General features: G+C 58.1%; 94 protein-coding genes (1 of these 94 only partly in view). 61 read left to right on the top strand and 33 right to left on the bottom strand.

Annotated features, from left to right (window positions below; all coding sequences use genetic code 11):
• The 3 genes from MWU38_RS02925 to MWU38_RS02915 form a co-directional block, all read left to right on the top strand.
• On the top strand, nt 1-590 hold the final stretch of the coding sequence (locus MWU38_RS02925) for a M1 family metallopeptidase (RefSeq protein WP_247270333.1). 1,396 nt of this gene lie to the left of the window's left edge; only the last 590 of its 1,986 coding nucleotides appear in the window; its start codon lies beyond the left edge, outside the window; its stop codon occupies nt 588-590.
• A gap of 67 nt (nt 591-657) precedes the next feature.
• The gene (locus tag MWU38_RS02920; protein ID WP_247270332.1) at nt 658-2,502 is read left to right on the top strand and encodes a DUF885 domain-containing protein; all 1,845 of its coding nucleotides are present in this window, start codon (nt 658-660) and stop codon (nt 2,500-2,502) included.
• 87 nt (nt 2,503-2,589) lie between these two features.
• Complete coding sequence (locus MWU38_RS02915; RefSeq protein WP_247270331.1) at nt 2,590-5,955, top strand: amidohydrolase family protein; 3,366 nt, start codon at nt 2,590-2,592, stop codon at nt 5,953-5,955.
• A 110-nt stretch (nt 5,956-6,065) separates the two neighbouring features.
• Here the strand turns inward: MWU38_RS02915 and MWU38_RS02910 are convergent, their stop codons facing one another.
• Both MWU38_RS02910 and MWU38_RS02905 read right to left on the bottom strand, forming a co-directional pair.
• On the bottom strand, nt 6,066-7,127 hold the full coding sequence (locus MWU38_RS02910) for a polysaccharide lyase family 7 protein (RefSeq protein ID WP_247270330.1): 1,062 nt from the start codon (nt 7,125-7,127) through the stop codon (nt 6,066-6,068).
• Nucleotides 7,128-7,293: 166 nt separating this feature from the next.
• A complete protein-coding gene (locus MWU38_RS02905; RefSeq protein ID WP_247270329.1) occupies nt 7,294-10,326 on the bottom strand; it encodes a TonB-dependent receptor in 3,033 nt (1,010 codons plus the stop codon).
• A 375-nt stretch (nt 10,327-10,701) separates the two neighbouring features.
• Between MWU38_RS02905 and MWU38_RS02900 the strand changes: the two genes are divergently transcribed.
• The 9 genes from MWU38_RS02900 to MWU38_RS02860 all read left to right on the top strand — a co-directional run bounded on the left by MWU38_RS02900 (nt 10,702) and on the right by MWU38_RS02860 (nt 23,434).
• Complete coding sequence (locus MWU38_RS02900; protein WP_247270328.1) at nt 10,702-13,824, top strand: TonB-dependent receptor; 3,123 nt, start codon at nt 10,702-10,704, stop codon at nt 13,822-13,824.
• A 122-nt stretch (nt 13,825-13,946) separates the two neighbouring features.
• A complete protein-coding gene (locus MWU38_RS02895) occupies nt 13,947-14,687 on the top strand; it encodes a FadR/GntR family transcriptional regulator (RefSeq protein WP_247270327.1) in 741 nt (246 codons plus the stop codon).
• A 105-nt stretch (nt 14,688-14,792) separates the two neighbouring features.
• On the top strand, nt 14,793-17,054 hold the full coding sequence (locus tag MWU38_RS02890) for a polysaccharide lyase 6 family protein (protein WP_247270326.1): 2,262 nt from the start codon (nt 14,793-14,795) through the stop codon (nt 17,052-17,054).
• A 95-nt stretch (nt 17,055-17,149) separates the two neighbouring features.
• Nucleotides 17,150-19,249, top strand: coding sequence for a heparinase II/III family protein (locus MWU38_RS02885; RefSeq protein WP_247270325.1), 2,100 nt, complete (start codon nt 17,150-17,152; stop codon nt 19,247-19,249).
• Nucleotides 19,250-19,263: 14 nt separating this feature from the next.
• Nucleotides 19,264-19,626 carry a cupin domain-containing protein gene (locus MWU38_RS02880; RefSeq protein WP_247270324.1) on the top strand — a complete coding sequence of 121 codons (363 nt, stop codon included), beginning with the start codon at nt 19,264-19,266 and terminating at the stop codon, nt 19,624-19,626.
• A gap of 4 nt (nt 19,627-19,630) precedes the next feature.
• Nucleotides 19,631-20,938 (top strand): MFS transporter, encoded by a 1,308-nt coding sequence (locus tag MWU38_RS02875; RefSeq protein WP_247270323.1) that lies wholly within the window; start codon nt 19,631-19,633, stop codon nt 20,936-20,938.
• Nucleotides 20,939-20,973: 35 nt separating this feature from the next.
• On the top strand, nt 20,974-21,726 hold the full coding sequence (locus MWU38_RS02870; protein WP_247270322.1) for a glucose 1-dehydrogenase: 753 nt from the start codon (nt 20,974-20,976) through the stop codon (nt 21,724-21,726).
• A gap of 12 nt (nt 21,727-21,738) precedes the next feature.
• Nucleotides 21,739-22,380: a bifunctional 4-hydroxy-2-oxoglutarate aldolase/2-dehydro-3-deoxy-phosphogluconate aldolase gene (gene eda / locus MWU38_RS02865; protein ID WP_247270321.1), complete on the top strand. Its 642-nt coding sequence runs from the start codon at nt 21,739-21,741 to the stop codon at nt 22,378-22,380.
• A gap of 22 nt (nt 22,381-22,402) precedes the next feature.
• Complete coding sequence (locus MWU38_RS02860) at nt 22,403-23,434, top strand: sugar kinase (RefSeq protein WP_247270320.1); 1,032 nt, start codon at nt 22,403-22,405, stop codon at nt 23,432-23,434.
• Nucleotides 23,435-23,632: 198 nt separating this feature from the next.
• Here MWU38_RS02860 and proB read toward each other — a convergent pair whose 3' ends face one another.
• Nucleotides 23,633-24,775, bottom strand: a complete 1,143-nt coding sequence (gene proB, locus MWU38_RS02855; RefSeq protein WP_247270319.1) for a glutamate 5-kinase — start codon at nt 24,773-24,775, stop codon at nt 23,633-23,635.
• A gap of 194 nt (nt 24,776-24,969) precedes the next feature.
• Between proB and MWU38_RS02850 the strand changes: the two genes are divergently transcribed.
• The 11 genes from MWU38_RS02850 to MWU38_RS02800 all read left to right on the top strand — a co-directional run bounded on the left by MWU38_RS02850 (nt 24,970) and on the right by MWU38_RS02800 (nt 37,124).
• Nucleotides 24,970-25,755, top strand: coding sequence for a pyrroline-5-carboxylate reductase (locus tag MWU38_RS02850; protein WP_348646860.1), 786 nt, complete (start codon nt 24,970-24,972; stop codon nt 25,753-25,755).
• A gap of 42 nt (nt 25,756-25,797) precedes the next feature.
• Nucleotides 25,798-27,060: a glutamate-5-semialdehyde dehydrogenase gene (locus MWU38_RS02845; protein WP_247270317.1), complete on the top strand. Its 1,263-nt coding sequence runs from the start codon at nt 25,798-25,800 to the stop codon at nt 27,058-27,060.
• Between the two features lie 206 nt (nt 27,061-27,266).
• Entirely contained in the window at nt 27,267-30,077 is a 2,811-nt protein-coding gene (locus MWU38_RS02840) for a TonB-dependent receptor (protein ID WP_247270316.1), read from the top strand.
• The gene (locus tag MWU38_RS02835) at nt 30,077-31,111 is read left to right on the top strand and encodes a phytase (protein ID WP_247270315.1); all 1,035 of its coding nucleotides are present in this window, start codon (nt 30,077-30,079) and stop codon (nt 31,109-31,111) included. Before MWU38_RS02840 ends, MWU38_RS02835 begins: the two co-directional genes overlap by 1 nt.
• 101 nt (nt 31,112-31,212) lie before the next feature.
• The gene (locus MWU38_RS02830; RefSeq protein WP_247270314.1) at nt 31,213-32,472 is read left to right on the top strand and encodes a hypothetical protein; all 1,260 of its coding nucleotides are present in this window, start codon (nt 31,213-31,215) and stop codon (nt 32,470-32,472) included.
• Nucleotides 32,473-32,584: 112 nt separating this feature from the next.
• Nucleotides 32,585-32,986, top strand: a complete 402-nt coding sequence (locus MWU38_RS02825; protein WP_247270313.1) for a DUF2177 family protein — start codon at nt 32,585-32,587, stop codon at nt 32,984-32,986.
• 77 nt (nt 32,987-33,063) lie between these two features.
• The gene (locus tag MWU38_RS02820) at nt 33,064-33,741 is read left to right on the top strand and encodes an NAD(P)H-binding protein (RefSeq protein WP_247270312.1); all 678 of its coding nucleotides are present in this window, start codon (nt 33,064-33,066) and stop codon (nt 33,739-33,741) included.
• Nucleotides 33,742-33,773: 32 nt separating this feature from the next.
• Complete coding sequence (locus tag MWU38_RS02815; protein ID WP_247270311.1) at nt 33,774-33,989, top strand: DUF2945 domain-containing protein; 216 nt, start codon at nt 33,774-33,776, stop codon at nt 33,987-33,989.
• A gap of 382 nt (nt 33,990-34,371) precedes the next feature.
• Nucleotides 34,372-34,857 carry a host attachment family protein gene (locus MWU38_RS02810; protein WP_247270310.1) on the top strand — a complete coding sequence of 162 codons (486 nt, stop codon included), beginning with the start codon at nt 34,372-34,374 and terminating at the stop codon, nt 34,855-34,857.
• A 51-nt stretch (nt 34,858-34,908) separates the two neighbouring features.
• Nucleotides 34,909-35,961: a DNA topoisomerase IB gene (locus MWU38_RS02805; protein ID WP_247270309.1), complete on the top strand. Its 1,053-nt coding sequence runs from the start codon at nt 34,909-34,911 to the stop codon at nt 35,959-35,961.
• A gap of 281 nt (nt 35,962-36,242) precedes the next feature.
• Nucleotides 36,243-37,124 carry an NTP transferase domain-containing protein gene (locus MWU38_RS02800; protein WP_247270308.1) on the top strand — a complete coding sequence of 294 codons (882 nt, stop codon included), beginning with the start codon at nt 36,243-36,245 and terminating at the stop codon, nt 37,122-37,124.
• Here the strand turns inward: MWU38_RS02800 and MWU38_RS02795 are convergent.
• Complete coding sequence (locus tag MWU38_RS02795; RefSeq protein WP_247270307.1) at nt 37,042-38,361, bottom strand: oligosaccharide flippase family protein; 1,320 nt, start codon at nt 38,359-38,361, stop codon at nt 37,042-37,044. The genes MWU38_RS02800 and MWU38_RS02795 overlap by 83 nt on opposite strands.
• A gap of 51 nt (nt 38,362-38,412) precedes the next feature.
• Between MWU38_RS02795 and MWU38_RS02790 the strand changes: the two genes are divergently transcribed.
• Both MWU38_RS02790 and MWU38_RS02785 read left to right on the top strand, forming a co-directional pair.
• The gene (locus tag MWU38_RS02790) at nt 38,413-40,014 is read left to right on the top strand and encodes a hypothetical protein (RefSeq protein ID WP_247270306.1); all 1,602 of its coding nucleotides are present in this window, start codon (nt 38,413-38,415) and stop codon (nt 40,012-40,014) included.
• Nucleotides 40,011-41,153, top strand: coding sequence for a glycosyltransferase (locus tag MWU38_RS02785; protein ID WP_247270305.1), 1,143 nt, complete (start codon nt 40,011-40,013; stop codon nt 41,151-41,153). The genes MWU38_RS02790 and MWU38_RS02785 overlap by 4 nt, the downstream gene beginning before the upstream one ends.
• Here the strand turns inward: MWU38_RS02785 and MWU38_RS02780 are convergent.
• Both MWU38_RS02780 and MWU38_RS02775 read right to left on the bottom strand, forming a co-directional pair.
• Nucleotides 41,131-41,526: a GtrA family protein gene (locus tag MWU38_RS02780; RefSeq protein WP_247270304.1), complete on the bottom strand. Its 396-nt coding sequence runs from the start codon at nt 41,524-41,526 to the stop codon at nt 41,131-41,133. The genes MWU38_RS02785 and MWU38_RS02780 overlap by 23 nt on opposite strands.
• A gap of 1 nt (nt 41,527) precedes the next feature.
• On the bottom strand, nt 41,528-42,511 hold the full coding sequence (locus MWU38_RS02775) for a glycosyltransferase family 2 protein (protein ID WP_247270303.1): 984 nt from the start codon (nt 42,509-42,511) through the stop codon (nt 41,528-41,530).
• A gap of 164 nt (nt 42,512-42,675) precedes the next feature.
• On the opposite strand from MWU38_RS02775, the gene MWU38_RS02770 reads away from it, so the two are divergent.
• On the top strand, nt 42,676-42,996 hold the full coding sequence (locus MWU38_RS02770) for a hypothetical protein (protein ID WP_247270302.1): 321 nt from the start codon (nt 42,676-42,678) through the stop codon (nt 42,994-42,996).
• Here the strand turns inward: MWU38_RS02770 and MWU38_RS02765 are convergent.
• From MWU38_RS02765 to MWU38_RS02750, 4 genes are all read right to left on the bottom strand, one after another.
• Complete coding sequence (locus tag MWU38_RS02765; protein WP_247270301.1) at nt 42,983-43,768, bottom strand: SDR family NAD(P)-dependent oxidoreductase; 786 nt, start codon at nt 43,766-43,768, stop codon at nt 42,983-42,985. The two genes, MWU38_RS02770 and MWU38_RS02765, sit on opposite strands and share 14 nt — an antisense overlap.
• Before the next feature lie 24 nt (nt 43,769-43,792).
• Nucleotides 43,793-44,224 carry an OsmC family protein gene (locus MWU38_RS02760; RefSeq protein WP_247270300.1) on the bottom strand — a complete coding sequence of 144 codons (432 nt, stop codon included), beginning with the start codon at nt 44,222-44,224 and terminating at the stop codon, nt 43,793-43,795.
• Nucleotides 44,225-44,247: 23 nt separating this feature from the next.
• Entirely contained in the window at nt 44,248-44,454 is a 207-nt protein-coding gene (locus MWU38_RS02755) for a dodecin (protein ID WP_247270299.1), read from the bottom strand.
• A gap of 100 nt (nt 44,455-44,554) precedes the next feature.
• Entirely contained in the window at nt 44,555-45,187 is a 633-nt protein-coding gene (locus MWU38_RS02750; protein ID WP_247270298.1) for a glutathione S-transferase, read from the bottom strand.
• A 138-nt stretch (nt 45,188-45,325) separates the two neighbouring features.
• Here MWU38_RS02750 and MWU38_RS02745 point away from each other — a divergent pair, with 138 nt between their 5' ends.
• On the top strand, nt 45,326-45,706 hold the full coding sequence (locus tag MWU38_RS02745; protein ID WP_247270297.1) for a limonene-1,2-epoxide hydrolase family protein: 381 nt from the start codon (nt 45,326-45,328) through the stop codon (nt 45,704-45,706).
• Here the strand turns inward: MWU38_RS02745 and MWU38_RS02740 are convergent.
• Together MWU38_RS02740 and MWU38_RS02735 are read right to left on the bottom strand one after the other, a co-directional pair.
• The gene (locus tag MWU38_RS02740) at nt 45,703-47,268 is read right to left on the bottom strand and encodes a cryptochrome/photolyase family protein (RefSeq protein ID WP_247270296.1); all 1,566 of its coding nucleotides are present in this window, start codon (nt 47,266-47,268) and stop codon (nt 45,703-45,705) included. The two genes, MWU38_RS02745 and MWU38_RS02740, sit on opposite strands and share 4 nt — an antisense overlap.
• Before the next feature lie 45 nt (nt 47,269-47,313).
• Nucleotides 47,314-49,482, bottom strand: coding sequence for a primosomal protein N' (locus MWU38_RS02735; protein ID WP_247270295.1), 2,169 nt, complete (start codon nt 49,480-49,482; stop codon nt 47,314-47,316).
• Between the two features lie 57 nt (nt 49,483-49,539).
• Here MWU38_RS02735 and MWU38_RS02730 point away from each other — a divergent pair, with 57 nt between their 5' ends.
• The 8 genes from MWU38_RS02730 to MWU38_RS02695 all read left to right on the top strand — a co-directional run bounded on the left by MWU38_RS02730 (nt 49,540) and on the right by MWU38_RS02695 (nt 59,612).
• The gene (locus MWU38_RS02730) at nt 49,540-50,247 is read left to right on the top strand and encodes a DUF4197 domain-containing protein (protein WP_247270294.1); all 708 of its coding nucleotides are present in this window, start codon (nt 49,540-49,542) and stop codon (nt 50,245-50,247) included.
• 110 nt (nt 50,248-50,357) lie between these two features.
• Nucleotides 50,358-51,011, top strand: a complete 654-nt coding sequence (fsa, locus tag MWU38_RS02725) for a fructose-6-phosphate aldolase (protein ID WP_247270293.1) — start codon at nt 50,358-50,360, stop codon at nt 51,009-51,011.
• A gap of 64 nt (nt 51,012-51,075) precedes the next feature.
• Entirely contained in the window at nt 51,076-52,914 is a 1,839-nt protein-coding gene (cobT, locus tag MWU38_RS02720) for a cobaltochelatase subunit CobT (protein ID WP_247270292.1), read from the top strand.
• Between the two features lie 310 nt (nt 52,915-53,224).
• Nucleotides 53,225-53,887: a nitroreductase gene (locus tag MWU38_RS02715; RefSeq protein WP_247270291.1), complete on the top strand. Its 663-nt coding sequence runs from the start codon at nt 53,225-53,227 to the stop codon at nt 53,885-53,887.
• Between the two features lie 49 nt (nt 53,888-53,936).
• On the top strand, nt 53,937-55,376 hold the full coding sequence (cysS, locus tag MWU38_RS02710; RefSeq protein WP_247270290.1) for a cysteine--tRNA ligase: 1,440 nt from the start codon (nt 53,937-53,939) through the stop codon (nt 55,374-55,376).
• On the top strand, nt 55,373-56,311 hold the full coding sequence (locus MWU38_RS02705; protein ID WP_247270289.1) for a D-2-hydroxyacid dehydrogenase: 939 nt from the start codon (nt 55,373-55,375) through the stop codon (nt 56,309-56,311). Before cysS ends, MWU38_RS02705 begins: the two co-directional genes overlap by 4 nt.
• Nucleotides 56,312-56,525: 214 nt before the next feature.
• On the top strand, nt 56,526-58,205 hold the full coding sequence (locus tag MWU38_RS02700) for an acetolactate synthase large subunit (RefSeq protein ID WP_247270288.1): 1,680 nt from the start codon (nt 56,526-56,528) through the stop codon (nt 58,203-58,205).
• A gap of 27 nt (nt 58,206-58,232) precedes the next feature.
• Entirely contained in the window at nt 58,233-59,612 is a 1,380-nt protein-coding gene (locus MWU38_RS02695) for an aldehyde dehydrogenase family protein (protein ID WP_247270287.1), read from the top strand.
• A 111-nt stretch (nt 59,613-59,723) separates the two neighbouring features.
• Here the strand turns inward: MWU38_RS02695 and MWU38_RS02690 are convergent, their stop codons facing one another.
• Both MWU38_RS02690 and MWU38_RS02685 read right to left on the bottom strand, forming a co-directional pair.
• Entirely contained in the window at nt 59,724-60,104 is a 381-nt protein-coding gene (locus MWU38_RS02690; RefSeq protein WP_247270286.1) for a hypothetical protein, read from the bottom strand.
• Between the two features lie 94 nt (nt 60,105-60,198).
• A complete protein-coding gene (locus MWU38_RS02685) occupies nt 60,199-60,462 on the bottom strand; it encodes a hypothetical protein (protein ID WP_247271229.1) in 264 nt (87 codons plus the stop codon).
• 162 nt (nt 60,463-60,624) lie between these two features.
• On the opposite strand from MWU38_RS02685, the gene MWU38_RS02680 reads away from it, so the two are divergent.
• Both MWU38_RS02680 and MWU38_RS02675 read left to right on the top strand, forming a co-directional pair.
• The gene (locus tag MWU38_RS02680; RefSeq protein ID WP_247270285.1) at nt 60,625-61,296 is read left to right on the top strand and encodes a LexA family transcriptional regulator; all 672 of its coding nucleotides are present in this window, start codon (nt 60,625-60,627) and stop codon (nt 61,294-61,296) included.
• Nucleotides 61,297-61,380: 84 nt separating this feature from the next.
• On the top strand, nt 61,381-61,998 hold the full coding sequence (locus tag MWU38_RS02675; RefSeq protein ID WP_247270284.1) for a tetratricopeptide repeat protein: 618 nt from the start codon (nt 61,381-61,383) through the stop codon (nt 61,996-61,998).
• A 69-nt stretch (nt 61,999-62,067) separates the two neighbouring features.
• Here the strand turns inward: MWU38_RS02675 and MWU38_RS02670 are convergent, their stop codons facing one another.
• Nucleotides 62,068-63,354 (bottom strand): NADH:flavin oxidoreductase/NADH oxidase family protein, encoded by a 1,287-nt coding sequence (locus MWU38_RS02670; protein ID WP_247270283.1) that lies wholly within the window; start codon nt 63,352-63,354, stop codon nt 62,068-62,070.
• Nucleotides 63,355-63,459: 105 nt separating this feature from the next.
• On the opposite strand from MWU38_RS02670, the gene MWU38_RS02665 reads away from it, so the two are divergent.
• Nucleotides 63,460-64,128, top strand: coding sequence for an MBL fold metallo-hydrolase (locus MWU38_RS02665; RefSeq protein ID WP_281494508.1), 669 nt, complete (start codon nt 63,460-63,462; stop codon nt 64,126-64,128).
• A gap of 32 nt (nt 64,129-64,160) precedes the next feature.
• Here the strand turns inward: MWU38_RS02665 and MWU38_RS02660 are convergent, their stop codons facing one another.
• Nucleotides 64,161-64,556: an MAPEG family protein gene (locus MWU38_RS02660; protein ID WP_247270282.1), complete on the bottom strand. Its 396-nt coding sequence runs from the start codon at nt 64,554-64,556 to the stop codon at nt 64,161-64,163.
• Between the two features lie 293 nt (nt 64,557-64,849).
• Here MWU38_RS02660 and rpmF point away from each other — a divergent pair, with 293 nt between their 5' ends.
• From rpmF to MWU38_RS02635, 5 genes are all read left to right on the top strand, one after another.
• Nucleotides 64,850-65,032, top strand: a complete 183-nt coding sequence (gene rpmF, locus MWU38_RS02655; protein ID WP_223071458.1) for a 50S ribosomal protein L32 — start codon at nt 64,850-64,852, stop codon at nt 65,030-65,032.
• A gap of 26 nt (nt 65,033-65,058) precedes the next feature.
• On the top strand, nt 65,059-66,105 hold the full coding sequence (gene plsX, locus MWU38_RS02650; protein WP_247270281.1) for a phosphate acyltransferase PlsX: 1,047 nt from the start codon (nt 65,059-65,061) through the stop codon (nt 66,103-66,105).
• Nucleotides 66,106-66,166: 61 nt separating this feature from the next.
• On the top strand, nt 66,167-67,144 hold the full coding sequence (locus MWU38_RS02645) for a beta-ketoacyl-ACP synthase III (protein ID WP_247270280.1): 978 nt from the start codon (nt 66,167-66,169) through the stop codon (nt 67,142-67,144).
• Nucleotides 67,145-67,267: 123 nt separating this feature from the next.
• Nucleotides 67,268-67,570, top strand: a complete 303-nt coding sequence (locus tag MWU38_RS02640; RefSeq protein ID WP_247270279.1) for an integration host factor subunit alpha — start codon at nt 67,268-67,270, stop codon at nt 67,568-67,570.
• Between the two features lie 35 nt (nt 67,571-67,605).
• Nucleotides 67,606-68,052, top strand: coding sequence for a MerR family transcriptional regulator (locus MWU38_RS02635; RefSeq protein WP_247270278.1), 447 nt, complete (start codon nt 67,606-67,608; stop codon nt 68,050-68,052).
• Nucleotides 68,053-68,075: 23 nt separating this feature from the next.
• On the opposite strand, the gene MWU38_RS02630 is transcribed toward MWU38_RS02635, so the two are convergent.
• The 4 genes from MWU38_RS02630 to MWU38_RS02615 form a co-directional block, all read right to left on the bottom strand.
• On the bottom strand, nt 68,076-71,501 hold the full coding sequence (locus MWU38_RS02630) for an AAA family ATPase (protein ID WP_247270277.1): 3,426 nt from the start codon (nt 71,499-71,501) through the stop codon (nt 68,076-68,078).
• A 21-nt stretch (nt 71,502-71,522) separates the two neighbouring features.
• A complete protein-coding gene (locus MWU38_RS02625) occupies nt 71,523-72,266 on the bottom strand; it encodes a thioredoxin domain-containing protein (protein ID WP_247270276.1) in 744 nt (247 codons plus the stop codon).
• Between the two features lie 136 nt (nt 72,267-72,402).
• Nucleotides 72,403-73,170, bottom strand: coding sequence for a thioredoxin domain-containing protein (locus tag MWU38_RS02620; RefSeq protein WP_247270275.1), 768 nt, complete (start codon nt 73,168-73,170; stop codon nt 72,403-72,405).
• Entirely contained in the window at nt 73,167-73,724 is a 558-nt protein-coding gene (locus tag MWU38_RS02615; protein WP_247270274.1) for a DciA family protein, read from the bottom strand. Before MWU38_RS02615 ends, MWU38_RS02620 begins: the two co-directional genes overlap by 4 nt.
• A gap of 29 nt (nt 73,725-73,753) precedes the next feature.
• On the opposite strand from MWU38_RS02615, the gene MWU38_RS02610 reads away from it, so the two are divergent.
• Nucleotides 73,754-74,797, top strand: coding sequence for an A/G-specific adenine glycosylase (locus tag MWU38_RS02610; protein ID WP_247270273.1), 1,044 nt, complete (start codon nt 73,754-73,756; stop codon nt 74,795-74,797).
• On the opposite strand, the gene MWU38_RS02605 is transcribed toward MWU38_RS02610, so the two are convergent.
• Entirely contained in the window at nt 74,794-75,015 is a 222-nt protein-coding gene (locus MWU38_RS02605; protein WP_247270272.1) for a hypothetical protein, read from the bottom strand. The two genes, MWU38_RS02610 and MWU38_RS02605, sit on opposite strands and share 4 nt — an antisense overlap.
• A gap of 134 nt (nt 75,016-75,149) precedes the next feature.
• Between MWU38_RS02605 and MWU38_RS02600 the strand changes: the two genes are divergently transcribed.
• From MWU38_RS02600 to MWU38_RS02570, 7 genes are all read left to right on the top strand, one after another.
• Complete coding sequence (locus MWU38_RS02600; protein ID WP_247270271.1) at nt 75,150-76,472, top strand: serine hydrolase domain-containing protein; 1,323 nt, start codon at nt 75,150-75,152, stop codon at nt 76,470-76,472.
• Entirely contained in the window at nt 76,472-77,362 is an 891-nt protein-coding gene (gene nudC / locus MWU38_RS02595) for an NAD(+) diphosphatase (RefSeq protein WP_247270270.1), read from the top strand. Before MWU38_RS02600 ends, nudC begins: the two co-directional genes overlap by 1 nt.
• On the top strand, nt 77,359-78,051 hold the full coding sequence (locus MWU38_RS02590) for a DsbA family oxidoreductase (RefSeq protein ID WP_247270269.1): 693 nt from the start codon (nt 77,359-77,361) through the stop codon (nt 78,049-78,051). Before nudC ends, MWU38_RS02590 begins: the two co-directional genes overlap by 4 nt.
• 163 nt (nt 78,052-78,214) lie before the next feature.
• Nucleotides 78,215-79,093 carry a DUF1295 domain-containing protein gene (locus MWU38_RS02585; protein WP_247270268.1) on the top strand — a complete coding sequence of 293 codons (879 nt, stop codon included), beginning with the start codon at nt 78,215-78,217 and terminating at the stop codon, nt 79,091-79,093.
• Between the two features lie 73 nt (nt 79,094-79,166).
• Complete coding sequence (locus tag MWU38_RS02580; RefSeq protein ID WP_247270267.1) at nt 79,167-79,691, top strand: cytochrome c; 525 nt, start codon at nt 79,167-79,169, stop codon at nt 79,689-79,691.
• Nucleotides 79,692-79,711: 20 nt separating this feature from the next.
• Nucleotides 79,712-80,377, top strand: coding sequence for a cytochrome b/b6 domain-containing protein (locus MWU38_RS02575; RefSeq protein ID WP_247270266.1), 666 nt, complete (start codon nt 79,712-79,714; stop codon nt 80,375-80,377).
• Between the two features lie 186 nt (nt 80,378-80,563).
• Nucleotides 80,564-80,761 (top strand): Flp family type IVb pilin, encoded by a 198-nt coding sequence (locus MWU38_RS02570; protein ID WP_348646859.1) that lies wholly within the window; start codon nt 80,564-80,566, stop codon nt 80,759-80,761.
• A gap of 94 nt (nt 80,762-80,855) precedes the next feature.
• On the opposite strand, the gene MWU38_RS02565 is transcribed toward MWU38_RS02570, so the two are convergent.
• The 3 genes from MWU38_RS02565 to mgtE are packed head-to-tail and all read right to left on the bottom strand — an operon-like array spanning nt 80,856 to nt 83,109.
• Nucleotides 80,856-81,248 carry a DUF1489 domain-containing protein gene (locus MWU38_RS02565; protein WP_247270264.1) on the bottom strand — a complete coding sequence of 131 codons (393 nt, stop codon included), beginning with the start codon at nt 81,246-81,248 and terminating at the stop codon, nt 80,856-80,858.
• Between the two features lie 10 nt (nt 81,249-81,258).
• Nucleotides 81,259-81,615: a hypothetical protein gene (locus MWU38_RS02560; RefSeq protein WP_247270263.1), complete on the bottom strand. Its 357-nt coding sequence runs from the start codon at nt 81,613-81,615 to the stop codon at nt 81,259-81,261.
• 45 nt (nt 81,616-81,660) lie between these two features.
• Nucleotides 81,661-83,109: a magnesium transporter gene (gene mgtE / locus MWU38_RS02555; protein WP_247271227.1), complete on the bottom strand. Its 1,449-nt coding sequence runs from the start codon at nt 83,107-83,109 to the stop codon at nt 81,661-81,663.
• Nucleotides 83,110-83,208: 99 nt separating this feature from the next.
• Between mgtE and MWU38_RS02550 the strand changes: the two genes are divergently transcribed.
• From MWU38_RS02550 to MWU38_RS02535, 4 genes are all read left to right on the top strand, one after another.
• Nucleotides 83,209-83,670 (top strand): peptidylprolyl isomerase, encoded by a 462-nt coding sequence (locus tag MWU38_RS02550; RefSeq protein ID WP_247270262.1) that lies wholly within the window; start codon nt 83,209-83,211, stop codon nt 83,668-83,670.
• A 275-nt stretch (nt 83,671-83,945) separates the two neighbouring features.
• Entirely contained in the window at nt 83,946-84,968 is a 1,023-nt protein-coding gene (locus tag MWU38_RS02545; protein ID WP_247270261.1) for a hypothetical protein, read from the top strand.
• 35 nt (nt 84,969-85,003) lie between these two features.
• Nucleotides 85,004-86,341: a tRNA (N6-isopentenyl adenosine(37)-C2)-methylthiotransferase MiaB gene (miaB, locus tag MWU38_RS02540; RefSeq protein ID WP_247270260.1), complete on the top strand. Its 1,338-nt coding sequence runs from the start codon at nt 85,004-85,006 to the stop codon at nt 86,339-86,341.
• A gap of 124 nt (nt 86,342-86,465) precedes the next feature.
• Nucleotides 86,466-87,533, top strand: coding sequence for a PhoH family protein (locus MWU38_RS02535; RefSeq protein ID WP_247270259.1), 1,068 nt, complete (start codon nt 86,466-86,468; stop codon nt 87,531-87,533).
• Here the strand turns inward: MWU38_RS02535 and MWU38_RS02530 are convergent.
• Entirely contained in the window at nt 87,515-87,907 is a 393-nt protein-coding gene (locus MWU38_RS02530; protein ID WP_247270258.1) for a hypothetical protein, read from the bottom strand. The two genes, MWU38_RS02535 and MWU38_RS02530, sit on opposite strands and share 19 nt — an antisense overlap.
• 671 nt (nt 87,908-88,578) lie before the next feature.
• On the opposite strand from MWU38_RS02530, the gene MWU38_RS02525 reads away from it, so the two are divergent.
• The 4 genes from MWU38_RS02525 to MWU38_RS02510 all read left to right on the top strand — a co-directional run bounded on the left by MWU38_RS02525 (nt 88,579) and on the right by MWU38_RS02510 (nt 105,285).
• Nucleotides 88,579-91,341, top strand: coding sequence for a bifunctional aconitate hydratase 2/2-methylisocitrate dehydratase (locus MWU38_RS02525; protein WP_247270257.1), 2,763 nt, complete (start codon nt 88,579-88,581; stop codon nt 91,339-91,341).
• Between the two features lie 417 nt (nt 91,342-91,758).
• Nucleotides 91,759-94,884 carry a CHAT domain-containing protein gene (locus MWU38_RS02520; protein WP_247270256.1) on the top strand — a complete coding sequence of 1,042 codons (3,126 nt, stop codon included), beginning with the start codon at nt 91,759-91,761 and terminating at the stop codon, nt 94,882-94,884.
• Nucleotides 94,884-96,677 carry a ShlB/FhaC/HecB family hemolysin secretion/activation protein gene (locus MWU38_RS02515; protein ID WP_247270255.1) on the top strand — a complete coding sequence of 598 codons (1,794 nt, stop codon included), beginning with the start codon at nt 94,884-94,886 and terminating at the stop codon, nt 96,675-96,677. Before MWU38_RS02520 ends, MWU38_RS02515 begins: the two co-directional genes overlap by 1 nt.
• A 22-nt stretch (nt 96,678-96,699) precedes the next feature.
• Complete coding sequence (locus tag MWU38_RS02510) at nt 96,700-105,285, top strand: hypothetical protein (RefSeq protein WP_247270254.1); 8,586 nt, start codon at nt 96,700-96,702, stop codon at nt 105,283-105,285.
• A gap of 45 nt (nt 105,286-105,330) precedes the next feature.
• On the opposite strand, the gene MWU38_RS02505 is transcribed toward MWU38_RS02510, so the two are convergent.
• From MWU38_RS02505 to MWU38_RS02490, 4 genes are read right to left on the bottom strand one after another with little or no spacing between them, the layout of a single operon-like run.
• On the bottom strand, nt 105,331-106,437 hold the full coding sequence (locus MWU38_RS02505; protein ID WP_247270253.1) for a hypothetical protein: 1,107 nt from the start codon (nt 106,435-106,437) through the stop codon (nt 105,331-105,333).
• Nucleotides 106,434-107,243: an SDR family oxidoreductase gene (locus MWU38_RS02500; protein WP_247270252.1), complete on the bottom strand. Its 810-nt coding sequence runs from the start codon at nt 107,241-107,243 to the stop codon at nt 106,434-106,436. Before MWU38_RS02500 ends, MWU38_RS02505 begins: the two co-directional genes overlap by 4 nt.
• 16 nt (nt 107,244-107,259) lie before the next feature.
• Nucleotides 107,260-108,477 (bottom strand): acyl-CoA dehydrogenase family protein, encoded by a 1,218-nt coding sequence (locus tag MWU38_RS02495; RefSeq protein ID WP_247270251.1) that lies wholly within the window; start codon nt 108,475-108,477, stop codon nt 107,260-107,262.
• A gap of 41 nt (nt 108,478-108,518) precedes the next feature.
• Nucleotides 108,519-108,935, bottom strand: a complete 417-nt coding sequence (locus tag MWU38_RS02490) for a nuclear transport factor 2 family protein (RefSeq protein WP_247270250.1) — start codon at nt 108,933-108,935, stop codon at nt 108,519-108,521.
• Nucleotides 108,936-109,231: 296 nt separating this feature from the next.
• On the opposite strand from MWU38_RS02490, the gene MWU38_RS02485 reads away from it, so the two are divergent.
• Both MWU38_RS02485 and MWU38_RS02480 read left to right on the top strand, forming a co-directional pair.
• Nucleotides 109,232-110,599, top strand: a complete 1,368-nt coding sequence (locus MWU38_RS02485) for a FecR domain-containing protein (protein WP_247270249.1) — start codon at nt 109,232-109,234, stop codon at nt 110,597-110,599.
• Nucleotides 110,600-110,612: 13 nt separating this feature from the next.
• Nucleotides 110,613-112,799 (top strand): CHASE2 domain-containing protein, encoded by a 2,187-nt coding sequence (locus MWU38_RS02480; RefSeq protein WP_247270248.1) that lies wholly within the window; start codon nt 110,613-110,615, stop codon nt 112,797-112,799.
• A 6-nt stretch (nt 112,800-112,805) separates the two neighbouring features.
• Here the strand turns inward: MWU38_RS02480 and MWU38_RS02475 are convergent, their stop codons facing one another.
• The 4 genes from MWU38_RS02475 to MWU38_RS02460 form a co-directional block, all read right to left on the bottom strand.
• A complete protein-coding gene (locus MWU38_RS02475; RefSeq protein WP_247270247.1) occupies nt 112,806-113,330 on the bottom strand; it encodes a hypothetical protein in 525 nt (174 codons plus the stop codon).
• A 26-nt stretch (nt 113,331-113,356) separates the two neighbouring features.
• Complete coding sequence (locus tag MWU38_RS02470) at nt 113,357-114,055, bottom strand: response regulator transcription factor (protein ID WP_247270246.1); 699 nt, start codon at nt 114,053-114,055, stop codon at nt 113,357-113,359.
• Between the two features lie 271 nt (nt 114,056-114,326).
• Entirely contained in the window at nt 114,327-114,515 is a 189-nt protein-coding gene (locus tag MWU38_RS02465; RefSeq protein ID WP_247270245.1) for a hypothetical protein, read from the bottom strand.
• Between the two features lie 129 nt (nt 114,516-114,644).
• Nucleotides 114,645-115,274: an isochorismatase family protein gene (locus MWU38_RS02460; protein ID WP_247270244.1), complete on the bottom strand. Its 630-nt coding sequence runs from the start codon at nt 115,272-115,274 to the stop codon at nt 114,645-114,647.
• Between the last annotated feature and the right edge of the window lie 69 nt (nt 115,275-115,343).

Here is a 115,343-nt window from a genome sequence, read left to right as displayed (position 1 = left end):
CCTATGCCTTCCAGCCGGTCACATCCGAAATGTTTTTGAACGATCTGCGCGAAAAACTCATCAAGGGTGATGCCGCGCTCGAAGAGCAATTGATGCTCGACGAATGGGTCTATGGCACCGGCCTTCCCGAAAATGCGTGGAAGCCCGATCCCGAGGCGTTCGCTCAGGTGGATGGCGCGGTTTCAGCCTATGCAAGCGCAGGCACGCTTCCTGACGGTGATGTATGGCGCGGCTGGACCGCAGCAGAACAGCGCCGTTTTCTGGAGGAACTGCCCGAAGAACTGTCAGAAGAGCAACTCGCGGCGCTCGATACGACCCTTGGCCTTTCGCAGAGCGCCAATAACGAGGTGTTGTTCCTGTGGCTGGAGGCGGCTTTGCGCAATGAATATGACCCTGCTGTGCCGCAGGCTGAACGCTTTTTGGCAAGGGTTGGGCGCAACAAGTTTGTAAGCCCCCTCTTCACAGCGCTTAACAACACGGCGTGGGGTAAACCGATTGCACAGCGCATCTACGCCCAGACGCGCAGCGGTTATCACGCTTATACGCGCAGCAATGTGGATGCGACGCTGCAATATGAAGAGCCTGCCTGATACGCGTAGTAAAAACCGGGCAACGGCAAATTGACTTGCCCTCCTATGGGCTTCACACACTGATGCCATGACGAACACACAATTTAGCCTGACCCGCCGCCAAACCTTGGCCGGGCTCAGCGCAACCACCGCGCTTACCCTTACCGGATGCAAGATGACCGCCCTTGATGGTCCGGTTGCATCTCTCACCCCGGACGACTGGCTCGAACAGGTTGGTTACAACCTGCTCGGTCACGAACCGGAACGGGCGACGAGCCTTGGTGTGGATGTCGGCCAATATGCAGGCCTGCGAGGCAAACTCGAAGATCAAAGCCAGGCCGGACAGGATGCGCTTGCCGCGACCTTGCGCCGCGACCTTGACATGACGAAAGCCTATCCGCGCGATAATCTGACCCCTGAGCAGCTCACCAGCTTCGAGGCGGTTGAAAGCGGATATCAAGTGGCGCTCGACGGGCTTGCCCTGCCTTATGGCGACATCCCGGTGGGAAGCTGGCGCACTGCGCCCTATGTCGTGATTCAGAACGTGGGCTCCTATCTCGACCTGCCGCGCTTCATGGATTCAGGCCATCCTGTATCTGATGGCGACGATGCCGAATTCTTCCTTGAACGCATGAAGCAGATGCCCGCTGTCTTTGATGGCGAACTGGACCGGATGAAATCGACGGCGGACCTTGGCGTGATCCCGCCCGCCTTCCTGCTCGACAAGGCCATCGCACAGATGGAGAGCACGATTGCCACCGCCGGGCAGGCCGATCTGTTCACATCCTCGCTGTCCAGAAGGTCCGCCGAAGCCGGGATCGCGAACGCCCCTGTCGAAGAAGCCGCGAGGGTCGAGCGCGGGGAAATTGTGGATGCGCTCACCCGCCAGTTGGAGGAGCTGAAGCGCCAGCGGGCAAAGGCCACGAACGATGCGGGCATGCGCGAGCGTCCCTATGGCGAGGAATGGTACACATGGGCCCTGCGTTCCAGCACCACGACGAACCTGACTGCTGATGAAATACACAATCAGGGTCTGGAAGAGCTTGAGGCGCTGCACGCGCGCATGGACCCGATCCTGCGCGAGATCGGTTTCACCAAGGGCACGGTCGGTGAGCGGATGCAGGGGCTGAGCCAGGATCCGCGCTACAAGTTTTCAGAAGGCGATCCGGGCCGCGCCGAGATCATGGCTTTCATCAAGGACCGGATCAACTGGATCAAGGGCGAGATGCCGCGTGCGTTCAACACGCTGGTTGATCCCAATCTCGAAGTGCGCCGTCTGCCGCTTTCCGAAGAACCCGGCGCACCGGGCGCCTATGGCGGGGCTGGCAGCAAGGATGGGACCATTCCCGGGCGGATGTGGATCAACCTTCGCACCACCGATCTGCATCGCAAATATGACCTTGCCGATCTTACCTACCACGAGACCATTCCGGGCCATGTCTGGGAGGGCGAATACTCCAACCGTCTCCCGCTTATCCGCTCGATCCTTGCGTTTAATCCGTTTTCGGAAGGCTGGGCGCTTTATGCCGAGCAATTGGCAGATGAACTGGGCGCCTATGACGATTTCAAGGTCGGGCGGCTGGGCTATTTGCAAAGCCTTGCCTTCCGCGCGTGCCGGATGGTGGTCGATACAGGGTTGCACTCCAAAGGCTGGAGCCGCGAACGCGCGGTCAATTTCTTTGTCGAGCGCAACGGCTCCAAGGAGCAGGAAGTGGCAAGCGAGGTCGACCGGTATTGCAGTTGGCCGGGGCAGGCCACGGGCTACAAATTGGGCCACAGCCGTATCGTCGATTTGCGCGCCAGGGCCCAGCGCGAACTTGGTGATGCTTATGATCTCAAAGCCTTCAACGATGCCATCATCCTTGGCGGAAATGCGCCGATGGATGTGCTCGCCAAAAATGTGGCGCGCTATATCGACGGGGCGAAAGGCTGATCGCTCTTGAGAGCCTGCAATATCGTGACTTGAAAACAAACCCAGCCTACTTGGCTCACTTCAGGGCCTGTCAGGGGAGACTTCCATATGCGCCGCTTTACCATTCGCCACTTTGCCGCTGCAATGCTTTCGGGATCCATGCTGGCAAGCGCCAGCGTCGCGCTTGCGCAGGATCAGGAGGGCGAAGAAAAGGCCGAATGGGACGTTCAGGCACCTCAAGGAGCGATCATCCGCGAAGTTCCTATCCAGACCGATGAGGGAACATGGATGGACGTCGATGTGTCGCCCGATGGGAACACCATCGCATTCGCCCTGCTGGGTGATATCTACACCGTGCCGATGACAGGCGGCGCGGCGGCGCGGATTGCGCAAGGTCTGGCGTGGGAAGTGCACCCGCGTTTCTCTCCTGACGGCTCGCGCATCGCCTTCACATCCGACCGCGGCGGCGGTGACAATATCTGGGTGATGAACGCCGACGGTTCCGACAAGCGCCAGGTAACCAAGGAAGAGTTCCGCCTGCTGAACCAGCCGACCTGGTCGCCCGACGGGCGTTTTATCGCGGCCAAGAAGCATTTCACGACGCAGCGTTCACTGGGCACGGGCGAGATCTGGATGTACCATGTCTCGGGCGGAGGCGGCGTCCAGGTGGTCGAGCGGCGCAATGAAGAGCTGCAAAAGGAATTGGGCGAACCGATTTTCGCACCCGATGGCTCGGCGATTTACTACACCCGCAATACGACCGGCGGGAACGCGTTTATCTATGCGCAGGATTCAAACGCGGGCGTTTTCGCAATTGAAAAACACGACCTTGAAAAAGGCGAAGTCACCACCGTTGTCGATGGTTATGGCGGCGCGGTGCGTCCGGCTCCGTCGCCCGATGGCAAGGAAATCGCCTTTGTCAGGCGCGACAAGGACACCTCGCAACTTTGGGTGAAAGATCTTGCGAGCGGGCGCGAGCGGATGATTTACGATGCGCTCGACCTTGATGTGCAGGAAACCTGGGCGGTTACCGGCGTCTATCCCAATATGGATTGGACCCCCGACAGCGACTCGATCGTGTTTTGGGCAGGGGGCAAGCTGAACCGGGTGGACCGCGACGGGGCAAACCATGCGGTAATCCCGTTCAGCGTGAGTGATACGCGCGGCATTGCCGATGCACCCCATCCGGTAATCGAAGTGGCCCCCGACAGGTTCACGACCAGAATGGCCAAATTCGGCACGCTTTCGCCCGATGGAAGCCGCGTCGTGTTTGAAACCCTTGGCAAACTGCACACCAAATCCGCGCGCGGCCGCGATGGCGCGCGCCCGATGACAGGCGACACAAGCGATGCGGTCGAGGCCTATCCCGCGTTCAGCCGTGACGGTTCAAAGCTCGCTTTCGTGCGCTGGACAGATGACGGGCTGGGCGAGATTGTTGTGGCCAACGCAAACGGGTCAAACGCCAAGGTCGTATCGTCCATGCCCGGCCACTATGCGAGCCTTGCATGGTCGCCCGACGGGCGCACAATCGCTTATGAAAAACGGACGGGCGGTTATCTTACCGCGCCCGAGCAATCGGAAAATCCTGGCATCTATCTGCAACCAGTCGGCGGCGGCGATCCTGTCTTTGTCACGCGCGAAGGCTCTACGCCGCAATTTGGTGCATCGAACGACCGCATTTTCATGGTCGGGCGCGAAGGCGACAAGCTTGCGCTGATGTCGTCCGATCTGGAAGGTGACAAGACCCGGACCCACGCGACCGGCAGCCTCGTCAACGACTTTCGCATTGCGCCCGACGGCGCAACAATCGCCTTCCGGCAGAATTATGAAGTGTTTGCCATGCCGGTGATACCGGGTGGCAAGCCGGTCGACGTGAACGAAACCCAGGGACCGGTGCCGATCACCATGGTCTCCAAAGGCGGCGCAGATTTCATGGGCTGGGCGCGCGGGGGCGAAACCTTGTTCTGGTCGATTGGCCCCGACCTCAAGCAAGCGCAGGTCAGCGATTTCTTTGCCTCCAAGCCCAAGGGCGAGAACGAGGGCGAGGGCGAGGGCGAGGAAGAAACGGGGTATGAAACCCCCGGCAGCGCGATCTCCATGGCGGTGACGGTCAACAAGGCGGCGCCTTCGGGCACGGTGGCCATCACGGGGGCAAAGATCCTGACTATGGCGACGGGCCTTGATGCTGACGATGCCGGCGTGATCGAGAACGGCGTTGTCGTCATCGAAGGCGACCGGATCGCGGCCATTGGTGCTGCTGGCGAGGTCACCGTTCCCGCAGGTGCGACGGTTGTCGATGCAAGCGGCAAGGTGGTCATGCCCGGATTTGTCGATGCGCACCACCACGGGCCGCATGGAACGGACGAACTCATTCCGCAGCAGAACTGGAGCCTTATCCAGGACCTGGCGATGGGGACCACGACCACGCACAACCCGTCGAGCGATGCGAGCCTGATCTTTGCCTCGGCCGAGCGGCAGATGGCGGGCAAGCTTTTGGCGCCGCGCATCTTTTCAACCGGAGAGATCGTTTACGGGGCCAAAGCGCTAAGCGTTTATGCGCGGATCGACACATATGAAGAGGCGCTTGCCCATGTTCGCCGGATCAAGGCGCAAGGCGGTATCTCGATCAAGAACTACAACCAGCCGCGGCGCGAACAGCGCCAGATGGTTGCGCGTGCGTCAGCAGAGGAGAATATGCTGGTCGTGGCCGAAGGGGGCTCACTGTTCGGGATGGACATGAACCTCATCGCGGATGGCAATTCGACCATGGAACACAATGTGCCCGGCGATGTCTTCTACGAGGACGTGCTGCAATTCTTTGGCCAGTCCAACACCAATTACACACCCACTCTGGTGGTCACATATGGCGGACTTGCAGGGGACCCTTACTGGCGTCAGGCGATGGATGTGTTCGATCATCCCTTGATGATCCACTCACCACCCAAAGTGCTTTTGGCAAACAACGCGCGCCGCACCAAGGCGCCTGACTGGGCCTTTGTCGATGACAATGCAGCGCGCGAGGCCAAGAAGCTTTCCGATCGCGGGATCAAGGTGTCAATCGGCGCGCATGGTCAACAGCCCGGGCTTGGCGCGCACTGGGAAATCTGGAGCTTTGCGCGTGGCGGTTATAGCGCTGTCGAAGCGCTCAAGACCGCGACAATCTACCCGGCGCAATCGCTGGGCATGGAAAAGGATGTCGGCAGTCTTGAGGTCGGCAAGCTCGCCGATCTTCTGGTTCTCACCGCCGATCCAAGCGCCAATGTGCGCGACAGCGACACAATCGAAAGCGTCATGATCGGCGGGCGGATGTATGACGCCAAAACCATGCGCGAAATCGCCACAGGTGACGGTGGACGCCGCGCCTATTGGTGGGAGAGGGGCATGGGCGGCAACGCGGGCGGCTCCGAACGTGCGACCCATGCCGGTGGCGGTCACAATCACGGTGACGGCGATGGAGACGGCCACTCCTATTAAGGCCGCTGCGCAAGGCTAATCATTCCGCAAACCGTGCCGCTCAGGACAGGTCCCCGATTTACCCCGGGCGCCTGTCCTGCACGCATCACTGTGGCCGAACGGGAAGGGCGCTATTCCGGCGGCGTGGATGGTCCGACCACGAGCCGGGAAAAGCTCGCCTGAGCGTAATTGCCCTTGGCCTTGTCCGTTTCCCAGTCACCCGTGCCCGGACACCCTGAATACCACATCGACGTGCCCGTCCTTGTGCTGCATTGATTGTAGATACCCGCCTTGAAATAGAGGCTGTCCCCGCCATAGGCGTATGGGTTGTCCTTATCATCCGCCCCTCGAACAAGGCTGCGCGTGTGTCGCACGGTGCCAAGGCGTTCGTTGTGAAACGTCAGATACATCGTGTTGCGATGGACATTGATCGTGTAGCTGAAATCCTCGCCCAGCGCGATGCCATCGGCGCCCGGGTCTTCGCCATTGTCCCACGCATAACCGAATACCGGAACGGCCAGATCGCTGCGATCGGGATCATCTTTTGCAAGGTTGCGCTCATAGGTCCAGAAGACCGATCCGGTCTCGTGCTCCGGAAATTTCTTGTAGTAGATCTTGATTGGTTCGTTGCCATAACCGAACCCGCTGCGCGTGCTTTTGTATTTCACCGCGTGGATTTGCCCCACAACCGCTGAATAGGCGGGGCGTTTTGTGGGGTCGCCGGCATTGGTCGACACGTGATCGACGCGCAGCGTTGCCTCCAGCTTGCCGCCAATCGAGGCAAATGTATCAGAGCCCTTGCGCGCTTCGACCGCGAAATTGTTGCCCGGATCATGCGTCCCGATGCGCGAGTTTGTCCCGCGCAACATCTGGCGCAGCTCGCTTCGTGTGTTGGTCGAATTGGCGGTGGTTGGCGCCTTGTTGGGCGCGGCAAAAACCATGCGGCCCTCGTCATCGAGATAGAAGAAATCGGGATGTGCAAAGCCCTGCAGCTCGCTGACGGAGATCTCGTCGGGCTTCTGGTTTCCATCATCGTCCGAGGGCAGGGTGATCTTCCACTGGCTCAGATCGAAGGCCGAACCGGGCACGTCCGCCTCCTCGGTTGCAGCCATGACAGACAAGGGAGCGGCCAGGGCAACAAGGCTGCCGGCAAGGGTCAATCCGCTTATGCAAAGCTTTCTAGAGGCTCTCACTATCATCACTCCTTCAGGGGAAACTTGATTATAATACAGGACGCTAAGCAACACAGCCTGAACGCGGGTCAGGGCGCTCGCGTCATCAAACTGGGGGGATAAGAAAGGGCGCCCCGTCAAAAACGGGACGCCCTCGTTTGGGGTAACAACCCACTTCATGGAGAGATCAGAAGCGAACGGTTGCACCAAAGGTAATGCGGCGATCCGGCAGGCCCTGGAAGCAGAGCAGCGCATCATCGTTCACGCAATATTGGCTGATCTTGGACTTGGTCAGGTTCACACCTTCGACCCCGACCGCGATGTTCTCTGTCACGTCATAGACGATCGAACCGTTCAGCTGGGCACGTGCCGATGTCACAACCGGAAAGCCGAGCGTCGAGTTCAATGATGCCCCAGCCGCCGTGTCGAGCGTGCGGAACGCATCACGCCATGTGTAACGAGCGCGGGCCGAAAGACCGTATTTCTCGTAGTAGAGCGTGACGTTGTATGCGTTTTCCGAGAAGTCGAGCAGGCCCTGGACCGCTTCGACGGGATCGGGAACATTGGGGTTGATTGCCTCGAAGATCGCCTGACCACGACCCGACGATGTCTGAGTTGCCTCACCGCCGCCGAAATCCTGATAGGTGTAGTTGGCGATGACACCAAAGCCTGAGGCAAAGCCCAGAGTGTCTTCGAACTGCGACAGGTCATACTGGAACGAGATCTCGATACCGGTCTGCGTGGTGCTGGCTGCATCGTTGATCGTCGTTTGCAGTGGCACACAAAGACCGTTGCCCGGCTGGTCGGACAGGACATTGCGATCGGGAACCGGGTTGAACACACCGCCTTGTTCACATGGGGCAGTGATGTCGCGGAAACCCGTCACCGGATCTTCGAATGCGTCCTCGACCTGGGTCACGAACAGATTGGTGCGATCCTTGTGGAAGAAGCCGACGCTGAGCAGCGAGCTTGGGGCAAAATACCATTCAAGCGAGGCATCGTAGGATTGCACAGTCTCTGGCGCGAGGTTGGGGTTACCCTGAACCACGGCGTTGTTTGGACCGGTGGGGAAGGTCACCGAAAGCTTCAGATCGTCGAAATCGGGACGGTTGATGTCTTCGGTGTATGACGCGCGCAGGAACAGATCATCGGTCAGCTCTGCGGTGAAGTTCACACGCGGCAGGAACTCGGAATAGCTGCCGTTTGCGATCAGAGGCTGCGCCTGTCCATTGACGATGCCGTTACCGAAGGAATCGATGCTGGTATCGACATAACGGAAACCAATGTTGCCGCTTACCGGACCGCTTTCGAAGTTTGCCTGCGCATAAAGCGCGTGCGTTTCTTCCTCGACACGGAACGAAGCGCCAAGGTTGCTTGCAGCGTTCGGGTCAAGGTCGCTCAACAAACGACCGCCATTGGCGATGGCAGCTTGCCCGCCCGGCGTTGCATCAAGCGCAGCCTGCAAGGCAGCAGCGGTGCCTTCGCGATCAGAGAAGGCAAGGTTCGGATCAATCACAACGAAATTGCGGAACGCCAGTTCGCGGCCATCGAAATCGCCGAAGTTATCGGGGCCTTGAACGATCAATCCAGCAAGGTCCGCACCGCTTGGGCTGTTGTCGATGTTTCCGGTGCTGAATGTCGAGCGCAGCTGGTTAAACTCGCTTGATGCGTCGCTGTAACGATACCCTGCATCAACCGAAGTGATGAAACCAAGCACGCCATCAAGATCGAGCGTGGTGTCGATGCGAAAGGCATTTTCTTTGTTCTTGGTCGTGTTGTTGCTGTGGGTCACAGCGTCGAGCACGGTGTTGTTCGGGTTCAGAAGATCATCAACCGTTGGCGCAAATGGCGAATCGAAGTTGATCCCGAATGTGAGCGCATTGTCACGCAAGTCATAGATGAACGGCACCGGGTTATCGTTGCTGGTTCTATCGAAGATTGCATTCGGGTTGATGAAGTTGAGCGTGGTGCTCAAATTCGGATTTTCCGTATCCGATGAAGACCGCGCAAATTCGACGCGGGTGGTGAAGCGGCCGGTTTCGAACTCTGTGCCCAGACGATAAAGCTCGCTTGTTGTGACGCGCGCGCCTGTATCGGAGGAGAAACGCAAGTTCGGATCGTTGTTATCTTCGGCAATATTTGGCTCGATTACACCAAACAAGGCGGCTTCGATGCTGCCAAGGTCGACACCATCGAGCGAGCCGAAATTGACCGTTTCAAAACCATCGGGGACGTTCACAAGGTCAACCGCGCTCACGCCAGAGGCTTGAATACGTGAAGAATCCTGACGGCGTTCCTGATCGTTGTAGATCATATCAAGGAAGAATGTGAGGCCCGGGTTGGGCGCATATTCAAGCGAACCGGCAAAGTTGATCGTTTCGTATTCGAAATTCTCGCGTTCCTGATTGAGGAACTGGATACCGAGGAACGGGTTTGTCGGCCCCGGCGCGCCTGACGCGGTTACGGCCTGACCACCAAGGATGATGTTGTCACGGTCGACACGCGGGCGGAACGAGGTTGCTTCCTGCTCGGTGTAGCTTGCGCTCAGCACGATGCCGATCTCGCCGTCACCGGCATTCCATACATCGCCAAAGCTGCCTGAAATACGCGGCTTCACGCTTTCGGAAAGCTCGCTGTATTCGCCCTGGATACGGGCCGACAGGATCGTGTCAGTGATGTCGAGTGGGCGGATGGTGCGAAGGTTGATCGTACCACCAACGGACCCTTCGATGGTCGCAGCGGTCGGTGCCTTGATGACCTCAACCGCGCCGATGATCGCAGGGTTGATGTCTTCAAAGCTTATGCCACCACGGCCAGTGCCGGCAGCAACGGTTTTCACGCCGTTGATAAGAACCTGGTTGTCGTTGGTGCCGCGGATCTGGACCCCTGTACCGACGCCTGCGGTACGCGTGATCTGGACGCCGGTCACATTCTCGAGAACTTCGGCAAGGTTTTGATCGGGCAGTTTGCCGATGTCTTCAGCCTGGATGACCTCGATAAGGCTTTCCGCGCTGCGTTTTTCGTTGAGTGCGCTTTGCAGCGAACTGCGGATGCCGGTGACGACGATGGTATCGTCATCTGAATTGGCGACGCTTGCATCGTTGCTGGTGTCTTGTGCGGATGCCATCGCTGGCATGAGGCCTGCGGAACCGGCGAGAAGTCCGGCAATCAGTCGTGTACGCGCAGCCGACAGGCCGGCGCGCCCTTGAAGGTACTTCATTTCACTCTCCCATCACCAAAGTTGCTTGGTTGACGCAGGTAGAGCTACGGCTGATCGACCAAGAGTCAACCAGATTGGCAGTCCTTTAGGCGTATTTCTATCATACCAATCTTAAGCGCCACCTTAAAAAGGCCTGTTTTCTGCGCCTTTCGGGTGCCAAGGGAATTTTGTCGCTGATTGCGATATTTGTGATTTACCCCTTTCTAGTAACATAAATGCACCACTCCGGACTTCTGCGGTCGTCGGCTTTAGGGTCTATCAAAATTGGTAAGGCCAAATATTGCATTTTGGTATGGTTCATAGGTTGACACTTAAAGGGCCAGTCGTATTGTCAGGCGATAACAAGTAACAAGACATACCTTCTGGGAGGGGTACATGGCATTTCGCGTAATTCGTCGCGGTGCGTCCACGCGCATCTCAATTTCTGCAGCTCTGCTTGCCGGCACGGCCTTCATCGCGAGTCCGGCGCTGGCGCAGGATGATCAAGCCGATGAAGAAGTGGCGCAGGTCACCGGTGAGGAGGACGGCGAAATTGTCGTCGATGGTTTCCGGGCTGTCGTCCAAAGCTCCATCAATGAAAAACGCCAGTCAATCGAGGTCTTCGATGCTCTTTCCGCCGACGAGATCGGCGATATCCCCGCGCTGTCCATCGGTGAGGCGCTCGAAACACTGACAGGTGCAGGTTCGCACCGTGAAAATGGCGGCGCGACCGAGATTTCCATTCGCGGCCTTGGTCCATTCCTCAGTTCAACGGTCATCAATGGCCGCGTTGCCACCAACGGCAGCGGCGACCGTTCGGTCAATTTCAGCCAGTTCCCCGCCGAACTTTTCACCAAGATCGGTATCTATAAAACGCAGTCTGCAAGCTACATTGAGGGCGGTGTTGCCGGGCAAATCGTTCTCGAGACGACCCGGCCGGTCGACTATGGCAAGCGCCGCGTTCAGGGCGAGATAAAGGGCGAGTACAACCCCGACAATTACGACATCGATTCCGATCAACGCTTCAACGACCTGGGCTATCGCGGGTCGCTCAGCTATATTGATCAGTTCGATGTGGGTGACGGTGTGTTCGGTATTTCGCTCGGCTACGAGCGGCGCGATTCGAACAATCCCGAACAGGAAGTGCGCGTCTCCAATACGATCCGCGCTTGCGTCGTTGACCCCTCGCTGCCCATTGGTAACAACTCTGATGGTCTCAACGATGACGGAAATTGCGACACCAGCGGCAGCACCATTGCCGGACTTCGCGATGGCAGCGTCAACCTGCCGTTCGTCATCGCCCGCAACAGCTATGCTTTTCGCCAGAACATCACTTCTGACGTGCGCAACGCCTTCTTTGGCGCGGTCCAGTATCAGCCGACCCCTGACATCGATATCAACGCCGACTTCCAGTATTCGAGCCGCGTCAACAAGGAGCAACGCTCGGATCTGAACTTTTCCGAAGGTCGCCGCATCGACGCGCAAGGTGCGCCCAATTCGATTGACGGCTTTGACCTTATCTTCACCGAATCAGGCGCCCTTCGCCAGTTCACCAGCGAGCAGCGCATCGAGGCGGTGAGCGAATATATCGAGCGCGATGAAGAATATTACGGCGGCGGACTGTCGATCGACTTTAGCCCGGCTGACCGTCTGACAATCTCGCTTGATGCGTCGTATTCCCAGACCAAGCGGGTCGAAGAGGCGGTGCAGATCCGCTTCCGTTCCAATGATGAGGAAGATATTTTCGGTAACGAAGATGCCTTTACCGGCGGTCAGGAAAACGACGGCTCCAACCGGCCGGATCGCCCTGAATCGGTCATCCAGATTTTCCAGAATGGCTCGCAGGGTCTGAACTTCATCGTTCGCGACTTTGATGTCACCAATCCCGATCTGTTCAGCGATGCAGGGCGGCTTCGCGCTGACCTTGAACAGGACCGTTTCAACCGCGTGTGGGCGATGCGCGGTGATGCGGCCTATGAGATGGACGGCTTCTTCAACCTGTTGCAGGGCGGCACCCGCTATCAGCAGCTGGTTTACCGCGATGTTCCGGGCGCATCCAACGGCACGAGCCGCTTTGAGCAAACCTATAGCGATGACGCGCTTGCTGTTGCGAACCAGGAATGTCGCACAAGCTTCCCTGAAAGCGGTTTCCTTTCGTCGGTCGCTGGGGACAATGCCCTGGTTACAAACATAGATGCCACGGGCGCTGTCATCGGCACGGCAAACTCCTTTGCCAGCTTCAACGCGCTGTGCGTTGCGCAAGTGCTCGAACGCGAAGACCCTCGCGGTCTGGAATTCGACGAGGACGGCGTGCCGATTTACCCGACCGGCGACTTCGATTCGATCCAGAACACCGATGTGACCGAGCGGACCTGGGCAGGCTACATCCAGGGCGATTTCGACGGCAGCCTTGGCGATATGCCGGTCCGCGGCAATGTCGGTGTGCGGGTGGTCAACACCTCGGTCAGGTCGCGCGCTTTCCGCACCGCACTAAGGCTTGAACTGCTCGATCAGGATGGCGACGGTGAACAGGGCTTTGCCGTAGTTGAAGATCCAAGCCAGCTGCGGATCGTCAACTCCACCGCGTCCTACACAAAATTCCTGCCAAGCTTTAACTTCGTCGCGGATATCCAGCCCGACCTGCTTGGTCGCGTTGCGGTCTATCGCGCCTTGTCGCGTCCCGATCCATCGAGCCTTGGTGATGGCCGGATTATCAACATCAACGCCGATGATGATTTTGCAACGCCTGAAGAAGCGCTTTTGGGCGGCGTCAACAACGTGTCGGCGACCGGCAATCCGGCAACCGATCCGTTGATGTCATGGAACATTGACGCCGGCCTTGAATGGTATCCCAATGACGACACTATTCTCGCATTCAACGCCTATTACAAAAGCTTTGACGGCGGGTTTGAAACGACGGGCATCTTCGAAACCTTCAATATCGGCAGTGATTCCGCCGATTTGCTGGTCTCCTCGATCAACACGACCGACGACACCAGCACGATCTACGGCATTGAAATCACGGCTGCTCACCGGTTGAGCTATCTTCCCGCGCCGCTCGACGGGCTGGGCTTCAAGATCAGCTACAACTATGCCGATTCCGATTTCGAATTCGAAGATGACACGCTTGGCGCGATCACCACCCTGAACGATGATGGCACGAAGAGCACTTCGAACGGGCTGATCCCGCCATCGAACCTGTTCGGTTTCTCCGAGCACGTCCTGTCTGCGCAAGCCTACTACGAGATTGGCAATCTCGAACTTCAGGGCATCTACAAATATCGCAGCGACTACTTCCAGCAATTCGTCTCCACACCGGGGCGCATCCGCTACGTCGACGATGTCGAGGTGTTCGAAGCTCGCATCACCTATTCGTTGAACGACAATCTGCGCTTCTCGCTTGAAGGGCTGAACCTTTTCAACGAGCCGCGCACCGATTTTCGCGGTGCGCCCGATGATCTGGGACAGGTGCTGGTTTACGGCCCGCGCTTCTTTGCAGGGGTGCGCGCCCGCTTCTGACGAGTTGGGACCGCCGTATGCGAGGGCACGCGGCGGTCCATCAGTTTTGACTGGAGCAATGCCCGAAACTATGAGGTTAAATTGGTATAGTATTGATCAAGATTTTTTGCCGGAGTTAGTGCATGAGCAGTAAGCGACTTTTCCAATCGGTGGCCGAGCAAATCTCGGAACTGATTGACGCGGGTGCCTTTCCTCCAGGAACCCGTCTCCCCGGAGAGCGCGAACTTGCTGAACGCCTGAATGTCAGCCGCGTGACCATCCGCGAGGCTGAAATCGCGCTTCAGGCGGTTGGCCGGTTGGAGATCAAGACGGGCTCTGGCGTTTATGTCAGCGAAAAGAAGCCGGAAGTTGCCGCGACTCTGCCGAATGCCAGCGCATTCGAAGTGACTGAGGCGCGCCTTCTGGTCGAGAGCGAAACCGCTGCCTTGGCCGCACATAACATCACCGATGCAGCAATAGAGCGGCTGGGCGAATTGATCGAGCAGATGCGCACCGGCGATGAACAGGCGGCCAATGACGCGGACGAACAATTCCATGCGACAATCGCCGAGGCATCAAACAATGCGGCGATGATCCACACGGTCAATTCGCTGTGGCGCATGCGCGAGGATATCGAAGAGGTGAAGGCGACCTATGAAGCGGTCTGCGTTCACGATGCCGAGACACGGACCGAAGAGCATGAGGCAATCTTCTTTGCACTGCGCGATCGTGACCCCTCGGCCGCGCGCAATGCGATGCGCGAACATTTCCACCGCCTGATCGAGGCGATGCTCGATGCGACCGAGCGTATGGCGATGGAAGAGCTGCAGGCGAAGGCTTCGAAAAGCCGCGAACGCTTCGCCGCAGCATCGAAAATTGCCTAGCCATATTGGTAAGACAAAAACTCCCAAATTAATATGCCAGATTGATTGACACGCAGTCGGTCAGGGCTATAGTTGCCCAAAGAGTTTGGATGAGGGGAGTGCTGTATGCTGACGAGGCTTGGCCTTGTGACCGCTGTCGCGTGTCTTGCGGCGTGCCCGGCCTTGGCCGAGCAGTATCTGGTCCATACTCAGGCTGAGTATTCCGAAATTGCCAGACAGGTTGAGGCGGGCGATGAAATCATCCTTGCCAATGGCGAATGGCGCGATTTCGACCTCGTGATCACCGGGATGGGGCGCGAAGATGCTCCCATCGTTCTCAAAGCGCAGGAACCGGGCCAGGTTATCCTGACCGGCCTTTCAAGCCTGCGGCTTGGCGGTGAATATGTAACCGTAAGCGGGCTCGTCTTTCGCGACGGGTTCAGTCCGCGCGGCGAAGTCGTCTCTTTCCGCGTTTCCAAACACAATCAGGCGAGCCATTCGCGCGTAACGCAGGTCGTCATCGACGGCTTCAGCAAGCCTGACCGGTATGAAAGCGATTACTGGGTCGGCATATACGGCCACGACAACTGGCTCGACCGCAATTTCCTTGCAAACAAGACCAACAAGGGCGTCACCCTTGCTGTGCGCCTCGATACCGAGGAAAGCCGCGAGAACGATCACCGGATCGAATACAATTACTTCGGCCCGCGCGCCGTGCTCGGCTCCAACGGCGGCGAGACGCTGCGCATCGGGACGAGCCACTATTCGATGTTCAATTCGAACACTGTGGTTGCCTACAACGTGTTTGATCGCACCGGCGGCGAGGTGGAAATCATCTCGTCCAAATCGGGCGGCAATGTCTTTCGCGGCAACGTCTTTCGCGCAGCGCGCGGGACTTTGACCTTGCGGCACGGCGACAACAATGTGGTTGAAGGCAATGTCTTCCTAGGTGAGGGCGCCGATTACACCGGCGGCATCCGCGTCATCAATCGCGGCCAGACGGTGAGGGGCAACTACATGGAGGGGCTTCGCGGCGAAGCTTTCTCCAGCGCGCTTGCGATCATGAACGGGGTCCCGAACTCGCCTGTAAACCGCTATGTCGAAGTTGAAGGCGCCCGCATCGAGAATAACACTATTGTTGATAGCCGCAGAGTGGCCTTCAACGTAGGCGCGGATGAAGAGCGTTCGGCTGCGCCAAGCAGTTCGACGTTTAAAAACAATGTGTTAAGCGGTCTTGAGGGGGAGTCCTTCCTTGAGGTCTATGGCGATATCTCCGGAATCGCGATGGCTGGCAACCAAGTCGGCAAAGGCGGCGTTGCGGCTGCACTTGCTGAACTAAACCCGTCATTGCCTGAACTTGTCCGCGGCGAAAATGGCCTTTTGTATCCAGCCGATCCCGAGCTTTCCGGCGTCGGTGCGCCGCGCGATCTCAGGGTTATCGGCCTCGATGAGGTGGGGCCAGGCTGGTATCCAAAGCCCGGGGCTGCGACCGAATTTGGTTCATCGGGCAAGGTGATCGAAGTCGAAGCCGGGCAGGGGGCATTGGCGCAGGCTGTCATGGCGGCTGAGCCGGGCGATGTGCTGAAGCTTGCTGCTGGCGAATATATGGTCGAGCGCACTTTGCCGCTTACGACAACCCTTTCGATCATCGGTGCAGGCGCGGACGAGACGGTTGTCATGTTCGCAAGGCCGTCGCTGGTCGAGCTTCGCGAGGGCGGGAACCTGCGGCTTGCAGGCCTTACGATTGACGGCGCGCGTGCTCCTGATTCTGTTGGCAATTCGGTGATCCGCACCGGGGTTTATCCCATTCAATCGAACCTTCGGGTCGAGCTCGACGAGATCGCTGTGCGCAACCTTGATGTGAACAAGTCTTTCAGCGTCCTGACACTGGGCAAAAGCACGCTTGCCGACCGTGTGTCGATCAAAAACAGCGCGTTCCAGAACATCTCCGGCACTATCGTTTCAGCCGCCGCCGAGACAGAAGATTACGGCCAGTACAACGTCGAATATCTCGACATTTCGAACAATGCCTTTGCCAATGTGGGCGGACCAATCGCCAGCATTTATCGCGGTGGGCGCGATGAAAGCACCTTTGGTCCCAATGTGACCATCACTGGCAATGCGCTGACCAATGTGGGGCTTGCGCCGACCAACGGGACCGGCGGATCGGTCAACCTTCATGGCGTGCAGATCGCAGCGATTGAAGGCAATGCGGTGAGCGGCTCAGCCCCTTTCCGGGTGGTGCACACCGTAGGGACACCGAAAACCCGGATTGCCGACAACACATTTGCGGCAACGGGTGAGTTTATCCTCGAAGAGCTGGTCTTTGATGGTGAACACCGCGCTGTGCTTTCGGGCAATGAATTTGCCGATGGAGGCGACAAATGATGCGCTGCTTAAGTCTCGCTTCCGCTCTCACTTTGGCGGTCACGGCGTCGGCCGGTCTTGCGTCCCCTGCCTTGGCAGCGGACGGGCATGGCGGCATGGCTTCCAAAGCCTCCGATGCCCACGCCCCTCTCTTTGCAAGCGAGATGGAACGCGCGCGCGAGTTTGTAGATGGCATGATGGCAGGCGGCGTCGTTGTGCCTCAACCAAAAGATCCCGGTGGAGGCTACACCCACGAACAGCACAAGCGCAATTTCCGTGCGATCTATCAGGGTGGCCAGCTGTTCGAGATCACCGGCGATGAGCGATACCGCGATTATGTGCGCGATGTGCTGCTCGAATATGCCGATCTCTACCCCACTTTGGGTGAGCATCCGGCAAAGGCAAACCAGTATTCGGGCCGCATCTTCTGGCAGGTTTTGAACGATGCCATGTGGCTGGTCCACGCGGTGCAGGGCTATGGCAATATCCGCGACACCTTGAGCGATGCCGAGCGCCAGAAAATCGACGATCAGGTCTTCCGCCCCGCTGCACATTTCCTGTCGGTGGAATCGGTCGAGACATTTGACCGGATCCACAACCACGCGACCTGGGCGACTGCTGGCGTGGGGATGACAGGCTATCTTCTCGGCGATGAGGACATGGTCGAGCGCGCGCTCTTTGGCTCTGACAAAAGCGGCGAGGCAGGATTTATCCGCCAGACCGAACAGCTTTTCTCGCCCGACGGATATTACACCGAAGGGCCCTATTATCAGCGGTTCGCGCTTCTCCCCTTTCTTGTATTTGGCAATGCCATCGAGAAAAACGATCCCGGACGCGCCATTTTCGAGCACCGCGATGGCATTTTGCTCAAAGCGCTGCGCACCACGATCCAGCTGAGTTATCGCGGGTATTTCTTCCCGTTCAACGATGCGATCCGCGACAAGAGCCTTCGCACAGTCGAGCTTTATGAAGGCATCGCGATCGCCTATGCCCAAACGCGCGATCCGGCATTGTTGTCGGTTGCGGATTTTCAGGGGCGCACGGTCCTCACCCCGGACGGCGCATTGGTCGCACGCGATCTGGCGGCGGGCAAGGCCGAGCCATTCCCGTTCCGTTCATTGCTTCTTACCGACGGGCCCGAAGGCGATCAGGGCGCGGTCGCTGTCCTGCGACAGGGCGAAGCCAACGCCGAAGGCGAACCGGCAACGGTGCTGATCGCCAAGAACAGCTCGCAAGGCATGGGGCACGGCCATTTCGATAAGCTTGCCTGGCAGATGTACGATAACGGCAACGAAATCGTGCGTGACTATGGCGCGGCGCGTTTCCTCAACATCGAGGCAAAGCGCGGCGGGCGCTATCTGCCGGAAAACACATCATGGGCGAAATCTTCAGTCGCGCACAACGCACTTGTGGTCGACGAAACGAGCCACTTTGATGGCAACGGCAAATACGCTGACAAGTACTGGCCGACCCAGACCTATTTCTCGGACGCAGAGGGCCTTCAGGTCTCCAGCGGGATGATCGACAGCGCCTATCCCGGTGTTTCGATGAAGCGCACACTTGTGATGCCTTCGATCCCGGGTTTGGAAGAGCCTCTTGTGATCGACCTTGTGCACGCCTCAAGCGATGCGTCGCACCAATATGATCTGCCGCTTCATTATTCGGGTCATATCATGGAATATGACTTCGAGGCCGAGCGTTTTGTTGAGGGGCGTCCGGTGCTGGGATCGGACAACGGTTATCAGCACATCTGGGTCGATGCGCAAGGCGCTCTTGATGATGGCAAAGGCGCGCTTACGTGGATTCTTGACGGGCAGTTTTACACCTACCGGTTTGCGGCTAACGGCCCGGTAACCGCAATCCTCGGGGAGAGCGGGGCAAACGATCCTGAGTTCAACCTGCGCCGCGAACCGATGATAATCTTGCGGGCCCGGCGCGATGGCGAGGTGGCCTTTGCAAGCCTTGTTGAAACACACGGCAGCTATGATGGCGCAGCCGAGCAAACCCTCGACAGCCGCAGTTTGGTCGCGGACCTTACTCACAAGCGCGTCGGGCAAATGGATATCGTTCAACTGACCCTGAAATCGGGGCAGCGTTACGCGGTAGCAATTTCGTACAATCCTGATCCAGATGCGACGCACAGCGCGCAAATTGATGGCGAGACCATCAGCTGGGACGGATATGCGGGCGTTATCGCGCTGGCGACAGAAGAGTAGTGGGAGAGCCGAGAATGGTAATGGTGAAAGAGGCGCAAAGCCCGCCTTTTGTTGTCGCAAAAGACATGGCCAAAGAAGATTTGGGAGGCGGAATCTCTCGCCAGATCCTTGGTTATGGGCCTGAGATCATGATCGTTCGCGTCTGGTTTGAAAAAGGATCGGTTGGCGACGTCCACTCCCATCCGCACAGCCAGTCGACATATGTTGAAAGCGGCAAGTTCGAGGTATTCATCGACGGCACGAAACAAGTGCTCGAGGCCGGTGACAGCTTCTACATCGCGCCGGATTTCGACCACGGCTCGGTTTGCCTCCAGGCAGGTGTCCTGATCGACACTTTCAGCCCCATGCGCGAAGATTTCTTGGGCATGGAGGGCTAGACCGATGTTAAAAGGCAAAAGAGGTCTTCGCTGGTGGGTCGTCAGCCTTGTCGCGATCGCCACCATCATCAACTACATTGATCGCCAGACGATCAACGTCCTGTGGCCCGAGAATATCGCGCCCGATCTGTTTCCCGAAATGGACGCAGATGGCCACAAATACATTCTCGGCGTTATCAGCACGGTTTTCATTTTCGCTTACGCTGCTGGTCAGGCGATTTTCGGCAAAATTTTCGACTGGGTCGGCACCCGGCTCGGCTTCGTTCTGTCCATCGGTGTCTGGTCCTTGGCCACCGCTGCGCACGCACTTGCGCAAGGGATTTTAAGTTTCAGCCTCTTTCGGGCAATCCTGGGTGTGGCAGAAGCAGGCAACTGGCCCGGCGCGACCAAGGCCAATGCCGAATGGTTCCCGACAAAGGAGCGCGCCCTCGCGCAAGGTATCTTCAACTCCGGCGCAGCAATCGGTGGCATTATCTCGATCCCGCTGATCGGTTACATGGCTGTGTTTCTGGACTGGAAGATCATTTTCGTAATGGTCGGCCTCGTCGGGCTTATCTGGCTTGTGCCGTGGTGGTTCATCGTGAAAGCGCCGCCCCAATCGCACGATTGGTTGAGCGAAGAGGAGCGCGAATACATCCTTACCGGCCAGCGTCCCGAGGATGCAGAGAGCGATCAGGACGACGGGTACAATCCGACAACCGGCTCGCTCTTGAAGCACAAGGAGAGCTGGGGGGTCATCATCGCCTCGGCTGCGATCGACCCGATCTGGTGGCTCTTTATCGTATGGATCCCGACCTATCTGGTCGAGGTTCACAATTTCAACGTGAAGGATATCGCTGCCTCGGGCTGGTTGCCGTTTGTTGGCGCCATGCTCGGTGCGTGGTTCGGCGGCATTCTGGCCCAGAACAGGCTGAAGGCAGGCTGGAGTGTGAATGCGACGCGCAAGCTTACGATCACGCTGGGCTGCCTCATCATGCTGCCGGCGTTGATCGCGCTATCGGCCGCTTCGACGCCGTGGACGGCGCTCTGGCTGATGTTCACCATTCTGTTCGGCTTCCAGACTGCGATCGGCAATGTCCAGACACTGCCCAGCGACCTGTTTGGCAAAGGAACGGTCGGCACGCTGTCGGGGATTTCCGGCATGGCAGCCAAGCTGAGCGCGGCCGCTCTTACTTATCTCGTGCCGATCATGACCGTGGGCGCGAATTACTACTCGGTCTTTGTTCTGGGCGCAGTCCTGGCTTTGACCGCAATCGCAGCAGTTTGGCTGCTTTGCGGCGAGATCAAACCATTAAAACCTAAACGGGCCTGATTGGCTCACCTAAATTCCTTGAAAGGGGAACGAATATGAAATTTGCAGGCAAAGTTGCTGTGGTCACCGGAGGAAGCCGCGATATTGGCCGGGCCGTGTGTGTAAAGCTCGCATCTGAAGGAGCGAGTGTCGTCGTCAACTACAACAGCAATCAGGCTGATGCAGACGAAACTGTCGCAGCCGTCGAAGCAGCGGGCGGAAAAGCCGTAGCGGTCAAGGCCGACGTGACCAAGCCGGCCGATGTCGACGCCTTGATCGCTGCGACGCGCGATGCATTTGGCAATGAGATCCATATCCTCGTCAACAATGCGGGCGGTCTTGTCGCTCGTAAAACGCTCGAAGAGATGGATGAGGAGTTTTTCAACTTTGTCATGCAGCTCAATGCGACCTCGACGTTCCTCGCATGCAAGGCGGCCGTGCCGCTGATGAAAGAGGGCGCTGCAATCGTAAACTTGTCGAGCCTTGCCGGTCGCGATGGCGGCGGCGGCGGCGCGATTGCTTATGCGACGGCGAAGGGCGCTGTGATGACTATGACCCGTGGCCTTGCCAAAGAGCTGGGACCAAAGGGTATCCGCGTCAATGCGCTTGCTCCGGGCATGATCGCAACCACTTTCCATGACAAATTCACGCCCGATGCAGCGCGCGAGAACGTCGCCAATTCTACTCCTCTTCGCCGTCAGGGTAAGGCTGAGGAAACGGCTGATCTGGTTGCCTATCTCGCATCGGATGAAGCGTCTTTCATCACCGGCGCGAATGTGGACATCAACGGCGGCCTCGCCTTCTCATAAGCGACATTTCGAATGAGCAAATCTCTTTCAGAACGGCTCGCCGCCGCGCCCGTCGTCCCGCTCATTGGCGAGGATGATGCAGGGCGGGCGGTGAAAACCGCTGAAGCTTTGGCAGCAGGCGGTCTTAGTGTGATCGAAGTCGTCATGCGCAGCCCTGATGCGCAAAAAGGCATGGAGGCGATCCTCGCCGAGGCGACGGGTGATCTGATCGTCGGGGCAGGCACAGTTCTGACCCTAGATCAGGCAAAATCGGTTCGTGCGAGCGGGGCGCAATTTATCGTGTCGCCCGAGCTCGTCGATGAGATTGCCGAATATTGCCTCGCGGAAAACATCCCGTTTTATCCCGGCACAATGACGGCAGGCGAGGTCCAGCGCGCTTATGCTCTGGGCCTGCGCGAAGTTAAGTTTTTCCCTGCTTCGCTGGCTGGCGGTGTTCCGATGCTCAAGGCCTTTTCGTCGGTGTTCCGCGAAATGCGCTTTATGCCAACCGGCGGCGTATCAGCGGCCAATTTGGCAGAGTTTGTTGCACTGCCGAGCGTGCTTGCCTGCGGCGGCAGCTGGCTCACACCAAAAGAAGCGGTCGCGATTGGCGACTATTCAAAAATCACAACCCTTGCGAGCGAAGCGGTGGCAATCGCTGCCCAAGCTCGCTGACATTCAACGAAAGCTCCTCCCCATGGCTGAATTCCTATCTTTTGGCGAAATCATGCTCCGGCTCAAGACGCCGGGGCACGAGCGTTTCTTCCAGTCTCCGCAGTTTGAAGCGACCTTTGGCGGCGGCGAAGCCAATGTTGCTGTTGCTTTGAGCAATTATGGCCTTGATGCAGGCTTCGTCAGCGCGCTTCCTGACAATGATATCGGCGACAATGCCATCATGGAATTGCGCAAGTTCGGCGTCGATACAGCGCACATCAGCCGCTCTGGCGAGCGTGTGGGTATCTACTTCCTCGAAACCGGCTCCAACCAGCGGCCATCCAAGGTAGTCTATGACCGCGCCAACTCCTCAATCTGCAACGCAGGGATGGACGAATTTGACTGGCCCACGATCTTTGCCGGCGCCAAATGGCTCCACATTACGGGGATCACTCCAGCGCTCAGCCAGTCGGCGGCCGACCTGTCGATGGCGTGTGTGAAGGCAGCGAAAGAGGCTGGCCTCACTGTCTCATGCGACTTCAATTTCCGCGGCAAGCTTTGGAAATACGGCAAAAGCGCGCCAGAGGTGATGCGCGAACTCGTCAAATATGTCGATGTGGGCATCGCCAATGAGGAAGACTGCCAGAAGTCGCTCGACATCACGGTCGATGTGGACGTTGAAAGCGGCGAACTCGACACCGCCAAGTACGAGGCACTGGGGCAGAAGGTTCTCGACATCTACCCCTACATGCACACCATTGCGATCACTCTTCGCGAGAGCCTGAGCGCGGATCGCAACAACTGGTCGGCGTGTCTGCGCACCCGCGATGATGGCTTTATGCTCAGCCGCAAATACGAGCTTACCGATATCGTGGACCGCGTTGGTGGCGGCGACAGTTTTGCCTCGGCGCTGATCTATGGCCTGAACGCTTATGAAGACCGTCAGCAAAGCCTGGAGTTCGCTGTGGCAGCATCTGCTCTCAAGCACACGATCATGGGCGACTTCAACCGCGTCACCGTGCCCGAAGTCGAGAAGCTGATGAGCGGCGACGGCTCAGGCCGCGTGCAGAGATAGGGGCAGAGATAAGGGAAATTGACTGGTTACCAAGGGCGCATGTCCTCGGGTCGAGCCGCCATGCAACTGGTCCTTGGCCCGTTAGATAACCTCTGAAAAGGCTGCGGCTCTTCGGTTTGCGAAGCCCAAGGAACAACAAATAAAAAGATCGCTGGCATTGCTCAGCGGTCTTTTCATTTTCTTGCCAATAAACCTCGATCAGGCCGCCTGATCAGGGGCGTCCCACGCAAGGTGGCGTTCCTCGATCAGCACGAGGTTCTCGGGCCGAATGAATTCGGCATCCGACTGGTAACCAAGCAATTGGCGAGCCGGCAATTCTAGATTGCGCATCAAGATGCGTGCTTCTTCGGAGTTGAAGTCGGAAAGACCCCGTGCCAGTTCATTGCTCTCCTGATCGTAGACGTGAAGCACGTCTCCGCGCGTGAAGTCTCCATTGACCGCGATCACGTCAGTACGTCTGATCGCGCTTTCGCCGTCAAAGTCCTTGGCCGCCTCGTCATTGATGACAATGCTGCCCGCCATTTGGAGCCGGTCTGCGAGCCAGGTTTCCCACATGGAAACCGGATCGGGATTGGGCAGACACACGGTGCACTTGCGCTTCGCTTTGAGGACAGAAGAAAGAGGAGCTTCGGCATCGCCATTTGCGATGTAAGCGGTGCAGCCTGCATTCTGCGCCATGTTGGCTGCTTTCAGCTTGGTGAGCATCCCGCCCGACCCAAGCTCGCTGAACCCGCCAGATGCGGCTTCGACATAGTCGGCCACATTATGGACCTCCTCGACCAATTGCGCGCCTTCTTCTTCAGGGTTGCGGTCATAGAGGCCGTCAACTTCGGTGAGGATAATCAGGCTTTCAGCCTCGACCATTTGCGCGATCTTGGCAGCCAGGCGATCATTGTCACCCACGCGAATTTCTTCGGTCGTGATCGTGTCGTTTTCGTTTACGATCGGCACGATGCGCGATTCCATCAGCCGAGCGACCGTGTTGCGGGTGTTAAGGAAGCGGCGGTGGTCCTCAAAATCGTCGAGCACCAGCAGGATCTGCGCGATTTCAAAACCGAATTCGAGCCCGACCTGTTTGTATGCATTGAGAAGCAGAGGCATGCCGCAGGCTGCAGCGGCCTGTTTGTCGCGCAGGCCGGCGGTTTCCGGCGTCATTCCGACAGTTTTGAGCCCCAATGCAACCGCGCCTGAGCTTGTCAGGATAACTTCGTAACCTTCATCGCGCAGCCTTGCCACATCGTCGAGCAGACGCTGCAGAAAACCGAAGCGGGGGGTGAGACGATCGGTGTTGGCAAGCAGGCTTGATCCGATCTTGACGACGATACGTTTGGATTTTGGCATTAAATTCTCGGGATTCATGAAAGAAATTTGGAACGATTGTGCGGTGCAATAGTTAGAATAAACGTGCAATGCAACATAAAATTTCAAATACTTCTCTGAACAAGATCTAAAGTAATTACAGAATTCACAATTTCTGTCAGTGAAATGATCGATGGAGATAGTGAATCTGTATTGAGGAGAGATTATCCTATACTATGTCTCAATTGAATATTCTAATGGTTGGGTGCGGAAAAATGGGTGGTGCCCTTCTTGGCAATTGGGTCAAGTCTGGTGATGTGTACGCAGTTACTGACCCCGCGCTCGAAACAGCGCCGCCGCAAACCGATTTGGTACGCGATACCGGCGACCTTGCCGGGCGCACATTTGACGTGATCATCATAGCCCTCAAGCCGCAGCTGATCGAGAAAGTCATGCCTGCTTACGCGACCATGCTGGGCGAAGATGGTTATGTGCTTTCGATGGCGGCCGGCTGCTCGATCGAAAGGATCAAGGCCGTGACGGGCGGGGCACCTGTGGTCCGGGTGATGCCCAATCTACCCGCAGCTGTCGGGCGGGGCGTCAGTGCGATTTGCGCAAGTAACGACGCTAGTGATGCGCATCTTGCCCACACCCAACAGATCATGGACCTGACGGGCACCTCCATTACGGTCGATGATGAGGACAAGATTGACCGATTCACCGGGGTCGCTGGTTCTGGCCCGGGCTACATATTCGAATTCGCCCGCACTTTTGTAGAAGCAGCGGTGGACCTGGGCTTTGACCAAGCGTCTGCGCGGTCTATGGTGCTTGAAACTATGGCAGGAGCTACCGAAATGGCACGTGCCTCGGATGAAGAGCTCGCCAGCCTTCGCAACTCTGTGGCCAGCAAGGGCGGCACAACCGCGGCCGGTCTCGACGCCTTTAATGGCGACGGCGCGATCAGTGAACGGCTGAACGCCACGGTCAAGGCCGCTTATGAGCGCGCTTTGGAACTCAAATAACTTCTTTTCCAGCTTCTCGCGAAGCAACAACGGGATCAAACAATGACTGACAATACTCTCGACCCGCAAATTCACATTGTCCAGCTTGGTGAGCGCGCCAAAGAGGCCGCACGAGAGCTGCGCTCCGCTAGCACAGAAGCTAAAAACACCGCGCTAATTGAAGCGGCCAAGGCAATGCGCGCGGCGACTGACCGCTTAGTGCAGGCCAATAAAATGGACGTCGACAGCGTCCGAGACACGAAACCTGAAAGCTTTATTGATCGCCTGATGCTCGATGCAGACCGCATAGAAGGCATGGCGAGCGCATTGGAGCAGATCGCCGGACTTGCTGATCCCGTGGGCCGCAAGCTCGCGACATTCGACCGGCCCAATGGCCTCAAGATTGAGCGCGTAGCTGTACCCATCGGTGTCATCGGCATGATTTACGAATCGCGCCCCAACGTGGGGTCGGATGCGAGTGCGCTTTGCCTTAAATCGGGCAATTCCGTTATTTTGCGCGGCGGCTCGGAAAGCCGTAATTCCACCCGCGTTATTGTTGAGTGCATGCAGGCAGGGCTCGAGGCAGCAGGCCTCCCGCGCGAAGCTGTGCAAACGGTCCAGACCACGGCCCGCGAAGCAGTGGCCGAGATGTTGGGCGCGGTTGACCATATCGACCTTGTGATCCCGCGCGGTGGCCGCGGGCTTACTGAGCTTGTGCGCGACAATGCAAAGGTGCCAACGCTGCTCCACCTTGATGGCAATTGCCACATCTATGTTCACGAAGAGGCCGATCTGGAGAAAGCCATTCCCGTCATCCGCAACGCGAAGCTGCGTCGCACGGGTGTTTGCGGTGCTGCTGAAAGCCTTGTGGTAGATGCTGCAATCGCAGATAAGGCGCTTCCTTTGATCGTGGACGCTATGCCTGATTGCGAGCTGCGAGGCGATGCGGCAGCGGTCAAAGTGGACGAGCGCATCAAACCGGCGAGCGATGCTGATTTCGACACCGAATTTCTCGATGCGGTGCTTTCGGTAAAAGTTGTTCCGGGCCCAGACGAGGCGATCCAGTGGGTGGCAAAGCACAGTTCGGGCCACACCGACGCGATCATGACAGAAAACGCCGAAGTCGCCCGTGAATTTCTTACACAGATCGACAGCGCGATCGTGATGCACAACGCATCCACCCAATTTGCCGATGGCGGAGAGTTCGGCATGGGCGCCGAGATCGGGATTGCCACCGGCAAGATGCACGCAAGAGGTCCCGTCGGTCTCGAACAGCTCACCAGCTTCAAATACATCGTGCTTGGCGAAGGCCAAACACGGGCCTAGCCGAACCAATACGCCCTAAGAAGTGCGAGAGAGGTCAGTCCGCTCTCGCACTTTGGCGTTTTGGCAGCCTCGTCGTGGCGGGACAGGGGCGTGGTGAGACAGTTTTATGACCGCGTCAATGCAATGGACATAAAACTGACTGCAAAGTGAAGCGAAGCGGACAAAAACAGGCCGTAACGCGCCCTCATCCTTGGAGGGCAATTTTGATGAAATTGAAGTCTGTATTATTCGCAAGCGCTGCGCTGGCGGCTGTTTCCACGCCTGTGGCGGCTGTTGCTGGCGACGTTCGTGGCATGGTCACCGATGCCGACGATACCGTTGCTGTTCGCGCCGCAGAAGTGCGCATTGTTGAACTTGATCGCACGGTCACGACCGAGCGCGATGGCAGCTTCAGCTTTGGCGGCATCCCTGCGGGCACTTATACATTGGAAGTGCGCTACATCGGAGCGGCGCCCCAATCGCAGACCGTCACCGTTTCGCAGGACGGCACCGCGACGGTCAACATCGCCCTTATGCGCGAAGGCTCTGACAATATCCTCGTCATCGGCCAGATCGCCAACCAGGCTTCGTCGCTTTCTCGCAAGCGCGCAAACGACGGGGTTAGCGATACTCTGACGCGCGATGCGATCGGACAGTTTCCCGACCAGAACGTTGCGGAATCGCTACGCCGCCTGCCTGGTGTGAACGTCCTCAACGATCAGGGCGAGGGACGTTTTGTTTCTGTGCGCGGCCTCGACCCGACGCTTAACGCGACCTCGATTAACGGTGTGCGCCTGCCATCGCCGGAAAGCGACACCCGTGGGGTCGCCCTAGATGTCGTTTCTTCCGATATTATTGAATCGGTCGAAGTCAAAAAGTCGCTGACGCCTGATATGGATGCCGACACTATCGGCGCCTCGATCGAGATAGAGACAACCAGCGCGTTTGACCGCAAAGACGATCTGTATGTCGTCTCAATCGGTGGCAGCTACAACGATCTGGCAGATGAGCTCACTCCTGACCTCAGCGCGGATTTCTCGACCCGGTTAAGCGAAAATTTCGGCGTGTCGGGCGGCCTGTCTTTCTACAATCGCAAATTCGAAACCGACAACATCGAGGGTGATGATTGGACCGAAGACGGCCTCGTATATGCCGAAGAAATCCAATACCGCGACTATGATGTTGAACGTGAACGCATCAGCGCAACGCTGGGCTTCGACATCCGCGCAGGGGACAGTACCGAGCTCTACGTCAAGGGCATCTGGAGCCAGTTTGACGATCAGGAATTCCGTCGCCGCCTGACATTTGATCTGGGCGATGCGGGCGTTGACGGCACAAGCGCCGCGCCTGTTTACAACGATGATGAAGCCATCACCGTTGAGCGCGATGTGAAAGACCGTTTCGAGCGTCAGCGTATCCGTTCTGTTGTCTTTGGCGGGGAAAGCGATTGGGGCGAATGGTTTGCCGATTATTCGGTAAGCTATGCCAAATCGACCGAGTTCGAGAATGGCAGCGTGGACCCGGCAACATTCGAGCGCGAGTTTGAGGCCGAGGGCCTGCAAGTGGGCTTTGACTATTCCGACCCGCGCGTGCCGCTTTATTCGGTGCTTGCCGATCCAACCGGCGATTTCTTCGATGCAGCAGCATATGAACTCAACGATATCGAGTTTACCGCCCTGTCCGACAGCGAAGACGAAGAGTATGCAACACAGCTCGACATTGGTCGCAGGATTTATGGCGATGCTGGCACTCTGACGCTTCAGGCCGGGTTCAAAGGGCGCTGGCGCGAAAAGAGCTTCAATGGCGAGGTCGAGTTTTACGAGATCGACGATTTCTCCGTTGCTAATGCTCTGGGGGTTGGGCCGACCTATCGCCTCGCCGACATTGCACCGCTGCCTGGCCTTACCGAGGCAACCTCCTTCTTCAACAGCAATTTTGCCGCTTTCGAGCTTCAGGAAATCGATAGCCAGTTCGATTCAGCCGTCTCCGACTTTGCGGTCGAAGAGGACATTCTCGCAGGCTATTTCATGGGCCGCTGGGAAAGCAGCGATGTGACCGTGATCGCGGGCGTTCGTTATGAAGACACCTCCAACACATTGTCAGGTAATGATGTTCTGCTGGTGGAAGAAGACGGGCTTTTGCCAAACGGCGCGGTGGCCACCGACGACACTGTAATCGTGACGCCAACCGTGACCGAGCGCAACTATGATCACTGGTTGCCGAGCGTCAATGTGCGCTACGAAGCGGCTGACGATCTGATCCTGCGCTTTGCCGGTTATCGTAGCCTCGTGCGTCCCGGCCCGTTCCAGCAGGCGCCGCGTATCACTGTCGAAGAAGCCGACGATGGCGAGCGCGAAGGCGAGTTCGGCAACCCGTCGCTGCGCCCGACAGAGGCGTGGAACATCGATGCGGCGATCGAATATTACATGCCCAATAACGGCGCGATCTTCGCATCGCTTTTCTACAAGAGCATTGATGATTTCATCGTCGAGCAGAATTTCGACAATGGTGGCACGTTCAACGGCGTCGACTTTGACGAGGCGACGATCTTTGCCAATGGCGACCAGGGCGAGATTTTCGGGGCCGAGATTGGTTTTGCGCAGGCCTTTACCGATCCGCTCGACGGCTTCGTGGTGCAAGCAAATTACACCTTTACCGATGCCAGCGGGACGATCACCACGGTTGAAAGCGATGGCCCGCGCGACATTGATTTGCCTGCCACATCAAAGCACACGGCGAATTTCTCGCTCGGCTATGACAAGGGGCCTTTCGATATTCGCCTGTCGGGCACTTACCGCGATGGCTATCTGGACGAGCTTGCCGATGAGGCCGACCTTGACCGCTATGTCGACAACCACTTTCAACTGGACCTCAGCGCGAAATACCGCGTAACCGACAAGATCCAGCTGTACTATGAGTGGGTGAACATCAACGATGCGGAATATTTCGCGTTCAACCGGCTTGGCGGACAAGAAAACCTTCTGCAATATGAAGAGTATAACTGGACAATAAAATTCGGCGCGCGGGTGACATTTTGATGATGAGCAGTTTGAGAGTACTTTCCATCGCGGCCTTGGGGCTGGTTTCCGCATGCGCAAACGCCCCGATTTACGGTGATCCTGCAGTTTCGGTTAGCGCCCTTGCACAGACCGAGCCTGTGGGCACCGCGAATGAGGATGCAGCCGATGACCCTGCAATTTGGCGTAATGAAAGCAATCCAGCGGCAAGCCTGATCGTTGCAACTGACAAGAAGGCGGGGCTTTACGTTTATGACCTTGAGGGCACTGTGCGCAGCTTCCTGCGGGCCGGGCTTCTCAACAACGTTGATCTCATCACGCTTGATAATGGCATGGTTCTGGTCGCGGCAAGTGACCGGGGCGATCCCGTGAATGCCCAGATTTTGCTTGCGTCGCTGGATACGACGACCGGGAATTTGAGCGAGATCACAAGGGTCGATGCAGGGCCGGGTGAAGCTTACGGGTTTTGCATGGGGGAGACCCTCGAAGATGGCTCTGTCACCATGTACAGCCCGATCAAGGACGGGCGTATTGCACTGAACATTGTGCAACGCGACGGCGATGGTTGGTCGAACGTCACGAGCACCTTTGCCAGCGTTCCCACGCAGCCCGAAGGTTGCGTGTTCGATCCGCGCACGCGCTCGCTTTACGTCGGCGAGGAAGCTGCCGGCATCTGGCGCTTTGACACCGTCACTGGGCGAGGCAGTCTTGTTGCGGCAATCGACAATAAGCAGCTGGTTGCTGATGTGGAGGGGCTCGCTCTTGCACCTGCCGGCAGCGATGGCGGCTATCTCGTGGCATCGAGCCAGGGCGACAACGCCTATGCGGTTTACGCCCTGCCTGCCATGACCGCGCTTGGCCGCTTCCGCATTGGCGAAAGCGCCATTGGTTCCGCCGAAGAGACGGACGGGATTGAACTTGCGCTGGGCAATTTTGGCCCGTCTTACCCAGAGGGATTGTTCGTGGCTCAGGACGGCGACAACCGGCCCGAAGCGCAAAACTTCAAGCTGGTGTCATGGCAAGCCATTCTCGAGGCGATTGGGCGGGGAGAGTAACTTTCCGCTGGGCTTGCACCGCCCCGCAGGTGGGTTGGGCCTTGCATTGCGATTGCCTGCAATTATCGTCGCAAAGACCCCTTGCAACCAAAGGCATCGCCATGCTCCGCAACGCTGTTCGCTCGCTTTTTGTTCTTGCCCTGTTTGCGTTCTCTCCAAGCGCGCATGCCTTGCCCGATGGGGAGGGCAAGGTTCTGGTCGAAGCGGTGTGCGGCACGTGCCATAGCCCGCAACTGATTGAGCGCAGTTCTGGCTATAGCCGCGAGGATTGGCAGGCGCTTACCGCGACCATGATCGACCTTTCGCGCAATCGCGAGATGGAAGGGCAAATTCTCGACTATCTCGCTGGCAATTTTCCGCCAAGCGGCAACCGGGCATCGACCCCGGTGGACGGGGATATCTCGATCCGGTTCGAGCAATGGCAGGTGCCAACGTTGGGCCAACGCTCGCGCGACCCGGTCGAAGCGCCGGATGGGAAAATCTGGTGGGTGGGCCAATGGGGCGATATCCTCGGAAGGCTTGATCCCCAGTCGGGCCGGATGGAGGAGTTTCGCCTCCCCACAGGGGCAAAGCCGCACTCTGTCAATATCGGGCCCAACGGCTATGCCTGGTACACCGGCAACCGCAATGCAACCATTGGCCGGTTTGATCCCGAAACAACTGAAATCACGGAATTTCCCATGCCCGATCCCGCCGCGCGCGACCCGCACACGGCAGAATTCGATGCGGAAGGGATAATGTGGTTCAGCCTTCAGGGCAGCAATATGATCGGTCGCCTCGATCCGGCGAGCGGCGAAGTCAGGCTCGTTCCCAGCCCGCGCGAGAATTCCCGTCCATACGGCGTGAAGATCGCCCGTGACGGAACGATATGGGTCGCGTGCAACGGTGCCAATTGCCTTTTGCGAGCGGACCCGGAGACGATGGAAGTCACCGAGGTCACTCTGCCCGAAGAAGGGACCACGGTGCGTCGCCTCGATATCGATGAAAACGGCATGATCTGGTGGGTCAATTCGGGGCTGGGCCGTCTAGGGCGCTATGACCCCGAAACCGGTGCAATCAAGGAATGGCCATCGCCCAGTGGCCCCAAATCTCACCCGTATGCCATCGCAATCTTTGATGGCGCGGTGTGGTATAATGAAAGCGGTGTGCGGCCCGATATGCTGGTCCGGTTTGAGCCCGAAACCGAAACGTTTCAAAGCTGGCCGATACCCTCTGGTACCCCTTCGAGCGGCGAATTTTTCGGCGGGATATTACGCCACATGCGCACCTCATTGGATGGCCAATCGTTGTTGATCCATCAGTCAGGCACAAACCATATCGCGCGCGTCACTGTGGAGCGCGAGCAAGAAGTGCAAAAATAGCTTTGGCGCATGATGCCAGGCTACGATGCACCGGGCCCTGCAATGCTTAGTGTTGGGAACGAAAGCGCCGGCTTGCGGTAAATACGGGGAACACCGATCAGGAGACCCCGACATGCAATTGGCTATCGCCATCCTTTGTGCTGCTATCATTTTTGGAGCTTTGGATGCGCTCTGGCTGAGTTGGGCAGGTTCAAATCTCTACCGCCCGAATATCGGCGAAGTGATGGCAGAGGATTTCCGGATGGCTCCGGCTCTTATCTTCTATTTCATTTATCTTGCGGGGATGGCCTGGTTCGTTCTTGCCCCCGCGCTTGTGCAAGGCGGCGTTGGAGCGGCGCTTCTCGACGGGCTGCTGCTGGGCGGGCTGTGTTATGCGACCTATGATCTCACCAGCCAGGGTGTGCTGAAAACCTGGTCCACCAAAGTCAGCATTATCGACATCCTTTGGGGCGCATTTGCAACCGGCACGGCAAGCGCGGCCTCGATCGCAATCACAAAGGCTATCACCGGATAGACGTCACTGGGGCGGAGCAAGCGTAAAATTTAAACGCACCGCTTCGATGGTGCGACAAGCATAGAAAGATATTGAGCATGCAGATCACCGTTTTCGGAGCCACCGGCCGCGTGGGTTCGCGCGTTGTGGATCAAGCCGCGCAGCGCGGCTTCGATGTAAAGGCGATTTCACATAACGGGACGAGCCATGCCCACTCCAAGGTGACCACTGTTCAGGCTGATGTCCTCAAAGACGACCTGACAGACGCGCTTGAAGGATCGAGCGCCGTTGTCTCGTGCCTTGGGGTTGGCAATGATCCTGCGACCTTGTTTGACCCTCCGCCCCTTTATACCAAAGGCACGCTGCGCATCGCGGGCGCTATGAAAGTAGCGTCCATCGATCGCCTGATAGTGGTTTCAGCGACCTTTGTTGAAACGCTCGACCGTGGCCCTGCGCATTTTCAGGCAACGCTTCCGGCTTTGTCGATGGTCTTCAAACAGATGGAGGATATGGAGGCGCAGCTGACGCGGCTTGATAACCTGCGCTGGACCGCGGTTCGCCCCGGCTGGATCATGGATGCAGACCCGTCGCCCGATGCCGTCATCACCGACCGCGTTATTCGCGAGGATCTGATCCGCAGCAGAACAGGCGACATCGCAAAACTTATGCTCGACGCAGTCGAGAATGACCAATGGATCAATGAAAAGCCGGCGGTGGCGTCACCCGAAGATGACGAACACACCTCGGTCAAAGCCGTCGTTCAGGAAATCGTTTAACTCCAACCAATCAAGTCGGAAAGGAAGAGAGTATGAGTGGATATTCGGAAGGAACCAAGGTCCAGTGGGACTGGGGCGATGGGACAGCCAGCGGCGAGGTCAAGCAGGTCTATACGCAGAAGCGCACGCTTAAGATCGATGGCAACGAAGTAACGCGCGATGCCAGCGAAGATTGCCCGTCATACAAGATCGAGCAGAACGACGGGCAGGAGGTTTTCAAGAGCCATTCGGAGGTCCGCAAGGCGTAAGCTGCGTACGATGCAAGCAACGGGCGTTGGTTGTCATTTCTCTTGCGATATTTGGAACCAATCGCACGTCGATTGATTGATCTTATTACAAGACGGGGAAACCGGGCGAAGCGTGGCATGGGCCTCAACAGGGGCGCTGCATGAGCCTGACTATTAAAGGAATTACTCTATGACACCGGCATCGATTCACAGCAGTAAACCTGATCAATGGACTGCTCCGCGCCCTTATAGCGACGCCTCGCTGCGGTATATGAAGTACGGCCGAATTCAACCACTTGAAGAGCCGGGCTTTCTTGAACGCTTGTTCCGAACCGGTCGCTAACGCCGGGGCGCGCGACCCGCGCACTATCGATTTGTAACACACAGGAAAAGGAGATCCGCAATGGTCTATGAAACGCAAAAGCTTCCCGATTTGAACGATGATTCAAGCAACATCGCAAGAGGCTGCCTTGTCCTGGTTGCAGATGGGGAAAAGGCATTGTTCATGCGCAATATCGGCGATGCCAAGACGCCCCACCTCGATGTTGAGCGTAAGAAGGAACAGGATAATCCGCCAACACGCGAACAGGCGGCCAACCGCCGCGGGCGCATGTTCGACGGCACAGGTCACAAGTCCGCCGTGGACGATACCGATTGGCACCAGCTCGCCAAGGATCGCTTCGCGCACGACCTTGCCGATATGCTTTACAAGCGGGCGCATCGCGGCGAATTTGACGAGCTGATTGTCGCGGCCGACCCTTCGACCTTGGGTGAATTGCGCAAGGAATGGCACCAGGAGGTCGAAAAGCGCATCGTGGCCGAGATCGACAAGGATCTCACAAACCATGACATGGCAGATATCGAGAAGATCATCGCCGAAAACGCCTAAGTCGATTTCGGGCCTCATGAACCTGAGACCCTTTACGTATGAGCCAACTACATGACCGTTGTCGCTGCCTTGCAAATGATGGATCTTACGGCAGGCGACAAACAGCTGCCCGATGACCTGATTTACGTCGAGGAAAGCGACAACGGTATTGCGCGAAAACGCAAAAAGGACGACTTCGTTTACTTCAATACAGACGGTCGCGCTTTGAAATGCGAAACCGAACTGGCTCGGGTGAAAGCTTTGGGCTTGCCGCCCGCGTGGCGTGAGGTGTGGATATGCCCACAATCTAACGGCCATTTGCAAGCGACCGGCGTGGATGATGCTGGCCGCAAACAATACAGATACCACGACAACTGGCGCGCATTCCGGGAGCAAACCAAGTTCAACCGGCTAGTCGAATTTGGAGCCGCCTTGCCGAGAATCCGGCGCCGGGTGCGGCGCGTCTTTCGCGAAGTTGGTGAACCGGATAAAGAGCTTGTTATCTCAGCGCTCGTTCGGCTGCTCGACAACGCGCCTTTGCGTATTGGGAGCAGCACGGGCGAGGGCGATGTGGTCGGCGCCTGCACGCTTGAACAACGCAATGTAAAAATGACTGATGACGCTATTCGCCTGGATTACACCGCGAAGGGTGGAAAGCGGGTTCGTCGCCAGATCAGTGATCGCCGGCTGCTCCAAATTCTTGAGAAGATTGATGAATTGCCGGGAAAGGAACTTTTCCGCTACATCGGGTCTGATGGCGAAATCTATTGCGCGCGTTCTGAACATGTGAACGACTGGCTTCAGGATGTTGCAGATAGCGAGCACATCACCGCCAAGACTTTTCGCACCTGGGCAGGGACGCTTGCTGCCTTCGAACTGTGTATCAGCGTCGAAAAACCGACCATCAAAGCAATGAGCGAAGAAGCAGCGAACGTGCTGCGCAACACCCCCACCATTGCCAGAAACAGCTATATCCACCCAGCCGTCATTTCCTTGCGAGACGCATCATATAAAAAACGCCAAGCCGTGGGGAGCGTAGAGCAGAGCGCGCCTGACCTCACAAAGACGGAAACAGCAATGCTGGGCTATCTCGCCAAGGCGCAAGGATTGGAACTGGTGCAGTAGAACGGGTCTCATCGAACCGGTTGGTGGCGGTTTCACCGCGCCAGGCTATTTCGCGCCTTGCCTATTGTTGATCAATCAGCGCCTCATCTCGCTCGGCCACGCGGTTCTCTTTTGTCTCCAAGGCGGGGCTATTCATCGCGGAAACGCCTTCGCCACTTGGATAGCCTCTCGTTTTAGGCCATGGCAAAGGGAACTCGTCAGCCTATTCGTCTTTGTTTCGGTAGCGAACCATTCGGAGCAAAGTTTTGTCACCCAGAATGCAAGACATAGACCCAGCCAAAATGCGCGATTGGACAGCGATCGTTCTCGCAGGCGAGCGCCCGGACGGCGATCCGCTGGCAAAGGGGCTTGGCGTGCCCGCCAAGGCTCTGATCGAAATTGAAGGTCGTACGATGTTATCGCGGGTGGTGCGTGCGCTGCTCGACAGTGATCGCGTTGCGAGGGTGGTTGTCCTTGCGCAGGACACCGGCCTCATATCAAGCGGTGAGCCTTCCGATCTTTTGAGCGACCCAAGGATTGCACTAATGACCAGCGGCAATGGCATTGCCAGCAGTCTGCGATCCATACTCGGGACCCCTGACGCACCTTGGCCGGTTCTGGTAACCACGGCGGACAATGCCCTTTTGACTGGGCGAAGGGTGCAGAGTTTCTTGTCATGCGCAGGAGGTTGCGACATTGGTGTCGGCGTGAGCGAGCGTTCTGTCGTTGAAAGCCGCTTTCCCGGTACACGGCGCACATGGCTCAAATTCAGGGATGGGCATTATTCGGGCGCGAACCTGTTCGCCTTCAACAGCGATCTATGTCTGCCCGCAATCGACCACTGGCGCGAGGTCGAACAGGATCGAAAGAAGGGCATCAAACTGATTGCCAGTTTTGGCCCCTCGCTCTTCCTGGCATTTCTACTCCGGCGGGTTGGTTTTGAGAAAGGCCTTGGCATGGCAAGCCGTAAAATGGGGCTGGTTGCCAAACCCATTGTACTGGATGCCGAAGCGCCGATTGACGTCGATAAGCCCGAGGATCTTGAACTGGTCAGACAAATCTTGGCGCAACGCCTGCACGATGAACGCCCCGCCAAGCCCGCTATTTCTGAGCCCCAGTCTGCCGTTTGCCAAGAAGAGCAAGACCGGTCGGCACAAGAAGCACGAGCAGCCCTGCATAGCTAGCAAGCAGGATCGTTGATCCCAGACCAGCAAGATCCAACTCTTTTGCGCTGAGAAAAATAACCGCAAGCACCGACCCGACAATGGTGATCCGCGATAGGACCGGTGCAAGCGATCTGCCGCTTCCCAGCATGAAGGTTTCGCAAATCGCTGCGAGGAAAAGCGCAGGAAGTGTCCATGCAAGGAGAGACAAAAGCTGTCCGGCTCCCGAATAGGCTTCACCTGCGATGAGGGCAACGATGATGTCGGCTCCGAAATACAGGACGAGGCTCGCCGGGATGGAGACGAACAGCAGGGTCGAGCCCACATGGCGCATGACCTCTTTCAAGCGTGCGCCCGTTGCCGCCTGCAGTTTGGATATCTCCGGAAAAAGACTGCGCATGGCGAGTTCGACAGGGGCGAACACGGCTTCGAGCAAGGTCTGGGCAAGGCGATAAGTTCCGGCCGCCGAAGCTCCGAGAGCCCCTCCGATAACGAGCGTCAAGAGCGGCAAGGCCCCTTGTTGAAGCGAGGCGTTGAAATTGGTGCCGAGGAGATAGCGCCACAAAAGGTTCGAGGGGATCGTGGTTGGCGCAGTTGATCCTCCTGCTGAGATAATGCCCTTCGCTTTGGCGACAATAATGGCGCAGACCCAGAGAAACGCGTCGCCCAATATGTCGGATAAGACCCAAGCGAGGACCACCGCCCAAAGCGGTGTGCCGAATAAATAGGCGATGCTCACCCCGATCAAGCGGACTGCCGGGGTCACAAGGCTTTGCCAAGCCATCAGGTCAAAGCGGTCGGCGAGGCGAAGAATGCCTGTGGGCGTGCCTGCCACCTGTAAGGGCACGATGAGACAGTAGAGGGCCGCGACAGAGGCGAATTCGGCTGGAATGCTGAGCGTTTCACCCGCGCCAAAGGCCAGTACACCACCAAGTGCCATGGCTACGAACCCGACGACGAAGTCGATAGTCGCAAGGCGAAACCAGAGGCTGCGCACCTCTCCCATATGGTTCGCTTCATAGGAAGCGGCGCCGAAATGGACCATGGCTTGCCATGACTGGAACTTGGCGAAAGCGGCAAGCCCTTGTGCAAGGCTGCGAAAAAGCATCAGGAGGCCGAACTCATTGAGATCGAGAACCCGCGCAGTCACGGCAATTGAGGCAAGGTGCAGAACCGCACCTCCCACTTTGCCAACGCCGAGCATGCCGGTGTTGCGCATGACGCGCCTCAAGACATCATCTTTGAGCCAAATGCGCATCAAACTTCTCAAATTTGCGAACGGCGCTGGCCATTAAAGGTTTGACGCGCCATGAGCAAGGCGATGAGCGATATGGGCATTTCACCCCCGGTCCCCGGAGAAGGGGCCGCTGATACACCACAGCAAGCCCATTTGGGCTGGCTTGCTGCGGCGTGCGTGTTGTTGCCCCTCCTGGCTCTCATTTCGCCCATCAACCACGATGAGACGCAGTATATCGCGGCGGCTCAACTGACGAGTGATGGCTTCGTCCCGTTTCGCGATTTTCTTTACCTACAAACGCCTTATCAGATATATTTCTTCGCACCGTTGTTTGAACTGTTCGAAAGATATGGCTTTCTCGCCTCGCGTGTGGTCACCGCGCTTTCGGGAGGAGGCGCCTTGGTGCTCGCCTATGCGGCGTTGCGCAGGCTTCGGTTGGATGCGGGCCGCGCTGCGATTTGCTGCATCTTGCTCGCGCTGTGCCACACTTTTGCGTTTAGCGTGACGGTGGTGCGCAATGACGCGCTGCCAGCGCTTCTTTTGAGCGGAGCGATATTGTTGGCCGCCATTCAGCTTGCCGAGACGCGCCGGAGCGCGGGGCGGCTTTGGGTATGGGCGATTGCTGGCGCTGTGCTTGGGATGGCAGCGGGAACCAAAATATCCTACCTTGCGCCTGCGCTTTGCCTTGCTGGATTTCCCGTCTGGGCCGCACTTGTGAGAGCGATGCCGTGGCGCACCGCAATTCTGTGGTCCGCCGCCGCGACCATCGGGCTCGCGCTCGCACTTGCCCCGCTCCTTTGGTTTCGGGAAGCAGCGCCTCTCGCTTTCGATTATGGCAACTTCGGCTATCATGCCCAAGCTCCGCTTGCATGGTACGCGGCCAATGGACTTGAGGATCGTCTGACCTTCTTCGCCAAGTTGCGCGACGTGTTCTTGACGCTGATCAGGGGGCCTGCGCTGTTTGCTCTGGTGGTGTACGTGTGGCTGCGTCTGGCATCTGTGCGAGCACGTGAGGCGCAGCGGCCCATCTTGCTTCTGATCGACGTTCTGGTGTTCGCCGGGCTTGTCGCCACTGTCGCTCCCACACCCACCTGGCGGCAATACGCCATGCCTCTTCTGCCGCCGCTGTTCGTGGGATTTGGCCTCGTCTGGCAGGAGCACTGCGAGAAGGGCGGCAAGGTCGCGAGTTTTGCCAAATACGCCTTTATCCTTGCCGCCGTCGTAGGGGTTGGGCAGCCGGTGTTTCAGATCTGGAAGGGCGCCATGAGTGATGATGCCAACCCGCTGGTCATCCAGTCCGAGGGCGCGTTTCTCGCTCGCGAAGCTGCAAAAGCCGGGCTTGATGGCCTCGCCGCGAGCCTCAGCCCCGAAGTGGTGCTTGCAAGCGGCCTTCCCCTCGATCCCACCTTCGCTACCGGCCCCTTTGCCTACCGCACCGGCGATATGATCGCAGAAGCGGACCGGGATGTTTTGCGCATAACCACGCACAGCACCGTTGCCGAGTATCTCGCTCAGACCCGGCCTGATGCGATAGTGACGGGCTATGAGAACTTCGACCATGTCGATGCACTTGGTCTCGAAGTGCCGATCGAGGAATTTGCTCGGAACGCTGGGTACCGCCGATTGGAGAGCCCTTACGGCAACGCCGTGATCTGGCTGCGAGACGGTCGGTGACGAGCCGCCGCGTGATCGGCGCTATTGTCTATGACCTTCGGGCAAGCGGGGTGGTGCGCAACCTCCTTCGCATCGCCAGAGCCGCGCGCTCTGCGGGCCTTGATTTCGAGCTTTGGCCGCTGCGAGGGCAGGGCGAGTTCTTGGAGGAGGCGCGAGAGTGTGCGCCGCTCAACCCCATTCTCGCAGACCAGACCACAGCGCAACGCGATTGGGATTCTCTGAGGCATCAGGGCGCTCTTGCCGAGGCGTTCAAGTCCCGCGCCCCTGCGCTCATCTTCTCCGCTGGCAATCAGATGCACTGGCATGTGGCAAAAGCGCTTGGATCGTTGTCCGACAGCAAGCGACCGCGGTCTCTTGCCAGAGCAAGCAATGCGGTTGTCTCGCAAGGGCAATCGAACTGGTTGATCCGCAAAGCGATCGCGAGCCAAGAGGCGTTGCAATATCGCGCGATGGATCATGTCGTCGCGGTCTCGGAGGAGTTGCGGGAGCAAATTGAAAGCGGGCTTGGCATTTCCGCCGACAAGCTGTCGGTCATTCCCAATGGCATCGACGCCGCGCGTTTTGCAAGCACCAGCCTGCAAACTCCGGAAAATGAGCGCCCCGTGATCCTTGGCATTGGCCGCCTCTCCAAACAGAAGGACTTTGCGACCCTCATTGACGCTCTCGCGCTTATAAGCACCCAGCCAAAACCGATTTTGCGGATCTTGGGGCGCGGCAGCCAGGCCTGGATGATGCGCCTTCGGGGCCATGCTGAAGCCAAGGGGGTAAGCGAACGGGTCGAACTCCTTGGTCATGTCGACAATGTCGCAAAGCATCTGGCGAAGGCTGATCTGTTTGTCTCCTCGTCACGGTGGGAAGGGGCGAGCAATGTCGTTCTCGAAGCGCTGGCCTGCGGAACCCCGATTGTTGCCACAAAAGCACCAACGGGCATTGCCGAGGTGCTCGCACCGCTGGGCGAGGAGAACCTTGTGCCCGTCGGCGACGCATCGGCTTTGGCGCAGGCTATGACGCGGCGCTTGTCCCTACCAAGAGGCTCCGACGCGCTTACCGCAAGAGCTAGAGAGTTCTCTCTTCAGAACACTCTCGATGCGTATATAACACTTTTTGAACAGCAGCTTAGTTTGGTATCTTCTCATTAAAGACGAAGCGGCTGCTTGCCAGATAGTTCACCACCAGCCCCGCTATCGACCCGCAGGCCACGGCCAATGCCGGATGCCCTATAAAACCGGTACCCCACGAAACCAGCGCCGCATAGGTCGCGTAATTGACCAGCCCGCCACCAGCGTTTGCGACCAGGAATTTCAGCCATTCGCTCACGCTGGGCGGCACTTCGCTGGCAAACGTGAAGCGTCGGTTCACCCCCCATGTAAAGGTTGCCGCACAAAGGTACGAAATGACGCGCCCGGTATAGAGCCCCGCTCCAAGCGCAAAGCTTGCATAAAGCGCGGCGATATCCACGAGGAAGCCTGTTGCGCCAACAAGGGCAAAGCGCAGGAAGCGCGGCATTTCCATGTCAGGCGTCGCTCTCGCCTGGCTCGCCGTCCCCCAGGGTCGCATGGACACCGGGCACCGCGAGATACCGCATCCGCTTTGCTTCTTGCCGACCGCGTGTGACGGTTTGCAGGATCAAGCCGCTAAATAGGAACAGGAACGCCAGAAGCATCAAAGCGCTCGATAGGATGGCTGTCGGGAAACGCGGCACGAGCCCGGTTTCGAGATAGGTCCCCAGTATAGGCACAGCGAGGGCCACGGACACGAGCGCCAGCAGCCCGGCGAAGGCAGAAAAAAACTGCATAGGCCGCTCTTGCTTGAGCAGGTTCACTATGGTGCCAAGGATTCGAAAACCATCGTGAAATGTGCGCAACTTGCTTTCAGAACCCGGCGCGCGATCGCTGAACGCGATAGGCATTTCGCTCGCTGGCATCTCCAGCTCAAGCGCGTGAATGGTAAGCTCGGTTTCGATCTCAAAGCCGCCCGACATCACCGGGAAAGACTTCACGAAGCGGCGCGAAAAAACGCGGTAGCCGCTCAGCATATCGCGGAATTGGTCGCCAAAGATCTTGCGCACCAGCACGCTGAGCATCCAATTGCCGAACTCATGGCCCGGGCGGTAAGTGCCCGCTTTTTCCTGCTGACGCGCGCCCACCACCATGTCGAGACCTTGGCTTTGGAGCGCGCTGACCAATACGCCTGCCGCGCCTGCGTCATAAGTGTCGTCGGCGTCGCACATGACGTAAATATCGGCTTCGATATCAGCAAACATCCGGCGCACCACATGGCCTTTGCCCTGTCGCGGCTCTCGCCTCACGATTGCCCCTGCCTCGCGCGCTATCTCCACCGTACCGTCGGAGCTGTTGTTATCATAAACGTAGATTTTGGCCGCGGGCAGACTCTTGCGAAAATCCGCGATCACCTTCGCTATCCCGCCCGCTTCATTGTAGCACGGCAGAAGCACCGCAATCTCGGGCACGGTCGCTGACAACATCGAGGAGCTCATCTCGGCGCTCGTTTTTGCTGGGGGTTTACGATCAAGAAGCATGGTGGGCCCTCCCATGCGTATGGGCCGTGCTTCGTGTCAATCTTTTGCGCGTCGCTTTCGCCGCTTGAGACACTTGAGACACTGTACAGGAGTTTAAATCAAATCGATCAATAAAGACCTCTTTGATCGAGGAAGACGATCTATCGTGTGGTGCGCCATCTGAAGCATCGGCCTGCGATAACAAGCGCGCGCGCAGTAGGAAATCGGGGGACCCGGGCAATACGCCTTACCCGAAATGGACCTTCGACATTCTTGGCTGGATGAACTCGTCGAGTATTTACGCTCAAACGCCAGCCCACGATGTCACTTCGAGCTATATTCGCAACGCGGCCTCTCGGATACGCACTAAAACGCATAGCAACGTCAGCTACACTTGTGGCGACTTTGTGGTGCTGGATCGCTCCTATGTGACCGACCAGAGCGCGCATCTCAAGCGTTTTTGATTGTAAGCCCGCCATCGACGGGGATCGCGACACCTGTCAGAAAGCTCGCCGAAGGCAGCACCAGTGAGAGCGTCATATGCGCGACTTCCTCCGGGATGCCATAGCGGCGCAAAGGCACGCGGCGCTTGGCGTAGATTTCCTTGTGCTCTTCAGGGATGCCTTGCGTGATGCCGGTGCGTATCGGGCCGGGGCAGATGCAATTGACCGTTATACCATCGCGGCCCAGATCCACGGCGAGGCCCCGTGTAAGCCCGATCACCCCGTGCTTCGCCGCGACATAGGGCGAATTGCCGGGCGTCGCGCCAAGCCCTTCGGTCGAAGCAATATTGACGATGCGCGGGCAGTCACTTTTGCGAAGATGCGGCATGGCAGCGCGGATCATCCTTTGCTGCCCGGTTAGCATTGCGGCAATGCTCGCGTCCCAGATACCGGGATAGCTTTCATCCTCGATGGGCGCGTGGCGCGCGAAACCTGCGTTGTTCACGACAATGTCGAGCCCGCCGAATTCATCAGCGATACGCTCAACGCCAGAATTGATCGCGGCCTCATCGCTCACATCAACAGCAAGGGGAAAAGCGCGGCCCGAATAGTCAGCTTTGTTGATCTCGCTTGCCACCGCATCGCATTTCGCCTGCTCAAGGTCAGTGACCGCGACCAACGCCCCTTCAGAGGCGAAGAGATGCGCGGTCGCCCGGCCCATACCGCTGGCGGCGCCGGTCACGACCGCCTTGTGGCCTGAAATAGAGCGGCTGAGTGGCTGATAAGGTTCCAACGTCGTCCCGCCCTGCTTGCGCTCTTACCCTTCAAACTCGGTTTCGAGCGTTATTTCACAATCGAGAAGCTTTGAAATAGGGCAATTTTCTTTTGCTTTGTTCGCAAGCTCCTCGAACGTGCCCTTTGAGACACCGGGTAACTTGCCCTTTAATTTCAATGCACTTTTCGTGACGACAAAGCCGCCTTCGCCATCATCTTCGAGGGTCACATCGCAATCGCAATGAAGTTCGCCGTCCTCGTGCCCGGCTTCTGCCAGTTGAAAACTGGTTGCCATCGTGAAGCATGAGGCGTGCGCTGCGGCGATCATCTCTTCGGGATTGGTGCCCGCCGCGTCTTCAAAGCGGGTGTTGAAACCATAAGGATTGTCGAGCGCACCGGATTTGGTGGAGACATGCCCTTTTCCGGTTTTGCCCAGACCTTCGTAGCGGGCGGAGGCGGAATTGGTCGTTTTCATGGATTGTTGCTCCTTTGACCCGATCAATCGAGTGTAAAACCGATGTCCAATGTGACTTGGAAATGGGCAACTGAACCATCTTCGATGTGACCGCGTGTTTCGACGACCTTGAACCAGTTCATGTTGCGAATGCTCTCATTCGCCTTTGCAACCGCGCCGTGAATGGCATCTTCGACCGACTTGGTCGAGCTGCCCACGACCGTGACGACTTTGTAAATGTGATCTGACATTTTGGCTCTCTCCTTGAATTGCCTTTTGACACCAGTGTCCTTCCCTCACCTACTGGCGGGAGAATAGATTGTTCCAAAGATGAGGCGAGAGGTTGGACGATCAGTCGAGTTTGGGCGGAAAACCCGGTTCAGCCTTGGCCATCGCCGCCTGATAAGCGGGCCGCGCGCCGATGCGTTTCAGATAGGCCTGCAAATTCGGCATGCCCTCGATGCTCATATCGCTGAACGCGCGCGCCGTTGTGAGAGAAAAGCCCAGCATGATGTCGGCGGTCGAAAACTGCGTCCCGCCAAAATATTCGTGCTCGCCCAACGCCTTTTCGATATGCGCCCAGGCATTGGTGATACGTTTGGCAAGCGGGGGTGGCATCTGTGCGCCGACGGCATTCACCGCAATGCTCATCATGCCATTGGTCATCAGCGTCGCATTGGCGAAGTGATACCAATACAGATGCTGCGCAAAATTGGGGCTGTCGGGGCCGGGCACCAAGTCCGTATCGGGCGCATATTTGCCCACGATATAGTCCATGATCGCGCCGCTTTCGCCGAGAACCAAGTCGCCATCGGTGATGACCGGCGCGATCTCCATCGGGTGGAGCGCTTTCAATTCTGGCGGAGCAAGGCGCGTCTCGGAATCGCGGTTATAGAGCTTGAGATCGTATTCGAGCCCCAGCTCCTCACACAGCCAGACGATACGCTCTGATTGCGAAATACGAAGGTGGTGTACGGTCAGCATGTGGGCTCTCTCCTGAGTGTAAGTTTTTCAGGACTTTTGCGGTGCTTGTGCTGAATGTCGAGTGATTTGTCGAAAGCGCATTGGTGTGGCTGCGAAACCTCTTCCAATGCTTACGCTAAAGCCGTAGCGTCCGCTCCCATGGACAACGTCAAAATCGCCAGCCTTTTTTTTACATCGCTCGAAGTGGCGGACCTGGAGACTGCGCGAAGCCTTTGCGCTGACACTTTCCAAGGGACACAAAACGGCGGTGCGCCGATGGATGCCGAAACACTGATGGGTTTCACCGCCTTGGTGCACAAGGTGGTGCCCGATTTTCGCTATGAAAATCCGGTACGCCAAGCCACGGACACCGGCTTCATCGAGGAGCACGACGTGTGCGGAACGTTGCCTGATGGCGCACCGTTCAAGCTTATCTTGTGCGTTGTCGGCGAGATTGAGGATGGCAAGATTACGCGGTTTCGAGAGTATGTCGATACCAGAGCGGCTGCAGGGTTGTTGAAAGCGCTTCAGCCGGGTTAGCCGTTTCGCGCCCAACTTTTGTCGGCAGGCTCAAGACTGTCGAGGAAGTGCTGCGCGCTCTCAAGGTAATCGCGCCGCTTTTCTTTATCCATGCGGTCCCAGTTGGAATAGATGCGGCCAATCCGGTGATTGCTTTCCAGCCGGTCGCGATGGCGGTCCATGAAATGCCAATAGAGCGGGTTGAACGGACACGCACCTTCGCCCGTTTTCTTGCTGACCGAGTATGTGCATTTCTTGCAGTAGTCGGACATCTTGTTGATGTAATTGCCGCTTGCCGCGTAGGGCTTGGTCGCAAGGTTTCCGCCATCGGCATAGAGGATCATGCCAGAGACATTGGGAAGTTCCACCCATTCATAGGCATCGGCGTACACGGCGAGATACCAATCCTGCACATCCTTCGGATTGATACCGGCGAGGAGGCAGAAATTGCCGAGCACCATAAGCCGCTGAATGTGGTGCGCGTGCGCGTTTTCGTGGGTTGAGCGGATACAGTCAGACAGGCACCGCATATCGGTTTCACCGGTCCAGAAGAACTCAGGAAGTACGCGCTGTGCGTTCAGTTTGTTATCCGTCTGCAGGTCCGGCATCTTGAGCCAGTAAAAACCGCGAATGTATTCGCGCCAGCCGATAATCTGACGAATGAAACCCTCAACCGAATTGATGGGTGCGCGGCCGTCCTCGTACGCTTTCTCGGCTCTCTCGCACAGCTTGATCGGGTCCAGAAGGCCGCAATTGATGCTGGTGGACAGCATGGAGTGATAGAGGTCGTCTGACCCGTGGACCATCGCGTCCTGATAGGGGCCAAACTTCTCGATCCTCTGGGCGAAAAAGGCATCGGCGGCTTTCTCGGCCTCGGTGGCGGTGACGGGCCATTGGAAGCTATCAAGATTGCCGAAGTGGTCGCCAAAGCGGTCCTCGACCAATTTCATCACTTCTTTGGTGATTTCATCGGGCTCGAATTTAGGGACGGGCGGCGGGTCCATCTCGTCTTTTGGCGGTTCGCGGTTGTCCTTGTCGTAGTTCCAGTCGCCGCCGACAGGTTTGCCGTCGTCCTTCATCAGGATGCCGGTTTTCTTGCGCATCTCGCGGTAGAAATGCTCCATGGTGAGGTGCTTGCGATCCTCGGCCCAGTCGCGAAACTCCTGATGCGAGCATAGGAAACGGCTGTCGGGCAGGATTTCGACCTCGCAGTCGAATTTGTCCGCCCATTCCTCAAGCGATTGCTGCACCCGCCATTCGCCCGCTTCGACTACTCGGATGGTGTCGGGATCATGGCGTTCGATCGCACGGGCGACTTCGCCGGTGAAGCTGCCCGAATTGTCCTCATCGTCCAGTTTCACATAGTCGACCTGCCAGCCGGCATCGCGAAGTTCCTGCGCAAAATGGCGCATGGCGGAGAAGATCAGCGTGATCTTCTGCTTGTGGTGTTTGACGTAGGTCGCCTCGCCCCAGACCTCCATCATCAGGACCACACTGCCATCTTTTGTGGCCCCCATTATCGAGGGAAGGCTGCGCGTGAGCTGGTCACCGAGAACGGGAATTAGGGTTGTGGCTTTGGGCATGGCCTTCATACGCGTGAGTGTGCGAAAAGTGCCGCGTGCGTGCGTTTAGACGAAACTGTATGGGTCGATATCGACGCCAACGCGTACGCCGGGGGGGAATTCCTGTGTGGCGAGCCAATCACGAAGCGCGCCTTGCAGATTGGCGCTGCGCCGCGCGTTGATGAGGAAGCGGTAGCGGTAGCGGTTGCGAAGGAGCGCCATTGGGGCGGGCGCTGGGCCAAGGATCATCACATCGTCCAGATGCGGGCGCGAATGGCCCATGCGCGTCGCGACATCACGCACTTCGCGTTCGTCCTCGCTCGACAGGATGATCGCGGCCCATCTGCCAAAGGGCGGGGCCCCTGCATCGCGGCGCGCTTCGGTTTCGGCCTCGTAGAACCCGTCGCGGTCGCCATCGGCTAGCGCCGCGATTACAGTCGCCTCCGGATGGCGCGTTTGGATCAGCACTTCTCCCGGTTTCGACCCGCGACCTGCGCGTCCAGCGACCTGCGCGACCTGCTGATAAGTGCGTTCTGCCGCGCGCAAATCTCCACCCTCAAGGCCAAGGTCTGCGTCGACCACGCCCACTAGGGTAAGGTCAGGAAAGTGAAAGCCTTTCGTCACCAACTGCGTGCCAACTATCACGTCGATGGCTTTGGCTTCGGCCTTGGCGATAAATTCGGCGGCGCGTTCGGGCGAGCCAAGCGTGTCGGAGGTCGCCACCGCAACGCGCGCATCGGGGAAGCGTTCGGCAACCTCGTCGGCAATCCGCTCCACACCCGGCCCGCAGGCGACCAGGCAATCCGCCTCGCCGCACTCTGGGCAGCTGTCGGGCACTGGTCCCTCAAGTCCGCAGTGGTGGCAGGAAAGGCGGCGTGAGAGCCGATGTTCGACCAGCCACGCACTGCAATTGGGGCATTGGAAACGGTGCCCGCAATTGCGGCACAAGGTGAGGGGCGCATAGCCCCGCCGATTGAGAAAGAGGAGCGATTGCTCGCCCGCCTCCAGCCGTTTTCCAAGCGCCTCAACCAAAGGCTCAGCCAGCCAGCATCCCGACCCCGGCTTATGCTCTGTAAGGTCGACGAGCTTGATTTCAGGCAATTCAGCCCCGCCAAATCGGCTGGGCAGTTCAAGCTTTGTGTAAGTCCCGCTGTTCGCCATATGCAGGCTTTCAAGCGCAGGCGTTGCGCTGGCGAGCACCACGGGGATCTTCTCGAACCGCGCACGCATGACTGACACATCGCGCGCGTTATAGCGCACTCCGTCATCCTGTTTGAAACTGATCTCATGCGCTTCATCGACGACGATCAGGCCAAGGTTCGCATAGGGCAGGAACAGTGCCGAGCGCGCACCCACGATGACCTGCGCCGAACCCTCACTGATCGCCCGCCAGGCTCGGCGCCTCTCGGTGGATTTGAGCGACGAGTGCCATTGCACCGGCGCTGTGCCGAAGCGTCGTTCAAACCGTGTGAGAAAATTCTCAGTCAGCGCAATTTCGGGGAGCAAGACCAGCACCTGCCGCCCCATGCGCAGCGCCTCGGCGACGGGTTCAAAATAGGTCTCCGTCTTGCCCGAACCTGTGACACCATCGAGCAGGAATGGCTCAAACTTGCGCGCCTCAACCGCTTTTACCAGCGTCTTGGCAACGCGCATTTGATCGTCTGACAATGCTGGCTGATGGAAATCAGGATCGCTAGGGGGATAGGGCCGATCAATCGCCACCGTCACCGGCTCTATCACGCCCTGATTCACAAGACCTCTAAGCACGCCGGTCGAAACCCCTGCAATCTCGGATAGTTCGCGTAAAATGCCCTGCTCGCCGTGCAAGAGTTCAATCGCCGCCTCGCGCTGCGGGGTCATACGTTCAGGCACGGCCCCTTCGACCAGCCGATATTCGGTTGTTGTGGTTGGCCCACCCAATGCGCCGCCGCTTGACAAAACCATGCGGGCAACGCTTGCAAGGGGGGCGCAGTAATAGTCGGCAGTCCATTCGATCAGGCGACGCAGCGGCGCTGAGATTGGCGGCACCGGCACGACCTCGCGAAGCGCCCGAAGCTTCGAGGCGTCAACCTCTGCTCCCGGTAATCGCCCTTCGTCCCACACCACGCCCGTTACGGTGCGCGGGCCCAGGGGCGCGACCACGACGCTCCCGGCTTCCACAGCCATTGCTTCGGCCAGCTTGTAATCAAGCGGCCCCAGTGCTGCATTCAGGACAAGAATTCGGACGCGGTTCATCGCAGGGCTACAACTATGCCGCGTGAGGCGAATATGCCAGTCAATGAGGAGGCACATATGCACAAATCCCCGCACACATCTGCAAATACGCCGGTCGCGCGCCGTCAGTTTATCGGGGGAGGTCTCGCGCTTTCGGCAGCGCTCAGCCTTCCAGCTTGCGCCGGCACGTCCGGTTTCAGTCTGACCGAAGCGGTGCGGCGTTTGCTTCTGCTGTCAAGCGAGAATGCTTTTGCAAGGCTTACCGCGGACGGCGGGTTCTGGGATAATCAAGTGGCTCAGCTTGGTCTTGGCGACATGCTCGGATCGCGTGGCAATGTCCTGACGAGGGTTCTCACCTCGACGCTGGTGAAGGCCCAGTTGGAGGATGCTTTTGCCGACTTTGCCATTGATGCCTCGTTCAAGGCCGCGCCCATCGTGACCGAAGCGGTGCGGACCATCGGCTTTGCCAATGCGGTTCAGCTGGTGCGCGGGGGCCCAAAGGCGGCAACCACTGCCTTGCGCGGGGAGTTGGGCGGACGGTTGATCGACGAGATGGTGCCAGAGCTAGGCGATGCGCTACGCATTGCGTCCGACCCGGCGGTTTCCGAACTTCTGCGCGAAGTAAGCGGGTCAGATATCAGCGGTATTGTGCAGGGTTTTGCGGGCAATATCGACGATGTGATCTGGAGCGAAATCGGCAATGAAGAAGCGCTCATTCGCGCCAACCCGCAAGGAACCAACGACCCGCTTCTGATCGGCGTCTTTGGGCTTGGAAGGTCGCTCTAGGGCTGATCGCGCACAAGGCATCCCCGAAACAACGAACCTCTCCGGTTGCGAATCTCCCTCCACACGGGCAATCAGCGTCGAAAGAGAGACTCGATTGAAAGGCCCCGCCCATGAAATTCTTCGCCGACACTGCAGAGATTGATGCGATCAAGGACCTCGCAGCAACAGGCCTTTTGGACGGGGTTACGACCAACCCGTCGCTGATCCACAAGTCGGGCCGCGACTTCATGGAAGTGACACGCGAGATTTGCGGCATCACCGATGGCCCCGTGTCCGCAGAAGTCGTCGCCCTCGATCACGAGACGATGATGAAAGAGGCCGAAGTTCTTCGCAAGATCGCGGACAATGTCTGCATCAAGGTCCCGCTGACGGTCGATGGGCTCAAGACCTGCAAGGCGCTCACGGGCGATGGCACGATGGTCAATGTGACGCTGTGCTTTTCGGCGAACCAGGCGCTGCTTGCGGCGAAAGCGGGTGCAACCTTTATCTCGCCGTTCGTTGGGCGCCATGATGACAACGGCTTTGAAGGTATGGACCTTATCGAGGACATCCGTCTGATCTATGATAACTATGGTTTCGATACCGAAATCCTTGTCGCGTCCGTTCGCCACGTCACCCACGTGCTCGAAGCTGCGAAGATCGGCGCAGATGTCATGACGGCGCCGCCCAAGGTGATCCATGCGCTGTTCAACCACGTGCTGACCGACAAGGGCATTGAAGGCTTCCTCAAGGACTGGGAAGCCACGGGGCAGTCGATTGTATAATGGGCATCGTTTGATCAGATACGCCTTGCCGCCACGGCTCATGGGTTGCTAACGGCAACCGGTAATGTCTGAAGAAACACCTCTCGATAAATTCAAGCAGGCCCTGACCGGAGCCTCTCGCGCCATTTCCCGCGATGCGGAAGTCGAGGTTGCGTGGAGCGCGGACGTGCCGGGCGCGTCTGGCAACCGTTTTCGCGTGCCATTGCCCGGACGCGATTTGCCCGCGGAGCAGGTGAGCGAAGCGCGCGGGTTCGCTGACAGTTTTGCATTGAAGCTGCGCCACCATGATGCGGGGCTTCATGCGGTGAATGCGCCGCCTGAACCCGTTGCGCGGGCTTGCTACGATGCGATCGAGCAGGTCCGTTACGAGGCGCTTGGCGCGAACCGTTTTGACGGGATCAAGGCCAACCTCGACGATGCTACCGAGATGCGGCTCAATTCAGACGGCATCACCCGTGCGCAAAACGCTTCCGAAGTGCCGCTGCAAACCGCGCTTGCCCTGATGGTGCGCGAGGAGCTTACCGGCGAACCTATTCCCGAGCGCGCTGTCACTGGCCTTAGCCTTGTGCGTGAGGCGATTGAGAAGGCGGTCGGCAATGATCTCTCTGCCCTCACAGACAGTCTTGGCGATCAGGAAGCCTTTCAAAGACTCGCGCTCGACATGCTGCGCGACCTTGATCTGACCCGTCCGACTGAAGAACAGGACCAGACCGAAGACGACGATTCTGACGAAGACGATGGTCAGGATGAAGAGGACGCGGGCGACGAGCAGCAAGAGGGCGAGGCCGAACCCGACACTGCTGAAGCTGCTGGCGAAATGCAGGAGGGCGAGGCTGAGGGTGATACCGAGGCCGAAATGCAGGGCGATGAGGACTTTGAGGAAGGCGAGCCGGGCGAAGACGGCGATGCCTCCAACGCGCCCACGCGCCCGAACCGTCCGCAAGCCGACATTCCCGAAGGCCTCGATTACAAGGCCTTCACCGAAAAGTTCGACGAGGAAATCGAAGCACCTGAGCTTTGCGATGCTGAAGAATTGGACCGCCTGCGCGCCTATCTTGATAGCCAGCTGACCGGGCTTCAGGGTGTGGTGACGCGGCTTGCCAACCGGTTGCAACGTCGCTTGATGGCGCAGCAGAACCGCAGCTGGGACTTCGATCAGGAAGAGGGCGTTCTGGACGCCGCGCGCCTGTCCCGCGTGATCGTGTCGCCGGGCACGGCGCTCTCTTACAAGGTCGAGCGCGATATCGATTTCAAGGATACGATTGTGACCTTGCTGATCGACAATTCGGGCTCCATGCGCGGGCGTCCGATCTCCATCGCCGCGATTAGCGCCGATATCCTCGCGCGCACGCTGGAGCGGTGCGGGGTGAAGACCGAGATCCTCGGCTTTACCACCAGAGCTTGGAAGGGCGGGCAATCGCGCGAGGCATGGCTGGCCGATGGCAAGCCGCAAGGGCCGGGGCGTCTCAACGATCTGCGCCACATCATCTACAAGCAAGCCGATGAGCCTTGGCGCCGCGCGCGCCGCAATCTCGGCCTGATGATGCGTGAAGGGCTGTTGAAAGAAAACATCGACGGCGAAGCGCTTTTGTGGGCGCACTCGCGTCTGGTCTATCGCCCCGAGGAACGCCGCATTCTGATGGTGATCTCCGACGGCGCGCCAGTGGATGACAGCACCCTGTCAGTGAACTCGGCTGGCTATCTCGAAGCCCACCTTCGCGGCGTGATCGATTGGATCGAGAATGTGTCACCCGTGCAGTTGGTCGCCATCGGCATCGGCCACGACGTAACCCGCTACTACCGCCGCGCGGTGACGATCATGGACGTCGAGCAACTAGGCGGCACGATCATGGAGCAGCTTGCGGAGCTGTTCGAAGATGAGAAGGGCGGACGGCGGCGGTGAGTGAGGCGCCTCGGAGAATAGAGATCGACGGTTCGAGCTGGCATAGCAAGACAGATTTCTATGAAGCTCTTGCGGAATCCCTTGGGAGTTTCGAAGGGCATGGTCGCAATGCCGACGCTTTCCTTGAAACAATGATTTATCTGACCGACTTCAATCGGGAGCAGCCTCCCTATAAGTTGGTTGTGACCAAGGCCCCGAGTACTCTTGTGCAATTCCTCCGTGAATTCTCATCTTGGATTGTCGAGGCGCGCCAAGACAGGATTGATGACCCCGATTGGGGCGATGACGTAGATGTAGAGGTAATCATAGAATGAACGTAACCGAAGCCGTCACCAGCCGCCGCTCTGTGCGGATGTTTACTGACCAAAAGGTCGAACTCGCCACCATCCGCCGCGTGCTCGACACGGCGCGTTGGGCGGCATCGGGCTGCAACTTCCAGCCTTGGGAAGCCGCTGTTGTCACCGGGGACTCGCTCAAAGAGCTTCGGGCCAAGATTGCCAAGAACGGCCCTGAAAAACCCGAATACGACTGGACCGCTCCCGAACAGGAAGAGGCCTATCTCTCGCGCCTTCACGCCGTGGGAGCAGGCATGTTTGGCGCGATGGGGATTGAGCGCGATGACAAAGAGGGCCGCGCTGCTGCAATGGCGCGCAACGCCAACAGCTTTGATGCGCCTGTCGTCATGTTCACCTACTTCCCGCGTTTCATGAAAGAGCCGCAATGGTCGGACACTGGCATGTGGCTGCAAACCGTGGCGTTGCTCCTTCGTGAAGAGGGGCTCGACAGCTGCTATCAGGAATTCATGGCGATTTACGCCAACACGATCCGCGAGCACCTCGGCCTCGATCATGAGCGTTACATGCTGTTTTGCGGCATGGCGATTGGCTACCGCGACCCCGACGCGCCGCTCAACAATTTTGAACGCGAGCGCGTGCCGCTTGATGAGCACGTGACCTTCCACGGCTTTGAGTAAGCGCATCGGCCATTGACCCGGCGCGCTTTGCTCATAAAAGCGCCCCACCATGTCCGAGCTTAAACTCTTCAACTCGCTGACCCGCGAAATTGAGCCCTTTGTCCCCGTCCACGAAGGCGAGGCGCGGGTCTATTCGTGTGGGCCAACGGTTTATAACTACCAGCATATCGGCAATATGCGCGCCTATGTGTTTGCCGATACGCTTGGCCGCACGCTTCAGTACAAGGGCTATAAGCTCACCCACGTGATCAACATCACGGACGTGGGGCACCTCACGTCTGACGCGGATGAGGGCGAGGACAAAATGGAGAAAATGGCGGCGACCCAAGGCAAAAGCGCATGGGACATCGCCGCCTTTTATCAGGCCGATTTCGAGAACGACCTCGCGCGCTTGGGAATCCAGAAGAAGCAGCATCCCCGCGCCACCGAATATGTCGAAGAGATGATCGAGTGGGGCAAGGCCATGGCGGACAAACACTGCTATGAGCTCGACAGCGGTCTCTATTTCGACATCTCCACCGTCGCTGATTACGGAAGGCTTGCGCGTGCTGTCACCGAGGAAGGCGAGGGACGGATTGAAAAGCTGGAAGGCAAGCGCAATGCGGGCGACTTCGCGATTTGGCGCAAGACCCCGGAAGGCGAAACGCGCCAGATGGAATGGGACAGCCCATGGGGCAAAGGCGCGCCCGGCTGGCACCTTGAATGCTCGGTCATGGGTGAGAAGCTGCTCGGCTTCCCCTTCGACATTCACACCGGCGGCATCGACCACCGCGAAATCCACCACCCCAACGAAATCGCTCAGAATCAGGCGTTCTGCGGATGCGGAGGACTGTCCGAGGCGCGCAATTCAGGTGCGAACATCTGGATGCACAACAACTTTCTCGTTGAGCGGTCCGGTAAGATGTCGAAGTCATCCGGCGAGTTTCTGCGGTTGCAGCTGCTGGTCGACAAGGGCTTCCACCCGCTCAGCTATCGTCTGATGTGCTTGCAGGCGCATTACCGCTCGGAGCTTGAGTTCTCGTGGGAGGGGCTTGAGGCGGCTCTTACGCGATTGAAGCGCATGGTGATCGCAGTTGAGCGTGTTAAAGATGTTGTAAGCGAGCCGATGGCCGAGCATCAGAAATTTGCAGCGCCTCTTGCCAAGTTCGACGAAGCGATTTCGGACGACCTTGGCACGCCGGTCGCGTTGACGGCCCTTGAGGAAGCGTTGGCGGTCAAGAAAGTCGCGCCTGAAATCAAGCGCGCTGTCATCGAGCATATGGACGCGGTTCTGGGCCTCAATCTGTTTGGCCTGACCCGCGAGGAACTTCGCATTCGTCCGGTCTCTGCGGAAATCACCGAGGATGAGATCGAAGACGCGCTGGCCCGCCGCAAGGCCGCGCGTGCAGAGAAGGATTTTGCCACCTCGGATGCAATCCGCGATGAACTCATCGCAAAAGGCGTAGATGTGATGGACGGCGATCCATTGGGTTGGGAGTGGAAACTATGACGACTTTGGCAATCTCGGGCCTGATCCGCCCGCTGCTCGAACCGCAATTGCCCAAGGACCTCGATGTCCGTTGGTTCATGACCCATGAGGAAGCTCTCGAAGCGGTGAAGAGCGCGGAAATCGGCTGGTTCGATATGAACGAGAAGCCCGCGATGGCAGCAGCGCTTCACGCTGCGACCGACCTCAAATGGCTCAATTCCATCTACGCAGGGCTCGATTTCCTGCCGATGGACGTTCTGATCGAGCGCGGGATCACCGTGACCAATGGCGTTGGCATCAATGCGATCACGATTGCCGAATACACCGTCATGGGTATGCTTAATATCGCAAAGGGCTACCGCGATGTTGTGCGCGCGCAGGAGCGGCGCGAGTGGCTGATGGACAGCCCCGGCAAGCGCGAACTCGCTGGCTCCAAAGCGCTGCTGCTTGGCTATGGCGCCATTGGCAAGCTGATCAAGCCACGGCTCGAAGCGTTCGATGTCGATGTGACCGTGGTGCGCCGTTCGGGCGGAGAAGGTGTACTTTCGCCTGACGAATGGCGCGGAAAACTGGGCGAATTTGACTGGGTAATCCTTGCGGTCCCTGCAACACCAGAAACCGAGAATATGATCGGCGCCGATGAACTTGCCGCCATGAAGCGCGAATGTGTTCTCGTGAATATCGCCCGCGGCGAAGTTGTCGATCAGCCCGCCTTGATCGAGGCGCTCAAGACCCGCTCCATCGAAGGTGCGTTTCTTGATGTGACCACCCCTGAACCCCTGCCGGAAACCCATGAGCTTTGGACGCTCGACAACGCACACATCTCGATGCACCTTTCGGGCAGGGCGCAAAACATGATGTTCATTCGCAGCGCCCAACGCTTCCTTGAGAACCTTGCGAAGTACCAGCGCGGCGAGCCGCTCTCTCCGATTTTCGATCCGAAGCTGGGCTATTGATCTTGCGAAATGTGCATTGTGCACTTGGATTCTGACGGATTCCTGCAATACATGAACCTGCAACCGGTCCACACGGCCGATTAGACGCGAACCGTTTGGGGGAATGGTTCTTTGAAGTTCCTGCAGTCGCAGGTGACTTTCTCCCTCGGGGCGCACGAGTTTTGCGGCTGCGTTGACCATGCCGGACACGCGCCAACAGGGGGGAATTGCAAGCATGACCGATACCAAAAAAGCGTCCGACGTTTTCATCGAATGTCTGGAAGCCGAAGGGTGCGAATACATCTTTGGCGTGCCGGGTGAAGAGAACCTGGACTTTCTCGATTCGCTCGGGCGCTCGGACAAGATCAAGCTGATCCTCACCCGCCATGAACAAGGCGCAGGCTTCATGGCCGCGACCTATGGCCGCCACACGGGCAAGACCGGGGTGTGCGTCGCGACGCTTGGTCCGGGCGCAACCAACTTTGTAACAAGCGCAGCCTATGCTCAACTTGGCGGGATGCCGGTGCTGATGATTACCGGGCAAAAGCCGATCAAGAAGTCGAAGCAAGGCCGTTTCCAGATTGTCGATATCGTCTCTTTGATGGAGCCGGTGACGAAGTATTCGATCCAGATTGCAGCGGGCGACAACATCCCCAGCCGCGTACGCGAGGCTTATCGCCTGGCCGAAGAAGAAAAGCCTGGTGCGACCCTGATCGAGCTGCCCGAAGACATCGCCGAAGAACCCACGACCGATTGGCACCCGCTTCCCAGGAGCGTCGCGCGCCGCCCGTCGGCGGAACACAAAGCGGTCCGTGCGGCCGTCAAAGCGATCGAGAGCGCAAAGAACCCCGTGATTGTTATTGGCGCAGGGGCCAACCGCAAGACGGCAGGGCGCATGCTTGAGCAACTGGTCGAGAAGACGGGCATCCCGTTCCTCACCACACAAATGGGCAAGGGTGTGATCGACGAACGCCACCCCAAATTCCTGGGCTGTGCAGCCTTGTCGGCTGGCGATTTTGTCCACCGCGCGGTCGAGGCAAGCGACTGCATCATCAATGTTGGCCACGACGTGATCGAGAAGCCGCCCTTCTTCATGAAGAATGTCTTCGATGATCCCAAAACCGGCGGACAGACGGTCATTCACGTCTCGACCAACACCGCCGAAGTCGACCCTGTTTATTTCCCGCAAATCGAGGTGATCGGGGATATTGGCAATGCGATCTGGCAGATCAAGGAAGACATCTCGCCCAATCGCAGCTGGGATTTTGGGCATATGCTCGAATATCACCAGGCCGAGCTCGAACACACAGGCAAACTTGCTGACGATGCGCGCTTTCCCATCTTCCCGCCGCATCTGGTGAAACAGGTGCGCGAGGCAGTGCCGCACGATGGTATTATTTGTCTCGATAACGGTGTCTACAAGATCTGGTTTGCGCGCGGCTATACGGCATACCTTCCAAACACCGTGCTGCTCGACAATGCGCTTGCGACCATGGGTGCAGGGCTTCCGTCTGCGATGATGAGCGCGATGCTCTACCCCGACCGCCACGTGATGGCGATTTGCGGCGATGGCGGCTTCATGATGAACAGCCAGGAGATGGAAACCGCGGTGCGTTTGGGACTCAATCTGACTGTGTTGATCCTTCGCGATGATGCCTATGGCATGATCCGCTGGAAACAGGCGAACATGGGCTTTAACGACTTTGGTCTCACCTATGGGAACCCGGACTATGTCCAATATGCAGAGAGTTACGGAGCAAAAGGGCACCGGGTGGAGAGCAGCGAGCACTTGACCGAACTCCTCGCCCATTGCCGCGACACGCCGGGTGTGCATCTCATCGATTGTCCGGTTGACTATTCTGAGAACGACCAGATCCTGAACCACGACATCAAGAAATTGAGCGCCGAGCTTTAAGCTTTCCCGCGACCCCGTCAGGAGACAATGATGAAGACAGTCGTCAACCCGTTCGACCTTTCCGAAATCGGCCAGGTGCCTACGGCCGAATGGGACGAAATCGACGCGTTCCTGACGCGGGCGCATGAGCTTTCGGAAGACCGCTCGACGTGGATGAAAACGCATGAGCGCGCAGGCATCCTCGAGAAGGTCGTGAAGATCATGAAAGAGCGGCGTGACCACCTCGCTTTCCAGATCGCCAATGAAGGCGGAAAACCATTGATCGATGCGCGGGTCGAAGCGGATCGGGCGATCAAGGGGGTTGAGCTTTGCATCGAAGACCTTGGCAACGTGCGCGGCACCGAAATCCCGATGGGCTTGAGCGCCTCTGGTGATGGAAGGTTTGCCTGGACCACGCGCGAGCCTATCGGCCCTGTGGTGGCGGTCTCCGCGTTCAATCATCCGCTGAATCTCATCGTTCACCAAGTCGCGCCAGCGGTCGCAACGGGGTGCCCGGTGATCGTAAAGCCTGCCAGCGACACACCGCTGTCCTGCTTTGAATTCATCGATATTTTGCACGAGGCGGGCCTTCCAAAAGAATGGGCCAAAGCGGTCGCACCATCGCGTGAGGCGTCGGAGAAGATGGTGACCGACCCGCGCGTCGCTTTCTTCACCTTTATCGGTTCGGCGGGTGTTGGCTGGGGCCTTCGTTCCAAGCTTTCGCCCGGTACACGCTGCGCGCTCGAACATGGCGGGGTTGCGCCGGTGATCGTCGATGCAACCGCCGATCTCGATGCCGCCGTTCCTGCTTTGATGAAGGGCGGCTTTTATCACTCGGGCCAGGTGTGCGTTTCGGTTCAGCGGATATTTGCGCACGCCTCGGTCGTGGAGGAGCTTTCGTCGCGCATGGCTGCGGCGGCAAAAGAGCTTAAAGTCGGCAATGCGACGCAGGAAGACACCGAATGCGGGCCTCTCATCAGGCCTGCGGAAACCGACCGCGTGGCCGAATGGGTCGAAGAAGCGCGTGAGGGCGGGGCCGGGGTCCTTTGCGGTGGTGAGAAACTCTCCGACACGACCTACGCCCCCACGGTGCTGCTCAACCCGCCCAAGGATGCGAAGGTCTCGACCCATGAGGTCTTTGGCCCGGTGGTTTGCGTCTATTCCTACGACGATGTCGACGATGCGATTGCTCAGGCCAATTCGCTCGACGTGTCATTTCAGGCGGCGGTGTTCACCAACGACTTGAAGGGCGCGATGCACACTTATCGTAACATCAACGCCTCGGCTGTGATGGTGAACGACCACTCCGCCTTCCGCGTGGACTGGATGCCGTTCGCCGGCCTCAAGACCTCGGGCCACGGCGTCGGCGGCATCCCTTACACGATGCACGAAATGACCATCGAGAAGATGATCGTGATCAATGCGTAATCGACTGGTTAGGCCCATCCGGGCCTAACTCCTCGCTAGACGGGCAGGCAAGCTGTCGCCGCTGCGGGCGCGGGGTCACGCCCGCGAGCTTACGGCTCGATTGGTCACGTATCAACTATCCTCCAACAGCAGCAGCACCGCTGTCACTTGCAACCGCTCGTGTAGGCCAAATCGGTGGTCAACTTCGCGGATACTGGCATCGGCAACCAAATGGCCGGGGATGGTGAATTCGTGCTCGGGCAGAGTCTCCATAAACTCCTCGCCCTTCGCCACAGCTTCTGCACCTTCGAATACCAGCGTCACCTCGTGGCGTGTGCCGGAGAATGTGATTGAACTCCAGGCGCTTTCCTCATGTTTGAGACACTTGAGACACTTGAGACACTGTTCAGGGAAGGAAATTCCGGTGAGTTTGAACAATGCCTCGCGCAGCCGGTCGGCGGTGGTTTTTCGGGCGCGCATGGGGTGAGGGCTTTTCGCCGCTGGCGCATTCATGGATTTGAATTCCAACCTCGCGCGACCAAAGGTGGGACCAAGGATCGGTCGGCGCGTACGGGTGTGGGCAGGCGAACGAGCGGGGGCGCGGCGATCAAGCAGCATAGCAAAACCCCTTCGTCTCGAATGCAGGCTCATCGTTGGCGGCAATGCGGAAGGAATGCGGGCGTGCCATCGCGCGATTGCCGGCCTCGAATTCCTTCATCCATTCAAGCGTGCGCGCCTCGGTTTCAGGGCGTGGAATACGTCCCATGCGAAGGTCCAGCACAAAGCGTGGATCATGGGCGGCCAAGCGGCCAAATTTGGTCGCGGCCATTTGGTGTGTGTGCAGGAATCTCTCAACGTCTCGAAGCAACATCATTTTCCTTTCGGTGTTCCATTCGGTGTCACCGAGCCGTCACCTGCACCGCGAATCGCTCAATGTTCACTTAATGTTCCACACAAATCGGGGCTTGTCTAGGAAAAATCCTACGTGTAGGAAGGATTTGGTAACCATCGGGGTCCTAGTAAGGAAAACGCCATGAGTGATGATATACAAAAGGACGCGCGCGGGCGCTTGCTCACCCTGTCTAAGGAGCGCGGCGCTAGCCTTGCGAGCCTTTCCGAAATGCTCGGCAGAAATGGCACGTACCTCCAGCAATTCATCAAGAAGGGCAGCCCGAAGAAGTTGGAGGAAGGCGATCGCAAGATGCTTGCGGAATTCTTCGGCGTGGCGGAAAGCGAGCTTGGCGCACCCGGGGAAACATTTAAGGAAAAATCCTACAATCCTGCGAGGCCAAAGCGCAGCACGCGATGGATCGATGTCCCCCGCCTCAATATCGGCGCCTCCGCAGGGCCGGGCGCACTGCCCGACGGCGAAGAGCCTTACGACACCTTTCAGTTTTCCCGCCGCTGGCTCTCAGAACAGGGGCTGGAAGGTGCAAAGCTTCAAGCGATCACGGTTGAGGGGGACTCGATGGAGCCGCTCCTCAACGATGGCGATGAAATCCTGATCGACACGAGCGAGCGCCCTTTTCGCGACGGAGTGCACGTGGTGCGCCTTGGCGATACGCTAATGGTGAAGCGGGTTGCACAAGCCGGGGCAGGGCGCTTGTCGCTGCTTAGTCAGAACTTGTCCTACCCGCCGGTGGATGTTGCGGCCGACGAAATGGAAGTGATCGGGCGGGTTGTTTGGAAGGGGGGGCGGATATAATCTCCCTCCCGGAAGACCTTCGGGCTATAAAATCCGACCGGAAGAGTTCTATTCTTTTTGAAAAGTGAGCTAGTTCTCTCAGAGATGTATAGCCTCGAAGACATGGGTGAGACCATGAAATATGAGTGGGAGAACGACGAGTACAACCAAGAAGTATGGGAGCTAATGACGCACATTGATGAAGGGTTAGAGAAATCCTTGTGCGGATTGAGAGAAGCATCCGAAGCAGGCTCCACTTTGGCTGCGATCTGTTTGTCAGACATCCTTTTTGATGGTCGTCATGGAGCATCGCGTAACATCCCAGAGGCAATTTCTTGGGCCAGACACGCCGCGCAAAACGGGTCGATCGAGGGCGGCTTTCTCTTAGCTGAGTACTTAGAGAAGACAGGAGACTTTAACGCTGCTCAAGAAGAATACGCCAAGCTCGCAAAGCGCGGCTACTCGCCAGCAATGTACAGGCTTGCCCTAGACTATTGGGCTGAAAAAGGTGTTGAGAGGGACGTCGCAAAGTCGATTGAGTACTTTTCCAAAGCAATCAACTCTGGACATCTCCACGCGAAAGCGGATTTCGCTAGGCTGAAAAGGGCCGGTGAGTTTGGCTTCTGGAGCCGGATTAGTGGCGTGGTTGATTTTTTCGCCTTGATTATCCCGATGATGGTCATGTTTCTTTGGTATCCTGCGGGCCAATTGGTGCGCAAATGATACCATGCTGGGTGTTAGCCCATCGGTGCCTTCCGCCCGAGCGCAGATTACAGCCTGATCGCGTGAGTGCTAGCCGCCCCGCCGTCGTTTGAGCCAACCCTTATGCGTCGCCTCGGTCTGGCGCCATGCGGCGAAGACAGAGAGGTCCTTGTCTGCCTTACCCGTCCGCCCGAGCGCGTAGATTTGGCCGTAGAACCAGAACTGCACGGCAAAGCTTGCCGCTGCGCGCAGGGCTTTGATACCGGTGAGGAACTGCAAGGGCGCGGGGAAAAGTGAAAGCTCGTCTTCGTAGCGGTGTAGGGCCTCTTCGCCCTCAAGCAGCCGCTTCGGCCCATCGGGATCTGCGCACAATGGCCGGCCAAGGCCGATCAAATCCGCCGCGCCGCTTTCCAAAGCTTGCTCCATCGCTGCTTTGCTGCGAAAGCCGCCTGTCACCATCAGCGGCACTTTGCACGCGTCTTTCATGGCTTTGGCAAAGTCGACGAAATAGGCCTCGCGCTTGGCTGTGGAGGGTTTCACATCGGGGTTGTCGGCTGGCTCCATCCCATCAATACCTAATAGCTTGGGTTGCTCGTAAGTGCCGCCGGAGACTTCGATCAGGTCAACGCCCAATTCCTCAAGCCAGCCGACGACCGTGACGCTGTCCTCAAACGCAAAACCGCCTTTCTGAAAGTCGGCGCTGTTGAGTTTGACGCTGATGGGGAAATCCGGCCCCACAGCCTCGCGGGACTGACGGATGATTTCGAGGAGCAGGCGAGCGCGGTTTTCGAGGCTCCCGCCCCATTCGTCCTCGCGGATATTCGTGCGCGGGGAAAGGAATTGCGAGATGAGATAGCCGTGTGCGCCGTGGATTTGGACGCCGGTAAAGCCGACCTTTTTGCAAGTCCTGACCGCGCGAACGAAGCCTGCGATGACCTCTTCGATCTCGTGGGCCTCAAGCGCGACCGGCTCGCCAAACTGGCCGCCGGGAATGCCAACTTTGACGGCAGAGGGCGCTTTGGGATGCGGGTTGACGATTTTGAAGCATTGCCGCCCGGCATGGCTGATCTGCGCCCAGAAGTGGTTGCCATTCGACGTCCCCGCAGCCGTCCACTCTCGGAAACGCTCGCGCTCGTCCTCGGTCAGCTCTCGGTCGATGATCACATTGCCGGGGCGTTCAAGGTGGTCGGCATCGATCTGGATATTGCCCGAAAGCAGCATCCCTGCACCGCCCTCAGCCCAGATCTTGTAAAGCCGCGTAAGCTCAGGCGTGGGGAGGCCTTGCGGATCGGCCAACCCTTCCGTCATCGCCGCTTTTGAAAGCCGATTGGGCAACACCGCGCCGCAAGGCAGAGTGAGTGAGCTGGCAAGTGTCATTGTGAAATCTCTCCCCGTTTTGCCCACCATAGCGTGCACGTTTCATTGTGAAACCCGAATGTGCCCCGCTTGCAATTGCGCCGCTCCCGCGCCATTTCGCTTCCCATGACTGACACGCCTAAAACCTCTCCGATGAAAGCCGCCATCATTCCTGTGACGCCGTTGCAGCAGAACTGCTCGCTCATTTGGTGCACCAAGACGATGAAGGCTGCGCTGACCGATCCGGGCGGCGATTTGCACAAGCTGAAAGACGGCATCGCCAAGGCGGGCGTGAGCCTGGAGAAAATCCTCATCACCCACGGCCATCTGGACCACTGCGGTCAGGCCGGAATATTGGCGGAGGAAATGGGCGTGCCGATCGAGGGCCCGCATAAGGATGACCTCTTCTGGATCGAGCAACTCGACTCAGACGGCGCGCGCTATGGGATGGAAGCGAAAAGCTTCACCCCCGACCGCTGGTTAGAGCATGGCGACACGGTGACGGTTGGTGAACTGACTCTCGATGTGATCCACTGCCCCGGCCACACACCCGGCCACGTTGTCTTCGTTCACGGCCCAAGCAAGTTCGCGATTGTCGGCGATGTCCTGTTCCAGGGTTCCATCGGGCGCACCGACTTCCCGCGCGGCAATCATCAGGACCTGATCGACTCGATCACAAAGCGCCTCTGGCCATTGGGTGAAGACATCACCTTCATCCCCGGCCACGGCCCCACCAGCACGTTCGGGCGCGAACGCCAGACCAATGCGTTTGTCAGCGACTATGCGTTGAGCTGATAGGAGGGGCGTAAAAGTCCCCCAAATCGTTGCTACATCACCCCAGCTGCAATCAGCGCAGCCACAATGGCAAGACCAAGCAGCGTCAACATCGAAACCAGCGTGCCGATCATGCGGCCAATCTGCATTGACCCGCCATCCATTCCGAAGGCGTGAGCCACGCGACCGATGATGAATGCGCCGGCAACCCATGCAAGCCACGGTTCACCCCGGCCTGACAGCTCAATCGCACCAATCAGGATCAGGACAAATGGGGCGTTCTCTACGAAATTCGCCTGTGCGCGCATCCTGCGGATGAGATTTACATTGTCTTCATCACCTACGGAAATCTTTTCAGCCTGACGCACCGCACCAATGCGCAGCATCAACCAGATGTTCAATATCGCAGCTGCCGCTGCGCTCGACAGCGTTACGCTCAAAAGTTCCATCAGACGTTCCCCTCGACCTTTATTTGGTTTTGTTCCGAAACCGAGCTAGGCGACGGACTTCCGCGATGCAATGCTCTTGGCCAAGCGCAGTGTGATGGCTTCAACGCTTGCATGCTTTGAAATTTTCGCTATAGCGCGCGGCTTCCCGCCAATTGAGGCTTGGACCCGGCACGTGAGGGTTATTCACCTTGTGTGGCTAGCGGCCATGTCCTAAGGGCGTCACCGAAACACAACGCAGGGTTCGTGAGAATCGCGCCTTTGCAACGCACTAGATTTGAGGAAATGGCTGAGCCATGGCTGTCCCTAAGAGAAAAGTATCCCCGCATCGCCGTGGCAATCGGCGCGCGCACGACTCGCTGAAAGTTGAAGCTTTCGGTGAATGCTCGAACTGCGGTGAATTGCACCGCCCGCACACGATGTGCCACCACTGCGGCTATTACAACGGCCGTCTGGTGCTTGCCCCCAAGGGCATCTAACTCGTCACTAAAGAAGGATTTCGCGCATGACTCTCCCGCGTATCGCCATTGATGCGATGGGCGGCGATGAAGGTGTGCGCGTTATGGTCGAGGGCGCTGCTCTCGCCCGGCGCGAGCACGACCGCTTCAAATTTCTTCTCGTAGGTGACCAGCAGCGTATTGAGCGCGCACTCGAAGATCATCCCGGCATGGCTGGTGCTTCGGAAATTCTGCACTGCGATGATGTGATCAGCGGGGATGAACTTCCATCCAAAGCCATTCGCCGCGCCAAAACCACGAGCATGGGGCAAGCCGTCCATGCGGTTAAAAGGGGTGCGGCTGGCGCTGCGGTAAGCGCTGGTAACACCGGCGCGCTTATGGCGATGAGCAAGCTTGCGCTTCGCACTCTTCCCGGCATTGACCGGCCCGCCCTGGCGGCGCTTCTGCCGACCCTTGAACAGCACGATGTGGTCATGCTCGACCTTGGCGCCAATACGGATGCCGACGCGCGCAACCTCGTCCAGTTTGCAGTGATGGGCGCAGCCTATTCGCGCATTGTAAACGGGTTCGAGAGGCCGACGGTGCGCCTGCTCAATATCGGCACTGAAATGATCAAGGGCACTGAAAGGCTGCGCGACGCCGCCGCTCAACTCAAGAGCGCAACGGGCCTTGCGATGAATTTCGATGGCTTTGTTGAAAGCGACAAGATCAATCGGGGCGAGACCCATGTGGTCGTGACCGACGGGTTTTCCGGCAATATCGCCTTGAAGGCAATTGAAGGCTCGGCGCGCTTTGTGACCGACCTTTTGCGGCAGGCGTTCACCAGTTCGCTGCGTTCAAAATTCGGGTTTCTCGTCTCGAAACCCGCGACCGAGCTCTTGAAGCACCATCTTGACCCCAACAATCACAACGGTGCGGTTTTCCTCGGCCTTAACGGCGTCGTCGTCAAAAGCCACGGCAGCGCCAATGCCAGGGGCGTTGCGCAAGCCGTGACCGTTGCGGCCCGGCTTCTGGAAAACCGTCTTACCGACCGGATCGCTGCGGATCTGGGCGAATTGGGCCCGGATTTTAATGGTCGAGGCCTTGAAACGTAACGTAAAGGCGTAGAAAGCGCTTCAGCGTATCGTTACGCAAAGCAAGCGGAGTGCGCCTCTAGTGCCAGGATCAAGAGTGTTGGGATCAGGCTCTGCCCTTCCTGACCGCATCGTTACCAATGCCGAAATGGCCACGATGGTCGACACTTCCGATGAATGGATTGTCGAGCGCACCGGAATTCGCCAGCGGCACATTGCAGGCGAAGACGAAACGACCGCAACCCTTGCGATCAAGGCTGCTCGCGCGGCGTTGGATGATGCAGGGCTTGAACCTGCCGACATTGGCCTGATCGTCCTTGCCACCGCGACGCCCGACAACACTTTTCCAGCGACCGCCACGAAGGTGCAGGATGCGCTGGGCTGCCATGGCGGAATTGCCTTTGACGTGGCGGCTGTGTGTTCGGGCTTCCTTTATGCGATCGCAACTGCCGACTCGATGCTTACCACCGGCATGGCTCGCCGCGCTTTGGTGATAGGGGCAGAGACTTTCAGCCGTATTCTCGATTGGGAAGACCGCACGACCTGCGTTCTGTTTGGCGACGGGGCAGGGGCGGTTGTGCTGGAAGCGCCAGATGCCTCGAACCGTGTTGAGGATGGTGGTCCCGGCATTATCGCAAGCCGGCTTCACGCTGACGGAGCGCAGCACGATTTGCTCTATGTCGACGGCGGACCGTCCTCGACCCAGACCGTTGGCCATCTGCGTATGCGCGGGCCCGAAGTTTTCAGGCACGCAGTGGTCAACCTGTCGAGCGTTCTGCACGAGGTCATTGAAGATGCTGGTATTTCTGCCGATGATATCGATTGGATCGTGCCGCACCAGGCGAACAAACGCATCCTGGATGCGACCGCGCGCAAGCTCAAGATTGGCCCCGAACGGGTGATCGTGACCGTCGACAGCCACGCCAACACCTCGGCTGCTTCTGTGCCGCTGGCTTTTGACACCGCACGCAAGGACGGGCGGATCAAATCGGGCGATCTGGTCATGTTCGAAGCGATGGGTGGCGGCTTTACCTGGGGCGCTACTCTTCTCCGAATTTGATTGTTTCGCACTTGTCGGCCCAGAAAATGTGCGGGATATCCCATGCGCAATTTGCGCGAGGGCCGAAAAAGTTTTATAGTCTCATGACTTAATGGGTTCGCGCCAACAGGTGGAGATAGGCATATGATGCGTTCTGCAGGCACTCTTACTCGGGCCGACCTCGCCGAGACAGTTAATCGCAAAATGGGTTTCAGTCGGGCGGAATCGCTCGATCTGGTGGAAGCGATCCTGGACAAAATGTCGAATGCGCTCGCCGAGGGGGAAAACGTCAAGATTTCCGGCTTTGGCAGCTTCGTTCTTCGCGACAAGAACGAACGGGTCGGTCGCAACCCCAAAACCGGGGTCGAGGTTCCGATCACGCCGCGCCGCGTCCTGACGTTTCGCGCAAGCCAGCTGCTTAAAGAGAAAATCGCCAAGGCGTCCTAAGACGCCGTGCTGGCGGGCCCGGGACATTTTCAAGAATGGCGGAATTTGCAGACGGCAAGGCGAAAAGCGCCTTTCGCACCATCGGCGAGGTCAGCGAGGCGCTGAATATCAAGCCGCATGTGCTGCGCTATTGGGAGCAGCAATTTTCGCTGCTCAAGCCGATGAAGCGCAGCGGCGGGCGCCGGCTTTATCGCCCAGGTGACATTGAAATGGTCGAGGAAATCGACCGGCTGGTGAATGGCGAAGGCTATACCCTCAAGGGCGCTGAAGCCTATCTGCGCTCGCATGGCGCGCCCGGCTCTGAACGCCGCAAGAATGATCGGCGTGTCGGAGATCGGCGAGCCTCCGGCGTTGATGCCGGCAACAGCGGCGCCTCTGCAATGGATCGACCTTTGCCTGAGAACAGTGGCCCTGATCTGTCGGAAAGCATCGCCAAGCTGAAAAGCATTCGCGACCGGCTGGCAAAGGCCATCGAAGCCTGACGCTTCAAGGTCGGGTTGCGCAGTTATTCCGCTGCCATCAATTCCGCTTCGCCAAGATCAACACTCACAAGGCGCGAGACGCCTTTTTCCGCCATTGTCACCCCGAACAATCGGTGCATGCGGCTCATTGTCACTGCATTGTGGGTGACAATAAGATAGCGCGTGTTGGTCGTCTCGACCATGGATTCCAGCAGATCGCAGAAGCGTTCGACATTCGCATCGTCCAATGGCGCGTCGACCTCATCCAGCACGCAAATCGGCGCTGGATTGGTCAGGAAGAGTCCAAAGATCAGCGCGGTTGCGGTAAGCGCCTGCTCGCCGCCCGACAGGAGCGAGAGGCTCTGCAATTTCTTGCCCGGTGGCTGGGCATAGATTTCAAGACCCGCTTCGAGCGGATCGTCGCTATCGACAAGCGCAAGATGCGCCTGCCCCCCTTGAAAAAGCCGCGTGAACAATACGCGGAAGTGGCCGTCGACCTCTTCAAACGCTGCACGCAGCCGTTCGCGGCCTTCGCGGTTGAGATTGCCGATGGATGCGCGCAGACGTCCGACCGCTTCGACAAGCTCGGCCTGTTCGGATGCGCTTGAGCCGTGTTCTTCCTCGATCCGCGCAAGTTCCTCGGCAGCGACAAGATTGACCGGCCCGATGCGTTCGCGGGCAGCGGTGAGGCGGTCCATTTCCTCGCTTTCGGTCGCGGCAGGTTGGACGCTTTCTTCGTCAAATTCAAAGCGTTCGGACAAAAGCGGAGGCGGGCACTGGAATTTCTCGCCCGATATGCGCGCCATTTCAGAGCGGCGTTGTTCCTCGTTTTCGGCTCTTGCCGCAAGGGTCGCGCGCCCTTCTCGAGCCACCGCCAAGGCTTCCTGAGCCTGCGCAAGCTCGCGGTCGCAATCGGCAATCGCGGCCTGCCGGCTCTCCATCACTGCTTGGGCGGATTGGAGTTGTTCCGACAGGCGCGCAGCGATCGTCTCGCCCTGCTCGATCTCGGCCAACAGCGAGGCGGGTTTTGCCGCCATGACCTTGTGTTCGGCCTCGATCTCTTCGAGGCGATAATTCGCGTCGGCCACGCGCTTGGTCGCCTCGCCAGAGCGGGCTTGCCAATTGGTGCGGTCCGCTTGTTGCGCGGCCAAACGCTCGCGTGCCACGGCAAGCCCTTGGTCGTGGGCCGCAAGCTCTGCCATGGCGGCCTGCACGGCTGATTTCGCCGCCTCGTGCTTTGCCCGCGCTGCTTCCAGTGCGGCTCTGCCAGTGTCGGGCGAGGGTAGCGAAGCGCGCGCTTCTTTTGCCGCGTTCACTTCGTCCTTGGCGCTGGCGAGCTGTTCGCCAAGATCGCTAGCCGACTGGCTCAGCTCCTCAAGCCGTGCGGCATTGCGTTCGAGCGCCGCTTCGGCCTGATCGAGGCTGCGTAAGGCGGACCGTTCTGCTTCAATCGCGCTCGCGATCTCACGTTCCTGTGCCACCAGAGACGTTTGCAATGCCGAAAGCTCTTCGCGCGCGGCCGCCTCTTGGATGCCCGCATTTTCCACCGCTTCGCGCAAAGGCGGCAGCAGGCCTTCCAACTCGTCTAGCCGATTGGCGGCCTCCAACCGTGCGGCTTCGGCAGAGCCTTCCCCGCGCGCAACAAAGCCATCCCAACGGCGCAGATGCCCTGCTTTGGTTACGAGCCATTCGCCGGGCTTAAGTGTGCGGCCATCGTCGCTGTCGGCGACATGGACAAGGGCAAGCCTTGCGCGCAATTCCTCGGGGCAATCGCTGATAAATTCGAGCAGGCTGTCCGGCACAGGTGAAGGCCCCTCGGCGCCTCCGCTCCAGAACCGCCCATCCGGGTTGTCCTCCGGCAGGCCCAGCGGCGATTTTGCATCGCGGCCCAGAACGGCGGCGATTGCGCGCTCATAGCCGGGCGCAATACGGACCTTGTCGAGTGCTGCGGGTAATCCTGCACGCCCTTTTTCGCGTTTTGTCCGCGCATCACGGTCGCGCACAAGGGCCAGATATTCACGCTCGATCCCGGCGAGTTCTGCCTTTGCACTGGCAAGCGCAGTCGAGGCCTCATCGCGCGCGGTTTGTAGCTCGGTCTTGCGTGCGCGCTCTTCTTCGAGCTTCGTGCGCAGACGCGCCACGTCAGCCGCTGCCTCGTCTGCAGCCTCGCGTGCGGTGGCCACAGCCGTTTTCAGGTCGCCGCTATCCGCAAGCTCGGCCCGCACCGCCGCGATACGTTCGACCTCGCGCTCAACTCGCGAAAGGCGCGTTTCTGCCTGCTCAATCGCGGCCTCCGCCACCCGCCATTCGGCCTCAACGCCTGCGTGATCAGCAGTTGCCTTCGCCAGAGCGAGCTCAGCGCCCCGGCTTGCGCGCTCTGTATCCTCGCTTCGGTTGGCAAGTGCAGGGCGATCAGCCTCGGCTTTGGCAAAAGTCGCTTGGCTCGCCTCCACCTCGCGCTCCAGGCGGGTCAGGGCCTCTGCGGCGTCCTTAGTCAGACGGTCTGCGTCCTTGCGGTCTTCCTCAAGCCGGGTGTTCTGGCGCTCCAGATCCTTCAGCCGCGTTTCCGCCGCTTCAAGCTTTTCGGAAAGAGCCGCCATACGGTGGCCATGCGCGCTTGCATCGTCACGGCGGTCGGCCAATTCCTCACGCGCTTCGGCCAGCTGCTCGGCCGCTTCGGCCTGTTGTTTCTGAGCTTGCGTCGCCGCTGTTTGCGCAAGTGTCACCTTGTCTTCGGCTGCTTGCGCCGCGTCGCGGGCCTCTTTTGCGGCATAAGACGCATCGCGCCAACGGGCAAAGACAACCCGCGCCTCGGCGTGACTGATCTGCTCGGTCAGCTTGGTGTATCGCTCGGCCTGCTTCGCCTGCCGCCTGAGTGAACCCATTTGCGAATCGAGATTCGCCATGAGGTCTTCGAGCCGCTCGAGGTTTTTCTCGGTTGAGCGCAGCTTGCTTTCGGCATCCTTGCGCCGCACGTGGAGCCCCGCAATTCCGGCGGCCTCTTCCAGCATCATGCGACGCTGGGCCGGCTTCGCGGCGATTACCTGAGCGATCTTGCCCTGGCTCACCAGAGCTGGCGAATGCGCGCCCGTTGCAGCATCGGCAAAGGTGAGGGCCACGTCTTTGGCCCGCACATCGCGGCCATTAACGCGATAGGCAGAGCCAGCGCCGCGCTCGATCCGGCGTGTGACGACGAGTTCTTCGCCTTTGTCATCGGTGGCATGAAGCACAACCTCGGCAAAGGCGCGCTGCGGCCTTGTGTCGGTCCCGGCGAAGATCACATCTTCCATGCCGCCAGAGCGCATGGACTTGGCCGAGGTTTCCCCCATGACCCAGCGGATCGCCTCAAGCACGTTGGATTTTCCGCAACCGTTTGGCCCCACAACCCCGGTGAGGCCGGGTTCAATGCGCAGTTCAGCCGGCTCTACAAAGCTTTTAAAGCCTGAAACTTTGAGCCGGTTGATCTGCATGGGCGGTCTTGCTGCGTCCTCTTACTCTTGACGCGCACCGGCGCGTTGAAGAGCGGCCTCGACATCGTTCCATCCAATGGCATCAAGTTTGTTACCATTGAGGATGAAGGTCGGCGTCGAAGTGATATTGAGTTCGCTCGCCTGTGCCGAAGAATTGTCTGCGATCGCTTCAATCTTGGCCGTGTCGGCAAGGCAGGCGCGCTGCTGATCGGCGGAAAGTCCGCGCGCGGCGAAAAAGTCGATCAAGCCCGCAGCCTGAGCGATCCCGATGAAGCGTTGGTCAACGGGAGCTTGTCCCGCTGCTTCGTAAGCGGCGGAATTCTGCTGAACGTTCTCGAAAATCTGCGGGAGGTATCTCCATGCCTCATCCGAGAGAACCTGCATGTTCTCATTTGCACCGCAACGAACGAGGGTGGCAACCGCAAGGTCGATCGGGTCGCGGACAAGGTTGCGTTGTTCGAAGCTGACGACGCCAGTTTCGACATATTCCTTGATGCCGGGCTTGGCCGATGCCGAAAAACTCGCACAGCCGCCGCATGTGTGCGAGGCGTATTCAACCAGCTTGATCGGCGCATCGGGATTGCCGAGGATATAACCGTCGCTTTCGCTGATTGTGACTGTGTCTGTCCAATTGGCGCCTTCAGGCGCTTCGATCGGATCGATTGCATCGCCTTGCACCTCACCATCGGCATCACCGCCGCAAGCGGCAAGCACGAGCGCCAGTGGAGCAGCGAGAGCGAATTTTAAAGAATTGCGAACGGTCATGGCTATCAAGAATCCTTCGATCTAAGCAAAAAGACTATACGTGGGAGCGTTGGCACGGGAAGGGAAAATGCCCGGTGCCTGTGCACAAATGTGTCGATTATGTGGGAATAGCCTGTGTCGGCCCCTGATTTGCCCCTTATTGAGACGAGTTTTCGGGTTTGAAACGTTCCGCGATCACGGGGTAAAGCGTCGCCCAGCTGTACACGTCAGGCAATCGCTCGCCATCGAGGGAAAAGCTTGGCGTTGAAGTGACTGCAAACTGGGTGCGATCCGCGGCGCTGTTTTCGACCAGCTTTTGCGCGGCTGCGTCATCGCTTAGACAGGTGGAAATATCCATGCGCGATACGCCGCGATTGGCGAGCATATCGTCAAATCCCAGCGCCGCTACCATACTCAGCCGCGCCGATTTGCTTCCCGAAGACCAGCTCGCTTTCTGGGTTTGCGGCGCGCTGTGCACTTTGGGCAGCCATGTGCGCTGTCCCATCATGAACATGCGGTGGCGCTCTTTGAAGTCCTCTTCTCCGCCGCATTGAACGAGCATGGAGACGGTAAGGTCAATTGCATTGCGGATAACGGGGCGGACTTCGACGTTCATGTGGCCCGGGGCAAGCAGCGCCAGATCCAGCGCCCCTTCGCCCTCACGCGCGAAGTTGGCGCAAGCGGGGCAAGTGTAGCTGATCCATTCGATCAGCGAGGCTTCGGCTTTCGGGTTGCCGATCATGTAACCGCGCTCGGTCTTCTCAACCTCGGCGTGCCACGAAGCGCGGCGTTTATCGACCATGAACGCGGAAGGCGGGTCCTTCAGCTGGTTTTCCGATTCCTGCGTTTGCGCCGATGCCGGTGTTGCCAGCGAAAGGCCAAGGGCGCTGGCTGTCGCAAGGCTCAAGAATGTGAGGGTTTTCATCTCTCTTGGTCGTCTTTCTTCTCTTCATCACCGAGGCTGCGCGCGAGCGATTCCAAGACGGTACGCAGTTCCGGATCGCCAATATCGCGAAGGCTATCGCCCAATTCCATTGGAATGGGTTTGAGCGTCGGCGGTGGTTTAGGGCGGTTGTTGCCCGGTGGAGGCTTAACCTCGCCTTGCCGGATTTTTGCACGCGCAACGGCTTTATAGCCAAAGAAGCGGTTCACCCGCTCGATAATCTCAGGGAGCACTTGCTGGATCAGCGGCGCGTGCGCGGGTTTGACCACCAGTTGCAGGATGCCTTCGGACTTTTCGCCCGGCGGGAAACGGATCGCTTCGGGCGCGCAAATCAGCGAATGCGTCGGACCGACAATCTCGGGCCAGCGGGTGACAACCGAGCTTTGCACAAAGCCAAAGCGGCGAAAGGCGGTGCGGCCAATATCTGGCATGAGATCGCCAATTGCCTTGGCACCGCGACCCCTTGGCCTTTCATAAGGCTTGCCCGCCTTGGGGCTGCGCTTTTTCGGTGTCTTTTTCTCGGTACCTGTTCCCATGGTGCAATAGCCCATGCCATAGGCGGGGCGTGACCGCCACCATCTCTGAGACACTTTTGGACTGGTACGACCGCAACGCGCGCTCTCTGCCCTGGCGGGTGCCGCCAAAAGAGCCGCGCCCCAATGATCCTGCATACCCTTATCGCGTGTGGCTGTCAGAGGTGATGTTGCAGCAGACAACCGTTGCGGCGGTGAAGCCTTATTTTGCAAAGTTCACTGAAATCTGGCCCACGGTTTTCGATCTGGCCAAGGCGCCAGAAGACGACGTCATGGCGGCGTGGGCGGGGCTGGGGTACTACAGCCGCGCTCGCAATCTGGTGAAATGTGCGCGCGTTGTGGCGCAGCTTGGCGGCTTTCCTGAAACCGAGGCGGAGCTTTTGAAATTGCCGGGGCTGGGGGCTTACACGGCGGCGGCGATTGTCAGCATTGCCTTTGGACAAAGGGCGGTGGTGGTCGATGCCAATGTCGAGCGGGTCGTCTCTCGGCTGTTTAATATCGAACAGCCGCTTCCCGCTGCTCGCAAAACCATCCGCGAGAAAGCCGATGCGATCACGCCCGATGCGCGCGCGGGCGATTTTGCGCAGAGCATGATGGATCTGGGCTCGCAGGTCTGCACCAGCAAAGCGCCGCGCTGCCTGCTTTGTCCCCTGTCCGATTTGTGCGAGGGGAGGGCGGCCGGAGAGCCCGAGCGCCTGCCCGTCAAGCCACCCAAAAAAGCCAAGCCCGAGCGCAAAGGCCGCGCGTTCTGGATCGAGCGCGAGCGACCTGAAGGCCGATGTGTCTGGCTCGTCAAACGGCTCGGGACCGGGATGCTGGGCGGCATGCGCAGCCTTCCTGACGACGGATGGAGCGCGCGAGAAGATGGCTCTGGAAAGGCGCCGGTCGAAGGCGAAACCGCGGATCTGGGCGCGGTGCGACACACCTTCACTCACGCACATTTGACGCTCGAAGTAATAGCGATTGACGGGGCGGAGATGCCTCAAGGCATGGGCGAATGGTGGCCTATCGAGACTGTTGAGGAAGCGGGGCTTCCTACCCTCTTTGCCAAGGCCGCGCGGCTAGCGCTTAACTAGATAAATCCGCCACCAAGCATCAGGCGCACCGCCGCGATCAGGAATACGATCAGACAGAAATTGCGCCCGCCATTGCTCGACGAAAGCGCGCCCAAGACGATCCCGATCACGATCACCGGCATGGCGATCCAATTGCCCCATCCAAGGAAGGGAATAGTCGATGGTATGACGATCAAAAGGCTAATTAGCCCGAAGAGAAAGCTGAGGATATTGAACATGTGTGTTATATGGCTATGACACCTTAAATTTGCAAGAGTGAACTGGGTTCTAAATGACAACGCAATTGACGGTTCAGCCTTGCTCCCCCATTGATCGCCAAAAGACAAAGTCCACGCATATCGGAGAGTGACACTTGGAAAACCGCAAGCTTATTGACCCCGTTCTGTCCCGACGCGCACTGTTTCGCACGGCCGCATATGGAGCAGGTATTGGCGCCCTTGGAAGCCTGCCGTTTGGCCGCGAGTTGCTTGCGCATAATGTCGAGGAAAGTTGGCCCAACGTGGCTGCGCTTGCCGAAAAATATGTGAGCGAGCGCAAGGTTGCGAACCTTTACGCGACCTTTGGTTGGGGGCAGCAAGACCACGCGCACCATGTTGGCGGGGGCACTCTGGCGCTCAATTCCGACACGCAGGTCAATGAAGACACGCTCTATCGCATTTACTCGATGACCAAGCCCATCACCGGGATGGCGGCGATGATCCTGATCGACGAGGGCGTGCTTGAGCTTGACCAGCCGATCCATGAGATATTGCCCGCGTTCAAGGATATGATGGTGCAGGTCGAATATGACGGCGCGATCACCGAGGACAATCTGGAGCCTGCAAAACGCCACATCACTGTGCGCCATTTGCTCACCCACACGGCAGGCATCGGCTATGGCATTATCCAGAAGGGGCCGATCACTGATGCCTATAACGAGGCAGGTCTTATTGCAGGCCGGGTAACCCGCCTGCCTATTCCCGGCATTTTCCGAGGCGAGGCAGTAGGAAGCCTGGAGGCATTTGCCGATGGATTGGCCAAGATGCCGCTCGTGCTACAGCCGGGCGAGAAGTTCTCTTATTCGATGAGCCTCGACCTTCTGGGCCGCGTGATCGAAGTCGCCTCGGGCATGCCATTCGCGCAATTCCTGTCCGAGCGAATCTTTGAGCCGTGCATGATGGAAAGTACCTATTTTACTGTGCCGTCGAGCCAGGTGGCGCGCCTCACCGACAATTACGGCATTCTCCAGGGTAACCCCCTTCCGATTGATATGGGCTCAAGCTCGATCTACCTCGACAAAGCGCCATTCCCCGCTGGCGGCGCAGGCCTTGTCAGTTCGCCAAGGGACTATGACCGTTTCCTTCGTATGTTGCTTGGCTACGGCAAATTGGGCGAAACCCGCGTGATCAGCGAGACAGCCGTCCGTCAGGGTGTTTCCAACCTCTTCCCCGAGACCGTCGATCTCGCCGGCACGTGGATGGAAGGACAGGGCCACGGCGCTGGTGGACGTTCGGTCAATGGAACTTTCGGCTGGGGCGGGGCTGCTGGCACACTTGCAGCCGTGGACTACAAACTAGGTCTGCGCGCTGCATTGTTCACCCAATATATGCCCAGCGATGCTTACCCCATCCGCGATGAATATATGGCGGCGCTCGAAGCTGACATTTCGGCGATGCGCGTCAAGAAAGCGGCCTGATGGTTCAACCATTGCCGATTGCCTTTTCAGGCTCTCCGCTCGACCGCGCGGACAATATCCGTGCCGACCGTGAGGCGCTTGGTGCGCTCATGAACTGGAAGGCAAAGTTTCTGATGCTCGACCAGCTCATGCCGCTGCTGGACGATGCGGGGCGGCTTGCCTGGGGAACTCTGGCCGATGCGCCGGAGGATGCGGAGCTCGTTTTCCTTGGAATTGACCGGGCGGACGGCGGAGAGAAGGCGTGTTTTGCAGCCGTTCCCGCTGAAGGCGACGCCGCACCGCGCATGGCGAACCCGCGCCTCTGGGCGCTCATGGCGAACCTCGATCCGGGCGATCTGGCGTTATACGGCGGCGCAAGGAGCCTGATCGACTGGCATGCGCGCCACCGCCATTGCGCCCAATGCGGCGCGAAGACCGAGATCGCCAAAGGCGGCTGGCAGAGGAATTGCCCGTCCTGTGGTGCACAGCATTTCCCTCGCACCGACCCTGTCACCATCATGCTTGCCGAATACCAGGGCAAGCTGATGCTCGGGCGCGGGCTGGGGTGGCCCGAGGGACGTTTTTCGGCGCTGGCTGGCTTTGTCGAGCCGGGCGAAACCATCGAAGAGGCGGTTGCACGCGAGGTTTTCGAAGAGTCGGGTGTTCGTGTGCGCGACGTCGAATATGTCGCAAGCCAGCCTTGGCCATTCCCGAGCCAATTGATGATCGCCTGTCATTCCTATGCCGATGATGATGCGCTTGTAATTGATGAAACGGAGATGGCCGAAATCAATTGGTACACCCGCGAAGAAGTGGCGAGTTCTCTCAATGGCGATGGTCCATTCGCCGCCCCGCCGCCCCATGCTATTGCGTTTAATCTGATGAAGTGGTGGCTGGAGAAAAAGGCATGAGCGCGCCCGAAAAGCTGACAATCGACATCTATTCCGACGTGATGTGTCCGTGGTGCCTTATCGGATACGGGCAATTGCAACAGGCATTGGGCAAGCTTGATGGAGAGGTGGAAGCTCAGATCCGGTGGCGTCCATTTGAACTTAATCCGGACATGCCATCTGAAGGCGAGGAGCAAGAGGCACACCTGAAACGCAAATATGGCCGCTCAGCCGAGGAAGGCGCGGCAGTGCGTGGACAGATGAAAGCTATCGCTGAAGAAGCGGGCGTATCGCTCGTTTATCAGGGTGATCAGAACCCCGCACCGCCAGCGATGATGTGGAACACGAGGGAGTGCCATTGCCTGCTCGCCTTTGCACTTGAAGAGGCGGGGCCACAGGTTCAAACCGCGCTTAAGCTGGCTTTGTTCAAGGCCCACTTCCACGAGCGCCGCGACCTCTCCGACCGCGAAGTCCTGCTTGAAATCGCGGCTGGCGTCGGCCTGCACAAACTGGCTGCGAAAGCTGCGCTTGATGATCCGGAAATCAATGCCCGCGTCGAAGCGGAGGAGCGCCAGGCATGGGAACACAATATCTCTGGCGTCCCCGCGATGATCATCAATGGCAAATTCATGGTGCCCGGTGCGCAGGGGCCTGACACCTATGTCAATGTGCTGAGACGGGTGGTCGAAAAATCAAGGACCGCCGCTTGAGGTCTGGCAACGATAAGTGGCGGCATCGGAACGAATAGATGTGCTGCGCGCTTCTAACTCTGACACGCCCGTGCGATGAGATGAGGCGTGAAATTTGATATTCGCCCGTTAATCGCCAAGACAAAGGCAGGCGGGGTTAGATAAGAAAAGCAGGGGGTTAGCTATGGGAAAAAGTCTGGGCGTGGTGGTAATCGTTGCCGCCCTCATATTGGCCTTTTCATGGTATGCGGGCGCGAACAGTGTTCCATTATTCGGGCTCAAGGCGATGTTTGTCGCAGGGCTTTGGGCGCTTGCCCTTAACTGGCTTGCATTTATCCCCTCAGCCATCGCGCAGAGCGACAAATTCTACGATACCATGGGTGCGATCACCTATTTCACGGTGACATTGCTGAGCGTTTACGCCGCCTTTGCCTACCACGGCGATCTCGACACGCGCAGTCTCGTGGTTGCCGCAATGGTCGTCGTATGGTGCATCAGGCTTGGCACATTCCTCTTTATCCGCATCAAGAACAGCGGCGGCTCTGACAGCCGGTTTGAGAAGATCAAAACGAAGCCAGCCCGCTTCCTTGCTGCCTGGACGCTTCAGGCTCTTTGGGTGGTCTTCACCGCCTCGGCCGCGATTGTGGTTATCACTGCTGAAAGTCGTGAACCGATCGGCGCGTTTTTCTTCATCGGCTCTGCGATCTGGCTGTTTGGTTTCGTGTTTGAAAGCGTTGCCGATGCACAAAAGAGTGCGTTCAAAAACGACCCGCAGAACGAAGGCGACTTCATCGACGTGGGGCTTTGGAAATGGAGCCGCCATCCCAACTATTTTGGCGAGATCACCTTGTGGACCGGCATCCTTGTGATTGCCATCCCGGTTTTGTCCGGACCCTCATGGCTCGCCGTGATTTCACCGATCTTTGTTTACATCCTCCTCACCCGGATCAGCGGGATCAATCTGCAGGAAGAGCAAGCGAAGGAGCGTTGGGGCGATGATCCCGAATATCAGAAATACCGCGAGAATACGCCCGTGTTGTTTCCAAAGCCGCCATCGGATTAAAACATGATTTGCGATTTCAAGAGATTGCGATAGACCTTTCGCCAAGGGATCGTCAGTGAACAAGGAGAGCCTCATGGCCCGAATGCCCCTCAAGTTTTCGTCTGCACCGTCCGTTTTCGCCGCTGTTTCTGCATTCGCCCTGCTATCTGCCTGTAGCGGCGGGGCTGGCGATGCGGGTGATGAAACCGCTGCGCCGGCTGGTGATGCGCCAGCCGAAATCGCTGAGCGTCAGGACAATTTCGAGGCCATTGGCGACAGTTTCAAAGCTGTGCGTGAACAGCTTGAAGCAGACAGCCCAGATATGGCTATCATTCAAACCAGCGCGGCTGAAATCAATGAACGACTGAAGCGCCTGCCCGGCCTTTTCCCCGATGGGACAAGCATGGAAGCGGGTTATGACACCGAGGCGCTCGCAGCGATCTGGGAAGATCCGCAAGGCTTCGATGAAGCAATCCAGAACGCGATCGCCGCGTCAGAGGATTTGATGGCAGCGGCCGAAACCGGAGACCCGGAGGCGGTTGGCGGTCAGGTTGGCAATCTTGGCACAAACGGCTGCAAGGCGTGCCACGACAAATACCGCGTCGACGACGACGCCTGAGTTAGCTGGGGCCAGCGGTGGTGGCGACACATTCGGTAAAGATCTGGGATTGGCCAGTGCGTTTGACGCATTGGTCGTTCGTCCTGCTTCTGCCCGCCATGTGGGTCACCGCCGAAAATTCGCAATGGGGCACGCATATGCGATTGGGTCATGTGCTTCTGGCCCTTATCCTCTTTCGCATTCTATGGGGCTTTGTCGGCACGAGAACCGCGCGTTTCACAAGCTTTGTCAAAGGGCCGGGCGCCGTTCTCAGCTATCTGCGCGGCGAGTTTCCGCATAAGCAGCATAAGGGCCACACGCCGCTTGGCGCATTGGCGGTTTTAGCCCTTCTAGGCCTAACCCTGGCGCAAGTGTCGATGGGGCTTTTTGCAGGCGATCCTTTTGACGGCGCGACCGGGCCACTGAACCCGCTCGTCGGCGTCGCGAACGCTGATTTCCTGACCGATACGCACAAATGGTTTTACTGGGTGGTATTCGGCATGATTGGCCTGCACATCACCGCAGTTGGTTTTTACGGCGCTCTGCAGGCGCAAAACCTGATTGGTCCGATGGTCGCGGGATCGGGCGAGAAGGCGATGAACGTCGAGGATAACTCGCCGACACAATGGGTAAGGGCGCTCGCCTGTCTCATAGTGGCGACAGGAATCACTTTCTGGATTTATTCCGGCGCACCACCGCTCACATAAGGCATAGGAAAAACTGGCGCCAAGCGAGCACTCGCCAGCCTTCGTTGCGCGCCTTACGTATTTAACCGTAGGTCGGAAATTCGCGCACTTCACCAGCTTGGTGAGCATTGTGTCAGGGCGCGGTGCCTAGTGACAATCGCCATGACACATCACATTCTTGCTACGCTCCAAAGAGCACCCCGAGCCTTGTCCCTCCTACTGCGCGATGAGCGAGGTTCAGCGGCAATTGAATACGGGCTTATGGCGGCATTGATCGCTGTGGCCGCCATTCAGGCGCTGTCCTCGTTAGGGGTCACGACTGCGGCGACCTTCGCCTCGGCTGAGGAAGCCATGGCCGGTGACGCTGATCGCGAAGTCACGCCGATCTTGCCTCGAAATCCTTGATAGCTTTTTTGCACATACGGAAGCCGTCGAAGGTTTCCAGTTTCTGGTGACGGGCCCCTCGCGCGCTAGGAGAGTTCTGGCGCGGGGAGGGCCCTTAAACCAGACCCAGTTTTTCAAGCTTTGCTGCAAGCTTGCCGGGGAGCGCGTCGCCAATGTCCTCGCCCTCCTCTAGATCGCGCGGGGGCTCACCCTTGAGATAGCGCCACCCCTGATGGGCGCGCTTTGGTCGAGGTTCAACGCGAACGAGTTCGGGTTTGAGTTCAATCAGCCAACGCCCGCTGTCGGTTTGCGAAAAGCCAAGGATTTCCGAGCGCGCGACAATAGAATGTTGGTGGATCCAATAAAGCGATCCGCCGATGCATTGCTCCCACTTGGTCGGGCGATACTTGGTCGTAAGATAGGGCGCGCGGGTTCCTCCGCGATACCAGCTTTCAAGCTCGGCGTAGCTCTGCGCTCCATAGGCAATTTTCGTGAGGTGAAGGGGCACTATTCAGAACTTAGTCTTCAGATGACGAGTATTTTTGAGATGTCTTTTCAACCTCGTCTGCAATTTTCCTTAGCAATTCCGGCAAGTGAGCTACCGAGGCTGCATCTATTCTATAGTATTCTTTATCTGACCCGTCAGCCGCTACGACAGTATTTAAGTGAAAGGTGTTCGAGAATTTGATGCCGTCTAATTCAGAGTGAGCGGTGATCATTCGACTCACTTCAAAATGAGACGGAATACCAGGCCTTGCATCGGTATTGATTGTTACGTTGCCATTGACCTCGCGTGATGCTGGTCGCGGCTCCACACCGTGATCAAACATTACGCTCCCGTGACGAGTAATTACTTCGTTTACTTCTAGTGCCATCAAAGCCTCCTTCGTGAAGACATTGCCATGACTCTACTGAGCAATTCAACCCAGCGGGGCCAATCCAGCCACAACTGCGAGGCCCAAAAAGGCGAAGAAACCCATCGAGTCCGTGATCATGGTGACAAATACGCTCGAGGCGACGGCAGGGTCTTGTCCCAACCGCTCAAAAGTCACAGGCACAAGCACGCCTGCAAGGCCGGAAATGGCGATATTGATCACCATAGCGATCGCGATCACAACGCCCATTTCAGGGCTGAACAAAATGCCAGCGGCAATCCCGATAAGCACCGCGACCGTGGCGCCATTGAGGAGCGCCACGCGAAGTTCGCGCCAGACAATGCGCCAGGTGTTCGCGCGCGTCAGCTGGTTGGTTGCAATCGCGCGTACGGCAACGGCCATCGTCTGCGTGCCGGCATTGCCGCCGATGCTCGCCACAATGGGCATCAGCACTGCGAGCGCGACCAATTGCTCAATCGCCGCACCGAAAAAGGCGATGATGGCGCTGGCGACGACTGCCGTTCCAAGGTTGGCGACAAGCCAGCGCACGCGGCTGGAATACGCTTCCTTGATTGGCTCGTTGATATCACCATCACCCGCACCTGAAAGAAGCAGAGCGTCCTCGCCCGCCTCTTCGGAGATGATGTGCACAACATCGTCCACCGTCATCTGACCCACCAGACGCCCGCTTTCATCCACTACGGCGGCAGAGATGAGCGCGTATTTCTGGAACATCAGCGCCACTTCTTCCTGATCGGTGTTGACCGGGATCAGCGTCTGGTCGCGCTTCATCACATCGACAAGCTTGATGGTGCGGGGTGTCGTCAAAATCCAGTTGAGCGCGCAGGTGCCAACCGGATGATGCGACGCATCGACTACAAACACTTCGTAAAAATCATGCTCCAGATCGCCTTCTTCGCGAAGGTAATCAATGAGGTCGCCCACCGTCAGATGCTCTGGCACCGCCATCACATGGCGGTTCATCAATCGCCCGGCGGTCTCCTCTGGATAGGAAAGCGCGCTTTCGACCGCCGCCTGTGTCTCAGGCTCAAGTTCGTCGATGATCGCTCGTCGGTCGTCTTCGTCGAGGTCTTCGAGCAATTGGACCGCGTCATCGGTCTCCATCTGCTCCGTGATGGTGGCAACGTCTTGCGGGGCGAGCGCCTCCATCATCAATTCGCGCACGTGATCGTTGAGCTCTGCCACCACCTCGGGCGACATGAGGTCAGTGATTGCTGCGGCGAGGTTTGAGCGATCCTCTTCTTCGGTCAGTTCGAGAAGGTCGGCAATATCCGCAGGGTGGAGCGGTTCGACGAGGTCGTACACCGCATTGGTGTCTCCCTCGCTCAAGGCCTCCTTGACCGCACTCACATAGGAGCGTTTTAGGCGGTTTTCCTCATCGTGGCGCTCATCATCGATCCGGTCGTCCGGGCGCACCGTTTCCTCAACGTCAGACGCCATGCGGATTTCATCGAGAGAAGAGGGATCGACCATAAATGACGGGTTTAGAAGCGGCTTCACGAAAAGCAACCGGGTGACAGCTGCGCATCACCTGCTAAAGAGCCTTTCAAACATTCAGGAGATTTTTTGAAAATGGCCGATAAACTGACTTTCACGCTCGATACAGGCGATGGCGAGGGAAAGGATGTTGTGATCAAGCTGCGTCCTGATCTGGCACCGGGCCACGTTGAGCGCATCACCGAGCTTGCCAGCGAAGGCTTCTACGATGGCGTTGTCTTCCACCGCGTGATCCCAGGTTTCATGGCGCAGGGCGGCGACCCGACCGGCACTGGCATGGGCGGCTCGGAAAAGCCAGACCTCAAGGCCGAGTTCAACTCTGAGCCGCACGTCGAAGGCACCTGCTCGATGGCGCGTTCGCAAATGCCTGACAGTGCAAACTCGCAATTCTTTATCTGCTTCGAAGACGCGCACTTCCTCGATGGCCAATACACCGTGTGGGGCAATGTCGAGAGCGGCATGGAACATGTCCACGCCCTGCCAAAGGGCGAGCCACCTGCGAGCCCCGGCAAGATCGTGAAGGCGACTGTGGGCTAGACCACTATGGACTGGCTGGTAGGCATAGGATCGTTTTTCGCTTTCCTGACCTTAGGTGGTTGGCTTGGTGGATGGCTCGCCCGGAAGAGGAGTGGGGGACGCATAGTTCTTTTTTTCACTTTTGGGTTTTGGGCACTTTTTATCCTTTACTGGAACATGAGGCTGGTCGCGGGCCCGAATGAAAGCTGGGAGAGCGGCGCCGCAACGATAGTTGGGTCGCTGGTTCTTGTCGTGGGCGGCTTTTACTTTGCGGTCATGAATATTGGGATGGTTCTATGGTTCGGCTGGAAACGCTGGCGTGGAGCAGGAGAAGTGGCGGATTGATCAGAGGGCTTTCACTCGCGCTGCTCCTTACCCTCTCCGCCTGCGCCTCCTATCCCGACATCTCCCAATCACGCAGCCCATGCCGGATGGAGCCGGGTGGGTGGTGCGAATTCGTGCGCGAAGGGGCGGTGAGAGCCTACCCTTACGCCATTACCTCGCTTCAGACTTATGAGGCGGATGAAGACATTTATGCCTTTCCCCCCGAATGGCTAGTCAAGCTTGATCCTCCCGAAGAATGGGAAACGAACCCGCCGATTGACGCTGAAGAGAGGGAGAAAACCGGCTTCCACTACACAGTATGGGAACGGTACAGACCCGGTGTGCCGGTTGCGCAGCAGGCGCGTCCGCTCGAACGGATACTGTCTTTTCGCGGGACGGATTCGGCTGGCAATGGGATCGTGCGGGACATCTTCTACGGTTCGCTCTCCGACGATCAGGCAAAGCTTGCGATGCAGGCGTTTGATGCTGAAGCTGCGCGCTTTTCCGATGATGTGCCGTGGGTGGTGACAGGCCATTCATTGGGCGGGGCGCTAGCGACGGAGGTGTCTGTCAAATCCAGCGACGTGACCGCATTCATGTTCAACTCCTCACCCTTTTACTCGGGCGAGGCCGATGAAAATGCCGACAAACGCACCGTGTTCAACGAGCGCGGTGAGGGGCTGCGCTATCCCGCGCGCTACAAGCCGGAGCCTGCAGGCGAAGTCTTCACGCTCAACTGCAGCCCCGGCGTTAATGCCGCGACCAAGCACAAGATGCGAAGGCTTGCCGATTGTCTCATCTGGATCGCAGCGTATGCCGATCGTGAGGCGGGCAGATTGATCGAAGCGCACAAGGACGAAGACCCTTATGCCATCAAGCGCCCTATCGTCGAATGCAGGCGCGAAAACGATGAGCATCCCGGTGTGATGACGCGCGAGGATTTCCCTTGCGAGCACATCGCACGCCCGTCTGACGAAGAAGACGACAACAATTGATGTTGTGCCCCGCCTAAGCTAGGGGCGCGCACATCATGAAATCGCAAACTCCTTCCCTAAAAACCGGGCCAAAGACCTACAGGGTCAAGTCCTTTGGCTGTCAGATGAACGTCTATGATGGCGAGCGCATGGGCGAACTTCTCGACGAGAAAGGCCTTTCGCCTGCACCCGACGGCGAGGATGCGGATCTGGTGGTGCTCAACACGTGTCACATCCGCGAGAAGGCGGCGGAGAAGATTTACTCCGACATTGGCCGGCTGACCAAAGGCAAAACGCAAAAGAAGGCACCGATGATTGCGGTCGCTGGCTGCGTGGCTCAGGCAGAGGGCGAAGAGATCATGTCGCGCGCGCCCGCGGTTTCCATGGTCGTGGGCCCGCAAGCCTATCACCGCCTGCCTGATATGCTGGACAAAGCGGTAAGGGGTGAGCGGGCGACCGATACGGATATGCCGGCAATCGCGAAGTTCGGCGCGCTGCCACAGCGCAAGCGCCGCTCTCCAACCGCTTTTTTGACAGTTCAGGAAGGGTGCGACAAATTCTGCACCTATTGTGTTGTTCCCTACACCCGCGGCGCGGAGATTTCGCGACCTTTCAATGACTTGATTGGCGAAGCTCGCAAACTCATCGAGGCAGGGGCACGTGAAATCACGCTGCTTGGGCAGAACGTCAATGCTTGGTCCGGCGAAGACACAAAGGGACACAAAGTGGGTCTAGCGGGACTGATACGCGCGCTTGCAAAGCTCGATGGGGTTGAGCGTATCCGCTACACCACTTCGCATCCCAACGACATGGAAGACGATCTTATCGCGGCCCACGGCGAGGTTGAAAAGCTCATGCCGTATCTGCATCTGCCCGTGCAATCGGGTAATGATCGCGTGCTGAAAGCGATGAACCGCGCGCACACCGCGGAAAGTTATCTCAAACTCCTGGAACGGTTTCGCGAGGCGCGGCCTGATATTGCGCTTTCGGGCGATTTTATCGTTGGCTTCCCCGGCGAGACCGAGGCAGAGTTCGAGGACACTCTCTCCCTTGTGGACGAGGTGCGGTACTCTCAGGCGTTCAGCTTCAAATATTCCCCGCGCCCTGGCACACCGGCGGCCACGATGGACAATCAATTGCCGCGCGATGTGATGGATGATCGCCTTCAACGCCTGCAAGCCCGCCTTAACCGCGACCAGATGGCGTTCAACAAGGCGATTGAGGGCAAGAGTTGCTCCGTATTGGTCGAGCGCAAAGGCAAGCTTGCGAGCCAGTGGCTGGGCAAATCACCCTGGCTCACCAGCGTGTGGTTTGAAGGCGACGCGCAGATCGGTGATCTGGTTGAGGTCAAGCTGGTTGAAGCCGGCCCCAACTCCGTGCGCGGCGTCATTTGAAGTCAGTCCCGTTACTTTCCCCAGCTCGGGTGAGGGCTGCAACTTGCCAAGCGTCAAAAGCGGCTTACCTTGACGACTCGTAAAGGCCGCTTTTTTCATGAGTGGTCCAACCGCAAAGGACCCTATGGGACGCAGACCCACAGCGAACCCCGCTGGCGCAATCGATCCTTCCGTTGTGCCTGCCGCTATAAATTCGGACGATGCGCTTCGCACGCGCGGGCGATCGACTCACGGAAAAGCAACCGCCGAGCTTTCCTTTGAGAACCAGTCACTATTGGGCACGCTTTTCGGGCAATTCGATGCCAATCTGGTGCAGGTTGAGAACCGGCTGAACGTCTATATTCACGCACGCGGTGATCAGGTCCTGATCGAAGGCACCGAAGACGCCGTGGCGCGGGCGCGCGATACTCTGATGACGATGTATGACCGTCTCGCCATGGGTCAGGATCTGGACGCTGGCGCCATTGAATCGCTGATCGCCATGTCGAACGAGCCCACTTTGGAAGGGATCATCAGCGGCGATAAGAATGAGCCGCCCATCATGATCCGCACGCGGCGCAAGACTATTGTCCCGCGCTCTGCCACGCAGATCACCTATATGCGCAGTCTTGCACGCGATGACATCATCTTCGCGCTTGGCCCGGCTGGAACAGGTAAGACATATCTCGCGGTTGCGCAGGCGGTTAGCCAGCTGATGACCGGAAGCGTCCAGCGGCTGATCCTGTCGCGTCCGGCGGTGGAAGCGGGCGAGAAGTTGGGATTCCTGCCTGGTGATATGAAAGACAAGGTCGATCCCTATCTTCGCCCGCTGTACGATGCGCTTTACGATTGCATGCCGCCAGAACAAGTGGAGCGCCGGATCGAAAGCGGAGAGATCGAGATTGCGCCGATTGCTTTCATGCGCGGACGGACTTTGGCCGACGCATTTGTGATTTTGGACGAGGCGCAGAACACCACGCGTGAACAGATGAAGATGTTCCTGACCCGCTTCGGGCAAAACTCGCGCATGGTCATATGCGGCGACCCGCGTCAGGTTGATATTCCGGGCGGCGACCGCATGAGCGGCCTTGCTGACGCGGTCGAGAAGCTCGAAGGGGTCGATGGCTTTGGCACGATCCGCTTCGGTGCAGGCGATGTGGTCCGTCACCCGATCGTCGGGCGCATCGTAGAGGCTTACGAAGGCGAGGGCTGATACTTTCCCTTCTCGCGACGCGAGATCTGTTGGAGATATCGGGTCATGGACGAACGCCCTTCGAACGTGAGGCGGACAAACACTTCGTCGGGATTGTCCTCGTCGCGATAGGCAAAGACCATTTGCCTGCTCTCAAGCTTTTCTAGCCAGCGCAGCGCCTGTCTCGCAGGTATCTTCGATGTAATCGAAAGGTTTTCGATCTTGGCGCCTTTGCCCTTTGCCTGGGCGATGAATAAGAGAAGGAGGATATCCCAAGCGGGTTCACCGAACAAATCATGCAAAGGGAAATGATCGCTGCGCGACTGGCGCTCTTCAAACAGCCGGCGGGCAGTGCGAATGATGGCATTTTGATCAATTGCTGACGATCGCAGCACAGTGTCTCGACCCATCGGGATGACCTCTCACTTGCTAGACTTTTCGTAGCTCCCGGCCAATTGGCTGAAAACTATCCCATCCACTAAGAAATCGCAGTCGCGGTCGACATGGCTCTCCGGCGCGCCTTTAGGATACCAACAAGCGAACACTCCGAGTGGTTCCGATCTTGATGGGCGTCAAAGCGGTCGAGCCTAAGGATGGTGAGGGTCGCTGGCATTTTGAGGCGGTGAGCATTCATAATTGCAAGATTGCTGGCCCGTTCAAACTCGCGCCCGATCAAAGGTGCCGGTTCGATTTTTGGACAGCAGGATTGCCACAGGGCGAACAGGGCTGAACGCGGCGTATTCGCAATGACATTGTTGCACGAACCGCAGTTTATGGCTTTTTCCTCGTGCGCCGTCAGATGATGTGGGGAATCTGCGCTCTCAAATGCGTGGGCCAAAGCGAACCGTAGCGGCAGGCATCATTTGGTCATTGGGAGCACACGACTTTAGCGCGCAAGGGACAAGGGCGAACGGTTGATATTGCCCTTGCGCCAGAGGGAAGTCTCTAATACGCGCAGCAGCGCATGGAGCGCGCAGCAACGCCGGGCCTGATCCATACAATCGGCCCCGTTGCGCTATGCCCGCTGATGGCACGGGACCACACAAGGCAATTTTTGGGATCTGACATGAGTCTATACGACGACTACCTCGCCGAAATCGCAAACCGACACACTCAAGGCCTCTCGCCAAAGCCCATCGACGATGGTGCGCTGATCGTAGAGCTGATTGCGCTTATTGAGGACACGGGCAATGCGAACCGCGAGGACGCGCTTAAATTCTTCATTTACAACACGCTTCCCGGCACGACCAGCGCAGCTGGCGTCAAAGCGGCGTTTTTGAAAGAGATCATTCTTGGCAAGGCGAGCGTCGCCGAAATTTCGCCAGAGTTCGCGTTTGAGCTTCTTTCCCACATGAAGGGCGGTCCTTCGGTGGAGGTGCTGCTCGATCTGGCACTCGGCCAGGATGCGCAAATTGCCGCGAAAGCTGCAGAAGTCCTGAAGACTCAGGTGTTTCTCTACGATGCCGACACCGCTCGTCTGGGCAAGGCGTATGAAGACGGCAATGCGGTCGCGAGAGAAATTCTTCAAAGCTATGCCAAGGCAGAGTTTTTCACCAAGCTTCCTGACATCGAGGAAGAGATCAAGGTCGTCACATACATCGCTGGCGAAGGCGATATCTCGACCGACCTTCTGTCACCGGGCAACCAGGCTCACTCACGCTCGGACCGTGAGCTGCACGGCAAATGCATGATTACGCCAGAAGCACAGGCTGAGATCACGGCGCTCAAGGAGAAGCACCCCGATGCGCGTGTGATGCTGATCGCTGAAAAAGGCACCATGGGCGTCGGCTCAAGCCGGATGTCGGGCGTCAACAATGTTGCGCTTTGGGCGGGCAAGCAGGCAAGCCCTTATGTGCCATTTGTGAATATCGCACCGGTAGTAGCGGGCACCAATGGTATCTCGCCAATCTTTCTCACCACGGTGGGCGTGACCGGCGGCATCGGCCTCGACCTTAAAAACTGGGTCAAAAAGACTGACGAGAACGGCGAAGTCGTCAAGGATGGCTATGGCGATCCAATGCTCGAGCAGGCTTACTCGGTTGAAACCGGCAAGGTGCTGACGATCAACACCCGTGAGAAGAAGCTTTACGAAGGCGATACTGAACTCGCCGATGTCTCCAGCGCATTCACCGCGCAGAAGATGGAGTTCATGAAGGCTGGCGGCTCTTACGCGGTGGTCTTTGGCAAGAAGCTCCAAAGCTTTGCTCAGACGACGCTCGGCCTTCCGCTGGAATCTGCCTACGCGCCTAATCGTGAAATCAGCCATGAGGGGCAGGGCCTCAGCGCGGTTGAGAAGATCTTCAACCGCAACGCGCTTGGCACTGAGCCGGGCAAGGTCCTGCACGCAGGCTCAGACGTTCGCGTGGGCGTGAACATTGTCGGCTCGCAAGACACGACCGGCCTTATGACCGCGCAGGAGCTTGAGGCTATGGCGGCGACCGTCATCGCTCCAACCGTGGACGGCGCGTATCAATCGGGCTGCCACACGGCGTCGGTCTGGGATGCGAAGGCGCAGACCAACATTCCCAAGCTCATGAGTTTCATGAACAAGTTTGGCCTGATCACTGCGCGCGATCCGGAGGGCGATTATCCTGCCCTTACCGATGTGATCCACAAGGTGCTGAATGATCTCACGGTTGATGACCGCGATATCATCGTTGGCGGCGACAGCCACACGCGCATGTCCAAGGGCGTCGCCTTTGGCGCGGATTCGGGCACGGTGGCGCTGGCGCTGGCAACGGGTGAGGCGACGATGCCGATCCCTGAAAGCGTCAAGGTGACCTTTAAGGGCACGCTCAAGGACCACATGGATTTCCGCGATGTCGTTCACGCGACGCAGGCCCAGATGCTCAAGCAATTTGGCGACAATGTCTTCCAGGGCCGCGTGATCGAGGTCCACATCGGGACGCTTCTTGCTGACCAGGCCTTCACTTTCACCGACTGGACCGCGGAGATGAAAGCGAAAGCCTCGATCTGCATCTCTGAGGATGAAACGCTCATCGAATCTCTCGAGATCGCCAAGTCGCGCATCCAGATCATGATCGACAAGGGTATGGACAATGCAAAAGGCGTGCTCGCTGGCCTCATTGCAAAGGCCGACAAGCGGATTGCCGAAATCCGGTCGGGTGAAGTGCCTGCGCTTCGCCCCGATCCGAACGCGAAATACGCGGCCGAAGTGGTGGTCGACCTCGACATCATCGCCGAGCCAATGATCGCCGACCCGGATGTCAACAATAACGACATTTCAAAGCGTTATACCCACGACACCATTCGTCCTATCTCCTACTACGGCGGAGAGAAGAAGGTGGACCTTGGTTTCATCGGCTCGTGCATGGTGCACAAGGGGGATATGAAGATCCTGTCCGAAATGCTCCAGAACATGGAAAAGAAGAACGGCAAGGTCGAGTTCAAGGCTCCGCTCGTCGTCGCGCCTCCAACCTACAACATCGTCGATGAGTTGAAGGCAGAGGGCGATTGGGACGTGCTTGCCAAATACGCAGGCTTCGAGTTTGACGACACCAATCCCAAAAACGCCGCGCGCACCGATTATGAGAACATGCTCTACCTTGAGCGTCCGGGCTGTAACCTTTGCATGGGCAACCAGGAGAAGGCTGCGAAGGGCGACACGGTGATGGCGACCTCAACAAGGCTTTTCCAAGGCCGCGTGGTCGAAGACGCAGCCGATAAGAAAGGGGAAAGCCTGCTTTCCTCGACCCCGGTGGTGGTGCTTTCAACGATCCTTGGCCGCACGCCAACGATCGATGAGTACACCGCCGCAGTCGAAGGCATAAACCTCACCAGCTACGCGCCGCCAAGCCAAGGCTTCTAAGTTACGGTTTTGACACGTCGATGATAACGAGCGGGCGGGGATGAAAATCACCGCCCGCTTTTTTCTTGGTTGGTGTCCTATCGCCCCTCCAGGATTGGAGCACTGCACCGGCGGCCATTGATCGCTTCATCCATCAACTCCTGTTTCTATCGCTTTGTCGGACCGATCGGCGCTCAGAACATATTCGTTCCAAAGTGATATAGTGCACTTTCCTGCGCAGTCTCCTCTGCGCATGTTTACCTAGTCTGTTTTCACATTGGTCAGCAGAGCGACGAGCCACTCGTTCCTGTCCAATTTATACTATCCTGCCGGTCCTACTGGTCCTAGGGTAGGAGATGGTTAGGGCGCGTGCGAGCGAGAGAAGGCTGTTTGGCCTTGCTGGGGCGCGGGTGTCCTGTACGCAAATGGGGGGTAATTGTGGGGAATTTTTCCACCAAGGTGTCACTGGTATTTGTCGGCTTGGCTGTGGCTTTGTCGCCTGTGTCGGCTCAAGACGGCGCGGTTCTGACAAGGGACAGTTTCCCGATTGGCGACCCTGACGGGATACTGTGTCAGGTTCAGGATCGCAGCACCGACAACCCGGCAAGCGAATCGATTTTCGACCGCCGGTGGGCGGTTGTGTGTCGCGACAGCCCGCGACCGATCGCCGAAGTTTTTGCTTTTGAGGATTTCAATTCAGAAACGAGGGAGGCACTTCGCTCCATGCGACGGCTGCCTGTCACCTGTCCTGCCGGTGCCGCGTCTATGCAAGGTCCGATTGCCGGCTCGCAAAAACAAAGCTGTACAGTCGATCAAACGCAGCTCGGCTGGAGCCAGATCACAGCGCAGTCAGGAGGGATCACCTATTTCGCCGAAGGTTTTGAGGCGTATGATGGCGCGACACGGCTCGCACTTCAGTCGGTGATGAACAATGCCATCGCGCAAGGAACAATCGACGTTGCATCGACCAGTGTTTCTGATCCCTTGTCTTTTGCGCGGGTGCAAGCAGACACGTTGAAGCCCGAGCAGGCCCTGGCAGAAGGCTATCGCCGCAATCTGGCGGGCGAATATGCAGAAGCGGCCGCTTACTTTGAAACGCTTCAGCAGCGGCTCGAAAATGACACAGATGCAGCGATCAATCCGGGCGAGTTTTTCGTCAACCGCGCATTGCAAAAAAGCAATCTTGGTGAATTTGCGGTAGCCAACAAACTGTTTGAAAACGCCCGCCAGTTCGGCGGCGATGATGCGATTACCTCTCGGCTCCTGCGTAATTTCGAGGCGATCCACTTGCTCAATCAGGGGTTTGGTGAGGCCGCGATTGAGCGTTTGACACAAGAGCTACCGGGCAGTGCGATCGGAGCGACCACCGTCTCGGGCGAGCTTGCGATCACTGTACCTATTTCCGAGCGGCTCAATCGTGAGCAGGAAACCGGATATCTTTTCGGTATCGTCGATGAGCTAAGCCTTACAACCGACGAGCGTGCGCAGATTATCGATGCGCAGGCACTTCAAATTCGCGGCACTGCCAAACGGCTTGGTGGTGATCTGGAAGGCGCGCGCGCTGACCTCATTGACGCTTACAGCGAAGCGCTTTCGGTGCGCGATGGGCGGGTCACATCAATCACGCGGCTTCGCGCGCAAGTGCTCGGCGACCTTGCCTTGATCGCTGAGCGTCAAGGCGACTCCTCAACTGCCGAAAGCTACTTGCGTAATGGTCTTGCCCTTCTTCGCGCGCAATATCCGGAACGCCGCGCGGTGAGTGCATCAGAAGCGCAACTTGCCGCTTTTCTGCTTCGGGAGAACCGCGAAGGAGAGGCGCTCGATCTTTACGGTTCCGTGATCGACCGCGCGATTGGAAAGCGCAATGCGACCATCGGCTTCACCAACCAGCTGGCGCCTTATTATTCGCTTCTGGCGGAGCGAGTGGGAAAAGTTGATGGCGCAGCCAACGATTTCTTCAAAGCCGCGCAAGTTCTCATCCGGCCGGGTGTTGCAGAAACGCAGGCAGTCCTGGCGCGCAGGCTCAGTGCAAACTCGGACGAAGCCTCTCGCCTGTTTCGCCAATCGGAGGATCTTGGCCGCGAGATTGAGCGTGCACGCATCCGGTACGAAGCATTGGCTGCGCAGCCCGATACAGCGGACAACCGGCGTCGTTCAGCTGAGCTTTTGACCCAGATCAGCAATCTCGAAACCGCGCAGATTCAAACGCAGGTTCAACTGAACGAATACCCGCAATATCGAGTGGTGGCTCAGTCTGCGCTCGACCTTGACGAATTCCGCTCTGCGCTGAGGCCCGGTGAGGCTTATGCCCGCCTCGCAGTGGTGAGCAATGACATCTTTGTCTTTTACACCGACAGCGAAACGGCGATCGCCTACCGCGCGCCCATTTCCAACACCGAACTTGATGAGAAGGTCGCTTTTATCCGTGATTCCATTGCGATTGTGGATGCCGACCAGGTTCTCACCTTGCCGTTCGAGATCGGCGCAGCGCGAGAGCTCTACACCTCACTGTTCGGTCCCATTGCCAGCAGGTTGGAGGCAGCACAGCACATCATTTTTGAACCAGATGGAGCGATGCTGAGGCTGCCGCCTGATCTTCTGGTCACGGACGATGCCTCGGTCGAGCGTTATACGGCGCGGCTTTCACGCCCTGCTGCGGACGAATACGACTTTACCGGCGTAAGCTGGCTTGGCCGTGACCGTTCGGTGAGCACAGCGGTGTCTGCCGAGGCCTTCGTCCAGGCGCGCAAAGCGTCCAATTCGAACGCGAACCGGCAATATGTCGGCTTTGGCGAGAATGCCCCGGTTGGAGCGAGCTTGCCGGCCAGCTTCACGAGCACCGCGCAAGCGCTCGATTGCTTCTGGCCAGCCAGTCAATGGAACGAGCCGATCAGCGCATCTGAATTGCGCACTGCGGCAGGGATTATCGGTGGCGAGGCCGCTCAAGTGGTCACTCGCGAAAGCTTTACCGACATGAACATCACACAGCGCGGTGATCTGGATGAGTTTCGCGTTCTTCATTTCGCGACGCACGGTCTGGTCACATCGCCCAATCCGGGGTGTCCGGCAAAACCTGCCCTTGTTACATCCTTTGGCGGGTCGGGATCGGATGGCCTTTTGAGCTTTGAAGAGATCTTTGAGCTCAACCTTGATGCTGACCTTGTGATCCTTTCAGCCTGCGACACCGCCGGTTCTGCAAGTGTCGAGGCGACCAGAGCCGCTGGTCTTTCGTCTGGCGGAGGGTCGGAGCTTGAAGGATTGGTGCGTGCATTCATTGGTGCAGGAGGGCGCGCCGTCATGGCGAGCCATTGGCCGGTGCCCGATGATTTCGACGCCACCCAGCGGCTGATGACCGAAATGTTCAGGCGCGGAGAAGGGCAAACGGTCGGCACTGCGCTCCAGCAATCACGCCAGCTTCTGATGGACGAAGCGGCGACATCTCACCCGTTTTATTGGGCAGCTTTTGCTGTGATCGGGGATGCGACCCGCCCGTTGCTTTCCTCGTCGATGACTGCCCCGGCAAATGACCTTGCCTTTGCGGGCGATGTGGCGGAGGCGCAATAATGGCGGGTTTGTTTGTAAAGTCGACGCTGCTCGCGACAGGTGCGATGGTTCTGGCTGGCGCGCTTCCCGAAGTGGTCTCAGCGCAAGGGCAGATTGCCCCAACCCGCGAGGAAATCGAGCGGCGCACAATCGAAGATCAATTGCGTCAGGGCTCTGCTCCTGTGTCGGTCGAAGGCGCTATTGAACGTGCGCCTTGTCCGCTCGCAGCGCCGCAGTTTGCCGATCTCACTTTCACTTTTGCCGCGCCTGAATTTTCAGGTCTGGGCCCGATTGATCCCTCGCTGCTGACGCCGAGCTATTCGGACTATGTCGGGCAGGAGATCCCTGTCGCCACAATCTGCGAAATCCGCGACCGCGCAGCGACCATTTTGCGCAGCGAAGGCTATCTTGCAGCGGTCCAGGTTCCGGTGCAGACCATCGGCGAGGGCAGAGTGAAGTTCGATGTGCTGCTTGCGCGGATGAAGGGCGTGCAAGTGCGCGGAGATGCTGGCGCGTCAAGCGGTGCGCTACGCCCGATCCTCAACAAGCTGGCTTCTCAGGATGTGTTCAACTCGAACGAGGCGGAACGTTACCTGCTGCTGGCGCGCGATATTCCGGGGCTTGATGTGCGTCTTACCTTGCAGCCGGTCTCCAAGGAGCAGGGCGGCAATCCGGGTGACGTCGTGGGCGTATTTGATGTGGTCCACACGCCGCTCCTTATCGATGTAAACGTACAGAATTTCGGCAGCCGCCAAATCGGTCGTTTCGGCGGGCTTGCACGCCTGCGCCTTAACGGTCTCACGGGCCTTGGCGATGAAACCATGATCAGCGGCTATTCGACCCATGATTTTAGCGAGCAGCTCGTGCTCTCGGGCTATCACGAGTTCAAGCTCGGCTCAGAAGGGCTGACCTTTGGTCTTGCCGGTACGCGCGCGTGGTCGACACCTGATGTGCCGGGTGGACCCGATGTGTTCGACACCGACACGTTCGTCGCCTCGCTCTATGCTCGGTATCCCGTCATCCGCTCTCAAGAGCGCAATCTCAGCCTTTCGGTTGGCGGAGATCTGATCGATCAAAGTGTCGATTTCACCGATCTTGACTTCAGTCAGGACAAGCTTCGCGTGGCGTTTGCCCGCCTCGATTTTTCCAAGATGGATCGGGACAGCGTCAACGGCCGGGGCGGATATTCGATTTTCGAGCCGAAAGTTGCTTATTCGGCATCGCTTGAATTGCGTCATGGTATCGATGCTTTTGGAGCATCGCCGTCGTGCGGTGTGAATTTTGCAGTGTGTGTAGCGCCGGGCGCCGTTCCACTGAGCCGGCTTGACGCAGATCCGACAGGTTTCGTTCTGCGCGGCGCGTCCAGTTTGACCTATCGGGTAACGCCGGCAGTCGGTTTCAACATCCGCAACCGCTTTCAACATTCGTCCGCTCGCCTGCTTGGCTATGAGCAATATTCGGGCGGCAATTTCACGGTCGGCCGCGGCTATGACCCGGGTGCGATTATCGGTGACAAGGGGTATGGCTTCCAGCTTGAAGCTTTTGCCGGATCACTCATTCCGGAAACGCCCGAGGGCATTGCGGCCCAACCATTCGCCTTTGTTGATTACGCCCGGGTTGAACTCAACGATGCGGCCGACACATCTGACAGCATTACCTCCGTTGGTGGAGGTGTGCGCATGGCAATCGGGCGGCAGGCGTTGTTCGATCTGTTCGCAGCGGTGCCGCTGGAGAAAACCAATTTTCAAACAAGCAAAGGCGATGTGAGGATCCTCGGTACACTCACAGTGCAATTGCAGCCCTGGTTCAAATGATCAGGCGCGGGGGGAAAGTATCATGATTTCGAGCAAACCGGCTCATCGTAATGGTCTGCGTGGCAACTGGCTGCGGAGCGCCTCTGGCTTGGCGGCCGCAACGGTTCTGGCCGCGAGCAGCGCGCCGGCCCTAGCGCAGTCCGCGCCCGGCATGGGCCTCTCGCAAATGCGCGGTCATGCGCATGATGTGCCGCAGACGATGCCCGAATTTCGCGCGCTGGGCGGAGGGCACCAGGGTCTTCAAAACGCTACCCCCAGAGCTTCAGCGCCTCCGGCATCGACCATGGTCACAACGCGCCCTCTGCCGCGTAATGCCACTGTCCCGAACGCTCATCACGCAATGGTTGCACCGCCCGAGCAGGTGACATTGTCGGTCAATTCGGCTCCCTCAGTACCGTCGACTACCGTTGCTCCCGTCACCAATGCGGCGCCGTTTCAGGCAACCCCTCCCAGGGCGCCGCTTGCAACCATGAGCGTTAACGGCATTTCGGTGAATGCGAGTGCCTCTTTTGATTCAGACGCAGTTGCCTTCACCCCGTCGGCATCGGGAGACAGGGTTGAACTGCTTGGCTCATCGGCGATCATTGATTGGACGACCTTCGATGCCGGGACGGGCGCAGCTGTCTCGTTCCTTGATGCCGGTAACAGCCTTTTCTTCTCCGCCGATGTCGGCGAATACACCGTCCTCAACCGCATCACCACGCCCGGCGTTGCGAGCCCGGTTCGCATCGACGGAAGTATCGAGTCCAACATTTTCAGCAGCTCGATAGTCGGCGGCAATATCTGGTTTTCGAGCGAGGGCGGGCTGATTATCGGCTCGGAGGCTTTCTTCAATATCGGTAGCCTGCTTTTGAGCACGAGCACCATTGATCCCAATGATGTCGTTCCAAACCCGTCCGCGATCAATTTCCTGGGTGTAAGCGATTCTGGATCGGCGATTGTGGTTGAGAACCTCGCTTCTATTCAGGCCACAAACAGCGATTCTTACATCGCCATGGTCGCGCCCCGGATTGAGCAGGGCGGGAACATCAATGTCAACGGCTCCGCTGCCTTCGTGGCGGCTGAAGAAGCTGTTTTGACCATTCAGAATAATCTCTTTGATATAACAGTTGGCGTTGGAACCGAAGATGGAGAAGGGATAGTTCACTCAGGTTCTACCACTGGCCCGTCATCGACCGGTGTGACCGACGAGCAGGCAATGTATTTCGTCGCCGTGCCAAAGAACAATGCGCTGACCATGCTTCTAGCCGGGACGATCGGCTATTCCGAGGCGAGCAGCGCCCAGATTGTCAATGGCGAGATCATCTTGACGACCGGCGACCGGGTCGAGCGCGAAGAGGTCAACGTTGAAGACCCTCCTTTCAGCGGCAATAACGTTCAAATTTCACGCAACATCGTCAACACTACGATTGACGGAGGACCTGCGGGGAACGTCCTGCTTGAATCGCTAAGCCTGACCTCGGACACGACCGTTTTTGCCGAGGACACGATCAATGTCCAAGCTTTCACGAACCCGGCATTTACAGGCGTGGGTGTTGAAGTTGGCAATTCGGACGATGCAGCTGATCTCACCCTGATCGCGGGGAATGAAGTCAACCTTACAATCAATCAGGTCGGCATAATTGATGTCACCGGTTCGTTGAGTGTCGCGACAGGCGATGGGGTTAGCAATGGTGGCGATGTCAACTTTGCGGTTGAATTCGATGGCAGCATAAGTGCGCCTGATGGCGGGGCTCTGTCGGTTGGTGGCAATCTGTCGCTTGATGCGCGCGGCCAAGGGCTCGATGACATCGACAACGTCCGCAACAACGGCGGTCAGGGCATTGGTTCTGACGGGGTTGCCGGCGACATCTCCATATCGGTTCTTGATGGCGCCAACCTCGTAGTTGGCGGCGATTTCACGATCGATGCTTCTGCCAATGGCGGAAGGGGCGAGGTTCGCAGCGGTTCTGCCCAGGGCGGCAACGTGTCGCTCTTGGTCGACCAAGGGTTCGTCGACGTATCTGGCTCGCTCACGATCAATTCCTTTGCGCGTGATGCCGGCACTTCGGGAGGGGTCCCGCAAAGATCCCTCGAAGGCAGCGATTCAACCGCCGGAAATGTCTCGATTACGCTTGCCAGTGGCGGCGTGGATGTTGGCGCGCTTGTCGTCAATGCGAGCGCCGAGGCGACCGGCGGCCAAGACGATACTATCGCGCAATCGAACGACGCGAGCGCAGGCCAATTCAATCTGGATATCTCGGGCGGCGCCCACTTCTTTGGCAGGGTCAACGTTGATGTTTCCGCTGACGCGGCAGATTCGTTCGACGGCGCTGGCGCGTCATTCCAAGGGCAGGTCGGGCGCGGCGGTGCGACGATCAATATCTTCAATTCTGATACCCTGGTTGACGTTCAAAACAGCTTTACAATCGATGCCGGCACAAGAGGCGGAGTGGGTGCACCTGTTGGCGACACCGTTGCGATAAGCGTCCTTGATACCGGCTTTAATACAGGCGCAGGCCTCACCATTGGCGGTAGCCTTTCTATCGATGCAGATTCGCGCGCTGGTGCGCCCGGCCCCCTTCTTCAAGCGGGCAATGTCCGACTGACAGCGGAAAACGGTTTCCTGCTCGCCGATGGCCTCCAAATCTTCGCAGATGCAGGAGACTCCTTCTCCGGGTTCGGCGTGGCGAGCGATCTGGCCCAAGGGGGAAGCATTGACATAACCGCCCGCAACTCCGGCGGCATCAGCTTTTCAGGTTTCAGCTTTATCAGCGCCGATGGTACTGGCGTACCAATCGGTGCTAGCGGAGCGTCTGGTGGCCGAGGCGGTAGCATAACGGTCCTCGCAGACGATGGAACGATCAGTTTTGGAGACTTCCTGTCGCTGAATGCAAATGGCTTTGCGATTTCCGGGACGGGCGGAAGTGATGCGGGTGACGGGATAGGCGGCACTATCGACATCACTGTCCAAGGGGCGGACGGATTACTCAGTTTTGCCGAACTCTCGGCGGGAACCGACGGAAGCTTTGCCTTTGATGGTGAGATCCTCGACACTTTCTTTGCTGGCATGGGCAGCACAGGTGTTGGCGGGATTACGCGTTTCAATGTCCTGGGCGGCTTTCTTAGCGCGGCAGAAATTACAGTTTCATCCATCGGTGAAGGCGGGCCGGGGGGCGAATTCGGCATTGGAACGGTCAATCTTCTCAACGGCTTGCAAAATACCGGCCCGGGCGGCGACGGCATTGGCGGGCAGGTAGAATTCAATCTTGACGGCGGCAATGCGAGTATCGGTGACCTTAATGTAACCGCAAGCGGCGTTGGCGGCTTTGGCACCTTTGGCAGTTTTGAAGACGGGACAAACGCCGGTAATGGCGGCAATGCCGTCGGAGGAACCGCCACTTTCAATGCGATTTCGGGCGATCTGACCGTCACAAATACCCTGACCGTCGAGGCGACGGGCAACCGCGACCTGGGCTTTGGACCTTCCGGCGGAGAGGGCGGCTTTGGACGTGCGTCAATCGGAGGGATTGGTGGCGATGCTGAAGGCGGGAGCGCGACATTCAATCTGGATGGGACCGCGACGGTAAACGCGACCGCAGTTGTCGTTTCCACTCAAGCGTATGGCGGCGAAGGCGGCGATAGCCGGTTCGATTTCAACGGCAATCCTGACGTTTCGGGCGGTGCTGGCGGGTCAGGGACAGGGGGAATTGCCCTTTTCAATGATACGGCTGGAAACCTCACGTTCGAGACGCTGACAGTGAATGCAAGCGGCACCGGCGGCGAGGGCGGTGAAAGCAGCATCGGTTTTGCCAATGGCATCGCACAAGGCAATGGCGGCCTCGGCGGAAATGGCATGGGTGGCAATGCCCTTATCTCCCTTAGTCAGGACGACGCGGCACCCAAGGAATATTCTGTCATTGCGCAAGGGTTTGGCGGTGCAGGCGGCCAGGGCGCGATTGCCGGCGATGGCGGCGATGGCATGGGAGGCACAGCGCAGCTAACCATCAACGATGTGTTCGTTGTGTTTGAGGCTTTGACGATTGATGCGACCGCTTCGGGCGGCGCGCCGGGTCTGGTCGAAGGCGGATCGATCACTGACGGTGCAGCTGGTGGCGGGGCGACGGGCGGCAATGCCACATTGCTTGTCTCCGGACCGAACGCGGATTTTCAGGCCAACTCGATTATCGCGATTGTAGCGGGTGCAACGGGCGCCGACGGTGGGCTCGGGTCGCAAGCAGGACAGTCCCTCGATCCCAGCGGCAGTGGCGGCGCCGGGGGCAGCGCGATTGGTGGTTCTGCAAGCCTTGCGGTCGAAGACGATGCTTTGATTTCAATCGATGCGTCCTCGTTTATCCTTGATGCGGACAGCGTCGGTGGCGCAGGCGGAGACGGGCAAGCCAACTTCGGTGCCGGTGCATCTGGTGATGGCGGCGCGGGCGGTAATGCCACGGGCGGAACCGCGGCAATCACCGCTGCGACGGGCGGCGAGGTTACAATCCTTCAGGGATCGGGTCCATTCAACCTGTCGGGCTTTGGCGAAGGCGGCGCTGGTGGTAACGGCGGCGACAACGCACAAGGTCAAACCGCAGGCGCAGGCGGCGATGGCGGGATTGGCATCGGCGGCTCACCTTTGATCAGTGCTGTTGGTGGTACGATCAACATCGCCGATGTCGACCTTGTTGCAACAGGTTTTGGTGGTGAAGGTGGTCGGGGCGGTGTCGACAGCGCGGGCTTGGTCATTGGCGCTAATGGCGATGCCGGGCTGGGCTTTGGCGGCGCGCCAACGATTGAAGTCATCGAAGGCAGCCCCGGCATTATCAATCTGGGCAACGTGAATATTGACGCTTCTGGCGATGGCGGCGGACAGGTCACGATCAGCGATACCTCGACATCAATCGATGGCCTTATCTTAATGGGCAATCTCACCATTGATGCCACCGGCGCGCCTGGAAGCAGTTCGGGTTCACTCCTGATTACATCGGACAGTGGGCCGGTCACGGTTGATGGTCCGTTCTTCGCTGACGTGACCGGTGACATCGCCATCGAAATGGAAAACGACGGGCAATTCGTGGTCACGCAGAGCGCCAGCTTCACTGCGAGCGGAAACCTTGATGCAACGCATCTCGCGAATACGACTGCGACACCGACCGTGGATGTGGGCCAAGGATTGAGCGTGAACCTTGGCGGATCGTTCACATCGGGCGACGGCACCATTTTTAACTCGGTCGGTGAGCAATTGATCACCGCGGGCGGAGCCATTGTAGCCAACGACCTTCGTTCAGGGCCGGCAATGGTGCTGACCGCACAAGGCAGTGTGACGCTCAATGATGCGAGCGTCATTGGGCCGCTGGGCGCAAGCAATTTCTCTGGACTTATCATTGATGCAGGGCGGATCGATTTCGGTGGCGGGGTATTCGCTTACGATTTCCTCTCCAATTCGACGATCAACGGGACCGTCACCAGCTATGCCGGTATTGATATCAGGGCAGGCGGAAACGCATTGTTCGCGGGCGGTTCCATCACCGCCGCAGGCGATTCCTTCATTGTTAACACAGGCGATGACATCATCGTTGAGGCGGGCGCTGCGCTTTCAGCGGCAAACGATCCTATAACCTCGATCAATCCGGCATCGCCGTTCTCAGAGGGGCCCAATCTGATCCTCATCGCAGGTGGCGAAGAGAACCTTCTTTCGCTCCCCGCTACGCCGATTGCCTCGCTTGTCGTCGATGGCACGCTCAACGCCAATGACGCAGCGATTGTGCTCGAAGGTGATGCGGTCGAAGGTCTCGATAGCTCGCTTATAGCTGGTTCGATCAAGGCCGATGTGCGCGATGCGCCATCTGCTGGCTTTTCCAGCTTGAGCGATGACGACGGTCTGCTGACGGGACCATGTCTTGAAGGCGTGGTTTGCCTTGGAGATATGGACGCGCAGAACGTGATCGAGATCGGTCTTGATAGCAATAACGACACGATCCAGCTCTTCATCGAGCAGGCGGTGGTCGAGGCGACCGACATCCTTATCCAGACCCGCAACGATATCGTGATGGGCACAAATGGTATCGACACACAGCTTGATGCGGCGAACCTTTTCTCTGCTGAAAGTCTGACCGGTAATGTCGATCTGCGCGATGCAGGCATCGACGCCAATCAGATCCTGATTGCAGCAGCAGGAAGCGTGCTGGGCACCGGGACTCTTACCAGTTCAAACGACATTGGCATCACGGTGGGCGATTCCATCATCGTCGGCGGCATTGATACCGGCGGTGAACTAACGCTTGTGGATGAGGTCGGGTCTGGCCCGGGCTTCTACGAAGTACCCGGCAGTTTCATCGCAGGCTTCTTCAATCAGGATGGCGCGAGTATCGACCTTTCGGCTGACGGCGACATCAACATTGGTGATGCGTCTTCGCCATCGGATGTGTTCCTCACGGCAGGCGGCGATGTGACCCTCGACTTCTCCAGTGTGAGCGGAAGCATCAACCTTGATGGCGGCAACGTCCTTTTCGGCTCCCTTGATGCGAGCGACGTTTCGCTTTTTGCCGGCGGCTCGGCCTCTGGTGACGACATCGTAAGTTCTGGATTGGTGACGGTCGAAGGCGCGCTGGTCGATATATTTGAGATTGATGCAGCTGATACGGTAGAAGTCACCGCATTCGATTTGGGCGTCACGATTGCGAACACGCTGTCTGGCGGAGACATTATCATCGATTCGGCCGGGGACATCGACGTCGACCACGCCGAGGCAGATGGCGATTTCATCGCTGACGGGGGTGGTTCGATCACCACGGGCCTCAACTCGATCATCACCGGCGGCGATATCGTGATCAATGTTGCGGCTGCCGCTGATCTGGGCAATTCGAGTGCTGGCGGTCTGGTGGATGTGACTGCGTTCTCGATTGACTTCGTGACAGTTACTGCCGGCTCCACAGTCGCCATGACAGCCGAGGAATCCATTCAGGGAACAACGCTGACAGCCGGTGATGCCGCCGATCTTGTTGCAGGTTCTGCGACGGGAACGGGCGGATCGGGTAGTGGTGGACCGGTCACGATTGGCGGGGTTGGCGATATTACCCTTGGCACGCTCACCGCGCCCGACGCGAACCTCTTGGCAAACGGCGGTCAAGTCTCCGTCACAGATGCTGTGATTGATAATCTCCTCATCGCTGAAGGTTCAGGCGTTGATGTTGGTTCGAGCACCAATCTCGCCATCGAAGCGATTGCGAACGATGGTGATGTGCTTGTTTCTGCCCAAGGCACGCTTGAAGGCCGCCTCGCGACTGCAACCAATGACGTAACGCTCGAAAGCTTGAACAGCGATGTCATCGTCAATGATGCTAATGGCAACAATGTTACGATCTTTGCTGCCGACAGCGTGACTATCGAAGGTATCGCAGATGCTGGCACCTTCCTCGATATTGATGCAGGCGGCCTCTTTGATGCGGTGAATGGTACCGCTCTGGCCGAGGCGATAAGCGTGACGTCAGGTGACGTTGCGCTTGGTAGTGACAGCATCATCGGTAGCGAGAGCCGCACCTTCTCGATCGAGTTCCAGACGTTCGGCGATATGGCCCTTGGCGGGGCGCAGAACGACAGCCTGCCTTACCAGATCGACAATAGCGAGCTCGGCCATATCACATCGGGCGGCAGCCTCAGCTTTACCGCTTTCGCAACCGGCAGCGGGTTCGACGCTCTGATCACGATCGATCAATTCGACGCGATTGCCGGCGATGGATCCGGCAATTTCGACCAGACATTTGGCCAATCCAGCGCTCTCACCTTCACTTCAGATGGTGACATTGAGGTATTGGGCAATGCGACGATCTCAGGTGCGATAGCAGATACCGATGTTGTCTTTGACGCTGCAAACCTTGTTCGCATCGATACGGCGGACGGCGGAATTTCCGTCCTTGATGCCAATGGCGGCCTTGCTGGCCGTATTGATGTGCTGGCAAATGACTTCATCGCAGCAACCGATCAGGCATTGATCGATATTGATGGTCTCAGCCTTTCCGATATCGATCTGCGGCTCGCGGACAGTGATGGCGTGAACCGGCCCGAAGGTGTGATCCGCTCGGACGATCTGCGCATTTCGACCCGCGCCAGCGACGTGTTCATCCAGAACACCGTTCCCGGCACCGACTTCGATGATCGGCGCGGGTTCGATGTGAACTCGATTCTGATCCGGTCGTTCAGCACCACCGATCAACCCATCGTCATCAACGGTGTGGTTGGCGGAGTGACCGGTATCGATACTATTGCGGAAACCTTGATCGACAGCAATCCGGCGCTCGATTCCACGATCAATGGCTGCATTATTGCCGATCCGGCATCATGTGCGACGGGTACACCGACACCGACACCGACACCAACGCCGACACCCAATCCTCCTTTGGAACCGTCGACCGATGCTGGCGAGATAGAAACGCGCGACCTTATTGAGGACGGCCTCACTCCGCCCGAGGTTCGCCCGGAAGGACCGCTTCTCGGCGGCTTGATTGACCTGACGCCAAATTCAAACTTCGAGGATGATCCCCTCATCGACGATCCGGTGACCGGGGCTGGTAATGAGGACTTCTGGCAAGGAGAGGAAGATGGCTGCGGGGACGAGGAGGATTGCGGCTCCTAACAGCTGGTCAAACACTTCGCGCGCTCTGGCCTGTGTGCGCCTCGCTCAGTCGGGCTTGGGGCAGGCCAGAACGAACGGATCGTTGACCGAACCGATCAGCAGCTTGTCGCCTGCGACTGCCGCAATGCTAGCTGAATTGATTTCGCCCTTGAACGCTTGAAACACTACCTCGTATGCGCCGGTTTGAGGGTCAACTTTCACGCCGATCGAGTCCACCGTCTTGGCCGGATTGTCCCTGCTTTCGATAAAATCGAACAGGCGGCTTAGTCCGCCAAACCAGATAGTCCCATCGGGGCCTACGTCGATATTGTCGACGCCTGCTGGCATCGAATAGCTCGCGCGGTGGCTAAGCGAATTGTCCTCAAGCCGGTCGTAGAAACTCACTTCGTGATCGGTCCATTCGGCGATATAAACAGTTTGGCCATCGGGTGAGACATTGATCCCGTTCCCGAACGCCAGCCCTTCTGCAACCGTACGGCCTTTTTCACCGTCGAAAAAAACCGCAGAAGACAGCGGAAGCGACAAAAGCGCTTCGGCATAAAGCGCAATGCCTTCCTGGTTGACGATATCATTGCTGGCGTAGAATTGCCGTGGACCGACAGCGACAACGTCATTGGGTGAGAACATCTCCGGAAATGAGATGCTTTCCAAATGGGTCAGCATGCCGCCTTCGCCGACGTTGAAAATCTCGACATTCTGTTCGATGTTCTCGCGCGCCATGCTCTTGTGATTGACCACGAACAGCCGCTTTGCCGCGGTTCCTGCCTCATCTTCACCAGTCCAAAGGTAAAGACCGTGGGGACGAAAATCACGCCATCCTTCGGGCGAAACTCTGGTGGCTTGTCCAATCTGGTCCAAGGGCACGTTTACATCAACGATGTAGATGCCGTTCCCATCGGCCGTTCCCATACCCGGCGCCGGATTGTTGTGGTCGACCACGCGCCGGTTCTCGGCGCTGATGAAGGCAAGGCCAGTTTCAGGATCGTATTGGATGTCTTCTGCACCGGGAGCCACATCCACCCGCACACATTCGCCGGCGAGCTTCGTTTCCAGTTTCGTCCCAAGGCCCGAGACGCGGTACACCTCAAAGCCGGCCCAGACACCAGCAATGATGATGAGCGCAAGAACGCCCCATAAAACGCGCTTGATCATGCCTTTTTCTCGCGAGGTGGTGGGTTGAGGCAGTCGACGCTCGCATCGCCTGCGTAAAGCCCGCCATCGACGTAGATTACCTGACCATTGATGTAGCGCGCGGCATCCGAGCTTAGGAACTTCGCTGCGTCTGCGATCTCATCCACTGTGCCGAGCCGCTTGCCCGGAATACGCTGGATTGCTTCTTCAAACCGGGCAGGATCCTTGCTCAGGAACTTGACGCCGACAGTGTCGGCAATGCCGCCAGGCGAAATGATGTTTGCGCGAACGCCAGCAGGTCCCCATTCGACCGCGCAAACCTTGGTTAGCTGGTTCACGCCTGCTTTGGCTGCGCAAGCATGGGCTTGCATGGCGCTCGCACGGTCTGCTTGCCCTGCCGAAATAGCGATCAGCGAAGCGCCCGGCTTGGTAAGATAGGGATAGCTTGCACGAAACGCGTTGAAGGTGCCGAACAGGTCAATATCGACCACTGTGCGAAAGGCATTCGCGCTCATCCCAAGAAGCGGCGCATAGAAATTGCCAGCAGCGCCTGCTATCAGAACGTCGATGGAGCCATAGGCGTCGGCCACTTTCTTGAGCGCCGCCTCAACCGCATCATATTCGCGTACGTCGCACGAAAAGCCCATGGCATCGCCGTCGCCGGTGCACACTGCCTTGATTTCCGCCTCAGCGTTTGCAGCGCGCTGCGGATCGCGCCCGATAACAGCGACCTTTGCCCCTTCGCTGGCAAAGCCTTTGGCGATACCAAGGTTGATGCCACTGGTACCTCCGGTGATAAAGACCGTCTTGCCTGCGTGTTCGCTCATATGCGCTTTCCTGCGGTTAGAATTTGGGTTCGACCGGCTTTCCAAAAATACTGTCAGAGATGATCCGCTGCTGGATTTCGGACGATCCCTCGAAGATTTTCGTCAACCGCGCATCGCGCCAGCATCGCTCGACCGGGTAGTGGGTGGTGTATCCCGCACCGCCCAAAATTTGCAGCGCCTCGCTCGTCACGCGCTCTGCCATTTCAGCGGCGAAGTATTTGACCATCGAGGCTTCCTGGTCGCACCGCCTGCCGGAATCAATTTCGGTGCACACATGATACATTAATTGCCGAGCGGCTTCGACTTCGGTGGCCATCGTCGCGACCTTAAAGCGGATCGCCTGGAAGTTGCTGATTGGTTGACCAAATTGCTCGCGCTCCCGGGCATAGGCAATGGCCGTGTCGAGCGCCATTTGAGCCAAACCAATCGAGCGTGCGGCGGTGTGCGCGCGGGCGATTTCGAGGCCAGAGACGACACCGTAGAACCCGCGCCCCTCGTTTTTCAGATCGCGCTCGTAAACCGGCACGCGAACGTGATCGAAGGCAAGCTCATAGGTTTTCCAGCCGTAATAGCCGATCTTGGGAATAGGCGAGCCTGAAAGCCCTTCAAGAAATCCCCCGCGCGGTTTTTCGACAGGGATCAAGGTCATGCCGGCATGGCGCGGCGCGCCTTCTTCGGCTCCTGTGCGCGCAACCACCTGAATAAAATCCGCGCGGTCAGCAAAGGTGCACCAATATTTGGAACCGGTGAGCACCCATTCATCGCCCTCGCGCACCGCTTTCAATTGAACAGCGGCAGCATCGGACCCGGCTCCCGGTTCCGACAGGGCAACCGCCCCCATGTATTGGCCCTTGGCCATAAGCGTGATGCGTTTGCGGCGCTCTTCTTCAGTCGCTCCAGGGACAGATTTGTAGAATGTGTTGGCGCGCGCAAGGAGGGAGGCGACGCTCATCCACGCGCCGGCCAGTTCTTCCGCAGCGAGGCAGTATTCAAAGCAGCCAAGGCCAAGCCCGCCGAGTTCTTCGGGGATCATGATGCCGAAAAAGCCAAGCTCACCCATCTTGTCGATCAGCTCTTGCGGAATATCGCCTTGGACAGGATCGAGCTTATTGGCGATCGGCAGCACTTCATCGCGGGCAAACTCGCGCGCCATTTGCTGCATCATCCGGCGCTCATCGGTCATGTAACCTTGGACGCCCTCGCGAGCGGTGCGGTCTTCGGGGGGTGAAAACATCGTGTATTGAACGCCTTTATCGAGTTGACCTTGCGGGGCGACTAGCCTGTTTTCTTCATTTCCATCAGCATTTTGCCCATCGCTTCGTGTACGGCATGTATCGCCTTCAAGGGGCGAACCATAACTTTGAAATCGGTGATCTTGCCGTCCTCGTTCCATGTAATCATGTCGATGCCGTTGATCTCAATGCCATCAATCATCGTTACAAATTCAAGCACGGCGGTGTCGCCGCCGTCTATCTCGCGCACGTATCGGAAATGCTCGCTCCCAAGGGTTTGTTCGGCGGCAAGAAGATAGGCCGCAGTGATTTCGCGGCCGCGCTGAGGCGTGTGCACCACGGGGGAGTAAAAGGTGACGTCATCGGCCAATTGCGCGTTGAGCGCCTCCGCGCCGCCTTCGCGCATGTAGTCGTGCCAGGCTTTAAGGTTCGGGTTTGTCGGTGCTGCAAGTGTGTTCATGCAGATGGTGATACATCCCTCAGTTGATTTGGGAAGGGCCCGTTGCATCTGGCAACCTTAATCGCTCCGCAGCTTGGTCCGTTGCAGGATTGAGCTTGGGGTGTCGCCAAGATGCGTATGTCTGCCGTGCGCGCGCAATGCGGTGTACGAATTGCGCTACAGGCTTAATGGTTGCGGCACTGTCACTTGCAATTTCATGTCAATTTACATGAATTTGCCCAGCATCCTTTGGCAACGCCCGGCATTTTGGGGTATGCTGCCCATAAGGCTAAATCTGAGAAAGGTTTGCGAAGGGCATGGCGCTTAGAGCTTCGTTTAATTTCATCGCCGCAGCGACGCTTGTTGGCGCAAGCCTGTCGGTACCGGCACAGGCACGCGCTCAAGCAAATTCGGGCACGCAGGACACGATCTCCTACACGATGGAGGCGGGCGATACGCTCTATGCTCTGGCCGGTAAGTATTTCACCTCGAATGCGGCCATTTCCCAGGTTCAAAAACTGAACCGGATCAGAAACGCACGCGCCATTCCCGTGGGTTCGGTGCTTAAGGTTCCGCGTAAGCTTCTGAAATCGGACCCGGTGCTTTTGAATGTGCGCTTCAGCCGGGGAGATGTGACGATCCGGCAAGGTGGCACGGTGCGCAACGCAGAGCAGGGCATGCAGGTTCGCCCCGGGGCAATTATAACCACCGGCGCACGTGCATTTATCTCACTTAGCGGGGGTGGCGGGCAAACGCGCGTTGCCCTGCCTTCGAATTCGCGCGTTCAGATCAAGCGCGCGCTGCGCTATCGTTTGGGAGACCGGCTGGATGTGGATTTGCGCGTCCTTCGCGGGCGCGGCGAAATCACTGCACCCAAACTTCGCGAGGGTGAGCGTTTCAACACCGGCACGCCGCTGGCTGTGACGGCAGTGCGCGGCACCGAATTTCGCGTGGGCTATGAAGAAGAAGGCTCGCTGGCTCTCACCGAAGTCGTCGAGGGGCTGGTCGAGGTTTCCGCAGGCGATGCCGCAAGCAATATTCCGGCAGGCCTCGGCGTGGCGAGTGACGCAAGCGGGCTTGGCGATCCAGAGAAACTGCTCGAGGCTCCTGAACTGGTTGACCCGAACGAAACCCAGACCGGCGAACTGGTCACTTTCGCTATCGAACCGGTGGAGGGTGCGGTTGCCTATCGCACGCAGATCGCAAGCGATCAGACTTTTCTCGCCGTGATCGCCGAAGAGGTGACGACGCAGCCCGTGGTGACTTTTGAGGGCATCGAGGATGCACGCCTGTCGGTGCGTTCGCGCGCGGTCGCCGCGAGCGGTCTGGAAGGGCTCGAGACGCCCGTACAGGCGTTCCGCCGCAAGCGGGTGGGCGCGGCGGGCGGCCTTGCGCCATCGCCTTTTGCCGATGCATTCAAGTTTGTCTGGCAACCCGAAGGCGAGGGCCAAAGCTATGCCGGTTTCCGCATGTGGGAGAAGGGCAATCCTGATGTGCTTTTGATTGATGAAGCCGGGCTAACCAACGAAGGATTTTATGTCAGCAATCTGGCACCGGGCGATTATCAATGGCAGGTATCGACCTTCCTTATCATTCCCCCTGAGGGTGAAAGCGAAGGCGAGGGCGCCAAGAGCGAGGTAATCAAGATATGGAGCGATCCGGTCGATCTGAAAGTTACCGACTAGGCTGATTACACCTTTGCTAAAGACGCGTCTCTTTGCCGAATGGCTGATCCTTTTTGTAGCCATGCTGGCGCTGTTGGTGGCTGCGCACACGCGCGGGTGGACGCAGCGGTTCGATCTGCTTCTGCTTGACCTGGAGGCTTCACTCAACACGCCGGAAATTGATCCTCGCATCATCCTTGTAGAGATCGACGATGCTTCTCTCGAGGAGATCGGCGCCTGGCCTTGGGACAGGGCGATCCACGCGGAGTTGATCGAAAGGATCGGTGGCTTCGGCCCCGATGCAATCGCCTATGATGTCCTGTTTGTCGAAGCCACCGATGACGAAAGCGATGCCGCATTGGCGCAAAGCCTGACCCAGAGCGGCAAGGTCGTGCTGCCTCACAGCTTTGCCCCCAAACCCAACGCGCGATTTGGTGAAGTGCCACTTTATCCGCTGCCAATGTTGCAAGACGCGGCGAGCGCTGTCGGACACGTTGCTCTAACACCAGATGTGGATGGTGTGGCGCGCCGCTTCGAGCTTGTGAGAGGAGGGGCGGAAGGAAGCTTCCCCCACTTTGCGGTCAAGACGCTGGAAGTGGCGGGAGAGGCTACGAACTATGCGCTCAGCGGTCCGGATCCTGTCCCAAGCGAGGCGATCGTGCGCTATGGCGCAAGAGGGGCGGTCAGCGCGGTTCCTGCATCTGCCGTCCTTTCCGGCAGCGTTCCGCCTGAGTTTTTTGCTGACGCGATTGTTTTTGTCGGCGCCACATCTCCGGGCCTCGGGGACCGATATTCGGTGCCGTTTCATGCCGGCCGTATCCTTACCGGAGTGGAGATGCAGGCGCATCTCGCCAATGCGATGTTGAACGGCGATTTGATCGAGGAGGGCGACCCCGGCATTGCTCTTGCGCTTCAGATCGCGGTGATCATGCTTTTATTTGCCAGCTTCTGGCGCCTTTCCCCGCGCAGCGCTCTGATCGTTGCCCTGACGCTCACCGCTGGCTTGTTCGCGATTTCGATCCTGTCGCTGATGCTCGTCAATATATGGCTTCCGGTAAGCGGCGCTCTGCTTGCGATAGTGATCGCGTATCCGCTGTGGGGTTGGCGACGGCTTGCCTCGGTCAGCCGTTTTCTGGAAAGCGAGGCGGCTTCGCTTCGCGAGGTGGCGAGCCTTCCCAAAGGCCGAGGAAGGACAAGCGAAGGGTTCGACGTCGTCGCGCAGCAAGTGGCGCTGCTAAAGCGGTTGACTACCGGCGTGTCGGGCAACCTCAAGCTCATTCAGGACGTCATCGACGCCTCACCAGACGTGATGCTGGTTACCGATGGCGAAGGCCGGGTGACGATGGGCAATTTAGCAGCCGAGAGCCTGTTCGGCACCGCGCCCAAAGCGCAAAAATCCACGCTCACCGACCTGTTTCATTTGGTGGGCGGCACATTGGACGAGAGCCGCGATGAATTGAATCTAGTCGATGGCCGTAGCTTCTGGCTCGCCTCGGCTCAACTTGATGAAGAGGTGGGCAGCGAGGTCCTTTCCCTGCGTGAGATCACCGAAAACAAAGAGGCCGAACGCCAAAGGCGCGAAACGCTGGAATTCTTGAGCCATGATATGCGCTCGCCGCAAGTGGCGATCATCAGCCTAGCGCATCAGGCCGACGAGACGCTCTCGCCCGACGAACGCTTTTCGCGCATCGCCGATCAATCGCGCCGCACGCTCAAGCTGACAGAAGATTTTGTCCAGATCGCGCGCATTTCCAACGAAGGGGTTGAGCGCGAGGAAGCAGAGCTTGGCTCGATCCTTCAGGAAGCCGCTGATCGCGCATTTCCACTGGCGCACAGGCGCGGAGTGAAGGTTGCGTTCGCCGCGCCGTTCGAGCCTGTCTTTGCAACTGTCGATGCCTTTGCCCTTGCTCGCATGCTTGACAATCTGATTAGCAACGCAGTCAAGTTTTCGCCGGAGAACGCGCGGGTTTTGATGACCCTTGATGAAGGCGATGGGGAAGCTTTTGAAATCACCGTTGCCGATGCGGGACCCGGCCTGTCGCAAGAGCGCAAAGAGGCGCCTTTTGCCCGCTTCGGTGCGCGTGACACAAGCAAGGGACCAAGCTCGGGGCTTGGTCTGGCTTACGTCAAACAGGTGGTCGACATGCACCAGGGAACTATCACGGTTGAAAGCGTCGAAGGCGAAGGCACGCGTTTCGTGATCCGCTTGCCCTATAAATAGTCGCCGTTAATTTTGGAGCGCGCGGGCGGCCAACTGGTTGGCAAGCTCGTCAAGCTGCGATGTGTCACCGGGACAGGCTAGAAACTCGCCTTGCGCTTTGGAATGGAGCGCACCGCTAGTTTTGGCATAGATCACGAGGCTCGCGTTTACGCGGGCAGGCTTGCATTTGTGAAACCAGCGCGGCTCGTAGTCGCTGGCGGGCGGCGATGCATTGGCATCATCGCTGGTGACTTCTTGCAAGGCATAATCGCCGGGACGCTGGGATACGGTGAAATCGGCAAGATAATCCGCATCCGCGCTTATCCCGACGCCCTGCGCTGACAAAGCCTCGCTGAGCGCAGATTTGAACCGGGCGCGAATACCAATCTCCTCCGCCTCCTGGCTAACGAAGGCAAGGTTTGTAACGGGGTTTGTCGCCTGCTGTGCCGACGTGACGGTAGCAGGCGTAGAGACGGCGCAAGCGGTAAGTGCCCCGCATGCCAAAGCGAGCGCGAGCCCATTGGCAGCGCTCCAAGGTTTCGGACTGTACATCGTGATAACCCCGCATTTACGTGCGATCACGCCAAGGTTTCGACCTCGAAATGATCCATGCGGTAACCAAAGCCAAAAACCGTGCGGATAACAAGGCCGGATTCGGGGGTCAGCCCCAATTTCGAGCGGAGCCGAGAGATATGCATGTCGATTGTGCGGGTTTCGACGTCGATATTGCCGCCCCAGACACGGCTGAAGAGATAGCCGCGCGACAATGGCCGGTCGATATTCTCGAACATCAACACCGCAAGGTCATATTCTTTCGCAGTCAAGGAAATCGCTTCGCCATCGCGGCTGATGGTGCGGGAGCTGTGGTTGACAACAAACGGACCATATTCAGCCGTCTGGCGTGTCTCTTTGACAGCGGTGCGGCGTGCGGCTGCTTCGATCCGGGCCCGGATGACCTCTTCGCTTTCGGGTTTGATGATGTAATCGACCGCGCCGGCCTCTAACCCTGCAACGATGTCGCCCTTGTCCTGGCGGCTGGTCAGAAGGATGAATGGCGGGGCCGCATCGAGATTTTCAGATGCCCATTGCAGAACGTCGAAACCGGTGCGTCCCGGCATATTCCAGTCCAGCAGCACGACGTCGTACGTATCGCGCTGCAGCGCCTTCTGCACATCGAGACCATTGGTAAAGTCATCGACCTGATGGCCCGCTTTTCGGACCATGGCAGAGACCTGTTCGCGAATGTCGCGATCATCGTCTGCAAGAGCAATTCGCATCTCGTGTGCTCCTCAAAAGGTAATTTGTAACACGCGTGTCTGTTACATTTGATTGGCAATCAATCCAGCTACTACGCTTAATAATAGCTTAGATATTACATCTTTTTACGCCGAATGGCCCTGCGAAAGTGTTTGGTCGCTAAGGATTCGAAAAAAAGAGGCGGGTCCCTGGGGGGTTAGATTGGGACCCGCCTCGAAACACGAGGTTCAGCACTTCTTTGCATTGCACCCAAAGGGCATCACCGCGCGCTTATCCAAAAGCGTGTTTGACCTAGTCTACTGCGCCACGTGCATCGGCTTGCAGGACCGGTTCGAGGGGTTGGGAGGCCGCGCTGGCAGCGCCAGCACCCGAACAATAAATGGCCAGTGTAAACGATGCGAGAACCGAGAAGACACCTATCCCGATTGCAAGATAAAGCATGCCCGGATCGGGTGCTTTGTCGTTTAGTCCATTTTGCATTTTGCGGCCCCCACTAACCCCTCAGACTGTGTGGGAGCCTATAGCCCAACTGTGCGCGATTCAGTCGTAAACACTTGCAAATTCGTGTGACGCGCGTTCGCTTGTTTCGGGGGCATGAGGTGAAAGACCTCAGGATTTGAGTGATTTAAGGTAATCGACCACCGCATTTTCAGAGACGACGTCGGCGTATTTTGCCTGCATGTCGAAAAGGTTGGCCTCGTGCGGCCCATCGTGCCGGTCGCCGCAGGCATCGCGCACTACGGTGGTGATGAAACCGTGGCTCATTGAATCGACGCACGATGCGCGCACGCATCCGCTGGTTGTAAGCCCGGTAAGGATCACATTGTCGACGCGCATGCTTGTCAGCGTTGAGGCAAGCGAGGTTCCGAAAAACGCGCTGGGGTATTGTTTGGAGATGATGAGCTCATCGGCCGTGGGCTCCAATCCCTTTGGCCAGGCGCCCATCGGGCTGCCTTCTAGGAAATAGCGCAAAGGCGGCGCCTTTTCGTAGAAGCGTCCGCCGTTCATCGCTTTTGGATGATAGACCACATTGGTAAGGATGACGGGAATGCTCGCTGCATGAGCGGCCTCGCGCACCCGTAGGGCGGAGGCCAGAGTATCATCGACATCGGCGTAAAGGTCGCATTCGGGATCGAAATAGCCTTCGACAAAGTCGATCATCACGAGCGCAGGCGATTTTCCAAATCCGGCTGATCCGCCGTAAGCCTTTGCGTAATTTGCATCCAAGCCGTCTGACATCGTTTAGCCTCTCAGTTTGCGATGTGCCGCGTTCGACCAGCGCGCGGCGATGGTCAAGCGCGAAGCGGG

The organism is Qipengyuania sp. S6317L1, assembly GCF_023015615.1.
Lineage (GTDB): Bacteria > Pseudomonadota > Alphaproteobacteria > Sphingomonadales > Sphingomonadaceae > Erythrobacter.
The sequence above is the reverse complement of the archived record's forward strand: the minus strand, read 5'-3'. Positions and strand labels throughout refer to the sequence as shown.

Excerpts from the sequence above, each read along its gene's own strand:
- MWU38_RS02920 (WP_247270332.1), top strand. The coding sequence starts at position 658 with ATGACGAACACACAATTTAGCCTGACCCGCCGCCAAACCTTGGCCGGG.
- MWU38_RS02915 (WP_247270331.1), top strand. The coding sequence starts at position 2,590 with ATGCGCCGCTTTACCATTCGCCACTTTGCCGCTGCAATGCTTTCGGGA.
- MWU38_RS02905 (WP_247270329.1), bottom strand. The coding sequence starts at position 10,326 with ATGAAGTACCTTCAAGGGCGCGCCGGCCTGTCGGCTGCGCGTACACGA.
- MWU38_RS02900 (WP_247270328.1), top strand. The coding sequence starts at position 10,702 with ATGGCATTTCGCGTAATTCGTCGCGGTGCGTCCACGCGCATCTCAATT.
- MWU38_RS02895 (WP_247270327.1), top strand. The coding sequence starts at position 13,947 with ATGAGCAGTAAGCGACTTTTCCAATCGGTGGCCGAGCAAATCTCGGAA.
- MWU38_RS02890 (WP_247270326.1), top strand. The coding sequence starts at position 14,793 with ATGCTGACGAGGCTTGGCCTTGTGACCGCTGTCGCGTGTCTTGCGGCG.
- MWU38_RS02885 (WP_247270325.1), top strand. The coding sequence starts at position 17,150 with ATGGCTTCCAAAGCCTCCGATGCCCACGCCCCTCTCTTTGCAAGCGAG.
- MWU38_RS02880 (WP_247270324.1), top strand. The coding sequence starts at position 19,264 with ATGGTAATGGTGAAAGAGGCGCAAAGCCCGCCTTTTGTTGTCGCAAAA.
- MWU38_RS02875 (WP_247270323.1), top strand. The coding sequence starts at position 19,631 with ATGTTAAAAGGCAAAAGAGGTCTTCGCTGGTGGGTCGTCAGCCTTGTC.
- MWU38_RS02870 (WP_247270322.1), top strand. The coding sequence starts at position 20,974 with ATGAAATTTGCAGGCAAAGTTGCTGTGGTCACCGGAGGAAGCCGCGAT.
- eda (WP_247270321.1), top strand. The coding sequence starts at position 21,739 with ATGAGCAAATCTCTTTCAGAACGGCTCGCCGCCGCGCCCGTCGTCCCG.
- MWU38_RS02860 (WP_247270320.1), top strand. The coding sequence starts at position 22,403 with ATGGCTGAATTCCTATCTTTTGGCGAAATCATGCTCCGGCTCAAGACG.
- proB (WP_247270319.1), bottom strand. The coding sequence starts at position 24,775 with ATGCCAAAATCCAAACGTATCGTCGTCAAGATCGGATCAAGCCTGCTT.
- MWU38_RS02850 (WP_348646860.1), top strand. The coding sequence starts at position 24,970 with ATGTCTCAATTGAATATTCTAATGGTTGGGTGCGGAAAAATGGGTGGT.
- MWU38_RS02845 (WP_247270317.1), top strand. The coding sequence starts at position 25,798 with ATGACTGACAATACTCTCGACCCGCAAATTCACATTGTCCAGCTTGGT.
- MWU38_RS02840 (WP_247270316.1), top strand. The coding sequence starts at position 27,267 with ATGAAATTGAAGTCTGTATTATTCGCAAGCGCTGCGCTGGCGGCTGTT.
- MWU38_RS02835 (WP_247270315.1), top strand. The coding sequence starts at position 30,077 with ATGATGAGCAGTTTGAGAGTACTTTCCATCGCGGCCTTGGGGCTGGTT.
- MWU38_RS02830 (WP_247270314.1), top strand. The coding sequence starts at position 31,213 with ATGCTCCGCAACGCTGTTCGCTCGCTTTTTGTTCTTGCCCTGTTTGCG.
- MWU38_RS02825 (WP_247270313.1), top strand. The coding sequence starts at position 32,585 with ATGCAATTGGCTATCGCCATCCTTTGTGCTGCTATCATTTTTGGAGCT.
- MWU38_RS02820 (WP_247270312.1), top strand. The coding sequence starts at position 33,064 with ATGCAGATCACCGTTTTCGGAGCCACCGGCCGCGTGGGTTCGCGCGTT.
- MWU38_RS02815 (WP_247270311.1), top strand. The coding sequence starts at position 33,774 with ATGAGTGGATATTCGGAAGGAACCAAGGTCCAGTGGGACTGGGGCGAT.
- MWU38_RS02810 (WP_247270310.1), top strand. The coding sequence starts at position 34,372 with ATGGTCTATGAAACGCAAAAGCTTCCCGATTTGAACGATGATTCAAGC.
- MWU38_RS02805 (WP_247270309.1), top strand. The coding sequence starts at position 34,909 with ATGACCGTTGTCGCTGCCTTGCAAATGATGGATCTTACGGCAGGCGAC.
- MWU38_RS02800 (WP_247270308.1), top strand. The coding sequence starts at position 36,243 with ATGCGCGATTGGACAGCGATCGTTCTCGCAGGCGAGCGCCCGGACGGC.
- MWU38_RS02795 (WP_247270307.1), bottom strand. The coding sequence starts at position 38,361 with ATGCGCATTTGGCTCAAAGATGATGTCTTGAGGCGCGTCATGCGCAAC.
- MWU38_RS02790 (WP_247270306.1), top strand. The coding sequence starts at position 38,413 with ATGAGCAAGGCGATGAGCGATATGGGCATTTCACCCCCGGTCCCCGGA.
- MWU38_RS02780 (WP_247270304.1), bottom strand. The coding sequence starts at position 41,526 with ATGGAAATGCCGCGCTTCCTGCGCTTTGCCCTTGTTGGCGCAACAGGC.
- MWU38_RS02775 (WP_247270303.1), bottom strand. The coding sequence starts at position 42,511 with ATGAGCTCCTCGATGTTGTCAGCGACCGTGCCCGAGATTGCGGTGCTT.
- MWU38_RS02760 (WP_247270300.1), bottom strand. The coding sequence starts at position 44,224 with ATGAAAACGACCAATTCCGCCTCCGCCCGCTACGAAGGTCTGGGCAAA.
- MWU38_RS02755 (WP_247270299.1), bottom strand. The coding sequence starts at position 44,454 with ATGTCAGATCACATTTACAAAGTCGTCACGGTCGTGGGCAGCTCGACC.
- MWU38_RS02750 (WP_247270298.1), bottom strand. The coding sequence starts at position 45,187 with ATGCTGACCGTACACCACCTTCGTATTTCGCAATCAGAGCGTATCGTC.
- MWU38_RS02745 (WP_247270297.1), top strand. The coding sequence starts at position 45,326 with ATGGACAACGTCAAAATCGCCAGCCTTTTTTTTACATCGCTCGAAGTG.
- MWU38_RS02740 (WP_247270296.1), bottom strand. The coding sequence starts at position 47,268 with ATGCCCAAAGCCACAACCCTAATTCCCGTTCTCGGTGACCAGCTCACG.
- MWU38_RS02735 (WP_247270295.1), bottom strand. The coding sequence starts at position 49,482 with ATGAACCGCGTCCGAATTCTTGTCCTGAATGCAGCACTGGGGCCGCTT.
- MWU38_RS02730 (WP_247270294.1), top strand. The coding sequence starts at position 49,540 with ATGCACAAATCCCCGCACACATCTGCAAATACGCCGGTCGCGCGCCGT.
- fsa (WP_247270293.1), top strand. The coding sequence starts at position 50,358 with ATGAAATTCTTCGCCGACACTGCAGAGATTGATGCGATCAAGGACCTC.
- cobT (WP_247270292.1), top strand. The coding sequence starts at position 51,076 with ATGTCTGAAGAAACACCTCTCGATAAATTCAAGCAGGCCCTGACCGGA.
- MWU38_RS02715 (WP_247270291.1), top strand. The coding sequence starts at position 53,225 with ATGAACGTAACCGAAGCCGTCACCAGCCGCCGCTCTGTGCGGATGTTT.
- cysS (WP_247270290.1), top strand. The coding sequence starts at position 53,937 with ATGTCCGAGCTTAAACTCTTCAACTCGCTGACCCGCGAAATTGAGCCC.
- MWU38_RS02705 (WP_247270289.1), top strand. The coding sequence starts at position 55,373 with ATGACGACTTTGGCAATCTCGGGCCTGATCCGCCCGCTGCTCGAACCG.
- MWU38_RS02700 (WP_247270288.1), top strand. The coding sequence starts at position 56,526 with ATGACCGATACCAAAAAAGCGTCCGACGTTTTCATCGAATGTCTGGAA.
- MWU38_RS02695 (WP_247270287.1), top strand. The coding sequence starts at position 58,233 with ATGATGAAGACAGTCGTCAACCCGTTCGACCTTTCCGAAATCGGCCAG.
- MWU38_RS02690 (WP_247270286.1), bottom strand. The coding sequence starts at position 60,104 with ATGAATGCGCCAGCGGCGAAAAGCCCTCACCCCATGCGCGCCCGAAAA.
- MWU38_RS02685 (WP_247271229.1), bottom strand. The coding sequence starts at position 60,462 with ATGTTGCTTCGAGACGTTGAGAGATTCCTGCACACACACCAAATGGCC.
- MWU38_RS02680 (WP_247270285.1), top strand. The coding sequence starts at position 60,625 with ATGAGTGATGATATACAAAAGGACGCGCGCGGGCGCTTGCTCACCCTG.
- MWU38_RS02675 (WP_247270284.1), top strand. The coding sequence starts at position 61,381 with ATGTATAGCCTCGAAGACATGGGTGAGACCATGAAATATGAGTGGGAG.
- MWU38_RS02670 (WP_247270283.1), bottom strand. The coding sequence starts at position 63,354 with ATGACACTTGCCAGCTCACTCACTCTGCCTTGCGGCGCGGTGTTGCCC.
- MWU38_RS02665 (WP_281494508.1), top strand. The coding sequence starts at position 63,460 with ATGACTGACACGCCTAAAACCTCTCCGATGAAAGCCGCCATCATTCCT.
- MWU38_RS02660 (WP_247270282.1), bottom strand. The coding sequence starts at position 64,556 with ATGGAACTTTTGAGCGTAACGCTGTCGAGCGCAGCGGCAGCTGCGATA.
- rpmF (WP_223071458.1), top strand. The coding sequence starts at position 64,850 with ATGGCTGTCCCTAAGAGAAAAGTATCCCCGCATCGCCGTGGCAATCGG.
- plsX (WP_247270281.1), top strand. The coding sequence starts at position 65,059 with ATGACTCTCCCGCGTATCGCCATTGATGCGATGGGCGGCGATGAAGGT.
- MWU38_RS02640 (WP_247270279.1), top strand. The coding sequence starts at position 67,268 with ATGATGCGTTCTGCAGGCACTCTTACTCGGGCCGACCTCGCCGAGACA.
- MWU38_RS02635 (WP_247270278.1), top strand. The coding sequence starts at position 67,606 with ATGGCGGAATTTGCAGACGGCAAGGCGAAAAGCGCCTTTCGCACCATC.
- MWU38_RS02630 (WP_247270277.1), bottom strand. The coding sequence starts at position 71,501 with ATGCAGATCAACCGGCTCAAAGTTTCAGGCTTTAAAAGCTTTGTAGAG.
- MWU38_RS02625 (WP_247270276.1), bottom strand. The coding sequence starts at position 72,266 with ATGACCGTTCGCAATTCTTTAAAATTCGCTCTCGCTGCTCCACTGGCG.
- MWU38_RS02620 (WP_247270275.1), bottom strand. The coding sequence starts at position 73,170 with ATGAAAACCCTCACATTCTTGAGCCTTGCGACAGCCAGCGCCCTTGGC.
- MWU38_RS02615 (WP_247270274.1), bottom strand. The coding sequence starts at position 73,724 with ATGGGAACAGGTACCGAGAAAAAGACACCGAAAAAGCGCAGCCCCAAG.
- MWU38_RS02605 (WP_247270272.1), bottom strand. The coding sequence starts at position 75,015 with ATGTTCAATATCCTCAGCTTTCTCTTCGGGCTAATTAGCCTTTTGATC.
- nudC (WP_247270270.1), top strand. The coding sequence starts at position 76,472 with ATGGTTCAACCATTGCCGATTGCCTTTTCAGGCTCTCCGCTCGACCGC.
- MWU38_RS02590 (WP_247270269.1), top strand. The coding sequence starts at position 77,359 with ATGAGCGCGCCCGAAAAGCTGACAATCGACATCTATTCCGACGTGATG.
- MWU38_RS02585 (WP_247270268.1), top strand. The coding sequence starts at position 78,215 with ATGGGAAAAAGTCTGGGCGTGGTGGTAATCGTTGCCGCCCTCATATTG.
- MWU38_RS02580 (WP_247270267.1), top strand. The coding sequence starts at position 79,167 with ATGGCCCGAATGCCCCTCAAGTTTTCGTCTGCACCGTCCGTTTTCGCC.
- MWU38_RS02560 (WP_247270263.1), bottom strand. The coding sequence starts at position 81,615 with ATGGCACTAGAAGTAAACGAAGTAATTACTCGTCACGGGAGCGTAATG.
- mgtE (WP_247271227.1), bottom strand. The coding sequence starts at position 83,109 with ATGGTCGATCCCTCTTCTCTCGATGAAATCCGCATGGCGTCTGACGTT.
- MWU38_RS02550 (WP_247270262.1), top strand. The coding sequence starts at position 83,209 with ATGGCCGATAAACTGACTTTCACGCTCGATACAGGCGATGGCGAGGGA.
- MWU38_RS02545 (WP_247270261.1), top strand. The coding sequence starts at position 83,946 with ATGGTTCGGCTGGAAACGCTGGCGTGGAGCAGGAGAAGTGGCGGATTG.
- miaB (WP_247270260.1), top strand. The coding sequence starts at position 85,004 with ATGAAATCGCAAACTCCTTCCCTAAAAACCGGGCCAAAGACCTACAGG.
- MWU38_RS02535 (WP_247270259.1), top strand. The coding sequence starts at position 86,466 with ATGGGACGCAGACCCACAGCGAACCCCGCTGGCGCAATCGATCCTTCC.
- MWU38_RS02525 (WP_247270257.1), top strand. The coding sequence starts at position 88,579 with ATGAGTCTATACGACGACTACCTCGCCGAAATCGCAAACCGACACACT.
- MWU38_RS02515 (WP_247270255.1), top strand. The coding sequence starts at position 94,884 with ATGGCGGGTTTGTTTGTAAAGTCGACGCTGCTCGCGACAGGTGCGATG.
- MWU38_RS02510 (WP_247270254.1), top strand. The coding sequence starts at position 96,700 with ATGATTTCGAGCAAACCGGCTCATCGTAATGGTCTGCGTGGCAACTGG.
- MWU38_RS02505 (WP_247270253.1), bottom strand. The coding sequence starts at position 106,437 with ATGATCAAGCGCGTTTTATGGGGCGTTCTTGCGCTCATCATCATTGCT.
- MWU38_RS02500 (WP_247270252.1), bottom strand. The coding sequence starts at position 107,243 with ATGAGCGAACACGCAGGCAAGACGGTCTTTATCACCGGAGGTACCAGT.
- MWU38_RS02495 (WP_247270251.1), bottom strand. The coding sequence starts at position 108,477 with ATGTTTTCACCCCCCGAAGACCGCACCGCTCGCGAGGGCGTCCAAGGT.
- MWU38_RS02490 (WP_247270250.1), bottom strand. The coding sequence starts at position 108,935 with ATGAACACACTTGCAGCACCGACAAACCCGAACCTTAAAGCCTGGCAC.
- MWU38_RS02485 (WP_247270249.1), top strand. The coding sequence starts at position 109,232 with ATGGCGCTTAGAGCTTCGTTTAATTTCATCGCCGCAGCGACGCTTGTT.
- MWU38_RS02475 (WP_247270247.1), bottom strand. The coding sequence starts at position 113,330 with ATGTACAGTCCGAAACCTTGGAGCGCTGCCAATGGGCTCGCGCTCGCT.
- MWU38_RS02470 (WP_247270246.1), bottom strand. The coding sequence starts at position 114,055 with ATGCGAATTGCTCTTGCAGACGATGATCGCGACATTCGCGAACAGGTC.
- MWU38_RS02465 (WP_247270245.1), bottom strand. The coding sequence starts at position 114,515 with ATGCAAAATGGACTAAACGACAAAGCACCCGATCCGGGCATGCTTTAT.
- MWU38_RS02460 (WP_247270244.1), bottom strand. The coding sequence starts at position 115,274 with ATGTCAGACGGCTTGGATGCAAATTACGCAAAGGCTTACGGCGGATCA.